106 protein-coding genes (2 of these 106 running past the window's edge) are annotated in these 112,061 nt (G+C 70.1%); 61 read left to right on the top strand and 45 right to left on the bottom strand.

All coding sequences use genetic code 11. The annotated features are described in order from the left end of the window. Positions 1-2,442, top strand: the 3' portion of a protein-coding gene (locus tag ACFWQC_RS09155; RefSeq protein ID WP_378676152.1) for a cation-translocating P-type ATPase. Its footprint begins 21 nt before the window's first position; 2,442 of the gene's 2,463 nt are visible here — the last part of the coding sequence; the start codon falls outside the window, past its left edge; it ends in the stop codon at positions 2,440-2,442. Here ACFWQC_RS09155 and ACFWQC_RS09150 read toward each other — a convergent pair. Continuing rightward, positions 2,435-5,035: a cation-translocating P-type ATPase gene (locus ACFWQC_RS09150; RefSeq protein WP_378676149.1), complete on the bottom strand. Its 2,601-nt coding sequence runs from the start codon at positions 5,033-5,035 to the stop codon at positions 2,435-2,437. The genes ACFWQC_RS09155 and ACFWQC_RS09150 overlap by 8 nt on opposite strands. 251 nt (positions 5,036-5,286) lie before the next feature. On the opposite strand from ACFWQC_RS09150, the gene ACFWQC_RS09145 reads away from it, so the two are divergent. The 7 genes from ACFWQC_RS09145 (at position 5,287) to ACFWQC_RS09115 (ending at position 14,902) form a co-directional block, all read left to right on the top strand. Continuing rightward, complete coding sequence (locus tag ACFWQC_RS09145) at positions 5,287-6,171, top strand: universal stress protein (protein WP_378676146.1); 885 nt, start codon at positions 5,287-5,289, stop codon at positions 6,169-6,171. Then, entirely contained in the window at positions 6,168-7,154 is a 987-nt protein-coding gene (locus tag ACFWQC_RS09140) for an ATP-binding cassette domain-containing protein (protein ID WP_378676143.1), read from the top strand. Before ACFWQC_RS09145 ends, ACFWQC_RS09140 begins: the two co-directional genes overlap by 4 nt. A 2-nt stretch (positions 7,155-7,156) precedes the next feature. Next, positions 7,157-8,332, top strand: a complete 1,176-nt coding sequence (locus ACFWQC_RS09135; protein WP_378676141.1) for an ABC transporter permease — start codon at positions 7,157-7,159, stop codon at positions 8,330-8,332. Further along, entirely contained in the window at positions 8,329-9,492 is a 1,164-nt protein-coding gene (locus tag ACFWQC_RS09130; protein ID WP_378676138.1) for an ABC transporter permease, read from the top strand. The genes ACFWQC_RS09135 and ACFWQC_RS09130 overlap by 4 nt, the downstream gene beginning before the upstream one ends. 171 nt (positions 9,493-9,663) lie before the next feature. Continuing rightward, positions 9,664-12,414 carry a GNAT family N-acetyltransferase gene (locus ACFWQC_RS09125; RefSeq protein ID WP_378676134.1) on the top strand — a complete coding sequence of 917 codons (2,751 nt, stop codon included), beginning with the start codon at positions 9,664-9,666 and terminating at the stop codon, positions 12,412-12,414. After that, entirely contained in the window at positions 12,414-13,412 is a 999-nt protein-coding gene (locus ACFWQC_RS09120; protein ID WP_378676132.1) for a zinc-dependent alcohol dehydrogenase family protein, read from the top strand. The genes ACFWQC_RS09125 and ACFWQC_RS09120 overlap by 1 nt, the downstream gene beginning before the upstream one ends. 14 nt (positions 13,413-13,426) lie before the next feature. Then, complete coding sequence (locus ACFWQC_RS09115) at positions 13,427-14,902, top strand: AAA family ATPase (RefSeq protein ID WP_378676129.1); 1,476 nt, start codon at positions 13,427-13,429, stop codon at positions 14,900-14,902. Positions 14,903-14,972: 70 nt separating this feature from the next. On the opposite strand, the gene ACFWQC_RS09110 is transcribed toward ACFWQC_RS09115, so the two are convergent. The 4 genes from ACFWQC_RS09110 to ACFWQC_RS09095 are packed head-to-tail and all read right to left on the bottom strand — an operon-like array spanning position 14,973 to position 17,583. Further along, complete coding sequence (locus tag ACFWQC_RS09110) at positions 14,973-15,122, bottom strand: hypothetical protein (RefSeq protein ID WP_378676127.1); 150 nt, start codon at positions 15,120-15,122, stop codon at positions 14,973-14,975. A 13-nt stretch (positions 15,123-15,135) separates the two neighbouring features. Then, positions 15,136-15,483, bottom strand: coding sequence for a zinc ribbon domain-containing protein YjdM (locus tag ACFWQC_RS09105; RefSeq protein ID WP_378676124.1), 348 nt, complete (start codon positions 15,481-15,483; stop codon positions 15,136-15,138). A gap of 40 nt (positions 15,484-15,523) precedes the next feature. Beyond that, positions 15,524-17,251 (bottom strand): SulP family inorganic anion transporter, encoded by a 1,728-nt coding sequence (locus ACFWQC_RS09100; RefSeq protein ID WP_378676121.1) that lies wholly within the window; start codon positions 17,249-17,251, stop codon positions 15,524-15,526. Then, positions 17,251-17,583, bottom strand: a complete 333-nt coding sequence (locus tag ACFWQC_RS09095) for an ArsR/SmtB family transcription factor (RefSeq protein WP_378676118.1) — start codon at positions 17,581-17,583, stop codon at positions 17,251-17,253. The genes ACFWQC_RS09100 and ACFWQC_RS09095 overlap by 1 nt, the downstream gene beginning before the upstream one ends. A 210-nt stretch (positions 17,584-17,793) precedes the next feature. Here ACFWQC_RS09095 and adhP point away from each other — a divergent pair, with 210 nt between their 5' ends. Together adhP and ACFWQC_RS09085 are read left to right on the top strand one after the other, a co-directional pair. Continuing rightward, positions 17,794-18,810 (top strand): alcohol dehydrogenase AdhP, encoded by a 1,017-nt coding sequence (adhP, locus tag ACFWQC_RS09090; protein ID WP_378676115.1) that lies wholly within the window; start codon positions 17,794-17,796, stop codon positions 18,808-18,810. A 119-nt stretch (positions 18,811-18,929) separates the two neighbouring features. After that, on the top strand, positions 18,930-19,700 hold the full coding sequence (locus tag ACFWQC_RS09085; protein ID WP_378676112.1) for a DUF4118 domain-containing protein: 771 nt from the start codon (positions 18,930-18,932) through the stop codon (positions 19,698-19,700). Positions 19,701-19,744: 44 nt separating this feature from the next. On the opposite strand, the gene ACFWQC_RS09080 is transcribed toward ACFWQC_RS09085, so the two are convergent. From ACFWQC_RS09080 to ACFWQC_RS09050, 7 genes are all read right to left on the bottom strand, one after another. Continuing rightward, positions 19,745-20,800 (bottom strand): DUF2157 domain-containing protein, encoded by a 1,056-nt coding sequence (locus ACFWQC_RS09080; protein WP_378676109.1) that lies wholly within the window; start codon positions 20,798-20,800, stop codon positions 19,745-19,747. Positions 20,801-20,979: 179 nt separating this feature from the next. Further along, complete coding sequence (locus ACFWQC_RS09075) at positions 20,980-22,194, bottom strand: nitrate/nitrite transporter (RefSeq protein WP_378676107.1); 1,215 nt, start codon at positions 22,192-22,194, stop codon at positions 20,980-20,982. Positions 22,195-22,203: 9 nt separating this feature from the next. Then, positions 22,204-22,950, bottom strand: coding sequence for a respiratory nitrate reductase subunit gamma (narI, locus tag ACFWQC_RS09070; protein WP_378676104.1), 747 nt, complete (start codon positions 22,948-22,950; stop codon positions 22,204-22,206). Continuing rightward, positions 22,950-23,594, bottom strand: coding sequence for a nitrate reductase molybdenum cofactor assembly chaperone (gene narJ, locus ACFWQC_RS09065; RefSeq protein ID WP_378676101.1), 645 nt, complete (start codon positions 23,592-23,594; stop codon positions 22,950-22,952). The genes narI and narJ overlap by 1 nt, the downstream gene beginning before the upstream one ends. Next, a complete protein-coding gene (gene narH, locus ACFWQC_RS09060; protein WP_378676099.1) occupies positions 23,591-25,255 on the bottom strand; it encodes a nitrate reductase subunit beta in 1,665 nt (554 codons plus the stop codon). Before narH ends, narJ begins: the two co-directional genes overlap by 4 nt. Positions 25,256-25,277: 22 nt before the next feature. Continuing rightward, positions 25,278-28,937 carry a nitrate reductase subunit alpha gene (locus ACFWQC_RS09055; RefSeq protein WP_378676096.1) on the bottom strand — a complete coding sequence of 1,220 codons (3,660 nt, stop codon included), beginning with the start codon at positions 28,935-28,937 and terminating at the stop codon, positions 25,278-25,280. Beyond that, complete coding sequence (locus ACFWQC_RS09050; RefSeq protein WP_378676094.1) at positions 28,898-29,902, bottom strand: 1-phosphofructokinase family hexose kinase; 1,005 nt, start codon at positions 29,900-29,902, stop codon at positions 28,898-28,900. The genes ACFWQC_RS09055 and ACFWQC_RS09050 overlap by 40 nt, the downstream gene beginning before the upstream one ends. Positions 29,903-30,080: 178 nt before the next feature. On the opposite strand from ACFWQC_RS09050, the gene ACFWQC_RS09045 reads away from it, so the two are divergent. Together ACFWQC_RS09045 and ACFWQC_RS09040 are read left to right on the top strand one after the other, a co-directional pair. Continuing rightward, positions 30,081-30,503, top strand: coding sequence for an Hsp20/alpha crystallin family protein (locus ACFWQC_RS09045; RefSeq protein ID WP_378676092.1), 423 nt, complete (start codon positions 30,081-30,083; stop codon positions 30,501-30,503). A 3-nt stretch (positions 30,504-30,506) separates the two neighbouring features. After that, positions 30,507-31,715 carry a universal stress protein gene (locus ACFWQC_RS09040; RefSeq protein ID WP_378676090.1) on the top strand — a complete coding sequence of 403 codons (1,209 nt, stop codon included), beginning with the start codon at positions 30,507-30,509 and terminating at the stop codon, positions 31,713-31,715. 1 nt (position 31,716) lies between these two features. Here the strand turns inward: ACFWQC_RS09040 and ACFWQC_RS09035 are convergent, their stop codons facing one another. Together ACFWQC_RS09035 and ACFWQC_RS09030 are read right to left on the bottom strand one after the other, a co-directional pair. Next, positions 31,717-32,700, bottom strand: a complete 984-nt coding sequence (locus ACFWQC_RS09035) for an Acg family FMN-binding oxidoreductase (protein ID WP_378676087.1) — start codon at positions 32,698-32,700, stop codon at positions 31,717-31,719. 1 nt (position 32,701) lies between these two features. Next, positions 32,702-33,223, bottom strand: a complete 522-nt coding sequence (locus ACFWQC_RS09030; RefSeq protein ID WP_378676261.1) for a flavodoxin family protein — start codon at positions 33,221-33,223, stop codon at positions 32,702-32,704. A gap of 154 nt (positions 33,224-33,377) precedes the next feature. On the opposite strand from ACFWQC_RS09030, the gene ACFWQC_RS09025 reads away from it, so the two are divergent. The 4 genes from ACFWQC_RS09025 (at position 33,378) to ACFWQC_RS09010 (ending at position 36,880) form a co-directional block, all read left to right on the top strand. Continuing rightward, positions 33,378-34,127 carry a DUF4389 domain-containing protein gene (locus ACFWQC_RS09025; RefSeq protein WP_378676084.1) on the top strand — a complete coding sequence of 250 codons (750 nt, stop codon included), beginning with the start codon at positions 33,378-33,380 and terminating at the stop codon, positions 34,125-34,127. Further along, positions 34,124-34,321: a hypothetical protein gene (locus ACFWQC_RS09020; protein WP_378676082.1), complete on the top strand. Its 198-nt coding sequence runs from the start codon at positions 34,124-34,126 to the stop codon at positions 34,319-34,321. Before ACFWQC_RS09025 ends, ACFWQC_RS09020 begins: the two co-directional genes overlap by 4 nt. A gap of 96 nt (positions 34,322-34,417) precedes the next feature. Continuing rightward, entirely contained in the window at positions 34,418-35,086 is a 669-nt protein-coding gene (locus ACFWQC_RS09015) for a response regulator (protein WP_378676080.1), read from the top strand. A 27-nt stretch (positions 35,087-35,113) separates the two neighbouring features. Beyond that, a complete protein-coding gene (locus ACFWQC_RS09010; RefSeq protein WP_378676078.1) occupies positions 35,114-36,880 on the top strand; it encodes a GAF domain-containing protein in 1,767 nt (588 codons plus the stop codon). A gap of 4 nt (positions 36,881-36,884) precedes the next feature. Here the strand turns inward: ACFWQC_RS09010 and ACFWQC_RS09005 are convergent, their stop codons facing one another. The 3 genes from ACFWQC_RS09005 to ACFWQC_RS08995 all read right to left on the bottom strand — a co-directional run bounded on the left by ACFWQC_RS09005 (position 36,885) and on the right by ACFWQC_RS08995 (position 39,694). Continuing rightward, complete coding sequence (locus ACFWQC_RS09005) at positions 36,885-37,943, bottom strand: alcohol dehydrogenase catalytic domain-containing protein (protein WP_378676076.1); 1,059 nt, start codon at positions 37,941-37,943, stop codon at positions 36,885-36,887. 96 nt (positions 37,944-38,039) lie between these two features. Further along, entirely contained in the window at positions 38,040-39,530 is a 1,491-nt protein-coding gene (locus tag ACFWQC_RS09000; RefSeq protein WP_378676074.1) for a multicopper oxidase domain-containing protein, read from the bottom strand. Further along, positions 39,527-39,694 (bottom strand): hypothetical protein, encoded by a 168-nt coding sequence (locus ACFWQC_RS08995; protein WP_378676072.1) that lies wholly within the window; start codon positions 39,692-39,694, stop codon positions 39,527-39,529. Before ACFWQC_RS08995 ends, ACFWQC_RS09000 begins: the two co-directional genes overlap by 4 nt. Before the next feature lie 113 nt (positions 39,695-39,807). Here ACFWQC_RS08995 and ACFWQC_RS08990 point away from each other — a divergent pair, with 113 nt between their 5' ends. From ACFWQC_RS08990 to ACFWQC_RS08950, 9 genes are all read left to right on the top strand, one after another. After that, positions 39,808-42,030 (top strand): copper-transporting P-type ATPase, encoded by a 2,223-nt coding sequence (locus tag ACFWQC_RS08990; RefSeq protein ID WP_378676069.1) that lies wholly within the window; start codon positions 39,808-39,810, stop codon positions 42,028-42,030. 35 nt (positions 42,031-42,065) lie between these two features. After that, a complete protein-coding gene (locus ACFWQC_RS08985) occupies positions 42,066-42,803 on the top strand; it encodes a response regulator transcription factor (RefSeq protein WP_378676066.1) in 738 nt (245 codons plus the stop codon). Next, a complete protein-coding gene (locus tag ACFWQC_RS08980; RefSeq protein ID WP_378676063.1) occupies positions 42,800-43,906 on the top strand; it encodes an ATP-binding protein in 1,107 nt (368 codons plus the stop codon). Before ACFWQC_RS08985 ends, ACFWQC_RS08980 begins: the two co-directional genes overlap by 4 nt. Positions 43,907-43,962: 56 nt before the next feature. Then, positions 43,963-45,624: a SulP family inorganic anion transporter gene (locus ACFWQC_RS08975; RefSeq protein ID WP_378676060.1), complete on the top strand. Its 1,662-nt coding sequence runs from the start codon at positions 43,963-43,965 to the stop codon at positions 45,622-45,624. A 111-nt stretch (positions 45,625-45,735) separates the two neighbouring features. Then, positions 45,736-46,683: a universal stress protein gene (locus ACFWQC_RS08970; RefSeq protein ID WP_378676057.1), complete on the top strand. Its 948-nt coding sequence runs from the start codon at positions 45,736-45,738 to the stop codon at positions 46,681-46,683. Between the two features lie 37 nt (positions 46,684-46,720). Then, on the top strand, positions 46,721-48,202 hold the full coding sequence (locus ACFWQC_RS08965) for a CHAD domain-containing protein (protein WP_378676054.1): 1,482 nt from the start codon (positions 46,721-46,723) through the stop codon (positions 48,200-48,202). Positions 48,203-48,213: 11 nt separating this feature from the next. Beyond that, the gene (locus ACFWQC_RS08960) at positions 48,214-48,846 is read left to right on the top strand and encodes a hypothetical protein (protein ID WP_378676051.1); all 633 of its coding nucleotides are present in this window, start codon (positions 48,214-48,216) and stop codon (positions 48,844-48,846) included. Beyond that, a complete protein-coding gene (locus ACFWQC_RS08955; RefSeq protein ID WP_378676048.1) occupies positions 48,831-49,184 on the top strand; it encodes a hypothetical protein in 354 nt (117 codons plus the stop codon). The genes ACFWQC_RS08960 and ACFWQC_RS08955 overlap by 16 nt, the downstream gene beginning before the upstream one ends. Before the next feature lies 1 nt (position 49,185). Then, positions 49,186-49,977 (top strand): hypothetical protein, encoded by a 792-nt coding sequence (locus ACFWQC_RS08950; protein ID WP_378676046.1) that lies wholly within the window; start codon positions 49,186-49,188, stop codon positions 49,975-49,977. Here ACFWQC_RS08950 and ACFWQC_RS08945 read toward each other — a convergent pair. The 4 genes from ACFWQC_RS08945 to ACFWQC_RS08930 form a co-directional block, all read right to left on the bottom strand. Next, on the bottom strand, positions 49,918-50,517 hold the full coding sequence (locus ACFWQC_RS08945; protein WP_378676043.1) for a hypothetical protein: 600 nt from the start codon (positions 50,515-50,517) through the stop codon (positions 49,918-49,920). The genes ACFWQC_RS08950 and ACFWQC_RS08945 overlap by 60 nt on opposite strands. Then, positions 50,514-50,903: a hypothetical protein gene (locus ACFWQC_RS08940; RefSeq protein WP_378676040.1), complete on the bottom strand. Its 390-nt coding sequence runs from the start codon at positions 50,901-50,903 to the stop codon at positions 50,514-50,516. The genes ACFWQC_RS08945 and ACFWQC_RS08940 overlap by 4 nt, the downstream gene beginning before the upstream one ends. Next, positions 50,903-51,718 carry an SDR family NAD(P)-dependent oxidoreductase gene (locus ACFWQC_RS08935; RefSeq protein WP_378676037.1) on the bottom strand — a complete coding sequence of 272 codons (816 nt, stop codon included), beginning with the start codon at positions 51,716-51,718 and terminating at the stop codon, positions 50,903-50,905. Before ACFWQC_RS08935 ends, ACFWQC_RS08940 begins: the two co-directional genes overlap by 1 nt. Positions 51,719-51,788: 70 nt before the next feature. After that, positions 51,789-52,052, bottom strand: a complete 264-nt coding sequence (locus tag ACFWQC_RS08930; protein WP_378676034.1) for an SHOCT domain-containing protein — start codon at positions 52,050-52,052, stop codon at positions 51,789-51,791. 186 nt (positions 52,053-52,238) lie between these two features. On the opposite strand from ACFWQC_RS08930, the gene ACFWQC_RS08925 reads away from it, so the two are divergent. The 3 genes from ACFWQC_RS08925 to ACFWQC_RS08915 all read left to right on the top strand — a co-directional run bounded on the left by ACFWQC_RS08925 (position 52,239) and on the right by ACFWQC_RS08915 (position 55,053). After that, positions 52,239-52,919 carry a hypothetical protein gene (locus ACFWQC_RS08925; RefSeq protein ID WP_378676031.1) on the top strand — a complete coding sequence of 227 codons (681 nt, stop codon included), beginning with the start codon at positions 52,239-52,241 and terminating at the stop codon, positions 52,917-52,919. Between the two features lie 123 nt (positions 52,920-53,042). Further along, positions 53,043-53,990: a universal stress protein gene (locus tag ACFWQC_RS08920; RefSeq protein WP_378676029.1), complete on the top strand. Its 948-nt coding sequence runs from the start codon at positions 53,043-53,045 to the stop codon at positions 53,988-53,990. Between the two features lie 121 nt (positions 53,991-54,111). Beyond that, positions 54,112-55,053, top strand: coding sequence for a universal stress protein (locus tag ACFWQC_RS08915; protein ID WP_378676026.1), 942 nt, complete (start codon positions 54,112-54,114; stop codon positions 55,051-55,053). A 67-nt stretch (positions 55,054-55,120) separates the two neighbouring features. On the opposite strand, the gene ACFWQC_RS08910 is transcribed toward ACFWQC_RS08915, so the two are convergent. After that, positions 55,121-56,698, bottom strand: a complete 1,578-nt coding sequence (locus tag ACFWQC_RS08910) for a GAF domain-containing protein (protein ID WP_378676023.1) — start codon at positions 56,696-56,698, stop codon at positions 55,121-55,123. A gap of 216 nt (positions 56,699-56,914) precedes the next feature. Here ACFWQC_RS08910 and ACFWQC_RS08905 point away from each other — a divergent pair, with 216 nt between their 5' ends. The 6 genes from ACFWQC_RS08905 to ACFWQC_RS08880 all read left to right on the top strand — a co-directional run bounded on the left by ACFWQC_RS08905 (position 56,915) and on the right by ACFWQC_RS08880 (position 63,347). Then, a complete protein-coding gene (locus ACFWQC_RS08905) occupies positions 56,915-57,859 on the top strand; it encodes a universal stress protein (protein ID WP_378676020.1) in 945 nt (314 codons plus the stop codon). Between the two features lie 142 nt (positions 57,860-58,001). Further along, the gene (locus ACFWQC_RS08900; RefSeq protein ID WP_378676018.1) at positions 58,002-58,589 is read left to right on the top strand and encodes a hypothetical protein; all 588 of its coding nucleotides are present in this window, start codon (positions 58,002-58,004) and stop codon (positions 58,587-58,589) included. Beyond that, entirely contained in the window at positions 58,586-60,949 is a 2,364-nt protein-coding gene (gene ppsA, locus ACFWQC_RS08895; RefSeq protein ID WP_378676015.1) for a phosphoenolpyruvate synthase, read from the top strand. Before ACFWQC_RS08900 ends, ppsA begins: the two co-directional genes overlap by 4 nt. A gap of 74 nt (positions 60,950-61,023) precedes the next feature. Beyond that, positions 61,024-61,989: a universal stress protein gene (locus ACFWQC_RS08890; protein WP_378676012.1), complete on the top strand. Its 966-nt coding sequence runs from the start codon at positions 61,024-61,026 to the stop codon at positions 61,987-61,989. Positions 61,990-62,003: 14 nt separating this feature from the next. Continuing rightward, positions 62,004-62,420, top strand: coding sequence for a pyridoxamine 5'-phosphate oxidase family protein (locus ACFWQC_RS08885; RefSeq protein WP_378676010.1), 417 nt, complete (start codon positions 62,004-62,006; stop codon positions 62,418-62,420). Between the two features lie 39 nt (positions 62,421-62,459). Then, a complete protein-coding gene (locus ACFWQC_RS08880; RefSeq protein WP_378676008.1) occupies positions 62,460-63,347 on the top strand; it encodes a universal stress protein in 888 nt (295 codons plus the stop codon). On the opposite strand, the gene ACFWQC_RS08875 is transcribed toward ACFWQC_RS08880, so the two are convergent. The 5 genes from ACFWQC_RS08875 to ACFWQC_RS08855 all read right to left on the bottom strand — a co-directional run bounded on the left by ACFWQC_RS08875 (position 63,305) and on the right by ACFWQC_RS08855 (position 68,043). After that, positions 63,305-64,513, bottom strand: a complete 1,209-nt coding sequence (locus tag ACFWQC_RS08875) for an NAD(P)/FAD-dependent oxidoreductase (protein ID WP_378676005.1) — start codon at positions 64,511-64,513, stop codon at positions 63,305-63,307. The genes ACFWQC_RS08880 and ACFWQC_RS08875 overlap by 43 nt on opposite strands. Positions 64,514-64,542: 29 nt before the next feature. After that, complete coding sequence (locus tag ACFWQC_RS08870) at positions 64,543-64,737, bottom strand: ferredoxin (protein ID WP_378676003.1); 195 nt, start codon at positions 64,735-64,737, stop codon at positions 64,543-64,545. Then, positions 64,734-66,146 carry a fatty acid desaturase gene (locus ACFWQC_RS08865; RefSeq protein ID WP_378676000.1) on the bottom strand — a complete coding sequence of 471 codons (1,413 nt, stop codon included), beginning with the start codon at positions 66,144-66,146 and terminating at the stop codon, positions 64,734-64,736. The genes ACFWQC_RS08870 and ACFWQC_RS08865 overlap by 4 nt, the downstream gene beginning before the upstream one ends. 86 nt (positions 66,147-66,232) lie before the next feature. Beyond that, positions 66,233-67,450 (bottom strand): PucR family transcriptional regulator, encoded by a 1,218-nt coding sequence (locus ACFWQC_RS08860; protein ID WP_378675997.1) that lies wholly within the window; start codon positions 67,448-67,450, stop codon positions 66,233-66,235. A gap of 77 nt (positions 67,451-67,527) precedes the next feature. After that, positions 67,528-68,043, bottom strand: a complete 516-nt coding sequence (locus tag ACFWQC_RS08855; protein ID WP_378675995.1) for a GNAT family N-acetyltransferase — start codon at positions 68,041-68,043, stop codon at positions 67,528-67,530. 234 nt (positions 68,044-68,277) lie between these two features. Here ACFWQC_RS08855 and ACFWQC_RS08850 point away from each other — a divergent pair, with 234 nt between their 5' ends. After that, a complete protein-coding gene (locus tag ACFWQC_RS08850) occupies positions 68,278-69,969 on the top strand; it encodes an ABC-F family ATP-binding cassette domain-containing protein (RefSeq protein ID WP_378675992.1) in 1,692 nt (563 codons plus the stop codon). 10 nt (positions 69,970-69,979) lie between these two features. Here the strand turns inward: ACFWQC_RS08850 and ACFWQC_RS08845 are convergent, their stop codons facing one another. Continuing rightward, positions 69,980-70,573, bottom strand: a complete 594-nt coding sequence (locus tag ACFWQC_RS08845) for a TetR/AcrR family transcriptional regulator (RefSeq protein ID WP_378675989.1) — start codon at positions 70,571-70,573, stop codon at positions 69,980-69,982. Positions 70,574-70,634: 61 nt separating this feature from the next. On the opposite strand from ACFWQC_RS08845, the gene ACFWQC_RS08840 reads away from it, so the two are divergent. Further along, positions 70,635-71,909, top strand: a complete 1,275-nt coding sequence (locus tag ACFWQC_RS08840; protein ID WP_378675986.1) for an oxygenase MpaB family protein — start codon at positions 70,635-70,637, stop codon at positions 71,907-71,909. A gap of 7 nt (positions 71,910-71,916) precedes the next feature. Here the strand turns inward: ACFWQC_RS08840 and ACFWQC_RS08835 are convergent, their stop codons facing one another. The 4 genes from ACFWQC_RS08835 to ACFWQC_RS08820 are packed head-to-tail and all read right to left on the bottom strand — an operon-like array spanning position 71,917 to position 74,877. Then, entirely contained in the window at positions 71,917-72,498 is a 582-nt protein-coding gene (locus ACFWQC_RS08835) for a TetR/AcrR family transcriptional regulator (protein ID WP_378675984.1), read from the bottom strand. A 29-nt stretch (positions 72,499-72,527) separates the two neighbouring features. Beyond that, a complete protein-coding gene (locus ACFWQC_RS08830) occupies positions 72,528-72,998 on the bottom strand; it encodes a GNAT family N-acetyltransferase (RefSeq protein WP_378675982.1) in 471 nt (156 codons plus the stop codon). Beyond that, positions 72,995-73,453, bottom strand: a complete 459-nt coding sequence (locus tag ACFWQC_RS08825) for a hypothetical protein (RefSeq protein ID WP_378675980.1) — start codon at positions 73,451-73,453, stop codon at positions 72,995-72,997. Before ACFWQC_RS08825 ends, ACFWQC_RS08830 begins: the two co-directional genes overlap by 4 nt. Next, on the bottom strand, positions 73,450-74,877 hold the full coding sequence (locus tag ACFWQC_RS08820; protein ID WP_378675977.1) for an MFS transporter: 1,428 nt from the start codon (positions 74,875-74,877) through the stop codon (positions 73,450-73,452). The genes ACFWQC_RS08825 and ACFWQC_RS08820 overlap by 4 nt, the downstream gene beginning before the upstream one ends. Positions 74,878-75,034: 157 nt before the next feature. Here ACFWQC_RS08820 and ACFWQC_RS08815 point away from each other — a divergent pair, with 157 nt between their 5' ends. After that, entirely contained in the window at positions 75,035-75,247 is a 213-nt protein-coding gene (locus tag ACFWQC_RS08815; RefSeq protein WP_350657846.1) for a dodecin, read from the top strand. Between the two features lie 22 nt (positions 75,248-75,269). Here ACFWQC_RS08815 and ACFWQC_RS08810 read toward each other — a convergent pair whose 3' ends face one another. Beyond that, positions 75,270-75,752: an Lrp/AsnC family transcriptional regulator gene (locus ACFWQC_RS08810; protein ID WP_378675973.1), complete on the bottom strand. Its 483-nt coding sequence runs from the start codon at positions 75,750-75,752 to the stop codon at positions 75,270-75,272. 123 nt (positions 75,753-75,875) lie between these two features. Between ACFWQC_RS08810 and ACFWQC_RS08805 the strand changes: the two genes are divergently transcribed. Next, entirely contained in the window at positions 75,876-77,108 is a 1,233-nt protein-coding gene (locus tag ACFWQC_RS08805; RefSeq protein ID WP_378675971.1) for a trans-sulfuration enzyme family protein, read from the top strand. 84 nt (positions 77,109-77,192) lie between these two features. Here the strand turns inward: ACFWQC_RS08805 and ACFWQC_RS08800 are convergent, their stop codons facing one another. After that, positions 77,193-78,197 carry a 5'-3' exonuclease H3TH domain-containing protein gene (locus ACFWQC_RS08800; RefSeq protein ID WP_378675969.1) on the bottom strand — a complete coding sequence of 335 codons (1,005 nt, stop codon included), beginning with the start codon at positions 78,195-78,197 and terminating at the stop codon, positions 77,193-77,195. 150 nt (positions 78,198-78,347) lie between these two features. On the opposite strand from ACFWQC_RS08800, the gene ACFWQC_RS08795 reads away from it, so the two are divergent. The 4 genes from ACFWQC_RS08795 to ACFWQC_RS08780 all read left to right on the top strand — a co-directional run bounded on the left by ACFWQC_RS08795 (position 78,348) and on the right by ACFWQC_RS08780 (position 84,143). Continuing rightward, entirely contained in the window at positions 78,348-79,808 is a 1,461-nt protein-coding gene (locus ACFWQC_RS08795) for an FAD-linked oxidase C-terminal domain-containing protein (RefSeq protein ID WP_378675966.1), read from the top strand. Between the two features lie 56 nt (positions 79,809-79,864). Further along, on the top strand, positions 79,865-81,037 hold the full coding sequence (locus tag ACFWQC_RS08790) for an FAD-binding oxidoreductase (RefSeq protein ID WP_378675964.1): 1,173 nt from the start codon (positions 79,865-79,867) through the stop codon (positions 81,035-81,037). A 4-nt stretch (positions 81,038-81,041) separates the two neighbouring features. Then, positions 81,042-82,370: a (Fe-S)-binding protein gene (locus ACFWQC_RS08785; RefSeq protein WP_378675961.1), complete on the top strand. Its 1,329-nt coding sequence runs from the start codon at positions 81,042-81,044 to the stop codon at positions 82,368-82,370. A 72-nt stretch (positions 82,371-82,442) separates the two neighbouring features. Next, positions 82,443-84,143, top strand: a complete 1,701-nt coding sequence (locus tag ACFWQC_RS08780; protein ID WP_378675958.1) for an L-lactate permease — start codon at positions 82,443-82,445, stop codon at positions 84,141-84,143. Here ACFWQC_RS08780 and zwf read toward each other — a convergent pair. The 5 genes from zwf to ACFWQC_RS08755 form a co-directional block, all read right to left on the bottom strand. After that, on the bottom strand, positions 84,105-85,574 hold the full coding sequence (gene zwf, locus ACFWQC_RS08775; RefSeq protein ID WP_378675955.1) for a glucose-6-phosphate dehydrogenase: 1,470 nt from the start codon (positions 85,572-85,574) through the stop codon (positions 84,105-84,107). The genes ACFWQC_RS08780 and zwf overlap by 39 nt on opposite strands. 179 nt (positions 85,575-85,753) lie before the next feature. Beyond that, the gene (locus tag ACFWQC_RS08770; protein WP_378675952.1) at positions 85,754-86,485 is read right to left on the bottom strand and encodes a hypothetical protein; all 732 of its coding nucleotides are present in this window, start codon (positions 86,483-86,485) and stop codon (positions 85,754-85,756) included. Then, positions 86,463-87,353: a hypothetical protein gene (locus ACFWQC_RS08765; protein ID WP_378675950.1), complete on the bottom strand. Its 891-nt coding sequence runs from the start codon at positions 87,351-87,353 to the stop codon at positions 86,463-86,465. The genes ACFWQC_RS08770 and ACFWQC_RS08765 overlap by 23 nt, the downstream gene beginning before the upstream one ends. 271 nt (positions 87,354-87,624) lie before the next feature. Beyond that, positions 87,625-87,942: a hypothetical protein gene (locus tag ACFWQC_RS08760; protein WP_378675947.1), complete on the bottom strand. Its 318-nt coding sequence runs from the start codon at positions 87,940-87,942 to the stop codon at positions 87,625-87,627. Continuing rightward, positions 87,939-88,235, bottom strand: a complete 297-nt coding sequence (locus ACFWQC_RS08755) for an SAV_915 family protein (RefSeq protein ID WP_378675944.1) — start codon at positions 88,233-88,235, stop codon at positions 87,939-87,941. The genes ACFWQC_RS08760 and ACFWQC_RS08755 overlap by 4 nt, the downstream gene beginning before the upstream one ends. A 659-nt stretch (positions 88,236-88,894) precedes the next feature. On the opposite strand from ACFWQC_RS08755, the gene ACFWQC_RS08750 reads away from it, so the two are divergent. The 9 genes from ACFWQC_RS08750 (at position 88,895) to ACFWQC_RS08710 (ending at position 97,690) form a co-directional block, all read left to right on the top strand. Beyond that, on the top strand, positions 88,895-89,968 hold the full coding sequence (locus tag ACFWQC_RS08750) for a class I SAM-dependent methyltransferase (RefSeq protein ID WP_378675941.1): 1,074 nt from the start codon (positions 88,895-88,897) through the stop codon (positions 89,966-89,968). Positions 89,969-90,028: 60 nt separating this feature from the next. Further along, the gene (locus tag ACFWQC_RS08745; protein WP_378675939.1) at positions 90,029-90,742 is read left to right on the top strand and encodes a sortase domain-bontaining protein; all 714 of its coding nucleotides are present in this window, start codon (positions 90,029-90,031) and stop codon (positions 90,740-90,742) included. Between the two features lie 79 nt (positions 90,743-90,821). After that, complete coding sequence (locus ACFWQC_RS08740) at positions 90,822-93,470, top strand: LuxR C-terminal-related transcriptional regulator (RefSeq protein WP_378675936.1); 2,649 nt, start codon at positions 90,822-90,824, stop codon at positions 93,468-93,470. Positions 93,471-93,591: 121 nt separating this feature from the next. Further along, positions 93,592-94,272 (top strand): hypothetical protein, encoded by a 681-nt coding sequence (locus tag ACFWQC_RS08735; protein WP_378675934.1) that lies wholly within the window; start codon positions 93,592-93,594, stop codon positions 94,270-94,272. Beyond that, positions 94,269-94,874, top strand: coding sequence for a DUF2306 domain-containing protein (locus tag ACFWQC_RS08730; RefSeq protein WP_378675932.1), 606 nt, complete (start codon positions 94,269-94,271; stop codon positions 94,872-94,874). The genes ACFWQC_RS08735 and ACFWQC_RS08730 overlap by 4 nt, the downstream gene beginning before the upstream one ends. Next, positions 94,871-95,104: a hypothetical protein gene (locus ACFWQC_RS08725; protein ID WP_378675929.1), complete on the top strand. Its 234-nt coding sequence runs from the start codon at positions 94,871-94,873 to the stop codon at positions 95,102-95,104. Before ACFWQC_RS08730 ends, ACFWQC_RS08725 begins: the two co-directional genes overlap by 4 nt. Before the next feature lie 32 nt (positions 95,105-95,136). Continuing rightward, on the top strand, positions 95,137-95,790 hold the full coding sequence (locus ACFWQC_RS08720; protein WP_378675926.1) for a TetR/AcrR family transcriptional regulator: 654 nt from the start codon (positions 95,137-95,139) through the stop codon (positions 95,788-95,790). Further along, positions 95,787-97,022 (top strand): NADH:flavin oxidoreductase/NADH oxidase family protein, encoded by a 1,236-nt coding sequence (locus ACFWQC_RS08715; RefSeq protein WP_378675924.1) that lies wholly within the window; start codon positions 95,787-95,789, stop codon positions 97,020-97,022. The genes ACFWQC_RS08720 and ACFWQC_RS08715 overlap by 4 nt, the downstream gene beginning before the upstream one ends. A 17-nt stretch (positions 97,023-97,039) precedes the next feature. Continuing rightward, positions 97,040-97,690 (top strand): enoyl-CoA hydratase-related protein, encoded by a 651-nt coding sequence (locus tag ACFWQC_RS08710; protein ID WP_378675921.1) that lies wholly within the window; start codon positions 97,040-97,042, stop codon positions 97,688-97,690. Here ACFWQC_RS08710 and ACFWQC_RS08705 read toward each other — a convergent pair. Together ACFWQC_RS08705 and ACFWQC_RS08700 are read right to left on the bottom strand one after the other, a co-directional pair. Further along, positions 97,685-98,128: a pyridoxamine 5'-phosphate oxidase family protein gene (locus tag ACFWQC_RS08705; RefSeq protein ID WP_378675918.1), complete on the bottom strand. Its 444-nt coding sequence runs from the start codon at positions 98,126-98,128 to the stop codon at positions 97,685-97,687. The two genes, ACFWQC_RS08710 and ACFWQC_RS08705, sit on opposite strands and share 6 nt — an antisense overlap. Beyond that, positions 98,121-98,705 (bottom strand): dihydrofolate reductase family protein, encoded by a 585-nt coding sequence (locus tag ACFWQC_RS08700; RefSeq protein ID WP_378675916.1) that lies wholly within the window; start codon positions 98,703-98,705, stop codon positions 98,121-98,123. The genes ACFWQC_RS08705 and ACFWQC_RS08700 overlap by 8 nt, the downstream gene beginning before the upstream one ends. Before the next feature lie 87 nt (positions 98,706-98,792). Here ACFWQC_RS08700 and ACFWQC_RS08695 point away from each other — a divergent pair, with 87 nt between their 5' ends. Beyond that, positions 98,793-99,776, top strand: coding sequence for a helix-turn-helix domain-containing protein (locus tag ACFWQC_RS08695; protein ID WP_378675914.1), 984 nt, complete (start codon positions 98,793-98,795; stop codon positions 99,774-99,776). A gap of 45 nt (positions 99,777-99,821) precedes the next feature. On the opposite strand, the gene ACFWQC_RS08690 is transcribed toward ACFWQC_RS08695, so the two are convergent. After that, positions 99,822-101,399, bottom strand: coding sequence for a SulP family inorganic anion transporter (locus tag ACFWQC_RS08690; protein ID WP_378675911.1), 1,578 nt, complete (start codon positions 101,397-101,399; stop codon positions 99,822-99,824). 106 nt (positions 101,400-101,505) lie between these two features. Between ACFWQC_RS08690 and ACFWQC_RS08685 the strand changes: the two genes are divergently transcribed. From ACFWQC_RS08685 to ACFWQC_RS08675, 3 genes are read left to right on the top strand one after another with little or no spacing between them, the layout of a single operon-like run. Further along, complete coding sequence (locus tag ACFWQC_RS08685) at positions 101,506-103,005, top strand: arylsulfatase (protein WP_378675909.1); 1,500 nt, start codon at positions 101,506-101,508, stop codon at positions 103,003-103,005. Then, positions 103,005-103,991: a formylglycine-generating enzyme family protein gene (locus ACFWQC_RS08680; protein ID WP_378675907.1), complete on the top strand. Its 987-nt coding sequence runs from the start codon at positions 103,005-103,007 to the stop codon at positions 103,989-103,991. Before ACFWQC_RS08685 ends, ACFWQC_RS08680 begins: the two co-directional genes overlap by 1 nt. Then, positions 103,988-104,887 carry an HAD family hydrolase gene (locus tag ACFWQC_RS08675; protein WP_378675905.1) on the top strand — a complete coding sequence of 300 codons (900 nt, stop codon included), beginning with the start codon at positions 103,988-103,990 and terminating at the stop codon, positions 104,885-104,887. The genes ACFWQC_RS08680 and ACFWQC_RS08675 overlap by 4 nt, the downstream gene beginning before the upstream one ends. A gap of 30 nt (positions 104,888-104,917) precedes the next feature. On the opposite strand, the gene ACFWQC_RS08670 is transcribed toward ACFWQC_RS08675, so the two are convergent. Next, positions 104,918-105,118 (bottom strand): hypothetical protein, encoded by a 201-nt coding sequence (locus tag ACFWQC_RS08670; protein ID WP_160023944.1) that lies wholly within the window; start codon positions 105,116-105,118, stop codon positions 104,918-104,920. 102 nt (positions 105,119-105,220) lie between these two features. Between ACFWQC_RS08670 and ACFWQC_RS08665 the strand changes: the two genes are divergently transcribed. Genes ACFWQC_RS08665 through ACFWQC_RS08655 form a run of 3 tightly spaced genes read left to right on the top strand, consistent with a single transcriptional unit; the run spans position 105,221 to position 106,724 of the window. Further along, positions 105,221-105,742: a DUF1269 domain-containing protein gene (locus tag ACFWQC_RS08665; RefSeq protein WP_378675902.1), complete on the top strand. Its 522-nt coding sequence runs from the start codon at positions 105,221-105,223 to the stop codon at positions 105,740-105,742. A gap of 4 nt (positions 105,743-105,746) precedes the next feature. Continuing rightward, entirely contained in the window at positions 105,747-106,262 is a 516-nt protein-coding gene (locus tag ACFWQC_RS08660; protein ID WP_378675899.1) for a DUF1269 domain-containing protein, read from the top strand. A 9-nt stretch (positions 106,263-106,271) separates the two neighbouring features. Further along, positions 106,272-106,724, top strand: a complete 453-nt coding sequence (locus ACFWQC_RS08655; protein ID WP_378675897.1) for a DUF6069 family protein — start codon at positions 106,272-106,274, stop codon at positions 106,722-106,724. Between the two features lie 21 nt (positions 106,725-106,745). Here the strand turns inward: ACFWQC_RS08655 and ACFWQC_RS08650 are convergent, their stop codons facing one another. Further along, positions 106,746-109,373: a LuxR C-terminal-related transcriptional regulator gene (locus ACFWQC_RS08650; protein ID WP_378675894.1), complete on the bottom strand. Its 2,628-nt coding sequence runs from the start codon at positions 109,371-109,373 to the stop codon at positions 106,746-106,748. Between the two features lie 184 nt (positions 109,374-109,557). Between ACFWQC_RS08650 and ACFWQC_RS08645 the strand changes: the two genes are divergently transcribed. Further along, the gene (locus ACFWQC_RS08645) at positions 109,558-110,682 is read left to right on the top strand and encodes an AI-2E family transporter (protein ID WP_355017097.1); all 1,125 of its coding nucleotides are present in this window, start codon (positions 109,558-109,560) and stop codon (positions 110,680-110,682) included. On the opposite strand, the gene ACFWQC_RS08640 is transcribed toward ACFWQC_RS08645, so the two are convergent. Continuing rightward, positions 110,629-110,829, bottom strand: coding sequence for a hypothetical protein (locus ACFWQC_RS08640; protein ID WP_091047354.1), 201 nt, complete (start codon positions 110,827-110,829; stop codon positions 110,629-110,631). The genes ACFWQC_RS08645 and ACFWQC_RS08640 overlap by 54 nt on opposite strands. Positions 110,830-110,979: 150 nt before the next feature. On the opposite strand from ACFWQC_RS08640, the gene ACFWQC_RS08635 reads away from it, so the two are divergent. Beyond that, positions 110,980-111,819: a YhjD/YihY/BrkB family envelope integrity protein gene (locus ACFWQC_RS08635; protein ID WP_378675891.1), complete on the top strand. Its 840-nt coding sequence runs from the start codon at positions 110,980-110,982 to the stop codon at positions 111,817-111,819. 35 nt (positions 111,820-111,854) lie between these two features. Then, a protein-coding gene (locus ACFWQC_RS08630; protein WP_378675888.1) for a GAP family protein crosses the window boundary here: on the top strand, positions 111,855-112,061 show its start. 462 nt of this gene lie beyond the right edge of the window; 207 of the gene's 669 nt are visible here — the first part of the coding sequence; its start codon is at positions 111,855-111,857; the stop codon falls past the right edge of the window.

Here is a 112,061-nt window from a genome sequence, read left to right as displayed (position 1 = left end):
GGCGGGCTGACCGACGCGGAGGCGTTGCGCCGGCTGACGGACGACGGCCCCAACGCGGTGCCGGCGGCTCCGCCCGCCACCCTGGCCGCCCGGGTGCTCGCGCAGCTGCGGGACCCGATGATCCTGCTGCTCGGCGCCGCGTTCGTCGTCGTGCTCGCGCTGGGGGATGTGCCGGACGCGAGCATCATCGCGATCGTGGTGCTGGTCAACACCGCCATCGGGGTCGTGCAGGAACGGCGGGCCGAGCAGGCCATGGCGGCGCTGGGCCGGATGGCGGCCCCGCGCGCCCACGTGCTCCGGGACGGCCGGGTGAGCGACATCGAGGCGATCGGCCTGGTGCGCGGCGACGTCGTCCGCCTCGAGGCGGGCGACGTCGTCCCGGCCGACCTGACGGCAGATGAGGCGGTGGGGCTCGAGGTCGATGAGTCATCGATGACGGGCGAGTCCGTTCCTGTCGGACGTACGGTCGGTGAAGAGCTGCTCTCCGGGACCGTGATCACCAAGGGGCGGGGCTGGGGTGTCGTGGTGCGGACGGGCGCCGAGAGCGGGCTCGGCCGGATCGCGGCGCTGATCGCCACCACGAGAACCGAGCAGACACCGCTCCAGGCCCGCCTGCGGCGGCTCTCGCGGCAGCTGGTGGTGGCCACCGCCGCCATCTCGTTCCTCGTCCTGCTGCTGTCCGTTCTCCGCGGAGTCGCTTTCGGAGACTCGCTGATCCTCGCGGTCAGCCTCGCGGTCGCGGCCATCCCCGAGTCACTGCCCGCGGTGGTCTCCGTCGCGCTGGCATTGGGCGCCCACCGGATGGCGAAGCAGTCAGCGATCGTGCGCTGGTTGCCTGCCGTCGAGACGCTCGGGTCGGTGACGGTGCTCGCCTCGGACAAGACCGGCACCCTCACCGAGGGCCGCATGAGCGTACAGCGGATCTGGGCACCCGACGGCGTCGCCGAGTCGACCCTGCTCAGGGACGTGGTGCTGTGCAACGACGCCCGGCTGACCGGATCCGAGACCGACCGGACCTTGATCGGCGAGCCGATGGAGGCTGCCCTGCTGCTGGCCGCCGCGAACAAGGGGATCGAGGCGGTGGAGCTGCGCGATCGGTGGACCCGCGTCGACGAGGTGCCCTTCGAGAGCCAGAGCCGCCATATGGTGACGGTGGACCGGGCCACGGACGGCACCACGCTGGAGGTGGTCAAGGGTGCTCCGGAGGTGGTGCTGAGCATGCTTCCGGAGGACGCCGAGCGGAGCCTGGGTGCAACGGTCGCCGAGGAACTGGCCGGATCGGGATTCCGAGTGCTGGCCGTGGCACAACGGTCATGGTGTCCACCGCAGGAGCGGCCGGAGTCTCTGGTGCTCGTCGGCCTCATCGGCATCGCCGACCCGCCCCGTGCGGACGCGGCTGCCGTGGTGGCCGACTGCCGGGACGCGGGGATCCGGACCGTCCTGATCACCGGCGACCATCCCGCGACCGCGGGCGCCATCGCCAGCGACGTCGGCATCCTGGAGGCGGGGGCCGACGGGGAGGTGATGGACGGTGCGGCAGTGGATCGCGGCGAGCATGTCGAGGCGGCGGACCGGGTCCACGTCTATGCCCGGACCCGGCCGGAGCAGAAGGTCGACATCATCGAGGCGCTGAAGGCACGCGGACACATCGTGGCGATGACCGGCGACGGGGTCAACGACGGTCCTGCGTTGCGTCGTGCGGACATCGGTGTCGCGATGGGGAAGCGCGGCACTGAGGTGGCCCGGCAGGCGGCGGACGTCGTGCTGGCCGACGACAACCTCCGTACGCTCGTGACGGCCGTCGGCGAGGGCCGGCGCGTGTACGCCAACATCCGCACGTTCCTGCGCTACGGCCTCTCAGGTGGGCTGGCGGAGGTTCTCGTCCTCCTGCTCGGCCCGTTCCTCGGGATCCCCTTCCCGCTGGGCGCCGGACAGATCCTGTGGATCAACATGCTGACCCACGGCGTACCCGGTGTCGCGTTCGGCGGTGAGCCGCTCGATCAGCGGGACATGCGGCATCCCTCACCGTCGCCGGAGCGGTCGGTCCTGGGCGGCGGCCTGGTCCGCCAGATCGTCGCCTCCGGGGTTCTCATCGCCGCCGTCAGCCTCGCGGCCGGCCTGTTGGCTCAGAACCAGGGATGGCATGTGCAGTCCGCCGTGTTCCTCACCCTCGGCGCGGCCCAGCTGGGCCTGGCCCTGGCCCTCCGTGCGCCCCGGCGCCGCTGGAGTCTGGCAGGACGGGGCATCGAGCTCGCCGTGGCCATCGCGCTGCTGCTGCAGATGGCAGCGCTGTGGTTCGCCCCTCTCCGGGGCCTGCTGGGGACCGAGGTCCTCGAGCCGCGGGCCCAGCTGGTCCTGCTCGCGATGGCGTGCCTGCCGGGGCTCGCCATCGCTGCCGGACGGCTGCTCGGGCACCTCCGCCGGCATCGCCGGGTCAGGTAGCCCTCGAACGGCGGCGGGCGGCGCGCCGAGCCTTGTGCAGCCCGTCGCCGAGCAGCAGAGCGATGCCGGTCACGAGCGCCCACACCCATCCTGCGCCGCTCGGCCAGCTGCCCCCGAGCAGGTCGGAGAGCCACGGCAGACCCAGGAAGGCCGCGAGCAGGACCACCTCCACCGCGACGGCGACCAGCACCAGCGGGTTGCGCCGCGGGTCGACGCGCCACGCGGCCCGGGACTCGCTGCGGCACGCGAACGCGTTGGCGACCTGGGCGACGGCGATCACCGCGAACGCCGTCCCCGAGCCTCGCGCGAGCAAGGCAGCGCCCGGCGTCTCGCCCAGCTCCCAGCCTCCGCCCGTCAGGACCCAGACGAAGGCCGCCACGGCGGCGACCGCCTCGATCGGCCCGAGCACCAGGAACGCCCGACGCAGCACCGAGCCGCTGGCCACCCGCTCCCGCCCCCGAGGCCCTTCCATGGTGCGTTTGCTGGGCGGCTCCGCCCCGAGCGCGAGAGCCGGCAGCATGTCGGTGCCGATGTCCAGAGCGAGGATCTGGAGCACGCTGAGGGCAGCCGGCACCGAGCCACCCGAGAGCGCCCAGACGGCGAACGGCGCGAGCTCGGCCACGTTGTCGGTCAGATGGAAGGTCAGGAAGCGGCGGATGTTGGCGTAGGTCGCCCGACCCAGCTCGATCGCCTTGACGATGGTGGCGAAGTGGTCGTCGAGCAGCACCAGGTCTGCCGCGTCACGGGCCACGTCGCTGCCGCCGAGGCCCATCGCCACGCCGACGTCCGCACCACGCAGCGCCGCGGCATCGTTGACCCCGTCACCGGTCATCGCGACCACGTGGCCGTGCAGACGCAGCGCGTTCGCGATCCTGAGCTTGTCGGCCGGGGTGACGCGGGCGACGACAGCGCCCAGAGGATCGTCGAGGAGGTTCGCCAGCGCGGCGTCTTCCGTCGGCAGGCTATCCCCCTCGACGACGACACCGCCCGGCCGCAGGAGCCCGACCTCGGTGGCGATGGCGGCAGCGGTGCGTGCGTTGTCACCGGTCATCATGGCCACCCGGATGCCCGCGGTGCGGCAGGATTCCAGCGCCTCGCGTACGCCCTCACGTGGAGGATCCTCGATGGCCAGCAGGGCGAGCAGCTCCATCGGCTCGTCCAGCAGCGCGGCGAGCTCCTCGGCCGTGGTGGGCTGTGGCAGGCGAGTGGCGGCCCGGGCGACGGCGACCACGCGGCGTCCCTGGTCGGCGTAGGCATCGAGGACCGACGTGGCCGCCGCGCCTGGCTCCGCGCACGCGGGCAGGATCCTCTCCGGGGCGCCGAGGAAGTAGCTCTGCTCACCGACCACGGCGGCGCTGAATCGCCGCTCGGTGACGAACGGGATCCTGATCGTGGGGTCCGTGACCTCGATGTCGAAGCGGGCGGCGAGCACGTCGAGGGCGACCTCCATCGGGTCGCCCGACGGCTGCCAGATCCCGTCCTCGAGGATGGCGCGCCCGGTGACGCAGGCTCGTGCCGCGACCGCGGCCTCGGCGGCCGTGCGGACGGCCGCCGGTTCGCCCGAGACGGTGCCGGTGGGCTCGTAGCCGTCGCCCCGCGGAACGACCCGGCCGTGCGGCGTCCAGACCTCCGTCACCGTCATCTCGTTGCGCGTGAGCGTGCCGGTCTTGTCGGTGCAGATGAACGTGGTGGACCCGAGCGTCTCGACCGCCTCCAGGTGTCGGACCAGGGCGTTGCTCTCCGCCATCCGCTGCGCGCCGCGGGCGAGCGACAGGGTCACCGTCGGCAACAGCCCCTCGGGGACGAGCGCGACGCTGACGCCGACGGCGAACAGCAGGGCGCCTGTGGCGGTCCCGCCGAGCAGCAGGGAGATCACTCCGAGGACGACTCCCACCGTCAGCGCGACGACGGCGATGAACCTGACCAGCCGGTCGAGCTCGAGGCTCAGCGGGCTCGGGGGCCGATGTGCGCTGGAGATGAGCCCGGCGACCGAGGCGACCTCGGTCTGGCCGCCGGTGGTCGTGACCAGGACCCGTCCGCTGCCCTGGACCAGGAACGTGGCGGCGCGGACGACCGCGCCTGCAGGCTTCCGCACGGGCACGCTCTCGCCGGTGAGCATCGACTCGTCGGCGGTGACCTCCTCGCTGAGGATGAGGGTGCCGTCGGCGGGCACCCGGTCGCCGGCCTCGAGCAGGACGACATCCCCCGGGACCACGTCGGGCGCCGGAACCTCCTGCAGCCGGCCGTCTCGGACGACTCGGGTGTTGACCGGCATCAGGGTGCCGAGCTTCTGGGCCGCCTGGTCGGCGCGGTGCTCCTGGGCGTACGCGAACAGGCCGTTGAGCACGACGATGACGGCTATCGCGACAGCCAGGGTCGGCATGCCGGCCAGCAGAGCGAGTGCGGCGGCCACCCACAGCAGTACCGCGAAGAAGTGCGTGACCTGGGAGATCAGCAGCCGCCACCACGGGCGTCGCGGAGGTCGTGGGAGCTCGTTGGGCCCGACCCGTGCGAGCAGCACCGCGGCGGCGTCGGAGGTCAGCCCGATCTGCGTGTCGGTGGAGAGGTCGTGCTCGGTCTGCTCCGAGGTCAACGGGCTCCTCCTTCGCGGGCTCACGTTCGTGGCCCCTCCGCGCACGACTCTCGCCGACGGCTGTGGGGCGCAGCAGGTCCATAGGTCCTCCGGCAGAGAGCCATCTGTCCTGGGCGAGCGGTGCCGGACGGCAGGTGTCGCGGACCTAGGTCCTCCGCGCGCGGCCCGAAGGCCCTGACGCACGTCGGCGTCCCCGACGAGATTGGAGACTCGGGAGCCGGACGCGCGTGCCGTGCTCGCAAGGAGGGCACATGTCCGAGAACGACCGGATCCTGGTCGCCGTCGACGGGGGAGAGGGCGGCCGAGCGGCGATCCGCTACGCCGCGGCGCGACGAGATGGCGCCGACCTGTGGCTCGTCCACGTGGTCGACCTCGCGGTAGCGACGGGTGTCTTCTACCCGTACGGCTACGCGGGACTGGCGGAACAGGTGCGTGAGGCCGGCGAGACCATTCTGGACCGGGCGGAGAAGCTGGCCGCCGAGCTCGTCGGTGCCGACCACGTGACGACGACGCTCCGAGACGGTGGTGTTGTCGCCGAGCTCGTTCACGCGGCCGCCGACGCCCGGATGGTGGTGCTCGGCGACGAGCGTCGTCACGGTCTGTCCCGCCTCGTGACCGGCTCGGTGACCGGCCGGGTCGCCTCCCGGGCGCCGGTGCCCGTCGTGGTCGTTCCGACCGAGTGGTCTCCCGGCCAGGAAACTCAACGGGTCGTCGTCGCCGTCGCGGAGCTGGATGCTTCTGCCGAGCTCGTCGCCCACGCGTTGGGCGAGGCGTCCGATCGTGGTGGCGAGCTGGTTCTCGTGCACGCGTGGGAGCTGCCGGCCGTCTTCTACGACACGACCCTGGCACACGACCAGGCCGCCTGGGAGGCGGATGCTCGTCACCGTCTGATGCAGACCCTGGACCGGGGGCGCCAGCTGGCGGCCCACGCGGTCGGGACCGAGGCCTGGATCCAGGTCCGCCAGGGGCAGCCCGCCCAGGTCGTCGCCGACGAGTCGAAGGGGGCCGATCTGCTGGTCATCGGCCGACGTGGGCATGCGTTCCCGCTGCGGCGTCTGGGCGGTACCGGACACGCACTGCTCCGGGAGTCCAGCTGCCCCGTCGAGGTGGTGCCGCCCGCGCCCGAGGCGCCATGAACGTAGAGACCTCGCCGCTGCACGCGGTCGAGAACGCACCGCCGACGACACCCGATGTGCTGCGGTGCACCGATCTGCACCGGTCCTTCGGGCCGGTCACAGCGGTGGACGGGATCTCGTTCCGCATCTGCAGCGGTGAGACGTACGGTCTGCTCGGCCCCAACGGGGCAGGCAAGACGACCATGATCTCGATGGTCTCGGGCGTGCTGGAGGCCGACTCCGGCTCGATGCTGGTCGACGGCATCGAGATGCATCCGGGTGCGCTCGCGGCGAAGGCGGCCATTGGCTACGTCCCCCAGGACGTCGCCCTCTACCCCGACCTGACCGGTCGGGAGAATCTGCTCTTCTTCGCCTCCCTGTATCGGATCGGTCGTCGCGAAGCACGCCGCCGCGTCGAGGAGGTCCTCGACATCGTCGGCCTGACCGATCGCGCGGGCGATCGCGTCCAGAAGTACTCCGGCGGTATGAAACGCCGGCTCAACATCGCGGTCGGCCTGATCCACCGGCCCCGCCTCCTGGTGCTCGACGAACCCACCGTGGGCGTCGACCCGCAGAGCCGCAACGCGATCCTCGCGAGTGTCGAGCGGCTCAGCACGGAGGGTATGGGGGTGCTCTACACGACCCACTACATGGAGGAGGCCGAGCGACTCTGCGACCGGGTCGCGATCATGGACGTCGGCCGGCTGGTCGCCGAAGGAACGCCCAGGGAGCTGACCGCGCAGCTCGGCGACTCCGAGCACATCCGGCTCACCTTCGAGGGTGACCTGACGCATGTGGTCGAGGCTCTGCGTGACCTCCCGCTCGCCAGTCGGGTGTCGGGAACCGGCGACGCGGTCGACGTGCTCGTGCAGGACGCCGAGTCGGCGCTCCCGCAGGTCATCGAGGTGGCCGCCGTCCATGGCACGGTGCGCTCGGTCACTGTGGAGGAGCCGGATCTGGAGACCGTCTTCCTCCGCCTCACCGGCAAGAAGCTGCGGGACTGACGATGCATGCCAGTCTGCTGATCGCGGCCAAGGACCTGCGACAGCGTGCCCGGGACCGGTCCGCCTTCCTGCTCGCGATCGTGGTGCCCTTCGCGCTGGCCGCCATCTTCAGCCTGCTGTTCGGGCCCGCTTCCACGCCGCGGGCCTTCGAGTACGCCGTCGTCGACCAAGACCACACCGCCGTGTCGCGGACCTTCACCGACGAGGTCCTCGGCGCGTTGCACGACCAGGGTGTCGCCGAGGTGAGCAAGCTCGATGAGGAGCAGGCGCGGGCCGGAGTCCGTGACGGCGACCTGGACGCGGCATTCATGCTGCCGTCGGGGTTCGCCGCGGACGTCGCGAGTCCGCGTCCCGCCGAGCTGCGGGTGGTCGGCAGCGCCGACTCCCCGACCGGGACTGTGGTGGCGCGCTCCGTCGCCCGGTCCTACGTCCGGGGCCTAGACGCGGCTCGGGTGAGCGTTGCCGCGGTCCAGGCGTCTCGGCCCGGCCTGACGCCCGCCGAGATCGAGCGGGTCGCGCAGGAGACCGTCCATGGCGTCACGCCGGTGGCGATCGAGGACGTCTCGGCCACCACACGGGTGCTCGACACGAAGACGTACTTCGCGGCCGCGATGGCGGTCTTCTTCCTGCTGTTCACCGTGCAGTTCGGCGTCTCCTCGCTGGTCGACGAGCGCGCCGAGGGCACTCTGGCGCGACTGCTCGCGGCACCGGTACGGCGATGGGCGATCCTGGTCGGGAAGCTGATCACCAGCCTGGTCCTCGGCATCGTCAGCCTCACGGTCCTGATGGTGGCCAGCTCGGTGATGCTCGGCGCGGACTGGGGCGACCCGCTCGGTGTGGCGCTCCTGATCGTCGCCGGGGTGCTGGCCGGGACCGGCATCACGTCGGTGATCGCCTCGCTGGCGCGAACCTCTGAGCAGGCGGGGGCCTGGCAGGCCGTCGTCGCGGTGACGCTTGGCCTGCTCGGCGGCGCGTTCTTCCCGGTGCGGCAGGCCGGCGGCATGATGGCCGACCTCAGCCTGGTGACGCCGCACGCGTGGTTCCTGGGCGGTCTGGGTGACCTCGCGGGCGGTGGCGGAGCCGTCCAGGCGCTCCCCTCGGTGGCGGTGCTGCTGGGCATGGCCGCGGTCACCATCGGGATCGCGCTGCTGCGGACCGATCGCGTGGTGGCGCCATGAGCGCGGTCACCATCGCGTGGACCAACCTGCACCGCTTCATGCGGGACCGCACCAACGCCTTCTTCTTCGTGCTCTTCCCGTTGCTGATGATCGCGGTGCTCGGCCTGGCGTTCGGCGGCGGGTCCGAGCCTCGGCTCGGGGTGGTGCAACCGGCGACCGGCGCGCTCTCGGGCGATCTGGTGGCCGCCCTCGAGGACGCCGACGGCATCGACGTACGCCACTTCGACACGCGCGCCGAGGCCGTCGCGGCGGTCGAGGAGGGTGCTCTCGAGGCGGCGGTGGTGATCCCGAAGACGTACGACACTCGGCTCGCGAACGGACAGGACACCACGCTGCAATACCTCTCCAGGTCCGACCGGAGCGCCCAGCAGACCGGCATGATCGTCCGTGCGGTCATCGACGACGAGGCAGGCCGGCTCCGGGTGGCCAGAACCCTGCAGGGCGAGCTCGGTGGCGGGTTCGGGCCGAACCTCGTCCGTGGAGACGAGGTCGCGGACCAGGTCGCCGACGTCGCCGTCTCGACCACCACGGTCGGGTCCGCACCGTTCCCCGAGGATCTGGGCCGCTTCGATCTGGGCGCGAGCAGCCAGCTGCTGCTGTTCATCTTCGTCACGTCCATGACGTCGGCGGCGTCGCTGATCGAGACCCGGCGGCTCGGCGTGGCCCGCCGGATGTTCGCCACGCCGACCCGGGCCGCCACCATCGTGGCCGGGGAGGCTCTCGGACGCGTGGCGATCGCGGTCGTCCAAGGCCTGGTCATCATGCTCGGCGCCGCGCTGCTGTTCGGTGTCTCCTGGGGCGACCCGGCCGCCGCGGCCTTGCTGATGCTGGCTTTCGCGACGGTCGCCGGCGGAGCCGGGATGGTGCTGGGAGCCGTCGCCACGAACGTCCAGCAGTCGACCGCGGTCGGCCTCCTGGCCGGGCTGGGCATCTCCGCCCTGGGCGGCTCGATGATGCCGCTGGAGTTCTTCTCGCCCACGATGCTCACCGTCGCCCACCTGACGCCGCACGCCTGGGCCGCCGACGGCTTCGCCGCCCTGGTACGCCATGACGGCACGGTGCTCGACGTCCTGCCCCAGCTCGGGGTGCTGGCCGCGTTCGCGGCAGGCCTCTTCGTCCTCGGCTCGTGGGCGCTTCGCCGGCGGATCCTCGCCGGGTGAGGACATCGGGCTGGTCACGGCCCGCCGAACGTCCTCGTACCTGGAGGACGTACGGCCCGAGCCTTCGGACTCCCTTCTCTCACGGTGCACGGGCCGGGGGCGGTTCGCTGGTGTTGATGGCACGACGCGTCACCTGGCGCGGTGCGGAGACCGACAGCAGGAGGTAGCACGATGACCGCTCGGATCGAGCTGGGTGTGCAGGGACCGGCCTGGGAGGATGTGCTGCTGCGCGACGGCACGATCGCCCGCGTGCGGGATGCGGTGGCGGGGGACCGAGACCGGTTGGTCCGGCTGCACGATGCGCTCTCCGACCGCGATCGCCGTGAGCGGTTCTTCCACGTCGGCCACCATGTCGGTGAGCACTTCGTGGATGACCTCTTGCCACTGCTCACCAGCGATGACGCGTTCGCGAAGCTGGCGACCGTCGACGGTCACGTCGTCGGGCTGGCGACCGCCATGAAGACGGCACGCGACGGGGAGGCCGAGCTGGCCCTGGTCGTTGCCGAGGGATACGCCCAACACGGCGTGGCCACCCTGCTGCTCGAGCATCTCGCCGTCGCGGCGGCCGGCTCCGGCGTGACCGACTTCGTCGCGTACGTGATGGCTGACAATGCCGCCGCGTTCGACGTCATCCAGCACTCCGGGTTCGAGATCACCTCGATCCCCCATGAGGAGACCGTCGAGCTGCGCTTCCCGGTGCGGCTCACCGATCGGGTGCTGGAGGCCATGAGCTCCCGCGAGCAACGGGCCGACGCCGATTCGCTGCGCGCGTTGCTGCGGCCGCGCTCCGTGGCCGTGATCGGGGCGAGCAGGCGTGTGGACCACGCCGGCCACCAGGTCGTGCGCAACCTGCTGCGTGCCGGGTTCACCGGCACCATCCACCCGGTCAACCTGCACAGTGACTACCTGCTCGGGCTCAGCTGTCGCTCGTCGATACGCGAGGTGGGACCGGTGGATCTGGCGATCGTCGCGGTGCCGGCAGCCGAGGTGCTGGAGGTCGTACGGGAGTGTGCCCGCAGTGGCGTACGGAACCTGGTGATCCTTGCCAGCGGCTTCGCCGAAGACGGCCCGGAGGGGCGACGGCTCCAGGACGAGGTCCTCTCGGTGGCCCGCGGAGCGGGCATGCGGCTGGTCGGCCCCAACTGTCTCGGCATCGCCAACACCGACCCCGACGTGCGCCTGGACGCCACCTTCTCGCCGACGAGCGTCGCCCATGGACGCGTGGCGATGATGGCCCAGTCCGGTGCGGTGGGCATCGCCGCGCTGCAGCGGGCCCACGAGCTCGGTGTCGGACTGTCGGCGTTCATCTCTTCGGGGAACAAGGCCGACGTCAGCGCCAACGACCTGCTCATGTACGCCGCCGAGGACGACGCGACTGACGTGGTCGCGCTCTACCTGGAGTCGTTCGGCAACCCACGCAAGTTCTCTCGGGTCGCGAGACGGCTGGCCGTACGCAAGCCGATCGTCGCCCTGGTGGGCGGTAGCAGCCGGAACGGTCGCCGGGCGGCCGTCGGCCACACCGCGGCGGCGGTGACCTCCACGTCCGGGGTGGAAGCACTCTTCCGGCAGTGCGGTGTGATCGGCGTGGACGGCCTCGAGCAGCTGCTGCAGACCACCAGCGTGCTGGCCAACCAGCCCCTGCCCGGCGGCCGCCGGGTCGGTATCGTCAGCAACGCCGGTGGTCCGGCCATCCTGGCCGCCGACGCCTGCGAGCGCGCCGGCCTGCAGCTGACGACGCTGAGTGCCGAGACGATGGCCAGGATCCGCGAGACGGTGCCTGATGCGTCGTCGGTGCAGATGCCGGTCGACCTGGGGTCGGGGGTCGCTGGGGAGGCCTACTCGGAGGTGGTCTCGACGATCGCCCGCAGCGGTGAGGTCGACATGCTGATCGTGCTGCGCACGGCGTTGCCCGCGCTCTCGTACGCATCCTTCGCGCGTGCGCTGCGCACCGCGTTGCGCCGTGAACCGGGGGACGTCAGCGCGCCGGTCACCACCGTGGCCGTCGTGCTCGACCAGCGGGGTCCGAGCCGTCCGATCAGTGCCGGGAGCCACCATGTGCCCGTCTTCGCGTTCCCCGAGGACGCAGCGCGTGCGCTCGGCCCGATCGCCACCTACGCGACGTGGCGGGCCGAGCCGCGCCAAGCCGTCGCCGAGGCGGCCTCCGGCAGCCGGGCGGCGGCTCGTGACGTGATCACCAGGACGTCTGCGGCGGCTCCGGAGGGAGGCCGGCTGGCGGAGCCCGACGTGCGGCAGCTGCTCGGTGCGTACGGGATCGAGCTCGTGCCGAGCGTGCTCGCCGACGATGTGGACGCGGCCGTCGAGGCCGCTGATTGGCTGGGGTGTCCGGTAGCGGTCAAGATCGCCGATCCCGACATCGTGCACCGCACCGATGTGGGCGGCGTGCGGGTCGGTCTGAACGGTGCCGACGAGGTGGGCTCCGCTGCGCGGGAGCTGCTCCGCACCCCGACCGAGCACCCCGGTCTGCTCGTCCAGCGCCAGGTCGCCGACGGGGTCGAGCTGATCGCCGGCGTCACCCAGGACGAGGTCTTCGGACCGCTGGTCATGGTCGGCTACGGCGGCACCCACACCGAGCTGATCGGCGACCGCAGCTTCAGACTCACGCCGCTCAGCCGCGCCGATGCCGCCGCAGCGCTCGCCGAGCTCCGCACCGCGCCGCTGCTCTCCGGCTACCGCGGCGCGCCTCGGTTGGACGCGGCCGCCGTCGAGCGCCTCCTGGTCAGCCTCGGCCGTCTCGCGGACGACGTTTCGGAGGTGGCTGAGATCGACCTCAACCCGGTGATCGTGCACGAGCGCGGAGTCTCGGTCGTCGACGCGAAGGTGCGGTTGCGTCCGCTGCCGCTGGCACCCGACCCCGGCCTCAGGAACCTGCGCCCGCCCGCGGGGTCGGCGGAGGGCTCGTGATGGCGACGATGCGGGGGTGGCGTACGACTGGTGACGGGCGCCTGTCGTACGCCGAGCTCGCGGTGCCCGAACCGGCTTCGGGCGACGTCCTCATCGGAGTGGAGGCGTGCGGCGTGTGCCGGACGGATCTCCATGTCGTCGACGGCGATCTTCCCGCCCGCCGGAGTCCCGTCGTGCCGGGGCACGAGATCGTGGGCCGGGTGCTGGCCGGCTTCGATCATGAGGTCGACGGTCCCCGTGTCGGCATGCGGGTCGGTGTGCCGTGGTTGCGCTCGACCTGCGGGCGCTGCCGATGGTGTCGAAGTGGCGCCGAGAACCTCTGTGAGAGGTCTCGTTACACAGGGTGGGACGCCGACGGTGGCTACGCCGAGTACGCCGTCGCACCCGCCGCATACACCTACCGGATCCCGGACTCGCTGGGACCGCTCCAGGCGGCACCGCTGCTGTGCGCGGGGATCATCGGATACCGCGCACTGCGGCGCGCCGCGCTCCCGCCAGGAGGTCGCCTGGGTCTGTACGGGTTCGGCGCGAGCGCCCACCTGACCGCGCAGATCGCGATCCGCCAGGGCGCGGAGGTGCACGTCGTCACGCGCGGCGAGCAGGCGCGCCGGCTCGCGCTCGACCTCGGTGCGGCCTCTGCGGTCGAGCCAGGCCGAGCCGTCCCGCCCCTCGACTCGGCGATCGTGTTCGCGCCCGCCGGTGAGGTCGTACGCGACGCCCTCAACGATCTCGGAGCCTCCGGAACCTGCGCCGTCGCAGGCATCCACCTCTCCGACATCCCACCGCTCGACTATCAGCGGCATCTCTTCCGGGAGCGCACGCTCACCAGCGTCACCTCCAACACGCGGGCCGACGGAGCCGAGCTGTTCAGGCTCGCCGGCCGGCTGGGCATCCACGCCGAGGTCACGCCGTACGCCATGAGCGAGGCCGACCGGGCGCTCGCCGATCTCACCGAGGACCGGGTGCGGGGCGTCGCGGTCCTCGACATGACCAGATGAAGCGAGGCCGCGCCATGGCGTATGGAGACCTGCGCGAGACACATTCGGGCCTGGTGGTGCTCGTGGGGGAGACCGCGTACAAGCTGAAGAAGCCTGTCGACCTCGGGTTTCTGGACTTCCGTGAGCCGGCGGTTCGCCGCCAGGTCTGCGGTCGGGAGCTCGAGCTCAACCGCCGGCTGGCGCCGGACGTGTACGTCGGTCTGACCGACCTGCCCCTTGAAGACGGCTCCACCGAGCCCGCAGTCGTGATGCGGCGCATGCCCGACGACAGGCGCCTCGCGACCCTGGCCCGGCAAGGGCAGGATGTCTCCGAGGAGGTGCGCCGGATCGCACGGGTCATGGCCGCCTTCCACGCCCGTGCCGATCGGGGCGCCGAGATCGCGGCCGAGGGCAGCACGCCGGCGCTGCGCTCCCGCTGGCGGCACAACCTCGAGGAGGTCACCCGGTTCCGGGACACGCTTCTCGACGGGACCCTCGTCGACGAGGTCGAGCGGCTCAGCGGCCGCTACCTGGACGGCCGCGAGGAGCTGTTCGGCGAGCGGATCCGCACCGGACGAGTCGTCGACGGCCACGGAGACCTCCTCGCTGATGACATCTTCTGCCTGCCCGACGGACCCCGCATCCTCGACTGCCTCGAGTTCGACGACCGCCTGCGTCGCCTCGACGTGCTCGACGACATGGCATGCCTGGCGATGGACCTCGAACGGCTGGGGGCGTCCCCGGCGGCGGTCGAGCTGATGGCCGCCTACCGCGAGTTCAGTGCGGACACCTTCCCCGAGTCCCTCGTACATCACTACATCGCCTACCGCGCGTTCATGCGGGCCAAGGTCACCGCGCTGCGCACCGAACAGGCTCAGGTGAGGCAGCGGGTCGCCGACGAAGCAGCCGATGCCGTACGCCTCGCCGAGCTCGCGCGCGACCACCTCCGCCGCGGAGAGGTCAGGCTCATCGCTGTCGGAGGAGCTCCGGGCACGGGCAAGTCCACCTTGGCCGGTGCTGTTGCCGACCGGCTCGACATGGTCGTGCTCAGCAGCGACCGGCTGCGGAAGGAGCTTGCCGGCATCGATCCGATGGTTCACGCCGCAGCTGGGTGGCAGGAGGGCATCTACAGCCCCGCGTGGACGAGGCGAACCTACGCCGAGCTGCTCGACCGCGCGACGGCGCTGCTTGCCCGCGGCGAGTCCGTCGTGCTCGATGCGTCCTGGACGGACCCGGCACATCGGGTTCTCGTGGAGTATGTCGCGAACACGACGTACAGCAACCTCACGGTCCTGCGCTGCACGGTCGCCCCCGAGGTGGCCGTCGCCAGGGTTGCCACGCGCGACAGCATCTCGGATGCCGACGAGATGGTCGCGGCCCACATGAGTCGAGCCGAGCCAGCATGGCCGGGAGCCGTCACGATCGACACCAGCGGCACCGCCGCAGCGAGCCTGGAGACCGCGATCACCACGATCCTGAATCCGCGGACGGGGACGAGCGCCGGCCGCTGACGTGGATGAGGTGGGACATCCTGTCTGGACGACGGACCGAAGCCGGGCCGGTGGGCCGCTCGGAGGTTGGTCAGGTCGCGGCATCGTCGAGGTCGCCGGCGATGTCCAGCAGGTGGGCGATGGCCGCTTCGAGGTTGTCGTGGGTGTCGAGGAGATTTCGGCCACGTCGGCATTCGATGGTGCCGTTGTCGAGTTGTTGAGCGCGGAGGAACCAAGCCATGAGGCGTGCTCGCTCAGCTCTTGCGTACGAACTCGGACTTGAGCTGCATCGGGCCGATGCCGTCGATCTTGCAGTCGATGTCGTGGCCGCCGAAGCCATCGGCGAGGCGGATGTTCTTGACCTTGGTGCCGACCTTGACGACCAGGGAGGATCCCTTGACCTTCCGGTCCTTGATGACGGTGACGGTGTCGCCGTCGGCGAGGGGAGTGCCGAACGCGTCGGTGATCGCGCTCGCTGCTGCTGCGGCGGCTTGGTCCTCTGCGGTCCACTCGTGGCCGCACATGGGGCAGACGAGGAGCGCGCCCTGCTCGTAGGTGTAGGTCGCGTGGCATTCCGGGCATGGGGGCAGGGTGTCGGTCATGTGGTGTCCTCTTGGGAAGTCGGTCGATTGTCTGGCCAGGTCATGGGCCGGCAGCATTGCCCCGGGAGGCGACGGCCGACCCGTCGGCGGTGTGGTCGACGCGGGCCGCGTGAAGGCGGGCGTGGGTGATGGCTTCTGGGGTGGTCGCGAAGAGGTGGCGTTCGTGAGCGAGCCGCTCGTAGACGCCGAGCTCGGTGAGCACCCGAGCGTGGGCGGGGTGTACCCCGGAGAGCAGGACGGTGATCCCGCGACGTTCGAGGCGCCCGATGGTGTCGGCCAGGACGTGCGCGCCGGTGGCGTCGATATGGGTCACGTGCGACATCCTCAGGATCACCACTCGCACGCGACTGACCTCGGCGAGCTCGAGCAGGAAGTCGTGGGCTGCGGCGAAGAACAGCGGCCCGTCGATGCGGTAGGCGACGATGTGGTGGTCCAGCAGGTCGCGCTCCTCGTCGCGATGGTCGAGCTCGTCCAACGGTGTCTGCTCGAGCCGCGCGGTCCGGGCGGTCTGCTGCAGGGCGAAGAACCCGGCGACCACCAAGCCGATGATGACGGCCAGCACGAGGTCGAAGACGACGGTCGCCGCGGCGGTGAGGATCATGGTCGCGGCATCGCCGCGCGTGGAGCGGATCAACGCGGCCAGGCTCGAGACCCGGATCATCTGTACGGCGGTGGCGAGCAGGACGCCGGCCAGGGCGGCCAGCGGAATCTCCCCGACCCAACGGGCCGCGAGGAGGACCACACCGAGCAGCAGGACGGCATGAGCGAGCGCGGCCAGGCGTGAGGTGGCCCCGGCGCGTACGTTGACGGCGGTACGTGCGATCGCCGCGGTCGCCGGGATGCCGCCGAACAGAGGACTGGCGATGTTGGCCAGCCCCTGGCCGAGGAGCTCACGGTCGGGGTCATGGCGCTGCCCGACGCTCATCGCGTCCGCGACGGTTGCCGAGAGCAGGCTCTCGAGCGCGCCGAGCGCGGTGACCGCGACGGCGGCGAGCATCAGCGTGTCCAGGTCGCCCCATGGCACGTCCGGGAGCCGTGGCGCGGGCAGGCCCGACGGGATGTGGCCGATGGTGGACAGTCCGACGTCCAGCCACGCGTTGGCCGCGGTGACCGCGCCTACCAACACCAGGGCGGCCGGCAGCCCGGGACGCAACCTGGCGACCGTGAGGATCCCCAACGCGACGCCGAGGCCCGCGGCGGGTGCGGCCCAGCCGGGGTCGGCCGCCCATGCGGCCGCGGCACTTCCTGCGAGGCTGAGGATCTTCTCGGCGTGCACCTCGACGCCGAGGACCGCCGGGAGCTGCTGCAGAGCGATGATGATCGCGATCCCGGCAGTGAATCCCTCCACTACCGAGACCGGGACGAAGCGGATCGCCCGGCCGGCACCGGTGACGGAGAGGACCAGCAGGAACACGCCCGCCAGGAGGCCGACCACGAGCACTCCGTCGGTGCCATGGGCGGCGACGATCGGGATCAGCACCACGGTCATCGCACCAGTGGGCCCGCTGACCTGCAGGTGGCTGCCGCCGAAGACGGCGGCGACCGCGCCGGCGACGATCGCGGTCACGATCCCCGCGCCCGCACCTACACCGGAGCTGACGCCGAACCCGAGCGCGAGCGGAAGCGCGACCAGTGCGACCATCACACCGGCCAGCAGGTCGCGGCCGACGCGCCCCTTGGTCCAGTCCTCGCGGCGCGGGCGCAGCGCCTCGACACGGGAGAAAGCCCGTGTCGCGCCGGCCCTGGCCGAGCCCATCAGGGATGACATCACTCGGGCGTGATCATCAGCTCGTCCTCGAACGCGCTGCGCGTCTCGGCTAGGCCGACCAGGATCTTGCGGGCTGACAGCAGGAGGTCGCGGACCTCCGGGACGCTGATGGAGTACACGACCTCGCCGGCGCGGCGCTGGGAGACGACCAGCGAGGTGCGCCGCAGCACCGAGAGCTGCTGGGACAGGTTGCTGGGCTCGATCGCGATCCGTTCGAGCAGCTCGTGCACGGCGTGGTCACGCTCGGCGAGAAGCTCCAGGATCCGGATCCGGGCCGGGTGGCCGAGGGTGCGGAAGAACTCGGCCTTGGCCTGGTAGAGCGGGACGCCCATCGAGCCCTCCTGGGGTCGGAACCGGAATACCGCCATAATACACGACTTGAAGACATCTTCATGTTTTGGTTTCTGCATCGCCGACCAAGTGCCCTTCGGCCCGGGACATTCAGCACTCTGATCCCGGTGGCCACCTGAGGTGCAGTGGAGGTCAGGTGCCGGCCCCGTCTCGAGCCGGTCGAAACCCCGTCAGCCCGAAGGAGAATCAACATGAAGGCAGCAGTTGTCATCGGCTTCGACCAACCCCTGGAGCTCGAGGAGCGTCCCATCCCCGAGCCGGGTCCAGGCCAGGTCCTCGTCCGTCTCGAGGCCTGCGGGCTCTGTCACACCGACATCCACGCCGCCCACGGTGACTGGCCGGTCAAGCCGACGCCACCGTTCGTCCCCGGCCACGAAGGGGTCGGCACCGTCACCGCCGTCGGCGCGGGCGTCGCGCACCGTGCGGTCGGTGACCGTGTCGCGATCGCCTGGCTGGGCCACGCATGCGGGCGCTGCGACCACTGCATCAGTGGCTGGGAGACGCTCTGCGAGGAGCAGCAGAACAGCGGCTACTCGGTGGACGGCGCCTTCGCCGAGTACGCCGTGGCAGACGCGGACTACGTCGTTGCCGTCCCGGATGGGGTGTCGTCGTTCGACGCGGCGCCGCTGACCTGCGCCGGGGTGACGACCTACAAGGCGATCAAGGTCGCCCAGGTCACGCCGGGGGAGAGGGTCGCCATCTTCGGGATCGGCGGTCTTGGTCACCTCGCCGTGCAGTACGCCCGTCTGGTCGGCGCCGAGGTCATCGCGGTCGACCTGACCGAGGAGAAGCTCGAGCTGGCCCGCGAGCTGGGCGCCGACCACACCGTCAACGCGGCCACCACCGATCCCGTGCAGGCCATCGCGGACCTCGGTGGCGCCGACGTCGCGGTGGCGCTCGCGGTCACCCCCAAGTCGTTCGAGCAGGCGTTCGCGTCGCTACGTCGCGGGGGCCGGCTGGTCTGCGTCGCACTGCCTCCCGAAATCGAGGGTCCGATGCACCTGCCGATCTTCCAGACCGTGCTCTTCGGCATCAGCGTCATCGGCTCCATCGTCGGCACCCGCGAAGACCTCGCCGAGGTCTTCCGCCTCCATGCATTGGGACGTACGCGCGTCATCGCGGAGTCGCGCAAGCTCGAGGAGGTCAACGAGTCGATCGACGACGTCCTGCATGGGCGCAGCGCGGCACGGCTGGTCTTCGAGCTCTGAGATCGGAGGGCCGACATGGCTGCGTCGAGTGTGGGCGGGCCGAGGTCCCGCGTGGGTGTTGCGTCGCTCTCGACCCCTGGGCCGCCCCGCGCGATGCCGATCTGATGCAGACTGGGGGCATGACGAGCAGCATCTCGGAGTGGCCGCGGGCGCCTTGGTGGCGACCGACGGTGCGGGCGGCGGCTGTCCTGGCGCCGTTGCTGACCTGCGCGATCCTGTCGACGGTCCGCGACAACGTCACCGACGCAACCTCGGTCCTGGTCCTCGTCGTATGGGTGGTCGCCGCCGCAGCCACTGGTGACCGGCTGGCCGGCGTCCTCGCCGCTGTCTCGGCCGGGGCATGGTTCGACTTCTTCCTCACCGAGCCCTACCTGCGCTTCACGATCGACGATGCCGACGACATCGAAGCGACCGTTCTGCTCGTGCTGATCAGCCTGGCGGTGACCGAGGTCGCCCTGTGGGGTTATCGGCAGCAGCAGCGAGCGTTCCGGCGCTTGGGCCACCTCGAGGGAGTCCTCAGTGCGGCACGTGCAGTCGCCGAAGGCGACATGCACGCCGGTGCAGTGGTCGATGTCGTGTCACGAAATATCACGCACGTGCTCGACGCTGACAGTTGCCGATACGTCGAGGGGCCGGTGCATGACGCACGCATCGCCGTCCTGGACCATGACGGTGTCGTGACGCGCAACGGCTACCCTGTCGACGTCGACCGGGTCGGCCTGCCCTTTGATGAGTACGTCGCCGTTCTGGTCCGCCGGGGTCCTCACGTCGTCGGCCACTTCCTGGTCACGGCGGCCTCGCACATGACCTACCCGACCCTCGAAGAACGTCAGGTCGCCGTCCTTCTGGCCGACCAAGTCGCCGCCGTCCACGACGGTGAGGCCCCCTGAAGTCTCCGGCCGAGGCGGAGCGTGGCAGGCGCGGGTGCCACGCCTCAGATCGCGGCCAGTGTCACGATCACCGCCGTCACGGTCGCTCCGGCAACGCCAGCGGCCGTGATCGCGGCTGCGGGTGTACCGACGGAGAAGTCGTGGGCGGGCGTCCCCGCCTGCGGCTCGGCGTGCCGCCGGCGAGCGATGAACAGGCCGGCGCCGACGAGCAGTGCGCCGACGGCGAGCATGACGATCGGTGCTGCCAGGTCGCCGGGGAAGAGCTCGATGACGGCCGACGGAAGCACCAGCAGCGTTCCGATCGCCCCGACCGCGAGCAGCAGGAGGTCGCGGAACAGGATCGCGGCCGCGACGACGGCGGCTGACGTCAGGAGAGCCAGGCCGATGCCGGCATAGGTCGGAATCGTCGTCAGTGCACCGATGAACATCGCGGCAGCCCCGTACACGATGACGAACCGCCCCGGCTCCAGTACGCCACCCCAGCCGAGCAGCAGCCAGATCAGGGCGACGCCCCAGACGGCGAACCCGGGGAGCTCGTCGTTGACACCGAGCTCGTTGGTGAGTGCCGCAGCGGTCAGCATGAAGCCCACCATCATGACCATCTGCTGGACGAACGTACGGCCGAGGAGCCACAGGCCCGCGGCGTACGCCGTGACTCCTGCGCTGGTCAACAGGAACACGTCCTTGCTCGCCATGTTCAGTGCGTCTGCTCCGAGCAGGCCCAGGAACCCGGCGAACGCACCGGTCGAGAGCAGCCACAACACCGAGCGAAGGCGAAGCCCGACCTCCTCGAGCCGCTCGGGAACGGCGAACCCGGCGCCGAGCAGGACGGCGGCGACGCCGCCGACTATGGCGAGCCTGGCCGAGGTGCCGACCTGGTCCCAGTACAACGACGCGATCAGGATCGAGGCGACGAGGATGATGACACCGCCGAGATAGCCGAGCGCCTCGACGATGAGCGACGTACGCTCGCGCGGGGGTTCCTGGGCAGCAGGTTGTGCCTGGACGAGAACGTTGCGGCGGGCCAGGATCCTGTCGGCCTGCTCGCGGGTGATGAGCTGATCGGCCACCCACGTCGCGAGCAGCGGGGCCAGCGGCACGGGTGGTTCCGAGGTCCCGGTCCGAGGCTGCGTCGGGTGAGCGGTCAGACGTCGCGTGCCAGCGTGGTGAGACATGGTGGGTACCCCTTTCTCGGCCACTTCAGTCTTTGCCGCAGGCATCGCTCCGCTCAGTGTCGAAGGTCCCAGCAGACGAGGCTCAAAGCCATCAGGTTCCGCCGTTATCGCGGGTTCTCGGCGCCGTGCACCCGCCGGTCTTCCGAGTCTTGTGCGGCATCACGGTTCCGGATGCCGAGGAGGGTGTAGGCGCCCGCCACCGCGGCGACGACGACGAGGAGCAGCAGGCCGATCGTGTAGGAGTGGGTGGCCTCGTCGTAGGTGGCGCCGAGCACGAGCGGCGGGAAGAAGCCGCCCAGGCCGCCGGCCGCGCCGACGATGCCGGTGACGGAGCCGACGCGAGCAGGCGGAGCGAGAAGGGCGACCCAGGTGAAGACGGCGCCGGCGCCGAGACCGAGGCAGGCGGCCATGAGCACGAAGACGATGCCGGCGGGGATCTCGAGCGGAGGCTGGAGTGCCATCGCGACCGCGAGCACGGCGGCGCCGCCGAACGCGGCCGCGGTGACGAGCTTGGGTCCGAGCCGGTCGGAGAGGACGCCACCGAGCGGGCGGCAGACGACCGCGGCGACCGCGAAGCCGGCGGTGCGGGTGCCGGCGGCGGTCAGGTCGAAGGCGTACACGTCCTTGAGGAAGGTGGGCAGATAGGTCGAGAACGCGACGAAGCCGCCGAAGGCGACCGCGTAGAGGAACGACATCTGCCAGGTGACCGGCAGCTTCGCGGCGGCGACCAGCTTGGGCACGACCGGGTCGTGGTTGGGATGCCACGAGGGTGCGTCACGCAGGGTGAACCAGATCAGCACCGCCGATGCGACCAGGGCCGCGGTGATGATCACGTGCGTGCCGACGTACCCGAACCAGGAGACGAACCGTGGGGTGAAGAAGGCCGACAGCGCCGTGCCGCCCATGCCGGCGCCGAAGACGCCGGTGGCGAAGCCGCGCCGCGACTTCTCGTACCAGGCGTTCGCGAACGGGATGCCCACCGCGAAGGTCGTGCCGGCGATGCCGAGGAAGAAGCCGAAGACGAGGAGGAGTACGTAGGAGTCCAGCGTCCCCGCCAGCGCGACCAGCATCACGAACGGTGCCGCGGCCAGCATCAGCACCGGGAACATCACCCGGGCGCCATATCGGTCCGCCAGCGCACCGGCGAGGATGCGGCCCACGGAGCCGACCAGCACCGGTGTGGCCACGAGCACCGACTTCTGGGTGGCCGAGAGCCCCAGGGACTCGGTGTAGGTCACGCCGAGCGGGGCGATCATGTTCCAGGCCCAGAACGAGATGGCGAAGGCCCAGGTGGCCAGGAGCAGGTTCTTCAGCTGCATCGTGACTCCTCAACGTTTCCGGTCGGAGGTGCCGACCGGTGACCAGCCGGGCCGGTCGGGGCGGCTGCGTGGGGTGGGTGCCGCGTCGCGGCTGCGGTAGACGATGTAGGGCCGGAACAGGTAGTGCAGCGGCGCGGTGAACGCGTGCACCAGCCGGGTGAACGGCCACATGGTGAAGAGCAGGAGACCCACCAGTACGTGGACGTGGAACTGCACCGGCGCGGCCGCCATCGCCGCGACGTCGGGCTGCAGGATGAACAGCGAGCGGAACCAGACCGACACCGTCTCGCGGTAGTCGTGTGCATCGTGCCCCGCCCCGATGCTGACCAGTGTGGTCCACAGGCCGAGCACGATCGCGGCCACCAGCACGACGTACATCACCTTGTCGTTGGTGGTGGTGGCCATGAAGACCGGACCCGTCGTACGCCGCCGGTAGACGAGCAGCAGGATGCCGGCGAGCGTGCAGACGCCCGCGATAGCTCCCCAGAGCAGCGCGTTGAGGTGGTAGAAGCCCTCGGAGATGCCGACCGCCTCTGTCCACGACTTCGGGATCAGCAGCCCCCCGACGTGTCCGACGATAACGACGAGGATGCCGAAGTGGAACAGCGGCGACCCGATCCGCAGCAGCCGCGACTCGTAGAGCTGAGACGAGCGGGTCGTCCAGCCGAACCGGTCATAGCGGTAGCGCCAGACGGTGCCCGCGATCAGCGTCGCGACGGCGAGATAGGGCAGTACGCCCCACAACGCGGTGTCCACTAGCGAGCCCCCATCATCGTCGCCGGACTCGTCGGGAACGGCAGATCGATGCCGACCGACTCTTGCGGGGGCTCGGCCCGGGCCATGGCGAGAGCCTCGCGTCGGTCCTTCGCCGACGGCCCCGGAAGGGTCGCGCAGACGGCGGCGAGCACATCGGCGTACGCCGAGCCACGCTCGGTCAGGGCGAGCCGGATGAGCTCCAGCGCCGAGCGGTTCTCGATCAGCAGCTCACGCCCGCCGGCCGGGTCGGCGAGCGCGGCGTACTCCAGCACCATCGGCAGGTGGTCGGGCAGCTCGCCGCCGGTGTCGACGAGCCAGTCGCCCTTGGCCGACCCCTCTCGCAACCGGGCCTTGAACCCCGCCAGCGACTCACCGCGACGCCGGGTGTCGCCATCACGCCAGTAGGAGAGGTGCAGGGTCTGGTGGCGGCGCAGATCGAAGAGCTCGACGTAGACGTGCTGCAGCGCATGGGGGTCCTGCTTCGCGAGCGTGTCGACGAAGCCGCGCAGCAGCCGTACCGGCTCCGAGGAGGGCTGCTCGTCGAGGGCGCTGCGCAGCAGTGGGAGCTTCGCGATCAGGTCCCCGTCGGGATAGCCCAGGCACCAGGCGGCGACCTGGTGCACCACCCGCCAGTCGCGTCTCATGCTTCCTCCTTCGCCGGCGGGAACAGGCCGTCCGGACGTCCGTGGCCGTCCCAGTTGAGCAGGTTGACGCGGCCGCGGAGCGTGCTGTCGGAGGCGGGGGCATCGGAGGTCTGACGCTGTTGCAGCGCGTGGAAGGTCTCGACGGAGACGGGGGTCAACGGGCCGGAGGCCTCGCCGAGCGGACCCGATTCATACATTCCCGGGCCGTCGTCGTAGTCGAGCGAACAGGCCATCTCCTCGAGCTCGTGGGCGCGCTCGGCGTGCGCGGTCGGGATCACGTAGCGCTCGGCGTACTTGGCGATGCCGAGGAGGCGGTACATCTCATAGACCTCCTCCTCGGTCATCCCCACCGATGCCGGGATCGACTCGTCCGGCTCGCGACCGAGGGTGACCTCGCGCATGTATGCCCGCATCGCCGCAAGCTTGCGGAGCACCCCCGTGACCACCTCGGTGTCGCCGGCAGTGAACAGCTCGGCCAGATACTCCACCGGGATCCGCAGCGCCTCGATCGCGCCGAAGAGCGTGCCCGCGGCCTCGGCGTCGTGGCCCTGGTCACGCAGCAGATCGACGACGGGGGAGAGCGGCGGAACGTACCAGACCATCGGCATCGTCCGGTACTCCGGGTGCAGCGGCAATGCGACCTGATAGTCCTTGATCAGCCGGTAGGTCGGCGAACGGCGCGCGGCGTCGAGCCAGTCCTCCGGTATCCCCTGCTCCCGAGCGGCCTTCAGGACAGACGGGTCGTGGGGGTCGAGGATCACGTCGAGCTGAGCGGCGTACAGCTCCTGCTCGTCCTCCGTCGAAGCGGCCGCGGTGACGGCGTCGGCGTCATAGAGGACCAGCCCGAGGTAGCGCAGCCGGCCCACGCAGGTCTCGGAGCAGACGGTCGGCAGACCGACCTCGACCCGCGGGTAGCACATCGTGCACTTCTCGGCCTTGCCGGACTTGTGGTTGAAGTAGATCTTCTTGTACGGGCAGCCGGTGATGCACTGGCGCCAGCCGCGGCAGCGGTCCTGGTCGACGAGCACGATCCCGTCCTCGGCGCGCTTGTAGATCGCCCCCGACGGACACGAGGCCACGCACGAGGGGTTGAGGCAGTGCTCGCAGATCCGGGGAAGGTAGAACATGAAGGTCTGCTCCAGCTCCGCCTTGATCTTCGCGTTCGACTCGGCTCGGAGCTTGGCGACGATCGGGTCCTTCTCGAGGTGCTCGGCGGAGCCACCGAGGTTGTCGTCCCAGTTGGCCGACCAGGTGATCTTGGTGTTCTCGCCGGTGATCAGGGACTTCGGTCGGGCGACCGGGAAGTCGTCGCCGAGCGGAGCGTCGATCAGGGTCGCGTAGTCGTAGGTCCACGGCTCGTAGTAGTCGCCCAGCTCGGGCTGCACCGGTGAGGAGAAGATGGTGAGCAGCTTCTTGATCCGGCCGCCGGCCTTGAGCTCGAGCCGGCCGCGGCGATTGAGGGTCCAGCCGCCGCGCCAGCGCTCCTGGTCCTCGTAGCGGCGCGGGTAGCCCTGACCGGGCCGGGTCTCGACGTTGTTGAACCAGACGTACTCGGTGCCGGCCCGGTTGGTCCAGGCCTGCTTGCAGGTCACCGAGCAGGTGTGGCAGCCGATGCACTTGTCGAGGTTCATCACCATCGTCATCTGGGCCATCGGTCTCATCGGGTAGCTCCGCTCCGCGGCATCAGTAGGCCACCTCCTGCGATCGTTTGCGGATGGTCGAGACCAGGTCACGCTGGTTGCCGGTCGGGCCGAGATAGTTGAACGTGTAGGAGAGCTGGGCGTAGCCGCCGATCAGATGGGTCGGCTTGACCAGCAGCCGGGTCACGGAGTTGTGGATGCCGCCGCGTCTCCCGGTCGCCTCCGACAGTGGTACGTCGATCGTGCGCTCCTGGGCGTGGTGGACGTAGACGACCCCCTCCGGCATCCGGTGGGAGACGATCGCGCGCCCGACCAGCACCCCGTTGGCGTTGGTGGCCTCCACCCAGTCGTTGTCGCGTACGTCGATGGCCTCCGCGTCCTGCGGGGACATCCACACCGTCGGGCCGCCCCGGGAGAGGGACAGCATCAGCAGGTTGTCCTGGTACTCGGAGTGGATCGACCACTTCGAGTGCGGCGTCAGATACCTCACCGTGACCTGTGCCGACCCGTCCGCGCCGAGCCGGGGCTCGCCGAAGAGACGGTGCATGTCGAGCGGCGGCCGGTAGATCGGCAGCCCCTCCCCGAGGTCTGTGATCCAGTCGTGGTCGAGATAGAAGTGCATCCGCCCGGTCAGGGTGTGGAAGGGCTTGAGCCGCTCGATGTTGACCGTGAACGGCGCGTACCGGCGTCCGCCGGTCTCCGAGCCCGACCACTCCGGGCTGGTGATCACGGGCACCGGCGCCGACTGCGTCATCGCGAAGGTGATCCGCTTCTCCTCCGAGCCCTCGGCCAGGTCTGCGAGCGGCTTGCCGACGCGGGCCTCCAGGTCGCGGAAGCCCTGCACCGCGAGCTCACCGTTGGTGGTGCCGGACAGGAGCAGGATCGCCTCGGCCATCCGCTCGTCGGTATCGATCGCCGGTCGCCCGGCCGCCGGCCCGCTCGGCATCACGCCGTGCTGTTGCGCCAGCCGTTCGGTCTGCTCGGCCACCCGATAGGTCACGTTCTTCACCGTGAACCCGAGCGTCTCGGCCAGCGGCCCGACGCTGGCCAGCTTGTCCGCGATGGCGGTGTAGTCACGCTCCACCACCTGGAACAGTGGTGTGGTGGCGTACGGGTCGGGCGGCGTCTCACCCGGCGTGTCGTGCTGCAACGGCACGCTGACCAGGTCCAACCTGGCCCCCAGATGTGTCTCCGCAAGCTGGGACAGCCTCTGGGCCAGCCCATGGAAGAGCTCGAAGTCGGTGCGCGCCTCCCAGGGCGGGTCGATCGCCGGGGAGAAGGCGTGCACGAAGGGGTGCATGTCGGTCGAGGAGAGGTCGTGCTTCTCGTACCAGGTGGCCGCCGGGAAGACGACGTCGGAGAGCAGCGTCGTCGAGGTCATCCGGAAGTCGGCGCTGACCAGCAGGTCCAGCTTCCCCTCCGGCGCCTCCTCGTGCCACGCGATCGTCTGCGGTCGCGGCGTCTCGGGCGACTCGGTGCCGAGCACGTTGTGGTGCGTGCCGAGCAGCGTACGCAGGAAGTACTCGTTGCCCTTCGCGGAGGATCCGAGCAGGTTCGATCGCCAGAGCATCAGCGTGCGCGGCCACGCGGTGGGCGCGTCGACGTCATCGATCGCGGCATTGAGGTCGCCCGAGGCCAGGGCGGCGTTGACGTGGGCCGGGATCTCCTCGGGCGAGGAGACCGCCGCGACCACCTCGTCGGCGACGTCGAGCGAGTTGCGGTCGAACTGCGGGTAGAACGGCATCCAGCCGCGCTTGGCCGACTGTGCGATCACGTCGGCGGTGTGCCCGCGAAGATGACCCTTCGCAAGAGGTGTGGCGAGGGAGTCGGCCGAGTAGCCGTCGGTGCGCCACTGGCCGGTGTGCATGTACCAGAACGAGGTGCCGGTCATCGTGCGCGGTGGTCGCGACCAGTCCAGCGCGTTGGCCAGCGAGATCCAGCCGGTGATCGGCCGGCACTTCTCCTGTCCGACGTAGTGCGCCCAGCCGCCGCCGTTTCGGCCCATCGCGCCGGTCAGGATCAGCAGCGCCAGAATCGACCGGTAGGTCGTGTCGCCGTGGAACCACTGGCAGATCCCGGCGCCCATGATGATCATCGACCTGCCCTGCGACTGCGCCGAGTTCGTGGCCAGCTCGCGGGCGATGCGCGCGCACTTCTCGGCGGGCACCGAGGTCACCTCCTCGGCCCACGCCGGCGTGTAGGGCACGCTCGCGTCGTCGTAGCCGCTGGGCCACTCGCCCGGCAGCCCCGCCCTGGCGACGCCGTACTGGGCGAGCATGAGGTCGAACACCGTGGTGACCAGGTGGTCGCCGACACGGCGGGCAGGTACGCCGCGATGCAGCACCTCGCCGGAGCCGTCGGGCTGCGTGAACGCGGGCAGGAGCACCTCGACCGGCTCGTCGCCGATCATCGTGAGCAGCGGGGTGATGCCATCGAGATCGAGGTTCCACCTGCCGACACCGGAGTCGGCGTAGCGGAACCCCATCGACCCGTTCGGCACGACCGGCTCGCCGGTGGTGTCCAGCACCACCGTCTTCCATCGCGCCTCGGGCGTCTCGTCGCCGAGGTCGGTTGCGGTGAGGAACCGGCCCGGGACGTACGCCCCGTCCTGCTCTTCCAGACGCACCAGGTGCGGCAGGTCGGTGTAGGTCCTCACGTACGACTCGAAGAACGGGGTGGTTCCGTCGACGAAGAACTCCTTCAGGATGACGTGGCCCATCGCCATCGCGAGTGCCCCGTCGGTGCCCGCATGCGGGCGGAGCCACTCGTCGGCGAACTTGGTGTTGTCGGCGTAGTCGGGGCTGACCGACACCACCTTGGTGCCGCGGTAGCGCACCTCGGCCATCCAGTGAGCGTCGGGCGTCCGGGTCACCGGGACGTTCGAGCCCCACATCATCAGGTACGTCGCATCCCACCAGTCACCGGACTCGGGCACGTCGGTCTGGTCCCCGAACACCTGGGGGCTGGCCACGGGCAGATCGGCGTACCAGTCGTAGAAGCTCGTCATCACCCCGCCGATCAGCTGGGTGTAGCGGGTGCCGACGCAGTGGGAGACCATCGACATCGCCGGGATCGGGGAGAAGCCGATGTTGCGGTCGGGGCCGTGGGTCTTGATCGTGTGCACCTGCGCGGCGGCGACCATCTCGGTCGCCTCGTCCCTGCCGACCCGCACGAGGCCGCCCTTGCCACGGGCGCGCTGGTAGCTGCGCCGCTTCTCCGGGTCGGCCTGGATCGAGGCCCACGCGTCGACCGGGTCCTTCCCCTCGGCCCGTGCCTGGCGGTAGAGGTCGACCAGCACCCCGCGGGCGTAGGGATAGCGCACGCGCGTGGGGGAGTAGGTGTACCAGGAGAACGCGGCGCCCCGGGGGCAGCCGCGGGGCTCGTACTCGGGGCGGTCCGGGCCGACGCTCGGATAGTCGGTCTCCTGAGTCTCCCAGGTGATGATGCCGTCCTTGACGTACACCTTCCACGAGCACGAGCCCGTGCAGTTGACTCCGTGGGTCGACCTGACCACCTTGTCGTGGCTCCACCGGTCCCGGTAGAACACGTCGCCCTTCCGGCCGCCCCGGCGGAAGACCGCGCGCCCGTCCTTGCTTTCCTCCCAGCGAGTGAAGAACCTCCCTGCCTCGAGCAGGGCCTGCGACGCCGTACCCGTGATGTCGGTCACATCTTTACCTTGCGCCGGTCGGCCGCGTCGGGACAAGGACTTTCGGCCTGGAACATGCCCCCGTCCCTGTGATCGGGGAAGTCATCGGTGAACGGGATGAGATCGTCGCGGGAGAAGATCGAGGTGCCCGCGGTCTCGATCATGGCAGCGCTGCAGGCGAGGCCGAGCCGGGTCGCCCGCGACGGCTCCCACCCGTGCACGAGCCCGGCGACGGTTCCGGCGACAAGAGCGTCGCCGGCGCCCACACCGCTGACCAGGTTGGCGCCCATGGCGGGAAGCAGCTGCGTATCCTTCGGGGTCACCAGGGCCACTCCGAGATGCCCGCGCGACAGCAGGACGACCGCCGCCCCGGTCGCGGCCAGCAGTTCTCGGGCGCCCGCCAGCTGCTCCTCGAGGGAGTCCAGACCGCGCCCCAGGTGGTCCTCCAGCTCACGCACGCTCGGCTTGATCAGGTAGGCCCCGTGGGCTTGCTCGAGGGCGCCCCCGGAGGCGTCGACCACGAGCCGGGCGTTGATGGCATCGCTCAGACACCTGATTCGGGGGACGATGTCGGCGGAGACGCCCGGCGGCAGACTGCCGCTGAGGACGACGTACGCGGCATGGCGACCCACGCGCTCGACCGCCTCCAGGCAGTGGTCCAGGTCGACGGGGGAGAGTGGGGTCCCGGGCAGCACGAAGCGGTACTCCAGTCCGGTGTCGACCTCGGTCACGTGATGACTGAGCCGGGTCTCGCCCGGGACCTCGATCCCCTCGAACGGAAGCCGCTCGAACTCGAGCAGCTCGGTCAGCGCTCGGCCGATGTGGCCAGCCATCGGAAAGACCGCCAGCGTGGGGACACCGAGCACGTGCAGCACCCGGGCCACGTTGATGCCGCCGCCGCCGGGATCGAACCGAGGCGCACTGCCCCGCATCTTGCTCCACGGGACGAGCCTCGGCACCGAGAAGGAATCGTCCAGTGCCGGGTTCAAGGTGATGGTCACAACCTCCGGTGAGGCGAGCATCGCGGACTCCCTTCCGGGGCAGTTGGGTTGCGCTCCCAGGCAACCACCCTCTGTTCGACGGGGCAGGTGGCAGAGGTCCCGGCACAGATGACCAAGGTCTCGTGAGCCCCGGGTCGACCGGAACAAGACTGAGGACGGAGGCACCGCACGGGTGCCCACGAAAACTCATGGAGGACAGATGAGCACGATTATCAAGCGCTCGACCAACCCGTTCGCGGATCTGATGGGCTGGCTGGAGACGGAGTCGGCAGCGATGCGAAGCTTCGGGTCGGCGCCCTACATCAACGTCGAGGACTTCGTCGAGGAGGGGAACTACGTCGTGCGCGCCGAGATGCCCGGTGTGGACCCGAACAAGGACATCCAGATCGATGTCGCGGGCGATGTCTTGACGATCCACGGCGAGCGCCGCGAGGAGGAGCACGACCGTAACCGGAGCGAGCTGCGCTACGGGTCCTTCGAGCGTTCGCTTCCGCTGCCGCGTGGGGCCAAGGCCGAGGAGATCAAGGCGACCTACGTCAAGGGAGTGCTGGAGGTGCGGGTGCCGTACGCCGGCGAGGAGCAGAAGGCCACCCGGGTCGCCATCGAGCACGACGGGAGCTGATCAGTGAGCTCCCAGACCCCCTCCGAGGTGGAGCGCCACGCCGGCACGGTGTGGGCGGTGGACGTGTTCCTCGACAGCGAGGACGGCACCGTGCATGCCGAGGCGAGGCTCCACGCGAGCGGTCGACCAGCATTGGTCGGTACCGGGGAATCCGGTCTGTGTCCCGGTCAGGACCTGGCCGTGGGGGAGGAGCTCGCCACTAGTCGCGCCCTCGAGCAGCTCGCGGTCGGGCTGCTCCGGGACGCACGTCAACGGGTCGACGGGCCGGGTCCGGAGGCGAACGAGGGGCCCGAACGACGCATCCGCGGGCGGCGGCCGGTGCCGAGGATGCTCGTCGGGACCGACCGGCCGCTCGGCTTCACCTCAGCCGTCCAGTGGTCGTTGGCGCACGCGGAGGCGAGTGGTCTCGGGATCGAGCTGTGTCACGTCGTCGACGACGCCGGTCCGGCGTGGGAACGTACGCTACGTGGCTCCGTCTCCGACGCGAACGACGAGATGGCCGATCTGGTCGAGGAGGTGCGCGAGGGTCACCCGGACGTGAACGTCACGTCCTCGGTCCTGGTCGGCTCGGAGAGTGCCCTGCTCGCCCGGTCGCTGGGCAGGGAGATGGTTGTCATCGGACGTGCCGATGAGGAGGGCGACGGCGGCTCCTATGTGGGTGCGACAGCCATCACCATCGCACAGAACGCGAGTGTGCCGGTCGTGGTCGCACCGCCCGGCTGGTCGCCTCCCGCCGCCGGGAGCCCCGTGGTCGTGGCGATCGACGCGCTCGAGCCGCATCTGGAGGCGGTGGAGTTCGCCCTGGCGTACGCGCACGAACAGGGCCTCCCGGTCGTCGCTGTCTCGGTCTGGCAGCCAGATGTGGCGCCGGGTACGCGCATGCTCCTCGAGAGCGAGGAGGAGTGGATGGAGCGCATCGCCGACGGACAGGATGCGGCGGTGACCCCGCTACGGGCGCTCTACCAGGACGTCCCGGTGACTCAGCGCACTCCGACGGGCCCTCCGGTGGAGGTCATCCTCGGCCTGACCGAGAACGCATCGCTGCTGGTGGTCGGCAGACCCGGTCACGGCCGGCACTGGCGGATGCCGCTGGGGTCGGTGAGCCGGCGGCTGCTGCATCGTGCCACCGTCCCGGTCGCGGTCGTCCCGACCGGCTGGCACGCCACTGCCGATGCAGTGCCTGAGTCGATAGGCGACCTGATCGAGCAGTAGGTCACGACGAGGCGGCACTCTCGTGCTGCAGCATGTCGTCCAGGGCTCGCCGCGGTGTCGGCGGCATCGGCGCGTGGTAGCGCTGCGGCCAGCCGATGCGTACCAGCACCTGCGGGCAGGAGTTGTCGCCGAGCAGTTCGTGCTGCAGCGTACGCCGGGTGGAGCCGACCTCGATCGGCTGCGTGTACGGCACCAGCGCCAGCCCGGACGTCGTGCACGAGAGCCACATCGCATCCAGGGCCTCGCCGGCGCGCAGCCAGGAGACCGGGTCGTCCGACGCGGTCGCCAGGACGAGCCACTCCTCGGCCGGAGACCCGGCATCGTCGTCCCCGTCGGCGAGGGTGCCGCGCGGGAACCGGGTGTAGGAGGCCGGGTCGCTGTCGGCGTCGAGGAGGCTGGACTCCGGGATTCCCTCGTCCCTGCCTCCCCGTGTCCAGGAATAGAGCTCGGCCAGGTACGCCTCGTCGGTGGCCTGGTGGGCGCGGGAGGTCTCCAGCGCGGCTACGACGATCGGACGCAGGTGGTCAGGGATCACGGTTGCCACCACGCCATAGTCGAGGACGAGGTGGGAGAGATGGTCGAGTCGCTGGCGTGGCACCGGCCAGGACGAGACCTGGCGCCGGTCGGTGAAACGCTGCTCGATGGCCGCGAGCATGCCGAGGTCGGCGACCTCGGGCTCGCGAGGTGCGAAGGTCACCACGGCGAGGAGATCGGTGCGGCCACCTTCGGGGATGCGGTGCACAGTGCACTCCCACCCCATGCCGGCAGCAGCCACGACGAGCTCGTGCAACGCGGCGCCGCAGCTCATCACCAGGTCGCGCTCGTTCGGATCGGCGTGGACGAGCTTGCGGTGCGGGTCGGATCGCAGCAGCAGCATGGTGTCGCGTACGACCCATGCCCATGGTTGGGTGTTGTGGACCGACGGTGCGCGGCGGGCCAGTTCCAGGATCGCGCGCAGGGTGGCGTCGTTGGGGAGCCTCGACATCTCAGGCCACCTGCCGCATGAGCTGGTGCCCGAGGTCCGCCGCCCAGTCGCTGGCGCGGGACTCCTCGTCGTGAGCGAGGGGTCCCTCGACCCCGGAGACGTAGAAGCTCGTCGCCGGGGGTACGTCGTAGCCGCGGCGGCGCAGCAGGTGGGCCACGTGCCGGGCGGCCGATCCCGGGAGGTGGCGCATCGCCCGGGCCCGGGTGTCGAAGGTGGCGATTCGCACCGATTTCGGTTCAGCGTCGGTCAGATCCGCGAGCCACTCCCGGACGCCGCGGGCCTCGACCTCGGCCGGAGCGCCCTGGAGGACGGCATCGGCGCGGGTGCTGGGTCTGCTCAGCCCGAGCGCGTGCGTCGGCGCCCCGATCACGACGAGGTCGTGATCGCCAAGCAGGTCATCGCCGGCAAGTGCCACCGGGATCATCTTGACCTCGACGCCGGCATTCCGGAGTCCGTTGGCGACCGCGGTGGCGATCGTGGCGGTGTTGCCGAACATCGACTCGTACACGACTGCTGCTCGCATCTTGCTCACGTCCTTCCTCTGGCGCCGCGCCCTCCGCGTCCTGCCAGTGTCACCACCCTCCGGCCGCGTCGGTTCGCGCGGGCAGTGGCGCACGTCCCCGACCCGAGGACCTTGGTCCGATGCCGTTGGCCCGTACTGCGCGGAGGGTGGAGACATGAACACATTCGATTCCCCGGTCGTGCTGGAGGGACGCCTCGACTCCGGGATCAGCCGCGCGCTGTGGCTGGTCAAGTGGCTGTTGCTGATCCCGCACTACGTCATCCTGCTCTTTCTCTGGATCGCCTTCGCCGTACTCACCGTGATCGCCTGGTTCGCCATCCTGTTCACCGGTCGCTACCCGCGCGCGATCTTCGACTTCAACCTCGGCGTGATGCGCTGGACCTGGCGGGTGGACTACTACGGCTATGCCGCGCTCGGCACGGACGCCTATCCGCCGTTCACGCTCGAGGACGTGCCCGACTACCCGGCCCGCCTCCACATCGCCTACCCCGAGCAGCTCTCGCGCGGCCTGGTGCTGGTGAAGTCGTGGTTGCTGGCGATCCCGCACATGCTGATCCTCGCCTTCTTCCTGGGTAGCGGCCTGTACGCGACCCAGGGGACCGACACGATCGCCTGGTCCTGGGGGAGTGGGATCGTCGGACTGCTGGTCCTCTTCGCCGGCGTGGTGATGCTGTTCGGGCGTCGCTACCCCCAGGGCATCTTCGACCTGGTCCTCGGTATCGACCGGTGGGCGGTTCGGGTCGCGGCGTACGTCTTCCTGATGACCGACACCTACCCGCCGTTCCGGCTCGACCAGGGTGGGAGCGAACCGGTCGGACTGGTCCCGCCGGAGCCGTCGATGCCGTCGGGTGAGGCGGTGGCGCCCGAGCCCGCGCCCAGCCCCGTCGGAACGGGTCAGCCGTGAGCGCGGGCGACCGCAGCGGTGGCGCGGCGGTGAGCGCCCATGTCGGGAACGCGCTCTACGGGCTCGGCGTCATCGGCGCCTGGGTCTGGTTCTGGCAGCAGGAGGACGGATTCTGGGGCCACGTCTGGGCCCTCGTCGAGGGCATCTTCTGGCCGGCGTTCATGGTCTATGAGGGCTTCGATGCGCTCGGCTGAGGCCGCACGGACGCGGCTGCGTCTAGGGACCTTGGTCCTCGGCCTGCGGGCACGACGCGCATTGGCAGGGGCGGTCCTCGGTCGTAGATTGAACAGGTGACCGAATCAGCAGCGCCCGAGCGCGAAACCGAACCCATCCGGGTCTTCCTGCTCGATGACCACGAGGTGATCCGGCGGGGCATCAAGGACCTCCTCGAGGACGAGGACGACATCGTCGTCGTGGGCGAGTCGGGCCTCGCCGACGAGGCCCGGCGCCGGATCCCGGCGCTGCGGCCCCATGTCGCCATCCTCGATGGCCGGCTTCCGGACGGATCCGGCATCGACGTGTGCCGCGACGTCCGCTCGGTCGACCCGAGCATCGCCGCGCTGATCCTGACCTCGTTCGACGACGACGACGCGCTGTTCTCCGCGATCATGGCCGGCGCATCCGGCTACCTGCTCAAGCAGGTGCGCAGCGCCGACCTCGTCGAGACCGTTCGCCAGGTGGCCGCGGGCAAGTCGATGCTGGACCCCGCGGTCACCGCACAGGTCCTCGAGCGGATCCGCACCGGGCCGAAGTCCAACTCGGCCTTCGAGCACCTGACCGACCACGAGCGCCGGATCCTGGAGCTCATCGGCGAGGGGCTGACGAACCGGCAGATCGGCAAGGAGATGCACCTCGCGGAGAAGACGGTCAAGAACTACGTCTCCTCCCTGCTTGCCAAGCTGGGACTGGAGAGCCGGACCCAAGCTGCGATTCTGGTGACCAAGACCTTGCAGGGTTGATACGTTGGGGGGCGTACAACTCCTGCGATGGGGAGGGTCGAAGTGGGACGTACGCCTGCCCGGCAACGTCGTGGTTCCGACACGACGCCCGAGACAACGCTGCGCAGCACACCGCTCGACGAGCTGCTGACCGAAGTGCTTGACAGGGTCACCGACGCCCGGGACGAGCAGGTGCGCTGGCGGTTGCTGCTCGACGCCATCGTGACGATGGGCGCCGGACTCTCGATCGACGACCTGCTGAACCGCATCGTCGAGGTGTCCAAGGCGCTGGCAGGGGCGAGATATGCCGCGCTCGGGGTCCTGGCCGGCGCCGGTGAACGCCGACTGCGCCTGTTCATCACCCAGGGGTTGACCGCGGAGGAGCAGATCCTCATCGGCGATCTGCCCAACGGGCATGGTCTGCTCGGTCTGCTGATCGACCACCCTGAGCCGCTCCGGCTGCGCGACATCACCGACCACAAGTCGTCCTATGGTTTCCCCCCGAACCATCCGCCGATGGGCTCCTTCCTCGGTGTGCCCGTACGCATCGGGGAGAAGGTGTTCGGCAACCTCTACCTCACCGAGAAGACAGACGGCGACGAATTCACCGCCCAGGACGAGAACATCGTGGTCGCGCTGGCCGCGGCCGCCGGCGTCGCGATCGAGAACGCCCTGCTGGCCGAGGAGGCCGCCCGTCGTGGGCGTTGGCTCGACGCACGTGCCGAGATCACCAGCGAGCTGATGGGCGACATCGACCGCGCCTCCGCTCTCGAGCTCGTGGCCGACCGGGCCCGCGAGGTCGCCGGCGCCGACGTCGCTTGGATCGTGACCGGCCCGGCGGCCGACCGCCTGCGGGTGGAGGTGGTCTCCGGTGCCGCCGTCGACGTCGAGGTGCTGAAACGCGCACCGCTGCGTGAGTCTGTCGCGGGCCAGGCGATCAGAGACGGCGTACCGATGATCGTCGAGGATGTCGGGGGCGCTGCCAAGGGAGGAAGTGCGGCAGCGGTCATCGACCTGAGCGGCATCGGCCCGGGCGTGCTCATGCCGCTGGGGCGCACCGACCCGTCCGAGGAGATAAACGCCGTGGGAGCGCTTGCGTTGGCCTGGCGCCGCGAGAACGCCGAGCAGGCCCAGGACGTCGACCTGGCCGTCGCCGACGCGTTCGCCGGCCAGGTGGCTGTGGCGATCCGGTTGGCCCAGAGCCGCGAAGAGCGCCAGCGGCTGGCGGTCTACGACGACCGCGACCGGATCGGCCGCGACCTGCACGACATCGTGATCCAACGCCTCTTCGTCATCGGACTACGTCTCCAAGGTGGCCTCAACCTGGCCGACAACCCGAAGCTGCGCGGCCGTCTGGACCAGGCGGTCGACGACATCGACGACACCATCCGCGACCTGCGACGCGCGGTCTTCGAGCTCGGCACCCCCGACCACAGCGGCGACATCCAGTCCCAGGTCACCGACCTGGTGAACCGGGCAGCGGAGTCCCTCAAGTTCCGCCCGGCGCTCGTCTTCGACGGCCCGGTTCGGCTGCGGGCGACGCCGGAGATCACCCAGGAAGTCGTGGCGGTCCTCGGTGAGGCACTGTCGAACACCGTCCGCCACGCACACGCGACCGAGGTGGAGGTGTCCCTGTCAGCAGGGTCCGATCTCGTGCTTCGGGTGCGCGACGACGGCCGCGGGGTCCCCGCCGACGCGGTCGAGAGCGGGCTGACGAACATGCGCCGCCGCGCCGAGGCCCACGGCGGTCGGTGCACGGTCGAGCCGGCGACGCCGAAGGGGACCGTGGTGGAGTGGTCGGTGCCGCTGGGCTGACCGGTCACTGACCGGTGAGATCCGCCTCGTCGCCGAGCAGCACCACCTTCATCGCTCCGGTGTCCTTGGCGTCGGCGAAGACGTCGTACGCCTCCTGGATCTCACCCAGCCCGAACCGGTGGGTCACCAGATCGGGGAGCGTGATCCGCCCCGCGGCCAGCATCGACAGGAGCATCGGCGTCGAGCTGGTGTCGACCAGTCCGGTGGTGATCGTGACGTCGCGGTCCCACAGCGCCTCGAGACTGAGCACCGCGCTGCGACCGTGGACACCGACGTTCGCCACATGGCCGCACGGACGGACCAGCTCGGCGCACAGCTCGAAGGTCTCCGGGACACCGACCGCCTCGATGGCGACGTCGACGCCGTCGGGCGTGTTGTCGCGGACCCAGGCGCGTGCCTCCTCGGCATCGGACAGGATCACGTCGGCGCCGTAGACCTCGGCGCTCTTGCGCCGGGTCTCACCCGGCTCGACGACGACGATCCGCAGCGGGCTGTAGAGCTTGGCGGTCGCGATCGCGGCCAGACCGATCGGGCCGGCACCGACGATCAGGACGGTGTCGCCGGGGCTGACCTGCCCGTTGCGCACCCCGACCTCGTAGGAGGTCGGCAGGATGTCGGCGAGCAGCACGGCGGTCTCGTCGTCGACCTCGTGCGGCAGGTGGTGCATCGAGTGGTCGGCGTACGGCACCCGCACACGCTCGGCCTGGGTGCCGTCGATCAGGTGACCGAGCACCCAGCCGCCGCCCCCGGTGCACCGGCCGTAGCTTCCCGTCCGGCAGTAGCGGCAGCGTCCGCAGCTGCTGATGCAGGAGATGAGCACGCGGTCGCCCGGTGCGAAGTCACGTACCCCCGGACCGGTCTGCTCGACCACGCCGACGGCCTCGTGGCCGAGCACCGTGCCGGGGGCCACGCTCGGTACGTCGCCCTTGAGGATGTGCAGGTCGGTGCCGCAGATCGTGACGGCGTCGACGCGGACGACCGCGTCCTCCGCGTCGGCGATGACCGGGTCGGGGACGTCGGTCCACTTCCGGGATCCCGGGCCGTCGTATACGAGCGCTTTCATGGTTCCCTCCTGAGGTCGCGTCTGCGTCGATCCTCTGCCCGACCGGGCGCGTGCAGGAGTGGTCATCGGCCACCGGTGAGAGGGCCTTGGTCCCTGCTACTGGTAGACGAGGGCGGCCATCATCCCCGCCTCGGCGTGGTAGATGTTGTGGCAGTGCGCGGCCCAGTTGCCCGGGTTGTCGGCCTCGAGCTCGACGACCATCCGTTGCATGGGCGTGAGCAGGACGGTGTCCTTGCGTAGGCCGTTGGCCAGCGCGAACGTGTGCCCGTGCAGATGCACGGGGTGGGTCATCATCGTCATGTTGATCATCTGCATCGAGACCCGCTTGCCGGACTCGATCGCGATCGGCTCGTTCTTGCCGTACGGCGCTCCGTTGATCGCCCATTCGTAGGTGCTCATCTGCCCGCTGAGGGCGAGGTCGACGCTCTGGCCGATGTCCTTGTCCGGAAGGCGCGCGGAGTCGGCGGGCCGTAGACCGGAGCCGAGGAGCACGGGACCCGTCAGCTCCCGGATCTCTGCGGCACGCGCCGGGGTCGGGATCTGGCCCGGGCCGGTGCGGACCACGGCGAGAGCGGCGCCATCCTTGCCGATCGGCTTGGCCACGAGCGGGAAGACGCCGTCGGCCAGGGTCACGACGACGTCGTACCGCTCACCCATGCCGATGTAGAAGGCACCTGCCTCCTGCTGCTGGACGGCGAACCCGTCGGTGTGGGTGACGGTCATCCGGTGATCGCCCAACGCGACGGCGAAGATGGTGTCTGCCGCGGCGTTGATGACCCGGATCCGGACCCGCTGGCCGGGCTTGGCCCGCAGCACGTCAGGCGCGGCGCCGACACGACCGTTGATCAGAAAGTGTGGGTAGGTGACGTCGCCGGCGTCCCCGAACGGTGAGCCGCCACCCATGCCACCCATGCCACCCATGCCACCCATGCCACCCATGCCGTCCATCCCACCCATGTGCATGCCACCCGAGGACTGACCCGGTGCCATGAGGTCGGCGAGCACGTCGTCGGGGGTGGTGCCAGTCCCGTCGATCCAGTCGTCGAGGACGACGATCCAGTCCGCGTCGTAGGCGCCCGGTTCGTTGGGGTCGTCGATGATGAGCGGTGCGTAGAGGCCACGGTCGAGCTGCACGCCGACATGCGGATGGTAGAAGTACGTGCCGGGGTCGGGGGCGATGAACTCGTACGTGAATCGCTGCCCGCTGGTCACGGCTTTCTGGGTGAGGCCGGGTACGCCGTCGGCGGCATTGTGCAGGGCGATCCCGTGCCAGTGGACGCTCGTCTCGACCGGCAGCTGGTTGTCGACGGTGATCCGCACCAGGTCGCCCGCGGTCGCCCGCACGAGAGGACCGGGCAGGACGTCGTCGTACGCCCAGGTGGAGACGGTGGGTCCACCGAGATCGAGGGTGACCGGCCGTGCGGTCAGGGCCTTGGTGACCACGCTCTGACCGGACCTCGGCACCAGCGGCGTCGACGTGGGCACGACGATCCCGCTCCCGCCGGGTCTGCCGGAGCAGGCCGCGAGGAGGCCTCCGCCGGCGACGGCGAGGCTGCCGCGCAGCAGGGTGCGCCTGGACACATTCATCGTTGGTGTCCTTCGCCTGTGGGGTCAGCGGCCGGCCGTGACGCGGCGTCGGTACGTCGGGGACCGATGACCCAGACGATCGCGATCGCGACCAGCGCCCACAGCCCGATCAGGCCGAGGCCCATCCACAGCCACATACCGCCCATTCCCATCACGAGTTCCATCGTGCCCTTTGGTTCTTGAGGTCTCCGTGAGGTCCCATGAAGGTTTGACGAAGGTTGGCGACGCGAGCAGCGGATGGCTCGACCGGCGGTCGGTGTTGCGCGAGCATGGGTCCATGAGCAGCCACGAGCACGGAACTGCCGGGGCCTCGACGCCGGTCGCCGCCGCGGCACCTTCGAAGCGGACGTCCGCCGAGGCGTCGGAGTGGACCTGCCCGATGCATCCAGAGATCCGGCGACCCGGTCCGGGAGCGTGCCCGATCTGCGGGATGGCCCTGGAGCCGGTCACGGTGAGCCTGGACGCCGGTCCGAGCGCGGAGCTGCGGGACATGACACGACGGCTGTGGATCGGTGTCGTGCTCAGCGTGCCGGTGGTCGTGCTGGAGATGGGGGGCCACCTCATCTCGGCCCTCGGGGACCTGGTCCCGCCACAGACCTCGAACTGGATCCAGCTCGTGCTGGCGACGCCCGTGGTGCTGTGGTGCGGCTGGCCGTTCTTCGTCCGTGGCTGGGCCTCGGTCCGGACCCGGAGCCTCAACATGTTCACCCTGATCGCGATGGGCACCGGTGTGGCATGGCTCTACAGCGTCGTCGCCACGGTCGCGCCCGGCATCTTCCCGGCCTCGTTCCGCAAGGACATGGGCGACGGGATGGCCAGTGGTGCGGTCGATGTGTACTTCGAAGCGGCGGCAGTCATCACCGTGCTGGTGCTGGTGGGGCAGGTGCTGGAGCTGCGGGCACGGGAGCAGACCTCCGGCGCCATCCGTGCGCTGCTCGACCTGGCGCCGAAGACAGCACGCCGGGTGCGCGCCGACGGCACCGACGAGGAGATCGGGCTCGACGAGGTCCAGATCGGCGACCGGCTGCGGGTACGCCCGGGCGAGAAGGTCCCCGTGGACGGCAGGGTCCTCGAGGGGCGCTCGGCGCTGGACGAGTCGCTGGTCACCGGCGAGTCGATGCCGGTGACCAAGGCGGCCGGGGACGTGGTGATCGGAGGCACCATCAACACCACAGGAGCGCTGCTGATCGAGGCCCAGCGAGTCGGCACCGACACGGTGCTGTCGCGCATCGTCGCCCTGGTGGCCGAGGCTCAGCGCTCCCGTGCCCCGATCCAGCGCACCGCCGACCGAGTCGCCGGGATCTTCGTACCGGCGGTGATCGGGATCGCACTGCTGGCGTTCGTGGTGTGGTTCCTGGTGGGACCGGACCCGAGGTTCGCCCACGGCATGATCGCAGCCGTCGCCGTCCTCATCATCGCCTGTCCCTGCGCGCTGGGGCTGGCCACCCCGATCAGCATCAAGGTGGGTGTCGGCCGTGGCGCCGAGCGCGGTGTCCTCATCAAGAACGCAGAGGCGCTGGAGCGGATGGAGAAGGTCGAGGTCGTGGTGGTCGACAAGACCGGCACCCTCACCGAGGGCCGGCCGGCCGTCACCGCCGTCGAGGTCGCCGATCCGGGTGGTCCCTCGATCGAGGAGCTGCTGCGCCTCGCGGCCGCGGTCGAGCGTGCCTCCGAGCATCCCCTGGCCCGAGCGATCGTCGAGGCCGCGAAGGCCCGCGACCTGACCCTGCCGGAGGTGACCGACTTCGACTCACCCGTCGGACGTGGCGTGGTCGGAACCGTCGAGGGCCGCACGATCCGGCTCGGAAGCTCCGACTTCCTGGCCGGCGAGCACGTCGACGCCGGTCCGCTCGCCGTGTCGGCCGAGCAGCTCCGCGCTCAGGGCGCGACCGCCATCTTCCTCGCCGTCGACGAGACGGTGGCCGCCGTCCTGGCGATCGCCGATCCGGTCAAGGAGACCACGCCCGCCGCGGTCGCCGATCTCGCGAGCCAGGGTGTGGAGGTCGTCATGCTGACCGGCGACAACCGTACGACCGCCGAGGCCGTGGCCCGCATGCTGGGGATCGAGCACGTCGAGGCCGGTGTGCTCCCGGACCGCAAGGCCGAGGTCGTCCAACGCATCCAGGCCGAGGGCAAGGTCGTCGCGATGGCCGGCGACGGTGTCAACGACGCACCGGCGCTGGCCGCCGCCGACGTCGGGCTGGCGATGAGCTCGGGCACCGATGTGGCCCTGGAGTCGGCCGGGGTCACCCTGCTCAACGGCGACCTGATGGGGATCGCCCGAGCCCGACGTCTCTCCGCCAGGACGATGCGCAACATCCGGCAGAACCTGGTCTTCGCGTTCGTCTACAACGTCGCTGGGATCCCGATCGCGGCGGGCGTTCTCTACCCGTTCACGGGCCTGCTGCTCTCGCCGATCATCGCCGCGGCGGCGATGGCGCTCTCCTCGGTCAGCGTGATCACCAACGCCCTGCGCCTGCGCACCCAGCGCCTCGGCTGAGACCACCCGACCACGCTGCCCGCCACACTGGACCCATGCACACTCACACCTCGTCGAGCGGCCCGGTGCTCGTCGTCGAGGACGAACGGCCGCTCGCACAGATCGTCGCGGACTACCTCGCCAAGGCCGGGTACGACGCGATCCAGGTCCACACCGGGCCCGACGGCGTCAGCGCCGCCCGCGAGCTCGATCCGGACCTCGTCGTGCTCGACCTGGGCCTGCCGGGACTGGACGGCGTCGAGGTCTGCCGCGAGATCCGCACCTTCTCCGACTGCTACATCATCATGGTCACCGCCCGCGACGACGAGATCGACAAGCTGATCGGTCTCGGCGTCGGCGCCGACGACTACCTCACCAAACCCTTCTCCCTGCGCGAGCTGGTCGCACGCGTCCAGGCCGCCCTCCGACGACCGCGCACCAGCAGGCTCGCGGCCGCGCCCGACGCCGATCACGCCTGGACCTTCGCAGGGCTGACGGTCGACACCGCGACCCGTGAGGTGACCCGGGCCGGCGCACCTGTCGCACTGACTCGCACCGAGTTCGACATCCTCGCCTCCCTCGCCGAGCATCCCCGTCGCGCCTTCAGCCGACAGCAGATCGTCGACATGGTCTGGGGCGAAGGGTGGGGCGGCGACCCGCACATCGTCGATGTCCATGTCGCCCACCTGCGCAGGAAGATCGACGACGATCCGGCCACGCCGCGCTACGTCGACACCGTGCGCGGCGTCGGCTACCGGTTCATCGCCGAGCCCTCGAGAGAGGCTGCCGAATGAAGCAACCCACCTGGCGGATCGGCACGCGCCTGCTCCTGGCGCAGGCACTCGTCCTCGTCGCCGCGATCCTTACCGCGGCAGTGATCGCCGCCGTCGTCGGGCCGTCGATCTTCCATGCGCACATGGTCCGGGCCGACCGCGCCCCCGACCCGTCCGAGCGGATGCATGTCGAGGAGGCCTATCGCACCGCCAGCGCGATCTCTCTCGGCCTCGCGGTCGCCACTGCTCTCCTCATCGCCCTGCTCGTGACCTGGTATCTCACGCGTCGGTTCCAGACACCGCTCACGGATATGACCCGCGCCGCGACCGCGATGGCAGGCGGTAGGTACGACGCCCGAGTCCCGGTCGGTGACGCCGGCCCCGAGATGGACTCCTTGGCCACCGCGTTCAACTCGATGGCCGGCGAGCTCGCCCGGACCGAGGACACCCGGCGCCGGTTGCTCTCGGACCTGGCCCACGAGCTGCGTACTCCCGTGGCGACGCTCGCCGCCTACCTCGAAGGGCTCGAGGACGGCGTCACCCCGTGGAACGACGACACCCGTACGCTGCTGGCCGACCAGGTGCACCGCCTCGGCCGGCTGGCGGGCGACATCGATGCGGTGTCTCGTGCGGAGGAGGGCCGCCTGAGCCTCCAGCTGGCGCCCGTGGCGGTCGCGGATCTCGTGGACACCGCCGTTCGAGCACAACAGGCGTCGTACGCCGCGGAGGGCGTCGCCCTCAGCATCGACGGCGGACCTCCCGTCACGATCGACGCCGACGAGTCCCGACTGCTTCAGGTCCTGACCAACCTGCTCGACAACGCCCGCCGGCACACTCCAGAGCACGGCAGCGTCAGCATCGACTGGGACCACACGGACCACCACGTCACGATTCGCGTCACCGACACCGGCGACGGCATCCCCGCCGCCCAGCTGCCCCACATCTTCGAACGCTTCTATCGCGGCGACACCGCCCGCGATCGTGAGCACCAGGGATCGGGGATCGGCCTCACGATCAGCAGGGCCATCGCGACAGCCCACGGCGGAACCTTGGACGCGACCAGTGGTGGAGCCGGTGCCGGGTCGTCGCTGATCCTGTCCATCCCCGCGTCGCGGACCCTGTGACAGGTCCTTCGTCCTGACCGCGGCGGGCGGACGGCGACTCGTGGGACAGTGCTGCCATGGACGTACGCCGCGTGATGCCGCCGTGGGCCCGCGACTACCAGCGGCGCTGGCTGCGGCTCGATCTGCTCGCCGGGGTGACGATCACCGCCTACCTGGTGCCCCAGGTGATGGCGTACGCCGAGCTGGCCGGTCTCCCACCCGAGACCGGGCTGTGGGCGTGCGTCGGTGCGATGGTGGTCTACGGACTGCTGGGGACCTCCCGGCTGCTCTCGGTCGGCCCGGAGTCGACCACCGCGCTGATGACGGCGGCCGCGATCGGCGCCACTCCGGCCGCGGCTGAGGACCCTGCCTCGTTCGCGGCGACGCTCGCGCTCGTGGTCGCCGCGATCTGCGTGGTGGGCTGGTTAGTGCGGGTATCGGTGCTCGCCGAGCTCTTCTCGCGACCGGTGCTGGTCGGCTACATGACGGGGATCGCGGTCCTCATGGTCGTCTCCCAGCTCGACAACCTCACCGGCGTCACGATCACCGGCAACGGGGTGCTGGCCGAGCTGAGCAGCTTCATCGGCAACCTCGACCAGGTCCATGTCCCCACGCTGCTGCTCGGTGGCGGCGCGGCCACCGCGATGATCGTCGGCTCCCGACTCGCCCCGCGTGCCCCGGTCGCGCTGATCGGCATGCTCGCCGCCACCGCGCTGGTGGCGCTGCTCGGGGAGGATTCCGGGCTGCGGCTGGTCGGCGAGATCCCGAGCCAGCCTCCGGCCCCGGGCCTACCGATCCTGGAGTTGGGCGCCATCGTCGCGATGCTCGGCCCGGCGCTCGGCGTCGCCTTCGTGGGCTACACCGACAACATCCTCACCGGCCGCGCCTTCGCCCGCCGCGACGAACATGTCGACGCGAGGCGGGAGCTGCTCGCCCTGGGTGGCGCCAACCTCGGCTCGGCGATCCTGCACGGGTTCCCGGTCAGCAGCAGCGGCAGCAGGACCGCCATCGGTCACGCCGTGGGCGGGCGTACGCAGCTGACCTCGTATGTCACGGCCGCCACCACCGTCGCCGCGGTGCTGCTCTTGGCGCCGATCCTGGAGGCGTTCCCCGAGGCCGCGCTCGGCGCTGTGGTGGTCTATGCCGCCACCAAGCTGGTCGAGGTGGGCGAGCTGCGCCGCTTCGCCCACTTCCGGCGCAGCGAGCTCGTCCTCGCCCTGGTCACGACGGTGGCAGTGCTCGCCGTGGGCGTGATGTGGGGCGTACTGATCGCGGTCGGCCTCTCCGTGCTCGACCTGCTGCGCCGGGTCGCGCATCCGCACGATGCGGTCCTGGGCCGTGTACCAGGGCTGGCGGGGATGCACGACGTGGACGACTACCCCGACGCCGAGGAGGTGCCTGGCCTGCTCGTCTACCGCTACGACTCGCCGCTCTTCTTCGCCAACGCCGAGGACTTCCGCACTCGCGCGCTCGCGGCGGTCGATGCTGCCGAGTCGCCGGTGGAGTGGTTCCTCCTCAACGCCGAGGCGAACACCGAGGTCGACGTCACCGCGGTGGACGCGTTGGAGGCGCTGCGGGCCGCGCTGAGCGAGCGAGGCATCGTCCTTGCGATCGCCCGGATCAAGCAGGACCTGCGTGACTCGCTGGCCCCCTCGGGCATCCTGGACAGGATCGGTGAGGAACGCCTCTTCCCGACCCTGCCCACCGCCGTCGAGGCCTACCGGCAGCGCGAGCGCTGAGTGCGGACCAAGGTCCTCAGGATCGACCTCCGACGTCCCTGCTCCCAGCCGCCTGGACAGATGAGAGTGGGCTGGGGGCGGCCGGGTGTGCCGTGCCCGTGAGGAGACGACATGAACGAGAACAACCGGATCCTGGTGGGCATCGACGGGGGAGCGGGCGGACGGGCCGCGATCGCGTACGCGGCAGCCGAGGCCGGCTTGGATGACGCCGAGCTCTGGCTCGTGCACGTGACCCTGTCCGAGCCGTCCTATCCGTACTCATTGTTCGGGGACGAGGTTCGCCGGGCCGGGCACAAGGTGCTGAAGAAGGCCACCGAGGAAGCCGTCGCCTATGTCGGACCCGAGCGCGTCAAGGCGACCCTCCTGCAGAGCTCCGTGGTCTCCGGCCTGGTTCATTCCGCCGCCACCGCCCGACTGGTCGTGCTCGGTGACGACCGCAGGCAGGGCCTGGAGCGCATCATGACCGGGTCGGTCACGAACCGGGTCGCGGGCCATGCGCCGGTCCCGGTCGTCATGGTGCCGAGCGGCTGGTCGCCCGAGAACCCGACTCGCCGGGTCGTCGTGGCGGTCAAGGACTGCGTGAGTTCGGCGGGACTGCTCGCCCAGGCTCTCAAGCACGCGGCTGACCGGAGCGCAGAGCTGCTCGTGCTCCATGCCTGGCAGCTGGACACGGTCTACGACGACATGACCGTGGCTCACCTGGACATGAGCGACTGGGAGGACAACGCCCGCCGCGCCTTGGAGAACGCGCTGGACCGCGCCCGTCGCCGAGTTCCGCACGCCGCGGACGTGGATGTCCGGATCGAGGTTCGCCACGGCCAGCCGGCCAGGGAGATCACCGAGGAGACCAAGAACGCCGATCTCCTGGTCATCGGCCGCCGCCGGCACTCATTCCCCCTGGGTCGCCTGGGCAACACCGGCCGTGCGGTCATCCGCGAGAGCCGTTGCCCGGTCGAGATCCAACCCCCGATCCCCGATGTCCTCACCGCCGCCGACCTCGTGCTCGAGCACGACGGCCGGTTCGAGAAGGCCGGCGCCGACCCGGCACCCGTCGTCTGAGCTGCTCAGGCCGGCCGACGAGAGGGCAGGGCGAGCGATGACGACCACGGTGATCGAGATCGAGTGGAAGTACGACGTGGACGAGGACGCCCTCCTTCCTGACCTGGTAGGACTGCCGGATGGGGTCCAGGTCGATCCACAGGGAACGCTCGCGCTCTCGGCGACCTATTACGACACCGCGGAGCTCGACCTGATCCGCGCCGGGATCACGCTTCGTCGCCGCACCGGTGGCGACGACGCGGGCTGGCACCTCAAGCTTCCCGTCGGCACGGACCGGCACGAGCTGCAGGTGCCGCTGGAAGGTCCGGCGGTGGAGCCGCCGCTGGAGCTGACCGCGATTGTCCGCGGAGTGGTGCGCGAGCGGCCGCTGGTCCGGGTGGGGGCTGTCGACACCAGCCGTGTGTCCACCCTGCTCCGGGCCGTGGACGGACGGCTGCTCGCGGAGGTGTGCGACGACCGGGTGACAGCGCGCCGAATCGCCTCAGGGTCGAGCGAAGCCGAGACCTGGCGGGAGTGGGAGGTCGAGTTCAACGGGGAGCCCGACCGAATGGTCGACGAGCTGGAGCGCCGCCTTCTGGCCGCCGGCGCGCGGCCCTCGGCACGTCGGGCCAAGCTGGCCCGGATCCTTCCCGTGACCGCGCCGGCCGCCATCGGTGCCACCGCGGCCAAGGCGAAGAAGGCGACCGTGACGGAGGTGTTGGCGCCGTATCTCGCAAGGCAGGTGGCCGAGATGACCCGGCTCGATCCTCTGGTGCGCGCCGACGTACCAGATGCGGTGCACAGCATGCGCGTGGCCGGCAGGCGGGTCCGCGCGGTTCTGGGGACCTACCGCGACGTGTTCGACCGCAAGCGGACCGGCCCCCTGAGGGTCGAGGTCAAGTGGCTGGTCGATGAGCTCGGTCGGCCGCGCGACCTGGAGGTACTGCGCGATCGTCTGGAGGTCCTGCTCGCCGGCAACGCCTTGAGCGTCGGGTCCGTGATCGAGGCCGAGCACCGGGTAGCGCATCGGGCCGCGGTCGAGGCGATGATGTCGCCCCGCTACTTCGCTCTCGTCGACTCGCTGCGAGCCCTCGCCGAGGAGCCGCCATGGTCAGCGCGTGCAGGAAGGCCCGCTCGCAAGCAGCTCCGCACGGCCCTCCTCGAGGACTTCCGGCGCCTCGAGCGAGCAACGGAAAAGGCTCGTCGAGGAACCGACGTCCACGAACGGGCGTCGCGTCTGCACGACGTCCGGAAGGCTGCCAAGCGGATCCGGTACTCGGCCGAGGCGGTGGTGCCGGTGTTCGGCGCGGACGCAAGGCGTCTGGCCGGGACGCTGGCAGAGCTTCAGGACGTACTGGGCGGACATCACGACACCGCCGTGGCCAGACTGGAGCTCCTCCGACTCGCCGAACAGTATCCGGATCTCGCGCTCTCAGCCGTGCTGCCCGATCTCGACGCCGCGACCGCTGCCGATGAGCACGCCTACGAACGCACCGTGTCCCGGCTGTTCAGGCCGAAGTCGCGACGTTGGCTGCGATGAGGCGCCACCTGTTGGCAGACCGATCCTGGTTCATCCGGTGGACCGTGACCGTCGCTGTGGCGGAGACCGTAGGCTTCATCGCTCCCGCCTTCGTCGGCACCATCACCACTGACCTGCCGTGGTACGCCGGCCTTCCGGCGCTGCTCGCGGCAGGAGCGGTCGAGGGCGCCATCCTCGGCCTGGCGCAGGCAATCGCGCTTCGCGATGCGCTGCCTGGCCTACGCGTCCGCCGCTGGGTGATGCTCACCGCGGGTGCCGCGGTGGCTGCGTACGTGCTCGGGACGGCGGTCGCGCTGGCCGCGACGGAGTCGGGGTGGGCGCGCGTCGTCGTTCCGGCGCTGTGTGGCGCCCTTCTCCTGTCATCGATCGGTGGCGCGCAGTGGCTCGAGCTGCGTCACCACGTGGCGCGCGCGACCAGCTGGATCCCGGCCACCGCCGCCGCATGGCTCCTCGCTCTGGGCGTGTTCCTCATCATCGTCACTCCGCTGTGGCACGAGGGGCAGCGGGCCTGGGTCACCGTCCTGATCGGAGTGGGCGCCGGCGCTGTGATGGCGTTCGTCCAGGCGGCAGTGACCGGATGGTGGTTGCTTCGGCTGCTGCCTCGGGTCCGGGAGCGGGGGGCATTGCCATGTGGCGTCTGGTGATTGCCGGTCTCCTGATCCTGCACGGGATCCTCCACGCGGTCGTCTGGCTCCCGCGTCAGCAGAGCAACGAGTTTCCGGGCTTTGGCCCGCAGGTGTCTTGGCTGTTCGCGGAGGTGCGTGCCGTGGTCGTGGCCCTGGTCATGACCGCCGGCATCGGCTTCGTGCTTGCAGGCGTGGCGTACGGGATGCATCTGGATCTGTGGGCCGTTCCCGCCATCGTCGCCGTGGTCGCCTCGACGGCGCTCATCGTCGCGACGTTCACACCTTGGTGGGGTCTCGCCATCGTCATCAACGCCATCACGCTGTACGCCGCCTGGCAATCGGTGAGAGGGGACTGAAGTGAGACTCGTCGGCTTCAGAAGAGCGGATCGGCTGCCGGGTGCCGACCTGTCGTGGCACCGGCTCTACCGAGCGGGGGCGGTCTCGGCCGGCCTGGCGGTGGCGCTGTACGTCGCGGCCCTGGTGGTCTTCGCCGTTGCAGCGGTCCCTCCGGTCTCTGGCGGGGAGGAGATGCTCGAGTACGTCGATGCTCATCGGGCGATCTACATCACGCGGCAGCTGATGTGGCTGATCCCGAGCCTTCTCCTGATGATGGTCTTCCTCGCTCTCGCCATAGCGCTGAGCCATCTGGACAAGAGCTTCGCGGTGATCGCAGGCGTGGTCTCGGTGGCGTCGTGGGCGGTGTCGTTCGCCTGGCCGACCACCGGTGACGGTTCGCTGGCCATGGTCGTGCTGAGCGACAAGTACGCGGCCGCCACGACGGCGGCCGACCAGGCCGCCTACGTGGCTGGGGCTGAAGTCCTGATCGCGCTCAACGATGTTCCGGCCGTGATCGGGGCGCTGCAGACCCTCGGCATCGTGCTGATCTCACTGCTGATGCTGAAGGGCGTCTCCTGGAGAGGGCTTGCCTGGTTCGGTGTGGTGACCGGCGGCGTCGGGTTCGTCTCGGAGGCCCTGCGACCTGTCCTCGGCTGGGCCTACGCGTTCTATGGCGTCCTGCTTTTCGTATGGCTGATCTGGACAGGCTTCGCGCTGTGGAGACTGGCAGCGGAGGCAATCAGCGCGTCGGGTTCACAGGTGCCGTCCTACCCGCGGCGGGACCGCGCGCAACCAGAGGACCAGAGGGACTAGGGTCGCTGCGGCGAGTACGGCGAACGGTCCGGCTCCGGCGAGGAATACGCCGGCGGGTCGTCGCTGCCAGAGCAGCACGGCCACGATCGCCAGCGCGGGCAGCCAGACCGCGAGGTCTTGGACGTAGATCGGGTTGGTGGTCAGGCCGGTCCCGTCCAGGAAGCCGGGCGGGTCCTCTCCCAGATCCCGCACCACGAACCGTAGCCAGGCCAGTGCGTTGAGTGCGACCACGGTCAGGATGAACGCGGCGATGCCGCGCGCCGGCAGCATGCTGCCCGGCGCCAGGAGCGGCTGGGGGTCGAGCAGCGCGCTGACGAGGGACCACAGCGAGAGCCCGAGCAGCGCGACGTAGGCCAGGAACAGCTCGTTGAACGCGGTGGCGTACACCAGCAGGGTGGCGTTGTAGGTGAGGTAGCCGAGCGCACCGATCAGGGCAGCCCGCCCCCGGACCGAGCCTCGGGTCGACGTGACCAGCCCAACCGCGAGCACCACCAGCGCGGCAACGGCGGCACAGAGGCCCCGGGTCCGCCGACTGATCACGTCGAACCGGACTCTTCTGTCTGCCGCGCTGGTGTCCACGCCACCACGAGCGCACCGGTCACGAGGTAGATCACCTGCAGGAAATGGAATGCACGGATCGACGCGATCTCTCCGATGATCCAGAACACCATGATCGTTCCCGCGATGATGCTGGCGAGCTGCCAGCCGGGGCTGCGTTTGGCAAGGGCGGCGGCGGCGATCAGGGAGCTGCCGCCTACGACGGCCATCAGGATCACGCCCGGGACGTAGTTGCTGGGGAAGTCGGTGTGCCGGACCCAGGATGCCTGCTCGGGAATCCAGTCGGTCATCAGCGCGAGACCCCCGGCCGTGGCGCTCAAGCCGTTGAACAGCAACAACCCGAGCAGGACCTTGCTCTTGCGGCTCATCACGACAGGAGTACGCCGCCGTCCACCACGATCTGGCTGCCCGTCATGTAGGAGGCCAGGTCCGAGGCCAGGAACAACGCAGCGCGCCCGATATCGTCCGGCTCCCCGAACCGGCCCATCGGGATCCGAGCCGTGAACCGCTCGATCATCTCGGCCATGTCGACGCCCTTGGGCACCTGAGCACCGGCCTGTGCGCTCCGCACGCCGGGCGTCATGATGCCGCCCGGAGCGATCGCGTTCGCCCAGATCTGGTGTGGCGCGAGCTCCAGTGCGACGTTCTTGGTGAAACCCCATACGCCGTGCTTCGAGGCGTCGTAGTGGGCGAGCCCGGCGGAGGAGGGGTGCAGGGCGTCGATGGACGTGACGTTGATGATCCGGCCGCCCTGCCCACGTTCGATCATCCGCTCGGCCACCAGCTTGGTGCACAGGAAGACGCCGTGCAGGTTGATGTCGATCACCCGCCGGAAGTCGTCGGCCGTCATGTTCATGACCAGGACGTTGGGAAAGATACCGGCGTTGTTGACGAGAATGTCGATCGCGTCGTACGCATCGGCCACCGTCTCGACCATTCGCCGCACGCTGGTCTCGTCGGACACGTCGACCGTGACGGGCGTAGCCTCGAAGCCGTCGGCCACCAGCTGCTTCGCAGCGGACTCGGCGGCTTCCTGGTCGATGTCGGCCACAGCCACCCGCGCGCCCGCCTCGGCGAGCCTGTAGGCGATGCCGAGGCCTATCCCCATCGCACCGCCGGTGACGATGGCGGTCTTGCCCGTCAACGTGATCAGATCCTCGATCGGTCGCAGATCTTCCTTCATCTCGCACTTCCTCTATGAAATGGCGCCCGGCTGTCGCCGGGTCTCGTGGTCAGCGGGGTCGGGCGATCGGTCAGCGAGGTCCGGCGATCTCCCTTGCCCGTAGCACCGCCGTCCGGCGCTCGTACTCGTCCTCGTCGATCTCACCGCGCGCCAGGCGCATCGCGAGCACGTCCTCGGGCGTGCTGGGTGCTGTACCCGGCATCCGCTCCTCGCGGAGGAGCCGGCGACCGACCACGATGGCCGAGGCGATGATCAGCCCCCAGAACAGGGCCATGCTGATGGTCATCAGGGCGTAGCCCCAACCGCTCATTCCCGAGCCGTACCAGTACATCATCGCGAGCTCCTTCATCGGTCGCTGAACTGCATGCCCTGACAGTGCGCCTGGCGGATTGGACTCAGCGAGTGGCCAACGGCTACCGGCGTCGGGGCCTTAGTCCCTGACCGGGAGGAATCGTGGCCCCTCCGCTCGGCCCCGGCGGGCCGGGAAAGTGGCCTCATGAGACGTTGGGTGTGGTCCGCTGTGGCCGGCATGGTGGTGGGTTGTGGCATCGTCGCGCTCATGGCGTGGTCGCTGCCCATGACGGTCGGATGGTGGGCAGGCGCCAGCTTCATCACGGTCTCCTTGCTGGTCTGCCTGGCGCCCGACAACGGTCCGATCCGGTGGCGTGCCGTGCTCAGCAGGAGTCTGCTGTGGCCGACCGCAATGCTGGCTCCCGCAGGGCTCATCCTCACGCTCGGTTGGACGAATGGTCTGCTGGTGACCGCCGCGGGACTCGCCGCCGCATGGGAGGTGGGATGGCTCGGCTGGCCACCGCGCACCGTGCGACCGGCGAAGCGTCGTCACCGGGTGGGCAGGCGGCGCTCGCGCGCAGAGATAGCGGCAGAGTCAGCGGCAGTAGCAGTAGTGGCGATCAGACCGCACGTGATCGATCCGGCCGATGCTGTCTTGGCGGTCACTGACGGGCTGACCGAATCGGACCTGTGCATGGCCTGGCGATCCAGCTATGTGGCCCTCGACCGGGCCATGGATCCGGGCGCGAAGCTGAGGGCGGTCGAGATCCGCGAGGTGCTTCTCGACGAGATCGAGCGACGCGACGCACCGGGACTGGAGGCGTGGTTCCGCTCCGGTGCTCGGGCGGCAGGTGGGCCGGACCGCTATCTCCGGGGCGCGACGCCTCGGCAGTGGCGAGGCGCGTGCTGAGCCTCGGGCGCCTGAGGACCTTGGGCCCGACGTGCACGACCTATGTCCCCTGGCACGGTGCGCACCGACGGGATTCGCTGGAGAGCACTGGAGCGATCACCCGATCTCGTGATGGAGGGACCTATGACCGCGATCTCGAGCCGTGGCCGGCTGGGCTCGGTGGGTGAAGGGCCCTTGGGTCCGCCGACCCGCCCGCTGCCCCCGCTCGAACCGAGGGTCGTGGTCGGCGTGGACGGCTCCGAGCCCAACCGAGCCGCGGTCGCCTATGCGATCGCGGAAGCGGCTGCCTCTGGCCGGCCGCTCGTACCGATCGGCGCCGTTCGGCACCCTGTGCGACAACAGGATGGCGCCGTCGACGGGCGCCGGTGGCCCGTACTGGGGGAGATCGAGCGTCAGGTCGAAGCCGCACATGCCGACGTCCGGACGGTGTCGTTGATCGAGTTCGACCACCCGGTGCCGGCCCTGCTCGGGTACGCAGACGTGGAGGATCTGCTGGTCGTGGGCAAACGCGGCCTCGGGGGCTCTCGCCGGTTCCTGGTCGGGTCGACGGCGATGAGGGTCGCCGGACGTTCTCTCGGGACGGTGGTGGTCGTCCCGCCGGGGTGGAACCCCGCGGACCATCTGGGGGAACCGGTCATTGTCGGGGTGGACCCGGACAATCCCGACGGGCCGGCGCTGCGCGCCGCCTTCGAGCGAGCTCTGCGTGAGCGGGTCGAGCTGGTGGTGCTGTACGCCGTCAACCTGCGCCCTGTACTCATCTGGGACCCGACCCTCAACGCACCGCTCGTACGCGACAGCCAGGGACGCAGCGACGAGGACCTGGAAGCGGCGATCGAACCGTTGCGCGAGGAGTACCCGCAGGTCCGGGTCACGATCGAGCGGGACCATGGGCGTGCCGCCGACGTCATCTTGGCCAGGTCGCTCGGCGCTCAGCTGATCGTGCTCGGCCGGCGCCACGACGGGCGCGGCACCTGGGGTCTCGGAACGGTCGTACGCGAGGTGATCCACCATGCAGAGGTTCCGGTGGCAGTAGTGCCCTGCCACGCCGAGCCGGATGACCGCGATCGTTGAGTGTGCGCGGTCATGGACCTTGATCCCGACCTGTTCGGACCATGGCCTCTCCGCGAGGCGCAGCGGCGAAGGGTTTGCTGGGGACGTCTGTGAGAGCGAAACCGAGGAGCTGTGTGCTGCGATGAGATACGAAGGAGACCAGTCCAAGGTCGTGGTCGGTGTCGACGGCTCGGAGCGCAACGCGGCCGCGATCGACTACGGCGCCACCTCGGCGCTGGCGACGGACCGGCCGCTGATGCTGGTCGGGGTGGTCGACATCGGCGCCCCGGACCGGGACGCCCCTGGAGGCCCGGGTCACGAGTGGGTGCTCCTGGAGGACATCCGCGACCGCGTGGTCGCTGAGTATCCGCGGCTGAGCGTGCGTACGCTCGTCCGGTTCGGCCACCCGGTCTCGGCCTTGCTGGCGACCGTCGGCGAGCCCGATCTGCTCGTTGTCGGGAAGCGCGGCATGGGCCCTTCGCGCAGCATGCGTATCGGGACCACCGCACTCCGCCTCGCCGCTCGTGCGTCCTCGCCGCTGGCGGTGGTGCCCCCGGGGTGGCGCGCGCCTCTCCATCACTCGGGAGCGATCGTCGTCGGTGTCGATCCTGCGGCCGACGAGGAGAGGTCGCTCCGGCTGGCCTTCTCGGAGGCGAAGCGGGCGGGGGCCCCGTTGCGTGTGGTGTCCGCTGTGGATCTGAGACCGATGCTCGTCTGGGACAAAGTCCTCGGAGCGCCCCTCTACCGGCAGTGGGAGCAGCGCAGTGCGGCATCGTTGGAAGAGCTGGTCGGCCCGCTCCGCCGCGAGTTCCCCGGCGTCGAGGTCACCGTGGTGCGCGACCACGGCCACGCGGCCGACGTACTGACCGACCACCTCGGAAACCCCCAGATGATCGTCCTGGGCCGAGATCACCACAACGGCTATTCCATCGGGTTGGGTGCAGTGGCGCGCGAGGTGCTCAACATCGCAGATGTGCCGGTGCTGGTGGTACCCGTGGTCCGGTCCAGAGACCAGGACCGTGCGGCACCGATGTCGGATGCGACCCCAGGGGGAACCAAGAGCCTCCGGGAGCCGGCCTCGTAGGGGGATGGGCCGGACCGGGGAAGACGCCCGGCGAGGGCGGATCACGCATCAGTCCTCGCCGGGCGGTTCACCCTTCGAGCGGCGCACGCCAGTCCAGCTGGGTGCCGCCGGGTTCGCAGTCGCCGATCTCGACCGATCCGCCGAGCTCGACCGCGCGTGCCCGCAGGTTGCGCAGCCAGCTCCCCGCCTCGCTGAGGCCGCCACCGTCCTCGGTGACGTGGATCCTCAGCCACTGCCGGCCGTTCGCGTCGGTCTCGACGCGCACCTCGACGGAGGCTCGGGTGGCCCTCTGCTGCCGGGAGATGCTGGAGAGGACCTGGCGGACCACGGCGAGCAGCTCGTCCTTGGTCGTCCTCGACACGGTCGTGTCCAACGGCCCGGAGAAACGCAGGGCTGGAGTGAAATCGAGGACGTCGACGTATTCGGTAACCAGTGCGTGCAACGACTCGCGAATCCCTTCGGACGCGCTGGGCCGGAGCTGGAAGACGGTGGCGCGGATGTCGCGGATCGTGCTGTCGAGGTCGGCGATCGCCTGGTCGATGCGGTGCTGCACCCCGGGCCCGGTCGCCTTCGCCCGGGTGCCCTGAAGGAGCAGGCCGGTCGAGAAGAGGCGCTGGATCACCAGGTCGTGCAGGTCGCGGGCGATCCGGTCACGGTCGGTGACGACAGCACGCGCCTCGCGTTCGGCGACAGCGTGGACCCGGTCCAGCGCCACCGCCGCCTGGTGGGCGAACGTTGCGAGAAGGTCGTGCTGGGCCCGGGCGGCGCGGATGTCGGAGACGACCGCGAGGAGGGTCGCCGGGCCGTACAGCTGGCCACGGAGGGGTGCCAGCAGGACCGCGGATCCATCGGACGTCGTCACCGGTGGCACGCTCTCACCTTTGGCGGTGATCTCGAGCTCGTCGCGGACCTCGACGCAGGCGGCGAGGATCTTCGTGGCCGCGAGCCCGTCGGCGGCGAGCACCTCCGGCCCGTCGCTTCCGTGCCGAACCACACCGGCGCCCTCGGCGCCGCAGGCCGGGCGTACGCAGGTGGCGACGAGCTCGACCGCACGCTCGATCGTGGTCGGCACCTGAAGTGCGTCATACATCCGCGACGACGCGGTGAGCCAGGCGCGCTGGCGCTCGGAGGCGGCGTACACGCGCGCGTTCTCGATCACTGTGCCGGCTGCAGTGGCGAGCGCGGCGACCAGGACTTCGTCCTCGTCGGTGAAGGGCCTGCCCTGGGCCTTCTCGGTGAGATAGAGATTGCCGTAGACGGTGCCACGAATCATGACCGGGGTGCCCAGGAACGACCTCATCGGCGGATGGTGGGGCGGGAAGCCGTAGGAGGCCGGATGATCCTGCAGCCGTTCGAGGCGGATCGGGCGAGGGTCGTTGATCAGCAGACCGAGGATGCCGCGCCCGTGGGGTAGCGGTCCGATCCGCGCCCGGGTGGGCTCGTCGACCCCGTGGTTGACGAACTCCACGAGCGTGTGGTCCTCACCGAGGACGCCGAGCGCTCCGTAGCGGGCGTCGGTGATGGTGCAGGCAGAGCGCACGATCCGGTCAAGGACGCCAGGCAGGTCCAGATCGGAGTTCATGACGTTCACGGCGTCGAGCACTGCTCGCGCAGCATCCGGCAGCCCCGTCTCCGGTGATGCCATGACGCTCACTGTAATCCGGCAGCGCCGGGGTGTCTTGGTAAAGGCGTAGGGAGCCCCCAACTCGGGTGATTTCCGCCCTGATCAGCGGGTACTTCGCGGATCCATGTGGACCAAGGTCCCGGAGGTCGGCACCCGACGGCCCTGTGCTCGGCCCGAGGGTCCCGCGAGAGTCGGAGCGGGCCGGGCCGGAGGTGTCCGGTGCCGCAGGAGGTGGACATGTCCGAGTCAGAACGGATCCTGGTCGGTATCGACGGTGGGGAAGGCGGCCGAGCCGCGCTCAGATACGCCGCAGCCGAGGCCGAACGCAGCGGGGACGAGCTGTGGCTGGTTCATCTGGCGCCGCCGCCGCCCGTCCCCGGTGTCATCGACCCCTACACCGGACATGCCGCTACCGGCCATGACCGTGAGATCGGGGCGGGACTGCTGGAGAGGGCGGCGAAGGAGGCGATCACCCTGACGTCGGCCGATCGCGTCACCTCGACGCTGGTGCGGGGTCACGCCGCCGACGGTCTCGTCCAGATGGCCGCCGCGGCACGGCTCGTCGTGCTGGGCGGCCATCACCGCTCGGGCGTGGAGCGCATCTTCACCGGCTCCGTGGTCAACCGGGTCGCCGGGCACGCACCGGTGGCGGTCACCGTCGTGCCGACCGAGTGGCCTTCGGGTCCAGGCGCCGACCGTGTCGTCGTCGCGGTCAAGGACTGTGACGACGCCGCCGGGCTGGTCGCGCGGGCGATGAGCGAAGCCTCCGTCCGCGGGGCAGAGCTGGTCATCCTGCACGTCTGGGAGGTGCCCACGCCGTACGACGGCCTGTCCATCTCGCAGCGCGAGTTGGACAGGTGGGATGCGACACTCCGGCAGGAGCTGGAGCGTACGCTCGACCGCGCGAGAAGGCATCGGGCCGCGCCCCCGACGTTGGTGGAGGCCCGGATCGAGGTGCTTCGCGGTCAGCCTGCCCGGGTGATCGCCACCGCGTCGTCCGGATCTGATCTGCTGGTCATCGGGCGTCGTCGGCACACCTTCCCGGCGGGCCGCCTCGGGAGCACCGGCCGAGCGCTGCTGCGTGAGAGCCACTGCCCGGTCGAGGTGCTGCCTCCCGTTCTGGAGATCATCGAGGCCGGCGAGCCGACCGGGTCGAGGGCGGCCGAGGTGGCCGCCTCATGAGTCGTGGACGGTCGACCGTCCTGAAGCGCTGGGGACGAAGGGCCCCTGTGGCGCGGACCCCGTTCCCTCGCCGAGACAGCGTCGGCGGCGGTTGGCTGAAGGCGTCCGGCCAAGACGGGCCGGCGAGACCGATGGAGGAATCATGACCTCAATCTCGACACCCGGCTCCGCGACAACGCTGCCCGGGCACTACCCGCTACCCGCCGCCCGGATGCTCGCGACGTTGCGGATCGCCTTCGGGCTCACGTTCTTGTGGGCCTTCTTCGACAAGCTGCTCGCGCTGGGCTTCCACACCGGTGCGATCACCAACGAGGCGGGTACCCGCACGGGTATCGACTTCTTCGCCAAGGACGCCGCCTGGATCAACGGTGGCAGCCCCACCGAGGGTTACCTGTCCAACGTGCCCGAGAACAACTGGTTGCAGGGCATGTGGAACGACATGGCGGGTCAGGCGTGGGCCGACTGGCTGTTCATGATCGGGCTGCTCGGCGTGGGCCTCACGCTCACGTTCGGCATCGGGATGCGGATCGGGGCCATCGCCGGCGCGGCGATGTACGCGCTGATGTGGTTCGCCAGCTTCCCGCTCGAGAACAACCCGATCATCGACGAGCACCTGCTCGGCGCGCTGACCGTCGGCGTCCTGGCGCTGACGTACGCCGGTGACACCTGGGGCTTCGGCAAGCAGTGGGCACGGATGCCGCTCGTCATGCACCACCCGTGGCTGCGATGACGAGCTACACGCGTACGTTCGGGGAGGTCGGCATCGCCGACGTCCCCCTGGTGGGTGGCAAGAACGCCTCCCTCGGGGAGATGTACCGCCGCCTCCACGATCGTGACATCCGTGTGCCCAACGGCTTCGCGGTCACGGCCGACGGCTACCGCCACTTCCTGCACGCCTCGGGCATCGACTCGGCTCTGGTGACGGTCTTCGGCGATCTCGACGTCGACGACCGCGAGAACCTCGCCGAGCGCGCCGCCCGCGCTCGAAGCCTCCTGCTCGCCGCGGAGCTTCCCCAGGACCTCGCCGACGAGGTTGTCGCGGCCTACCAGGAGCTACGACGGGAGTACGGCAGCGACGTCGCGCTCGCGGTCAGATCCTCGGCCACCGCCGAGGATCTGCCGGATGCGAGCTTCGCCGGCCAGCACGAGTCCTACCTTCACGTCCAGGGCGAGGAGGCGCTGCTCGACGCCGTGCACCGTTGCTTCGCCTCGATCTTCACCGACCGGGCGGTCGACTACCGTGCCCGGCACGGCTACGACCAGCTGTCGGTGGCGCTCTCGGTCGGAGTGATGAAGATGGTGCGCTCCGACCTCGCCTGTTCAGGGGTCACCTTCACCCTCGACACCGAATCTGGGTTCAAGGACGTCGTCTTCGTGACCGGCTCCTACGGCCTCGGCGAGAACGTCGTCCAGGGCCTGGTCGAGCCCGATGAGTTCTACGTGCACAAGCCGACGTACGCGGCCGGACATCGCGCCGTACTGAGCCGCCGTCTCGGGAGCAAGGCGGTGCGCATGGTGCTGGGGGAGACCGAGCCGGTGCGGAACGAGCCCACACCGCCTGCCGACCGCAGTCGCTTCTGCCTCACCGACGAGGAGGTGCTCGAGCTGGCCGGCGCCGCGATGACCATCGAGCGCCACTATGGCACGCCGATGGACATCGAATGGGCCAAGGACGGCACCGACGGGCTGTTGTACGTCGTCCAGGCCCGCCCCGAGACGGTGGCTGCGCGGAGGCGACCGGCGGTCATGACCCGTTTCGTGGTCGAGGCGCACGGCGACCTGCTCACCACCGGCCGTGCGGTCGGTGCCAGGGTCGGCGCCGGCCGTGCCCGGATCGTCCGCAGCATCGGGGAGGACGTGGGCTTCGCCCCCGGTGACGTGCTGGTCGCAACCAGCACCAGCCCCGACTGGGAACCGCTGATGAAGATCGCCTCCGCGGTCGTCACCGAGCACGGCGGGCGCACCTGTCACGCAGCGATCGTCGCCCGCGAGCTAGGCATCCCGGCTGTGGTCGGCACCGGTGACGCGACCGGCACGATCACCGATGGCGAGGAGGTCACCGTCTCCTGCGCGGAGGGCGATAACGGCCACGTCTATCGCGGTCTGGCCGACTTCCGCGCGAACGACGTCGCCACCGAGCTGACCGCGCGTCCGCGGACACACGTCATGCTCAACCTCGGCAACCCCGGGATCGCGTTCGAGTCGTCCTTCCTGCCCAACGACGGGGTCGGGTTGGCGCGGATGGAGTTCATCCTCGCCGAGCACGTGCGCGTGCACCCGCTCGCCGCGCTGCATCCCGAGCGCATCACCGACGCCGGCCAGCGCGCAGAGGTCGAGCGCCTCGTCGGCGACGATGGTGCGGCGTACGTCATCGAGAGGCTGGCCGAAGGCATCGGCACGATCGCCGCGGCCTTCCACCCCAAGCCTGTCGTCGTGCGCCTCTCCGACTTCAAGACCAACGAGTACGCGGCACTCCTCGGGGGTGCGGCCTTCGAGCCGGCGGAGGCCAATCCGATGCTCGGTTTCCGCGGTGCCGCTCGCTATGCCCATCCGGCCTACACCGAGGGCTTCGCGCTCGAGTGCGCCGCGCTTCGCCGGGTTCGTGAGGAGATGGGCCTGGACAACGTCGTCGTCATGGTGCCGTTCGTCCGCCGCCTCGACGAGGCCGACCGCGTGCTGGCACGGATGGCGGAGCTCGGGCTGCGCCGCGGCGAGCACGGCCTGAAGGTCTATGCGATGTGCGAGATCCCATCGAACGTCATCCTCGTCGACGAGTTCGCCAAGCGGTTCGACGGGTTCTCGATCGGCAGCAACGACCTCACCCAGCTCACCCTCGGTGTCGACCGCGACAGCGAGCTGGTCGCCTTCGACTACGACGAGCGTGACCCTGCGGTGGAGCGGATGATCGCCCTTGCCGTCCAGGGCTGCCGGCGTCACGGAATGCACTCCGGTATCTGCGGCCAGGCGCCCTCGGACCACCCCGAGGTCGTACGTTCCCTCGTCAGGCTCGGCATCGACGCGATCAGTGTCACGCCCGACTCGGTCCTCGCGGTCACGCAGACCGTGCTCGCAGCCGAGGGCGAGTCGTGATGGGCGACCAAAGGCCCTTGCCTCAGGCCGAGGGTCCCTGTCGCGCGAGGGCCTCGCGAGTGGACGCTGGAAGCATGAACGAGAGCAGCAGAGATCTCATCCTGGCAGGAGTCGACGGCACCGCGGCCGGGCTCGCCGCCGCTCGCTTTGGCGCCGCTGAGGCAGCCCGGTCCGGTGCCGTGCTGCACCTGGTCTACGTGGTCGACCCGTACGCTCCGCCGCTGCCGACCTGGCCGGTGGCGCCCACGAGCCCCGACTCCCGGATGGGTCAGCTCGGACGAGCGATCCTCGCGGAGGCGGAGGAGGCTGTCGCGAACAGCGGTGCGGTGGTGAGCTCGTACCTGCTGCTCGGCCTGCCGGCGACGGTGCTGGCTCAGGAGGCCGCCAAAGCCCGCCTGGTCGTGCTGGGTGACCAGCCGCGCGTGCTGCTCGACCGGATCCTCACCTCATCCATCCTCGCCCCGGTCGCGGCCCACGCGGCCGTGCCGATGGTCGCCGTCCCCGCCACCTGGACGCCCGGGGACGAACCCCGCGAGGTCGTCGTCGGGGTCCAGGACGCCGTCGAATCCATCGCCCTCGTACGCCGCGGGCTGGAGGTGGCTGCCGAACGGGGCGCGCCCCTGCGGCTGCTGCACGCCTGGCACACCTTCGGGGCCTACCAGGACTACCTCACCGTCGGGAGCGAGGAGCAGGCCTGGGTCGACCGGGCCGAGCGGGAGCTCACGGCCGCCCTCGAGGCGGCCCGAGCCGACCTCGGTCCGGAGGCGGCAGCAGTCGAGGCCCGGGTCGACATCGTGCACGGCCAGACGGCGTACGCCCTGGTGGAGGCCTCCCGCAGCGCGGATCTGCTGATCCTCGGCCGGGGCCGGAGCTTCCTCGGGTTCGGGCACCTGGGCGGGACAGCGCGGGCGGTGCTTCGCGAGAGCCTCTGCCCGGTTGAGATCGACCCGTCCGTGGCTCCGGCGTTCGAGGGGGAGGCCGGATCCACGGACGGGGTCACGACATCAGGCAGCCGGCCGGTCAGCGCCGGGCGACAGTGATGAAGGAGAAGACGATGTATCTGGCAGCGCGATGGTTCCCGGGTCACCTGACCGAGATGGACCGCGCCGAATGCGTGGAGCTGCTGGACCGCAACGAGGTCGGCCGCGTCGCCTTCGGCGACCCGGAAGGGCCGCTGGTCCTGCCGGTCAACCATCTGATGGTGGACGAGCGGATCGTGTTCCGCACCGCCCCGCGGACCGCGATCGCCAACCACGTCGGCACCGGGCCGGTGTCGTATCAGATCGACGAGTTCGACACCTACACCTCCTCCGGCTGGAGCGTGCTGGTTCGCGGCACGGCGGAGTTCGTCGACGGCGTCTGGCTGACGGCACATGACCTCGAGCCGGAGCCATGGGCCGCCGGCCAGCGGACACTGTTCGTCTGCATCACCCCGACCGAGATCACCGGCCGCCGCGTCGTGCCGGTCTGAATCGCATCCCATCAGACGAGTAGAGCCGAAGGAATCGACATGTCGTACGCAGCAATCCCCGAGGGTGCCGTCCTGGTCGGGGTCGAGAACTGGCCGGCAGCGGCCGAGAGCGTGTCGTGGGCGGCCGAGCAGGCTTACCGCGGCGGACGTGACGTGGGCCTGGTCCACGTGGTGTCGGCCACGACCCTGGAGACGCCGCCCGGATTCCGGGCCGGAGCGGCCTCGGAGCCTGAGCAGGCTCACGGGTCGGTGGTGCTGGCGAGCGCCGAGCGCTACGCCGAGCATCGCCTCGATGCGCTCTCCGGAGTCTCGGGGTTCGCCGGTTACCGACGCCCGGAGGTGACCACGTCGCAGCAGATCGGGTCCGTGATACCCGCACTCGTAGCCGCGTCCGGCCACGCGTCGCTGCTGGTCCTCGGGTCGCGGGGCAGGGGACCGATCGGCAGCTGGATCCTCGGCTCGGTCAGCCGTTCCGTGGTCGAGGACTCGCGGTGCCCGGTCGTCGTACTGTGCCCGGGCTCCGGCGGCGTTGGCCGCGGCGTGCTCGTCGGCATCGACGGGACCAGCGACTCGATTCCCGCCCTGGAGTTCGCCTTCGACCAGGCCGACCAGCGGAACCTGCCGGTGACGGTGCTGTACTGCTACCGCGCCGGCAGCACGGAGCGGCCCGACGCCGACCGGGTGCTGGTCGCGGAGTGTGTGGCCGGACTCCGGGAGCGCTACCCGGACCTGCACCCACACCTGCGGATCCAGGCCGGAAGCCTCGGGCACGCGCTCGCGGAGCAGGCCCAGACCATGCACATGGTCGTGGTCGCCGGCGGGGGAGCGGTGGCCAACCACCTCCTGGACCACGCGCACAGTGTCGTCGTCACCGTCCCGACGACCTACTCCCGAGCTGGCACGACGCCTCCGGCTCCGGCCATGTGAGCGCGGACGTCGGACGGAGGCTGCGCGGCCAGGGCGCGGCGGAGCCGGGCGACCGGACCAGGGCTGTCGATGCCGACCGCGCCGACAGCGCGGCCCTCTCGCCGGTAGAGGATGAACCCGTCGCCGTGGTCCTCCTCATCGGCGGTGGTCGTCTCGCCGACGACCTGGATCCGGTGCCCGTGCCAGGCCGACCAGGCGAACGGTACGGAGGCGAAGACCTCGGTCGCGCCGGCGGCGTTCGCGCCGGCGACCCGACCCTGCTCACCGGCAGCGGTCCAGTGCTCGCTGCGCTCGCCGTCGACGCACGCCACGTCACCCGCGGCCCAGACCCCGGGCGCGCTGGTCGCGAGCCGGCGGTCGCAGAGAACCCCGCCTGAGCGATCGTCCAGCGCCACGCCGCTGCTGGCGAGCCATGCGGTTGCCGGGCGGGCGCCGATGCCCAGGACCACGGCATCGGCGGCCAGGGTCTCACCGGTGCTCAGCTCGACCTCGTCGACGCCATGTTCCGAGGCGATGTCCTGAGCCTGTCGAAGGGCGCGTACGCCGGACACGGTCGTCCTGGTGAGCAGCCTGACGCCGGCGTCGGCGTGCAGCTGCATCAGCCGCGCGGCCGCGAGCGGTCCGACCGCGCGCTCCAGCGGGCGGCCGCTCGCCTCGACGACGGTGACCTCGATGCCGCGGGCGCGGGCCGCCGAGGCGATCTCGGAGCCGATGAACCCGGCCCCGACGATCACCACTCGGCGCGAGCGGGTCAGGGAGTCGCGGACGGCGAGTGCGTCGTCGTAGCGACGGAGCACGTGCACGCCGGGGACGCCGGTCAGCGCGGGCAGGGTGGTCGCCGTGCTGCCGGTGGCGATCACGAGCGCGTCGTAGCTCAGGTCGCCGGCGCTGGTGGTCACCCTGCGGTGCGCGGTGTCGAGGCCGTCGACCCGGACGCCGGCGAGGTGGCGTACCTGCAGCTTCTCGATCACCTCGCTCGACCGCAGCACCGGAACACCTGGCTGCTCCTCGCTGGCGAGCGCCGCCTTCGACAGCGGCGGCCGGTCATAGGGCGGGTACGGCTCGTCGCCGACGATCGTGATCGGCCCGGACCAGCCGGCCTGACGCGCGCCCTCGACGGCGCGGAGCCCGGCCAGCCCGGCGCCGACGACCAGAAGTGATGGCATTGGTCTTTCCTCCACTCGATGGGTCGTGCTCAGCCGAGGAGGCGGAGCGCGGAGACCGGGCAGGAGTCGACGGCTGCCTTGACGTACCCGCGGTCCGGGTCGGGCACCTCCTCGCTGAGGACCTCGACGAGGCCGTCGTCGCCGATCTGGAAGTAGGTGTCGGCCTGGGCCTCGCACATCCCGATCCCCTCGCACACCGTCTTGTCCGCTTCGATCGTATTCACAGCGTTGACTCCTTCAGCGGGATGAAGTCGACCTTCTCGCGTACGCCGCAGTCCGGGCAGCACCAGTCGTCGGGGATGTCGCGCCAGGCGGTGCCGGCCGCGAAGCCCTCGAGCTCGTTGCCGACGGCGACCTCGTAGACGTAGCCGCAGCCGGGGCAGCGACCGGCGGCGACCTCGTCGTCGAAGGACTGCCGGGTCACGTCGATCTTCACGGTCTCCTCGTCCGCCGGCTCGGCGGGCGGTGGGAAGGTGGCGAGCAGCTTGTCGAGCCGCCCGGGACGTACGTTGGCCAGCCGTACGTCGCCGTCGAAGTGCGCGACCACGCGCTTGTCCATCACCCGGCGCCACAGCGGCGGGACCAGGGCCAGCACGATCATCCCGGCGTAGCCGGTCGGCAGGGCCGGGGACTCCCGGTAGTCACGCAGGGTCTGGTAGCGCCGGGTCGGGTTGGCGTGGTGGTCGCTGTGCCGCTGCAGGTGGTAGAGGAGCACGTTGGTGGCGATGTTGTTGGAGTTCCAGGAGTGCATCGGCAGCACCCGCTCATAGCGCCCGGAACTGGTCTTCTGACGCAGCATCCCGTAGTGCTCCAGGTAGTTGACGACCTCCAGCAGCGAGAACCCGATGACGGCCTGGAGGACGAGGTAGGGCAGGATCCCGACGCCCAACCAGAGCGTCATGGCGGTCCACAGGGCCGCGCTCATCAGCCAGGCGTTGAGGACGTCGTTACCGAGGTGGAACGGGTGGGTGCCCTTGCGCCGGTAGCGCTTGGCCTCCAGGCCCCACGCGCTGCGGAGCGACCCGAACACGGTGCGGAACCAGAATCCGTAGAGGCTCTCGCCCATCCGCGAGGAGGCGGGGTCCTCCGGTGTCGCGACACGGACGTGGTGGCCACGGTTGTGCTCGATGTAGAAGTGTCCGTAGAAGCTCTGCGCGAGCGCGATCTTGGACAGCCAGCGCTCGTGGCTCTCCTTCTTGTGGCCGAGCTCGTGGGCGGTGTTGATGCCGATGCCACCGATGAACCCGATGGTGAGGGCCAGCCCGATCTTGTGTGCCAACGGCCAGTCCTGGGTCGCGATCAGATACATCGCGAAGGCGAACCCGGCGTACTGGATCGGAAGGAACGCGAAGGTGATGTAGCGGTAGTACCGGTCCTCCTCGAGCTCCTCGATGACGTCGTCGGGCGGGTTGGAGCGGTCCAGGCCGGCCGCGAAGTCGATGAGCGGGACGATGCCGAGGACGACGATCGGACCCGTCCACAGGAACACGCCCCATCCGGTCAGGACGTAACCACCCACGGCGATGAAGGCGAAGGACGGGACCACGAGCCCGAGGAGCCACAGATAGCGCTTCCTGTCCCGCCACCTCTCGGTGGAGCCCCTGTCGACGGTGCCGCTGGCGTCGAGTGTCATCTGCTGTCTCCTGTGAGTTCGGTTACGACCACTGTCAGAATGGACGTAAGCGGCAGGAGAGTCTCTGGCTGATCAGGCCGAATCGATCACCGAAAACTGTGTGTATTCACAGTCGTGGTGGCGAGGAAGGTGTCGTGGTAGTCGAGCGCCAGGAGCAGGTCGCCGGCTCGTTCACGCAGCGGATGGCCGAGGAGCCGCTCGGCCTGGGCGACGCGGTAGCGAATCGTGTTCTTGTGGATGCCGAGCCGCTCGGCGAGCCGGTCCGCCGTCTCGGCCGAGGTGAGGACCTCGCGCACGGTCTCGCGGAGCCGGTCATGGGGCGGGTCGGCCAGCCCGCGCAGCGTCGTTCGGGTGAACCGCTCGGCGGCTTCCTGGTCATGGGCGACGAGGACCAGGGCGGCGACGTCGTCGTAGGCCGTCACCGGTTCTCGGCGCCCCGGCGCCAGCGCGACCCGCTGAGCCGCCTGCGCGTCGAGATGCGCTGCGACGAAACCGTCGAGACCGCTTCGGCCGACGCCCATCGTCACCCGTACGCCGGTGGGGTCGATCCCGGTGTCGGTCATCGTGTCCGGTCGCTCGCCCAGGGTGAGCCAGGCCCACATCTCCCTTCCGCCCGGGCGCACCAGCACCGACCGGGCAGGACCGGCCCGGCGGGTGACGGCCGTGAGCGCAGACTCGAGCTGCTCGATGGAGTCGGCGGTGAGCGCGTGCGCGACCAGGGCGACGTGGCCGGGGATGTTGATCGGGTGGCCGGCCAGTGCGGCGGACAGCTCGGCGGGGGAGACGCTTCGGGTGTCCAGTGCATGGGAGACCACCTCGAAGCGGCGGGCGTCGCCGCGCTGCTGGATCCGGGTCGTCTCGGCCTGGTGGATCAGCACCGACTGCTCGACCGAGGAGCCGAACCATGCGCTCGCCTTCGTCCAGAACCAGACGAGCAGAGCCTCGTGGTCGAGATCGCTGGGCGCCTGCCGGACAACCTGCACCGCGAAGTCCCAGCTCTCCTCCTGCGCCCGCTGGTAGACCTTGAGCAGCAACGGCAGACCGAGATGGCGGCGCGCTGCCTCGAGCGCGATGGCGTGCGCGGACGGGACCAGCTCGAATTCCGCGTCCGGCAGCGTGATCCGGTCGAGGAAGGCGTACCAGTGCTCTTCGACGGCCTTCAGGAGGAGGGGCCGAAGATCGGCCAGATCGATCTCACCGTCGGCCAAGATGGCGTCGGCCGTCGACGCGGCCCAGCGGGCGACCTCCTCGGGCCGGCGCTGGTCGTCGGCGAATTCCGCCAACCAGGCACTGATCTCGGTCATCGCACTCACCCCTTCGACGCGCCGGATTCGCGCAGTCTACAAACGCCGGCCGCGAGAGGGTGGCCCGGAGCCGAGGCTCAGATCTGCATCCGGAGGATCGCGCCGGGCCAGGGCTCGGGCTGTCCGGTGTCGACCGTGAACCGTCGCTCCAGTGCGAACCCGAACGCTTCGTAGGTCCGGACGAGCGCCTGGTCGTCCCCGGCGTAGCAGTCGAGCCTCAGCTGGGCGGCACCTCGCTGCCGGGCGATCTCGACGGCGTCCTCGACCAGCGTCCGGCCGATGCCGGAACCGCGCCGGGCACGGTCGGTGACGAGCAGCTGCAGGTAGAGCTCGGGGATCGGTGCGGGTTCGACGTACGGCAGTGGTCCGTCGGCCAGGACGCAGACCCCGACGACCTGTCCGTCCGTCTCGGCGATGCGGGTGGTGCGCTCGGAGAGCATCGTCCGGATCTGCTCGACACGAGCCTCGATGCCGGAGAACGGCGCCTCGCCCCACTGCCCGGTGCGGCCCTGCGAGGCGAGCCAGGCGACGGCGTCATCTAGGAGACCCATGGCTGCTGGGAGGTCGCTCACCGACCCGGTTCTGACCTGCATGGAGCGAACGCTGGCACGGCTCCGGGCGGCTGTCGAACGCTTTGGACGTGGTGTCGCAAAACCGGTCGCGGGCCCAGATGAGGGGCTGCTAGCGTACGTCTCGATGGGTACTCTGAAGCGATAGATCGGGACGCTGCGTCGAGTCTTCTCCGCAGTGGGTCCTGAGCGACCGCGTCGTCCGAGTCGGCGCGCTCGAGGTCCGTGTTCCGACCCGTCGCCACGAGGAGTGTCCTCTTGTTCCCGTCTGCTTTCTCTCCCTCCACCGTACGTAGCCACCGTGCCTGTGAGCTGCGCTCGGCCACGGTCCGCTTCGCCGAGCGGATCGTCCTCGACCGCGTCGACCTCGCCGTCGGCCCGACCGACCGACTCGCCGTCATCGGCGACAACGGAGCCGGCAAGTCGACCCTGCTGGACCTGCTGTCGGGTGTGGTCACGCCCGTCGCCGGCGAGACCCGCGTCGTCATCCCTGGCGGCATCGCACACGCCGCCCAGGAGCCCCGTTTCCCGGCCGGGGCGATGGTGCGAGATGCCGTCGACCTCCTGCTCGCGGACCTTCGCGCGCTCGAGTCGCGGATCCAACGTTGCGCTGAGCGCCTGTCCCACGCCGATGGCCAGGATCAGCCGGTGCTGCTCGAGGAGCTCGGCGAGCTGATCGACCGGTTCGAGGCCCGCGACGGCTACGGCGTCGACCGGCGTGTCGACGCCGCGCTCGACCAGCTCGGCCTCGGCGATGTCGACCGGGAGCGTCCGGTCGATGGGCTCTCCGGAGGCGAGCGCGCCCGGCTCGCTCTCGCCGTGGCGCTGTCGGCCAACGCAGAGCTGCTCCTGCTCGACGAGCCGACCAACGACCTCGACGGTGCGGCGCTGGCCTGGCTCGAGTCGCGGCTGGACGAACACCGCGGAGCCATGGTGGTGGTCACCCACGACCGGGCCTTCCTCGAGCGGAACGCAGGTGACATCGTCCAGGTGCGGGACGGCGGGCTGCGCCGCTATGGCAACGGCTACGCCGGCTTCCTCGTGGCACGCGCGACGGAGCGACGCCGCCAGGCCGAGCGGCACGAGGAGTGGAAGGCCGAGCTGGCCCGCAACGAGGCACTCGTCGCGGCGAACGCCTTCCGGCTCTCCGCGATCCCGCGCAAGCTCGAGCTCGACGGGTTCGGTCACGGCGCCTTCCGGGCGCGCAGCCGCGGCCACGGTGCGATGGGCCGGATCCGGATGGCCAAGGAGCGTGTCGCCCGGCTGACGGCCGATCCCGTCGCGCCGCCACCTGAGCCGCTCCGGTTCGCCGCCGGTCTCGGGTTCGATCGGCCGCCGGCCGAGGAGCCCTACATCGCCCTTCGTGACGTACGCCGTGAGGCCGAGGCCCAGCTGCAGATGGCCGAGTGGTCCCTGAGTGCCGGGGACCGCTGGCTGGTCACCGGACCGAACGGGGCCGGCAAGACGACGCTCCTGCGGCTGCTGGCCGGCGAGCTGGCGCCGGATTCGGGAACCGTCGAGCGCGCCCAGGGAGTGCGGGTGTCCTGGCTCCGCCAGGACGTCGCGGCGCCTCCAGCGGGCTCGGTCGCCGGCGTGTTCGCTCGCACTCTGGGGATCCACCGCGAGGACGCCATCGAGCGCCTGCGGCGCTTCGGGCTGTTGCGTGAGGAGGAGCTGGGCCGCCCGGTGCGGGCTCTCTCGGTCGGGCAGCGTCGCCGCCTCGACCTCGCGATCGCAATGGCAGACCCTGGCGACGTACTTCTTCTGGACGAGCCGACCAACCACCTCGACCCCGAGCTCGTCGAGCAGCTCGAGGACGCCCTCGACGCCCATCCAGGCGCAGTCGTCACGGTCACCCACGACCGCCACTGGATCCGCCACGCCTCCGGGGCGCGGCGTGTACGTGTGCACGGCCGTGGTCGGGCGGAAGTCGTCGGTGAGGTGCTCTAGGAACGAGGCATCAGGCCCGCGCCAGATAGCCCGCGGTGAGCGCGACCATCTCCTCGAGCACGGCCTCGCGCGGGTAGGGCGGACGGTCGAGCACCCAGCGCAGCGCGATGTTCTCCATCGCCACCACCAGCACCCACGCGGTGACCTGCGGGTCGGGGCGGGTCATCCCGACCGATCCGGCCCGCAAATAGACGGCGGTGAGGTCGCGTACGCGGTTGACGAGCGCCGCGTGGCGATCGCGGTTGCGCGAGGCGGGGAGCTCTTCGGTCAGGACACGCAGGAGGGCAGGATCCTGCTCGAGCCCGGCGAGGAGTGCGTCGGCGACCGACCGGATCGCCGGTGTGCCGACGGTGCTCGCCTGGAGTGCCAGCGCCGAGGCTGTCCGCTCGGAGACGTCGTCCCAGTAGCGGCTGATCACGATGTCGAGGATGGCGGACTTGTCGGAGAAGTACTGGTAGAGCGAACCGGGGCTGATGCCGGCGGCGACCGCGACGCGGTTGGTCGAGAAGGTCTCGTAGCCTTCGTCGACCAGCACCTGGCGTCCGGCCGCCAGGATGCGCTCGACCGTCGCCCTCGAACGGGCCTGGGTCGGTGTCTTGCGCATGCCCCTACGTTAGGCAGAACGCGAATTGAAAGCGAGCTCTGGCTCGCATCACGCTGGAGGTATGACCACACTCGCGCAGCAGGGCACCCAACCCACCGGATTTCCCACACGATTTCGCGAAGGCGAGGCGCGCAGCCGCCGTCTCGGTCGGCCGTTGCGCCTCCTGGGGCGCATCGACGAGGTCGATGAGGAGCTGATGGAGCGGATCGGGCGGGCGTTCGGCGAGCGGGACGAGGCCGGCGCGCGGCTGGCGGAGGCGATCCGGATGCGAGCCGGGACACCGGGCAAGGTCACGATGACCCAGCTGCGTACGGCCTTGGTGCACGGTGCCGCGGCGGTGGAGTCCCCGCCTCCGGCGCTCGCTGAGTTCTTCGCGCAGGTCGAGGCCACCCCGAACTGGGTCGACTGGGACCTCGTCGACGAGGGCAGCCGCGTGTTCACGCGACTGGGCCAGAATGCGGCCGACGTGCTCCTGCAGCTCTCGCTCATCAGCGGCTACCGGTTCGGCGGCCCGCCGGACCTGCTCGTGGCCACCGGTGGCCTGACCGGTGGCACCACCCGGCGGCGCCTGGCCGAGACCCAGCACTGGGCGGTGAGTCTGCGTACACCCGGCGCGCTACGGCCACCGGAGCCGGGGACCGGTTCGGCCTCAGGGTCGGGTGAGGCGTGGCGGCTCACCATCCACGTACGGGCCATGCATGCGCTGGTCAACGCCGGGTTCGAACCCAGGTGGGACACCGGCAGATGGGGACTGCCGATCAACCAGGCCGACCAGGCGGCCACGCTGGGCCTGTTCGACGGCGTACTCATCATCGGGTGCCGGGCACTCGGAGTGCCGATCTCCAGGCGGGATGCCCGGGCGCTGATGCATCTGTGGAAGTACGTCGGCTGGCTGATGGGCGTCGACGAGGATTTCCTCGTCGACGACGAGTGGGAGCGGCACCGGATCAACTACCACGTGCTCCTCTCGCAGGCAGAGATCTCCGAGGCCGGACCGCAGCTGGCGCGGGCCGCGGTCGAGGCCCAGCGGGATCGCAGCTACCCGGGCTGGCCGGGCCTCTTGGAACGGGTGCGTGGCCGGTACGAGACCGAGCGGCTCCTCTCGATGCTGACCGTCTTCCTCGGGACCAGGTCGATGCGCGAGCTCGGCCTCCCGACGAGGCCCCCGTGGGCGCACGCCTACCTGCTGCCGCTGAACGTGCTCAGATACCGGGTCCTCGGAAGGACCGCGAAGGGCCGGGCTCGCCTGGAGCAACGAGGTGACCGCAATGCCGACTCGCTGCTGGCCAGCTACTTCGGCCGTGAGCGCGCGGCGGTCGGCGACCTCCCGGAGTGAGCGCGCGTCAGTCGCGGGTGGCGCCGGGAGGGGTGAGGGCGGCCTGGAGGGTGCCGTCGATCAGGGCGGCGGCGTCGGCCGCCTTGATCTCGCCCCGGTAGACGGCGCCGGAGGCGGCGTGGAGGACGCTCTGGAGCAGGGTCAGCTGCCACTCGAGCGGCTGGTCGTCGCGGAAGCTGCCGTCGCGGCGACCGCGTTCCATGAGCGGCTTCCAGCGGTCGATCAGGCCTACGTGAACCGCCTGGAACTGCTCGTGCGGCATGCTCTGCTCGGCGGCGACGATCAGCGCGCCGTACTGCTGCGTCAGTCGCCACGACGCCTCGAGGAGCCGGCTGAGGGCGGCGCGGGGGTCGCCGTCGAGGTCGACCGCGCCGAGCGCCTCGTCGGACTGCTGGATCGCGCGTTCGACGACTTGGGTCACCAGGGTCGCCCGGGACTCGAAGTGGCCGTAGAGCGTGACCCGGCCGACGCCCGCAGCCTTGGCGATGTCGGCGACGCTGACGTCGGGATCGCGGGCGAGGCAGGCCGTCGCCGCGTCCATGATCGACTCGATGTTCTTACGTGCGTCGGCGCGCTTGAGGGTCGTCACGGTCGGAACCTCCCACGAGATGCTGACCGTCAGGGTATCGGCTGCCGTGCGGCCGGCCACGCGCACATCACCTTGGCGCGGACCGTGGCGCCGAGGCGGCGGTAGAACCGGATCGCTGCGTCGTTGTCGGGCTGTACGCCCCAGGTGATGGTGAGGCCGCCGGCATGCTTCGCCAGCGAGGTCATCAGCCGTCTGCCGACGCCGGCGTCGCGATGGCCGGGGCGGACGTAGAGGTCGTCGAGGGCGATGATGTCGCTGGCCGACCACAGGTGCAGGCGGCGTACGGCCGAGACGTAGCCGACCGGCTCCCGGTCGATCTCGGCGAGCAGCACGATGATGTCCGGGCGCTCGAGGTAGCCGGCCAACTGCGTGGCGGTCACGGTGACCGAGCCGGACTGGGCCTGGTGGGCGGCGATCTCGCCGATGAGCGTGCGGACGGTCTTGGCGTCCTCGGGGGTGGCTCGGCGTACGACGACGTCCGGGTGGGTGTGGGCGGTCATGCTGGTTCCTGGTCGGTCGCTGCGTGGGAGTGATGGGCGTGGTGGGTGTGGCTGCTGGAGTATTCGGCAGGTCGCGCGAGCATCGCGGCGAGCATGAAGAGCAGCATGAGTACGTGCCCGAGCAGCATCAGGCCGCCCGCGTCGATGACCCCGAGCCAGAGGAGGGGAAAGAGGACCACGAAGCCGGCGTACATCGCCGCCGACATCTCGGTGATCGGCCTCGCCCGGTGGCCGCGGAAGCGCATCCAGGCAGCCATCGGGATCACCATCGTGGTGGCCATGACCAGCGAGTCGACGTCGGCGCGATGCACCCACGCGCTCTCCGGCGCTCCGCCGACGGCGAGCTGCCAGAGCGGGTAGAGCAGCATCATCCCGACGGCCATCGCGACGACCATCTGGAGGTAGTGGAGCCCGAACGAGAGCGCGCGGGGTCTGGGACGGCGGGTCTTCGTCATGACTGGGTCTCCTGGGGCTCGTGGTGGGTCTCGGTGGATGTGGGTCGACCGGGGATCAGCGCCCCGGCGAGGACGGCGGCGAGCGCTGCGATCACGGCCGCGACCAGGTAGGCCCTCTCGAAGCCGTCGGTGGTGCCGTCGACGAGGCTGGCAGCGGCGACGCCGGACATGACCGCGGCGCCGAGAGAGGCGCCGAGCTCGTGGAAGGTGCTCAAGATGCCGGAGGCCACCCCCGCGAGCTGCGGCTCGACCTGACTCAGGGCGGTCGCGGCCGCGACCACGAAGAGGACGCCGAGTCCGGCGGAGCCGATGCTGACCGCGATCACGGTGGACAGCGTGCTCATGCTGATCGCGGGTACGACGAGCCCCGCGGCGGCGACGAGCAGTCCGGCGATCCCGAGGGTGCGAGCGCCGAGACGGCCGATGAATCGGCCGGCCAGCTGTGCGCCGACCATCGTCGCGGCGGCGACGGGGAGGAACATCAGCCCGGTCGCGAGCGGACCGTGTCCGGCGGCGCTCTGCAGATAGAACGTCCCGAGGAAGAACACCGCCACCATCAGCCCGGTCGCGACGAACAGCACGAAGGTCCCGGACAGGACCGGTCGCCGCGTGACCAGCGCCGGGTCGATGAGCGGGTGGGGCGTACGTCGCAACCAGCCGGCCAGGACGGCGTACCCGACGATCCCGGCGACGATGAGCCCGACGGTGCGGCTCGAAGCCCAGCCCTCGTCCCCGGCCTCGATGAAGCCGAGGATCAGCAGCCCGGTGGAGGCGGTGACGATCAGTGCCCCGACGAGGTCGAGACGTACGTTTCCTCCCCAGGCCGGCAGCGGTGGGAGCTGCCGGGCCAGGACGATCGCCACGACGACGCCGACGGGCACGTTGATCAGGAAGACCCACTCCCAACCCGGTCCGGCGGTCAGGGCGCCGCCGAGGAGCACGCCGATCGCCGCTCCGCCGGCGCCCAGCGCCGACCAGATCCCGAGCGCGCGGTTGCGCTCCTCTCCGTCGAAGAGACGAACCACGATCGACAGGGCAGCGGGGGAGAGCATCGCCGCCCCGACGCCCTGCGCGACCCGCCCGACGATCGCCAGCTCCGCGCTGGTGGCGAGACCGGTGGCCAGCGAGGCCACGGTGAAGGTCGCGAGCCCCGCGAGCACCACCGGCTTCGGGCCGAACAGGTCGGCGGCCCGTCCGCCGAGCAGCATCAACCCGCCGAAGGCGAGCGTGTACGCACTCACCACCCAGGTCAGCGCATCGCGCCCCAGCCCGAGATCGGCGCCCATGTGCGGTAGCGCGATCGCCACCACGGTGACGTCGAGGATCAGCATGAACTGCGCCAACCCCAGCAGCCCGAGCAGCCGCCATCGGCGCGGGTCGGCGGTCTGGTCGACGGCTTCGCCGGCGTTGCTGTCTGAAGTCATGGCGCGCCTCCTGAGGCACAAGTCGAACATGAATGTTCGAGATACTAACTTGAACAGCTGTGTTCAACAACGGAGTTTCTCGGGACGTCACCCCTTGCACGGTCCCGACGTCGCGCCCAAGGTGGGTACAGCGAGCATCGAGAGAAGGGGCAGGACCATGTCTTCACACACCTACCGCGTCACCGAGATCGTCGGGACCTCAGACGAAGGACTCGAGCAGGCGATCCGCAACGGCGTCGGCCGAGCAAGCAAGACGCTGCGTCACCTGGACTGGTTCGAGGTCACGCAGATCCGCGGACACGTCGACGACGACGACATCCAGCACTTCCAGGTCGGGCTGAAGGTCGGCTTCCGGATGGAGGACGAGTGACGGCGCCGCGGCGCTGAACGGGTTACGCGGGGTCGCGCGGCAGTACGCCCGGCCCCTCACGCAGCTCGAACACGAGCTGCGTCTCGGTCTGCCGTACGACCCGGTGGACGGTCACGTGCTGCAGCACGAAGTCGCGCAGCGCCTCGGCGTCCTCGACGGCGACGTGGAGATGGAAGTCGTCCGCGCCGGCGACGTGGAAGGCCTGGATCACGCCGTGGGTCGTGGCCAGTTCGTCGTAGAGCCTCTCGACGTGCTCCTTGCTGTGGCTGCCGAGCCGCACCTTGATCACGGCCTGCAGCGGGTAGCCGAGGGAGCGGACGTCGACGTCGAGGCGGCGGCCGGTGATGACGCCGCTGTCGCGCAGGGCCCGCAGCCGGTAGGCGCACGTCGACTCGGCGAGGCCGAGGCGCGAGGCGAGGGCCTTGTTGGTGAGCTCGGGGTTGGTGGCGAGCTCGCTCAGGATGCGGCGATCGACGGAGTCGAGGGCGGCTGCGGATGGTTGCACTTTCGCCAACGGGGCTCACCTGGATCACTGGTCGAGTTGCTCGAAGACGTCAGTATCAGGGATCTGATGGGATCTTCGGCAATCGATATGGCTTGATCTTGTGGTTCTCGCGAGCATCGGGTCATGCCGATTGCGAACCCTCACCTCGACTCGATCGCTGTCCACGCCGGACGGGAGGACCTGGCGATGCTCGGCGTCCACGCCCTCCCGATCGACCTGTCCTCGACCAACCCGCTTCCCGACATCGAGCGCGGTGGCGCGTCGTACGAGGCCATGGCGACCGGCGGTCATCCGCTCCCGGACGGCGGGTCCGTCTACCAGCGGCTGTGGAACCCCACCGTCGCGCGGTTCGAGTCGGCGCTGGCACAGCTCGAGCAGGCCGAGACGTCGGTCGCGTACGCCTCGGGGATGGCGGCCATGACGGCAGCGATCATCGCGAGCACCTCCTTCAGCGGCAAGCGGCACGTCGTCGCGGTCCGCCCGCTGTACGGCGGCACCGACCACCTGCTCGCCTCCGGCCTGCTCGGTGTGGAGGTGACCTTCTGTGCGGAGCACGAGGTCGCCGCCTCCGTCCGCTCCGACACGGCGCTGGTCGTGCTGGAGACCCCGGCCAACCCGACCCTCGACCTCGTCGACATCGCGTCCGTCGTCGCTGCCGCCGGTGACGTACCGGTGCTCGTGGACAACACCTTCGCCACCCCGATCCTGCAGGACCCGCTCACCCTGGGCGCCGCGATGTCGCTGCACAGCGCCACCAAGTACATCGGCGGCCACGGTGACGTCGTCGGCGGCGTGATCGCCTGCGACGAGGAGACCGCCGCCCGCCTGCGCCAGGTCCGCGCGGTCACCGGCGGCCTCCTGCACCCGCTGGGCGCCTACCTCCTGCACCGCGGTCTCGCCACCCTGCCCACCCGCATACGAACCCAACAGGCCGGCGCGGTCGAGATCGCAGCATGGCTGCAAGCGCATCCGGCGGTCGAGCGGGTCCACTTCCCCGGGGAGGACGACGATCGGGGCCTGGTCGGCAAGCAGATGCGCGGCCCCGGCGCCATGGTCACGATCGCCCTGCGCGGCGGGTACGAAGCAGCCGCCCGCCTGACCTCATCGGTCCAGCTCTTCACCCACGCCGTCTCGCTCGGCGGCGTCGACTCGCTCATCCAGCACCCCGCCGGCCTCACCCACCGCCCCGTCGCCGCCCACGCCAAACCTTCCGCGAACCTCGTACGCCTCTCGATCGGCCTCGAGAGCGTCGAGGACCTGACCGCCGACCTCGACGCCGCCCTCTCGGGCATCTCGGCCCCGCTCGCTTGCACCGTCGAGACTGCGAACCGCGGTCTGGCGCCCGAGTTCGCCTGAGGGGCCAGCGCCTGGTGTCTCGCGGGCGAACGAACGTTCGTTCGCCCTAGGAAGGCTGTCGACCGACAACCTGCCCTAGCTGCGCTATGAGACCGTCGAGGCGGGATTCGTGCTCAACACGCGCTGCGCCACCGCGGTGGTCGCCTCGACGCCGAGGAAGCCGACGACCCGGGTGACCCGGTCGATGTCGAGGGGGAGGAGGCCGGGGGTGCCGGGGATGTCGGGGGTGAGGCGGAGGTCGAGGTCCTCGTGGCAGGTCATCATCCGCAGGTTGAAGTCGTAGCGCTCGCGGGCGCCGGGGGCTGAGAGCGCGCGGACCACGCGCGCGCTGATGCGGCGTACGCCGGTGTCGGCGGCCCACGCGTCGAGGACCTCGGTCACCTTCTGTCCGTGGTTGTCGCAGATGTCGGCCCAGACGCCGTCCATGGGGCCGACCTGGTCCAGGAGTGCGGCGGCGGTCTTCTCGCCGATGCCGCTCACGCCGGGCAGGTTGTCGCTGGCGTCGCCACGTAGCGCCGCGAACTCCAGGTAGCGCGAGGCCGGCACGCCGTACATCGAGTACAGCCGGGCGGGGTTGAGCAGCGGAGAGCCGTTGATCCCGCCGTTGATCAGCCGCAGGACCCGGGTGTGCTCGCTGATCAGCGCGAACGCGTCGCGGTCGGAGGTGATCACGACGCAGTCCCACCTGTTGCGGCCGGCCCACGCGGCACCGGAGGCGTTGACGTCGTCGGCCTCGAGGCCCGGGGGAGTGAGGGTCGCGAGTCCGAGCGCATCGAGCATGGCCCCGGCGCGCTCGAGCTGCTCGACCAGCAGCGGGTCCTTCTCGGCGCGCCCGGCCTTGTAGTCGGGATAGGCGTCGCGACGTACGGACGCGGTGCGGTCGTCGAGGCCGAAGAGCACCGCATCGGGGGCGAAGGCGTCGATCGAATCGAGGATCTGCCGCAGCATGCCGTGCAGCGCCCAGGCGGGCCGGCCGGCCCGGTCGATCATCCGGGTGTGTGCCCGGGCGTGGTGGTTGCGGTGGAGCAGCGACGGGGCGTCGACGACGAGCAGGAGGCGGCGGGCGCTGGGCGAGCTGGTCATCGACATCGTGCTCATCGTAGGGGGTGCCCTCTGCCGAGGAAATTGGTGACCGGAGTCACACAAACCCATTGCCCCCGCCGCCCTTCTTCCTCTAGCCTTCCAGTGGGTAGAAGAAAGCTTCCACGATACGAAATCGGGAGAGCGGATGAACCTGCCATGACACCGCTGCAGAGACTGACCGTGACGGCACGAGCGCTCCTCCCCGAGGACGGAGTGATCACCGACCCCGCCCGGCTTCGGACCTATGAGTGTGACGGGCTGGCGCACTATCGGGTGACGCCCGCGCTCGTCGTGATCCCCGAGACCGCCGAGCAGCTGGCCGAGATCGTGCGGTGCTGCGCCGAGCAGCAGATCCCGTACGTCGCCCGCGGCTCCGGCACGGGACTCTCGGGCGGCAGCCTGCCCCACGCCGAGGGCGTCCTGGTGGTCACCTCGCGGCTGCGGACGATCAAGGAGGTCCGGCGCGAGGACCAGCGCGCCGTGGTCGAGCCCGGCGTGATCAACCTCGACGTCACCCGCGCGGCGACCCCGGAGGGCTACTACTACGCGCCGGACCCCTCGAGCCAGCAGATCTGCTCGATCGGCGGCAACGTCGCGGAGAACTCCGGAGGCGCCCACTGCCTCAAGTACGGCTTCACCACCAACCACGTGCTCGGCGTCGAGTTCGTCACCGCCGCCGGCGACCGCGTACGTCTCGGTGGGGATGCTCCCGACAGCCCCGGCTACGACCTGCTCGGTGCCGTGGTCGGCTCGGAGGGAACGCTCGGGATCGTCACCGAGGTGACGGTACGGCTGGTGCGGCTCCCGGAGAAGGTGGTCACCCTGCTGGTGGGCTTCGACTCCACCGATCGCGCCGGCGCGGCGGTGTCCGCGATCATCGCGGCCGGCATCGTACCGGCGGCGATCGAGATGATGGACGCGCTCGCGATCGAGGCCGCCGAGGCCGCGGTAAGCTGCAACTATCCCGACGGCGCGGGCGCGGTGCTGGTCATCGAGCTGGACGGCCCTGCCGCCGAGGTGGACGCGGAGTACGCCGACGTGGTCCGCTTCTGCGAGGAGAGCGGTGCCTTCGAGATCCGCACGGCGAAGACCCCCGGGGAGCGGTTCCTGATCTGGAAGGGCCGCAAGTCGGCCTTCGCCGCCGTCGGCCGGATCAGCCCCGACTACATCGTCCAGGACGGCGTCATCCCGCGCACCGCGCTGCCCGAGGTGCTGCGGGCGATCACCGAGCTCTCCGAGCGCTCCGGCGTACGTGTCGCCAACGTCTTCCACGCCGGCGACGGCAACCTGCATCCGCTGGTGCTCTTCGACGACGCCGTTCCCGGGGCCGGCGATGCCGCCGAGGAGGTCAGCCGCGGGATCCTCGACCTCTGTCTGCAGCACGGCGGCTCGATCACCGGCGAGCACGGGGTCGGTGCCGACAAGGCGGGCCACATGCCGAAGATGTACGCCGCCGACGACCTCGACACGATGCAGCTGGTCCGGTGCGCCTTCGACCCGGACCGGATCTCCAACCCCGGCAAGATCTTCCCGACGCCACGGCTGTGCGGGGAGCGCCCGGGCCGGCGTCAGGGCGCGCACCCGTTGCAGCAGGCCGGCGTCGCGGAGGTCTTCTGATGAGCGATTCCCTCGCTGGTCGAGGGCCACTTCGTTCAGGCCCTCGCGAAGCTCGCGTGTCGAGACCAACACAGTCCATCGCGGGCGTACCTCCAGGCCGGACGGAGCATCCGAAGAGCACCGCCGAGGTCGCCGAGATCATGCGCGCCGCGGCGATCGCGGGGGAGTCCGTGATCCCGACCGGGGCCGGCACCAAGCTGAGCTGGGGCAGCCCGCCCACCTCGGCCGACATCCTGCTCGACCTCTCCGCGCTCGACCAGGTGAGCGAGCACGCCTCCGGTGACCTGATCGCCACCGTCGGGGCGGGGATGCCGCTGACCCGGCTGAACGAGCACGTCGCCACCGCTGGGCAGCGCCTCGCGCTCGACGAGGCCGTCCCCGGGGCGAGCGTCGGCGGTGCGCTGGCGACCGACACCAGCGGCCCGCTGCGGATGCTCGCCGGCACCATGCGCGACCTGCTCATCGGCGTGACGATGGTCCGCGCCGACGGGGTGGTCGCCAAGGCCGGCGGCAAGGTCGTCAAGAACGTCGCCGGCTACGACGTCGGCAAGCTCCTGGTCGGCTCGTATGGCACGCTCGCGGTGGTCACCGAGGCGACCTTCCGGCTCCACCCGGTCCCACCGAGCCGACGGTGGGTCAGCGTCGCCGCGCGCGACGCCGCGCATGCCGCCGAGCTCACCCAGGCGGTCCTGCACTCCCAGACGGTGCCCTCCGCTCTCGAGGTGGACGCCACCGGCGGTGGAATGCGGGTCGACGTGCTGGTCGAGGGACGCCCGGAGGGCGTGGCGGGACGTACGGCCGTCCTGAGCGCGCTGCTGCCCGGCGCCGAGACCAGCGAGCAGCCACCCGATAGCTGGGGTCGCTACCCATGGGACGACACCACCGCAACCCACCTCGGGATCAAGGTGACCTTCAGGCTCTCCGGCCTCGCCGACGTCGTCCGGGCGGCCGGCGAGCTCGGGCTGCGCGGCTCGGCGGGCGTCGGTGTCGCGTACGTCGCCGTCCCGGCCGAGCGCGACCTCACCGAGATCCAGGCGATCCTCGCGAGGCTGCGCGAGGCCACCGGACGCAACGGCGGCAGCGCCGTCGTCCTTGACGCCCCGCCGGCGCTGAAGCGGGAGCTGGACCTGTGGGGACCGGTCCCGGCCGTGGAGCTGATGCGCCGGGTCAAGCACGAGTTCGACCCGGACCGCCGGCTCAGCCCGGGCCGCTTCGTAGGAGGGATCTAGCCCCATGACCGACATCGACATCCGAAACATGGGTGCCTTCGACGAGGAGCACCCGCCCGACCAGCAGCTGCTCGACGACTGCGTGCACTGCGGTTTCTGCCTGCCGACCTGCCCCACCTACCTGCTGTGGGGCGAGGAGATGGACTCCCCACGCGGACGGCTCTACCTGATGAAGGAGGGCCTCGAGGGCGACCCGATGTCGGACTCGATGGTGCAGCACTGGGACAACTGCCTGGGCTGCATGTCGTGCGTGACCGCCTGCCCCTCCGGCGTCCGCTACGACACCCTCATCGAGCAGACCCGCGCCCAGGTGGAGCGCAACCATGTGCGTACGCCCACGGAGAAGGCGCTGCGCAGCCTGATCTTCGCGATCTTCCCGCACCCGAAGCGGCTCCGCGCGATGCGCGGCCCGCTGCGGCTGCTGCAGCGCACCGGCCTGGACCGTCGTCTGCGCCGGACCGGTCTGCTCGAGCGGATGGCGCCGCACCTGGCCGCGATGGAGCGGCTCACCCCGACCATCACGGAGGCTGAGCCGCTGCCCGCCCGCGTGCCGGCGACGGGGGAGCGGCGGGCCGTGGTCGGCATGCTCACCGGCTGCGTACAGGGCGCGTTCTTCCCCGGCGTCAACGCCGCGACCGCGCGGGTGCTCGCCGCCGAGGGCTGCGATGTGGTCATCCCGCCCGACCAGGGCTGCTGCGGCGCGCTCTCGGTGCACAACGGCCGGGAGCGGGAGGCCCAGGCGTACGCCCGCCGCATCATCGACGCGTTCGAGGACGCCGGCGTCGAGCACATCGTCATCAACGCCGCCGGCTGCGGCTCGACGCTCAAGGACTACGCCCGGCTGCTCGCCGACTATCCCGACTACGCCGCCAAGGCCACGGAGTTCGAGGGCAGGGTCCGCGACATCGCCGAGATCCTCGACGAGCTCGGCCCGGTCGCCCAACGCCACCCGCTCGACCTCACCATCGCCTACCACGATGCCTGCCACCTCGCCCACGCCCAGGGCGTACGCACCCAGCCGCGGGCGCTGCTGAGGGGCATCCCCGGCATCGAGCTGCGCGAGATCGCCGAGGGTGAGATCTGCTGCGGCTCGGCCGGCATCTACAACATCCTCAACCCCGAGCCCGCCCGCGAGCTGGGCGAGCGCAAGGCGCGCAACATCGTCGCCACCGGCGCCGAGGTGCTCGTCACCGCCAACCCGGGCTGTCTGCTCCAGGTCGCCTCGGCGATCGCCGCGCAGGGGCACCAGCTCGGGATGGCCCATCTCGTCGAGGTGCTCGACGCCTCGATCAGCGGCTCCTCACCTGACGGTCTGCGCAGCCGCACGATCTGAATCTGCGACAACTCCACAACCCCTACGTCTCGGGGCTCAATCCATCTCCCACACACGACCCTCGGAGTCGCCATGTTTGAGCCAGTAGCCGACCAGGTCGGCGGATCACTCGTCCTCAGCGCCCTGTGCGGCGCCCTGCCACTGATCACGATGTTCGTCCTCCTCGGCGGGCTCAAGATGAAGGCCTGGCAGGCCGGCCTCATCTCGCTGGTCGTCGCCCTGGTCGTCGCCGTAGCCCTCTTCGAGATGCCGGCCGACGACGCGATCCTGTCCGCCGCCCAGGGCGCGTTGTTCTCGGGCTTCTTCCCGATCATGTGGATCGTCATCAACGCGGTCTTCGTCTACAACCTGACCGTGCACACCGGCCACTTCGACGTGCTCCGCCGGGCGTTCAGCAAGGTCAGCGACGACCAGCGGATCCAGGCGCTGATCATCGCCTTCTCCTTCGGCGCGCTCCTGGAGGCGCTGGCCGGCTTCGGTACGCCCGTCGCGATCACCGTGGTGATGCTGATGGCGATGGGGTTCAAACCGGTCAAGGCCGCGGCGGTCGCACTGATCGCCAACACCGCCCCGGTGGCGTACGGCGCGATGGCCTCGCCCATCAACGCGCTCTCGGACCAGACCGGCTTCAGCGTCGAGACGCTGGGGGCGATGGTGGGCCGCCAGACCCCGGTGCTGGCGGTCGTCGTGCCGCTCATCCTGGTCTTCGTGGTCGACGGCACGCGTGGTCTGAGGCAGACCTGGCTCCCCGCGTTGCTCTGCGGCGTCGGCTTCGGCCTCGCCCAGTTCGTGGCCTCGAACTACATCTCGGTGCCGCTGGCCGACATCATCGCCGCACTCTTCTCCGTCCTGGTCGTCGTCGGCCTGCTGCGGGTCTGGCAGCCGCGGGAGAAGGTCTATGCCGAGACCCTGGTCGGGGCCGCTGCTGCAACTCCCACCGGTTCTGGGTCCGGTTCTGGTTCCGGTTCTGGTTCCGGCTCTGTGGCCGGCGTTCCGGCGGGCGACGGTGAGGTGCGAGACAGCAGCAGAGAGGTCTTCAAGGCCTTCTTGCCGTACGCGATCATCGTCGTGATCTTCGTGATCGTCAGCATCCCCTCGGTCAAGGAGGCGCTGGCCCACCGGCCGTTCACGCTCTCCGGGACCGACTACACCCCGACGGTGATCTTCCCGGGGCTCGAGGACGTCGCCGGTGCGCAGGTTGGCTTCAAGTTCGACTGGTTCCCGGCCGCGGGCACGATGCTCCTGGTCTCGGGCATCCTCGCCGCGATCTGCCTCCGGATCCGGCCCGGCGCGGTCGTGAGGACGTACGCCGCGACCTATCGTCAGCTGGCCACGGCCATCGTCACCGTGATGGCCGTGCTCGGCCTGGCGTACGTCATGAACTTCTCCGGTCAGACCGGCTCGATCGGTGCGTGGCTGGCCGGCACAGGCAGTGCGTTCGCGATCCTCTCCCCGATCCTCGGCTGGCTCGGGGTGGCGGTGACCGGCTCGGACACCTCCTCCAACGCCCTCTTCGGGCTGCTGCAGGTGACGACCGCGAAGGAGGCCGGGCTGGATCAGGTGCTGATGGCCGCCTCGAACTCCTCGGGCGGCGTGCTCGGCAAGATGGTCAGTCCTCAGAACCTCGCCATCGCCGCCGCAGCGGTCGGGATGGCAGGCAAGGAGGGCGAGATCTTCCGCAAGGTCTTCGGCTGGAGCATCGCCATGCTGGCCTTCATGTGCCTGCTGGTCGCCCTACAGTCGACTCCGGTTCTCGGCTGGATGGTCGTGTGAGTTCCTGCCCAGCCGCCAGCCGCCGACAGGCAGCTCGAGCGCCGACTCCGGGCCCCAGGATCCCTGCGGGTAGCTCTCCACCTCGGGTCGGTGCTCGAGGACCGGCTGGCAGATCTCCCACAGCCGCTCTACCTCGCGCGCGCTGGTGAACAGGGTCCGGTCGCCGTTCATGACGTCGAGGAGCAGCCGCTCGTAGGCCTCCAGCGGCCCGGCGTCGGGTGCGTCACCGGCGAGGTCGAGACGGAAGACGGCATCGGTCAGCGCCATGCCGGGTCCGGGCCGCTTGGCCCGGACCTCGATCTCGATCCGGGCCTCGTCGCTGAGCTCGATGACCAGCTCGTTGGGCTCCGTCGAACGGGGATCGGCCGGCTGCAGCCAGCGGTGCCGTGGGTCGATGAACCGGATCGTGATCGTCCGCCGCCCGGCCGCGAGCGCCTTGCCGGTGCGCAGGTAGAACGGCACCCCGCGCCAGCGGTCGTTGTCGATCCACGCCTCGATGGCGACGTACGTCTCCACGTCGGAGTCGGGGGCGACGTCGGGCTCCTCGCGGTAGCCCTCGTACTGCCCGAAGACCACGCGCTCGGGGTCCAGCGGCCGCACGGCCGCGAAGGCGGCGGCCTTCGCCGCGCGGATCGCGCCCTCCCGGAAGGCGTGCGGGTCCTCCATCGCGACGAACCCGAGCAGCTGGCACAGGTGGGTGGTGACCATGTCGCGCAGGCAGCCGGTGCCCTCGTAGAAGCTGCCGCGCCCCTTGACGGTGAGCTTCTCGGGTACGTCGATCTGCACCGACTCGATGCTGTGCCGGTTCCAGGCCGGCTCGAAGAGACCGTTGGCGAAGCGCAGCGCCAGCAGGTTCTGCACCGCCTCCTTCCCGATGAAGTGGTCGATCCGGAAGATCTGCGGCTCGTCGAACGCCTCGCTGAGCACCGCATCGAGCTCGCGCGCCGAGGCCAGGTCGGTCCCGAACGGCTTCTCCGCGACCAGCCGGCTGCGCACGTTCAACCCCTCCCGAGCCAGCATCCCGACCATGGGCTCCACCGCCTGCGGCGGCACGGAGAGATAGAGCAGCCGCTGTACGTCGCCCACCGTCTGGCCGCTCGCCAGCGCGAGCCGGTCCTCGGCCTCGTGCACCGCCTCGGCCAGCTCGGTCCCGTCCTCTGCAGACGAGGCCACGAACCGGATCTGCTCCAGCAGCGGCCCGGCGACGGACTCGTCGACGTCCCCGACGAACTCCTTCAGCGACTGGCGAACCTGGTCGCGGAACTCGTCGTCGGTCCCCGGCGACCGCCGCCCGCTGCCGATGACCGCGAGCTGATCGGGAAGCCGTTTGGCGAGTGCGAGCCGGTACAGCCCAGGGAACAGCTTGCGCGCGGCCAAGTCACCGGTCGCGCCGAAGAGGACGAGTACGTGCGGGGCTGGTTTGGAGGACACGTACTCAGTCTCCCACTCGGGGTCACGGCGACAGGTCACCGCGCCGAGCGCTTGCGCGGTGTGGACCGCAGATCCATGGTGGGTATGTCCACCCACAGGAGAGGCACTTCCCGGTCGGGCTCAAGGTCGGGTTCCGCATGGAGGACGACTGAGGCACTTCAGCAGCGTTGCCGAACCAATCACGCGTCGAGGGGGCGGTTCTTGGGGCTGCGTATCAAGTCGTCGAGGTGCTCCGCGAGGGGAACAGGTCCGGCTGCCAGGAGGCCGAACGGGACTGAGAACTCCTCGGCTCTGCCACTGAGCACGATCTCTACCCTCGGCTTCTCGCGAATCTCAACTCGGTCGAAGTCGGCCCATTCGGCGGTCCGGGTGTGGCGATAACCCACGTACGTGACTGCAGAACCTGTGAGGACCAGCCTGTTCATTCGAAAACGCCCGAGGAGAAGCATCGCGACAACAGGGATCAGAATCAGTTCTACGATCAGCGACATCGCGAACATCCCTGACGATCCCGGTGCCATATCGTCGCGGAAGACACCGATCGCGAAGGCGATCGGGAAACCCGCCGCACAGATCAGCATGGCGACCAGCAGCACGGCGACCGTGCGTAGGCCGCGGATTACGATGCCCTCCTCTGTGGTCACAGCCTCGAAGGCCGTGGACCGTCGCCTCACCGTGGCGATGACCAGCAGCGCGTAACCCTGGAGGAGGGCCAGACAGGCGAGAACTGCTGAGACCCGGCCGGCATAGGAACCGGAGGTGCCGACAAGGAACCCGAATCCGGCCAGCCCGAGCACGAGCAGCGCAAGGAGATGCGTCCGTATCAGCGGCCATGTGATGGCGGGCAGCGGCGAGAACTTCCCCTGAGCCTGGGAGGGGTCGCCCGGGTCAGTCCCAGAACGTGATCGCATCACCGACAGCCTCCAGCCCGTCGTCAATTTTCGCCCGCGTCTCATCTGAGACCCAGTTCTCGTAAGCGTATTCGGCGGCAAGGCCCACGCCGACACCGACGATCGCTGCGCCTGCGGCGACGGCGATGACAGGCGCGCCGACACTAAGGGCGGCGGCGGTTCCGACCACAAGGGCCGCGCCAGCTGCGCCGCCAGCGATGCCAGCGGCCTCGCCGACAATCACCTTCGACGGCGACTCCCCGTTGGCGATCTCGCCGCCAGCGAATCCGATGGAGGCGACGGTGCCGATCACCGGAAGTCGGCGGGCAACGCGCTCGGCACCTTCGCCCAGCGCATCCAGGCCTCGGGCAGCGGCTCGGTTGCCCCGTACGTCGGTGGCTTCGCCTGCGGCTCGTCGACCGGGGTGCCCTGATCGACGGTTCCTGACTGCTTCCGCCGCTTCCCGCCGGAGACGGGCCGCCGCGCCACGCGTTTGGTTCGCGTACTGGGTCAGCCGGCGCTCGCTGGTGTCGAAGTACATCCCTGTCAGCGCAGGCGGCAGCTTCTTGATGGCGGCGATCACAACATCCAGGGGTGAGGGGCCGTCGACCGTGCTCCAGAACTTCTTGAGGTTCGAGTCGACCCAGTCCTGAAGGTCTTTGTTGTCTTCCTCGACCTCTTTGGCGATCTCGTTGTAGAGCTCGATCTTCTTGTTCTGCGCCTCGAACTTGGCGTTCTTCTGGTCCCAGGCTGCGGATTCCTCGGGTGTCGAACCAGCGGGAAGGTCGCCGGGCGATTCTGCGGGGGCCGGTTCGGTGATGGTCTCGCCTGCCAGAGTCAGGCCTCCGCCCGTTGCTCGCGTACGCCGCTCAGTCATGCGGTTCTGCACGGCCTCGAGCTTGTAGGCGTAGGCGTCGAACTTCTGGCCAGCTTCGCTCAGATGCCCTTCCTGATGATCGGCTGCCTTGACGAGTTCGCCACTCAGACCGCTGTAGGCCTCGCCGGACTCGCCCTCCCAGCCGTCGCGCGCCTTGGAACGAGCCTGGTGGCTGTCCTCGCCAGCATCTGCGACTGCGGACTTGAGGGTTTGCCCAGGAAGTCAGCGGCGGAGCGGACTTGGGCGGGCTTGCCGGGTACGTGCGTGTCGATGCCCGCCATCGTTATCCGTTCCTCGGGTGCTCGCCGCCGGCGTCGAGGCTGGACTTGAGACGCCGGAGCGGACCAGCGGCCTCTTCGTCGGTCTGGTCCAGGTCCTTGACCACACTGCTGACCATGTTCCCGACGGACTCGTTCGCGATCGACAGCTGATCGGCTTGCTCGGTCAGCTGCGCCAGGATGTCACTGATCAAAGCCGACGCGATCCCCGCGTCGACCGATCCAGGCAAGCTCGATGCGGTCTTCTCGATGCCCGAAGCGGCGTCCTTGTGGAGGGTCGCGATCTGTTCGCCGTCACCAGGGTCGATTCGTAGCTTGCTCACTGCGCATCCCGCCGTAGCTCATCGGGCAGAGGCTGGTCGATGACGATGACGTCGTACGGGCTGACCTTGTTGAGCTCGTCGAGCTGGTCGGTCTTGTAGAGAACCCAAGGCTGCTCAGATCCGCAGCAGTCGGCCAGGCGATCCAGCGCGGTGTACGCGAGCAGTGCGACTCGGCCGTCGAGCAGGCGTCGCATCTCGATCTCGGCGGGCTCGCCATCGGCTGCGCCGCCGGGTGACGCAGGAAGGTACATGACGGGCGGGATCGCCTGACGTGTCTGGCCTTCGGCTTGCATGGAACTGTCCTTCCGAGATCGTGGAGTGCTCTCCTACTCCTACCGCGCTGGCCGCAGTCTAAACAGCCGCGAACAAGTCTTTACTTTACTGGTCCGGCGCTTCTCGCCCCGGGTCGTAGGACGGCGCACGGGCACCGCGAGGCCGGTTCCGCGCATGAGGACGAGTCCAGGGAACGCCGGTGAGCTTCCGCCGTTGCGAGTCAAGACCGTCGCGTTCCAGCGCGACACACACCAGAGATGCGATTGCCGAACTGGTCCGAACTGGGGTGGACGTACGCCGCGATCTCCGCCCAGCGGATCTGAGGAAGCGATGGATCGAGGGCCACCGCTGGGTGCTGCACAAAGTCCCGCGACCTCTCAACACAGGACCGACTACGGCTGGTCAAGGCCATCGAGGGCGCGGACTACCTACGGGACGATCCGGAGCGGAAGGAAGTCGCCGAGAGGATCATCGGACGGAAGTTGTAGCCGTTCGAAACCGTCTCCATCATGCGGGCACCGACCGCATCGATCGTCTCCAGTACATGAGGCATGGGCGTTCGCGCCCCACTCAGCCTCCGTGGTTGTCATGGGGATCATCCTGACTGGCTGGTACCTCAAACGAAGTAACCACCGAAGCGGGATGTCCGGGTGAACGGTGCCGGGGCGATGGTGGAGAGATGGATGCATCGCAGCAGACGGCAGACGAAGTCGCCGAGCGCCTCTTCGGCTCGCTCCTCGGAACAGTTGAGATCGTCTCGGTCTTCATCGGGGACCGGCTCGGCTGGTATCGCTCCCTGGCGGATGAGGGGCCGGCGAGTGCGGTCGAGCTGGCGGGGCGTACGGGGACACAGGTGCGGTACGCGCGGGAGTGGCTCGAGCAGCAGGCGGTGGTGGGGCTGTTGGTTGTCGACGAGGACGGCGGTCCTGACGATCGCCGGTTCGCCATTCCGGCCAGCACGGCGGAGGTGATGACGGACTCGACCAGCCTGGCCTATCTGGTGCCCATCGCCCGGATGTTCGGGACGGTCGGCTCGGCGCTGCCTCGGCTCATGGAGGCATACCGGAATGGGGGCGGGGTCGGCTGGGACGAGCTCGGCGATGACGCGCGGCAGGCCCAGGCCGAGGGCAATCGGCCGTGGTACGAGAAGCAGCTCGGGCCGGCGCTGGCCGGCGTGCCCATCGTCCACGATGCTCTTTCCGCTCCGGGGTGTCGGATTCTCGATGTGGGTAGCGGTGGGGGGTGGTCGAGCATCGCGCTGGCTCGCGCCTACCCCGAGGTCACCGTGCTCGGCATCGACATCGACCAGCCCTCGGTCGACATGGCTGTCGCGAACGCCCGTGAGGCGGGTGTCGAGGACCGGGTGCGGTTCGTGTGCCAGGACGCAGCCACCATCGAGGAGGGCACGGTCGATGTGGCGTTCGCCTTCGAGTGCGTGCACGACATGCCTCGACCGGTCGACGTGCTCAGCGCGGTTCGGAGGACGCTTGTGCCCGGCGGATCCCTCGTGGTGATGGACGAGGCCGTGGCGGACAGCTTCGCCCCGGACGGGGACGAGATGGAGCGGATCATGTACGGGTTCAGTCTCCTCGTGTGCCTGCCGGACGGGCTCTCCTCGCCTCCGAGCGTCGGCACCGGAACGGTGATGCGCCCATCGACCCTGCAGGGATACGGCGAGGCCGCGGGGTTCACGGGGTTCGAGGTCCTCCCGATCGAGGAGTTCGGTTTCTGGCGCTTCTATCGGCTGTCCTGATCGGCCTTTGCAGGCGGCGTACCGTGGGTTCACTGAACCGGACCCGCTTGAGGCGGCCCCATGAACACCACTTCACCCTGGAGGGTCTCCGCGGCCCTCACCGCTCTCGGTGCACTCGTGCTCGCCGGGTGCACCGCGCCGGAGGACGACGTCGGCGAGCCGGCGACGGTCACCACATCGTCCGCGGGTCCGGCTCCGTCACCGTCCGCTTCTTCGACGGCGCCGAGCCCGTCCGCCACCGAGACGCCGCCGCTGTCCTCCGACGGTCGGCCGATGCGCGGGGAGCTGTCCATTCCGCGCATCGGCGTCACCGACCTCGAGGTCGTGCCCTACCGCGGCTGGACCGACGACGCCCCGGGCACCGAGATCCAGAACGGCGGCGTCGCGGCCAGCCCGTACGGCCCTCGCGGCGGCACCGGGCCGGGTGGGATCGGCAACTACCAGGTGACCGCGCACCGGCTCTCCTCCACGCGGGCGTTCCTCCGGCTGCCCGAGCTCGAACGGGGCGACCGGGTCCGGGTGCGCACCGAGGAGGCGACGTACGTCTATCGCATCACCGGCACCCGGGAGACCTCGTTCCGGTCGGAGGCCTCCCTGCGAGCGCAGCGCGCGTCGGTTCCCGGCAAACCCGGCCAGGAGCCCACCCGCGCGATGATCACCCTGTCGACCTGCGCCACACCCGAGGACCACGCGGCCGGCAACTACTGGTCCGACGAGTTCGACAACCCCGAGCACCGCATCGACAAGATCGGGGTCCTCGTCGCCGTGCGATGAGCCTTGGGCTGTCCCCGACATGTGGGAGGTCGTCGCTCGGGCCGGACGTTCGGCAGCAGCGGCTTCGTACGCTGAGGTCGTGGTGCTGTTGGACACCCGGCTGCGAGTTCCGGTGGTACGGCGGGCGCTCGTCGCCCGGGGGCGGCTGCTCGGGCAGATGCCGTCGGGAGGGGAGCGGCTACCGCGGCTGGTGCTCGTCTCCGCGCCCGCGGGGTTCGGGAAGACGACGCTACTGACGCAGTGGGCCAACCAGTGGCAGGGGAGCGCGCCCGGGGCGGTTCGGAGGGTGGCCTGGGTGTCGCTGGATACCGGCGCCGGTGATGTGCGGAGCTTTCTGGCGAGCCTGGTCGCAGCGGTGCGGGTGGGCATCGAGCTGGAGCCAGATGAGCGTACGTCGGTCGGGTCCGTGCTGGTCAGCCTGGTCAACGCTATCGACTGTCTCGACGGGGAGCTGGTGCTCGCCCTGGACGACTACCACGTGATCGAGTCGGCGGAGGTGCACGCGGCGGTCACGTTCCTGCTGGACAACCTCCCGGCGAACGCCGCCATCGCGATGACCACCCGCGCGGACCCGCCGCTCCCGGTCGCCAGGCTGCGCGCTCGTGGAGAGCTGCTCGAGCTCCGGGCCGCGGACCTACGGTTCACCCAGGAGGAGGCGACCGCGTTCCTCAACGACGTGATGGGTCTCGACCTCGGCGCCGATCACGTGGCGACGCTGGACCGGCGCGCCGAGGGGTGGGCGACAGGGCTCCAGCTCGCAGCGGTGGCGTTGCGTGCCGGCACGGATGTGGCGCGGTTCGTCGAGGGCTTCGCCGGCACTCAGCGCTTCGTACTCGACTATCTGCTCGAGGAGGTCCTGGACCGGCAGACCGAGGAGGTATGCCGGTTCCTGCTCGACACCTCGGTACTGGACCGGCTGACCGGGCCGCTGTGCGACGCCTTGACGGGGCAGCAGGACGGCAGCCGGATGCTCGAGGCACTCGAGCGGGCCAACCTGTTCGTCGTCCCGCTCGACGAGGACAGACGCTGGTATCGATACCACCACCTGTTCGCCGATGCCCTCCGGTCGCGGCTCGCCGCCGAGGGCCCGGGCCGATCGCGGGCAGTTCACGCCGCAGCCGCACGCTGGCACGACGAGAACCACTTCCCCCAGGACGCGGTGCCGCACGCGGTTGCGGCCCAGGACTTCGAGTACGCCGCAGATCTGGTCGAACAGGCACTGCCGGAGGCGTCCCGCCTGCGTCAGGACCGCCTCATCGTCCAGTGGATCCGGGGGATGCCGGACGATCTCATCAGGCGCCGTCCGGTGCTGAACGTGACGGCAGCGTGGAGCCGGCTCGGCGCCGGTGACGTCGGTGAAGCAGCCGAGCGACTGGACGAGGCCGAGCGGGCGCTGGCGGCGATGCCGACCGATCAGACGAACGGACGAGACGATCTGCGGCAGCTGCCGATGACGATCGCGATGTACCGCGCCGCCATCGCCCAGGCCCGCGGCGACCCTCCGGAGGTCGCGGCCCAGGCACGGACCATGCTGGACCTCGCCGGCCCCGACGACCATCTCGCCCGAGGCGCGGGCTCCGGCTTCCTCGCGCTGTCCGCGTGGGCCGAAGGGGACATCGGCGCCGCGCGGGACACCTTCACCCAGGCCGTACGCAGCCTGCACTCGGCCGGCAACCTCGCCGACGAGATGGGCGGGACGGTGGTCCGCGCCGAGCTCGCGCTGGCGGGCGGCGGCCCCGCCGAAGCGGGACGGCTCTACGAGCAGGCGCTGACCGCAGCCCGTGAACGTCCCGACGCCGCGCTGCCGGTGACCGGTGACCTGCACGTCGGCCTCGCCGGCGCGCTCTGCGAGCGCGGCGACCTGGCCGGGGCGGCGGCCCACCTGCGTACCGCACGAGAGCTCGGTGAGGTCGCCTCGATCCCGGAGAACCGGCACCGCTGGTACGTCGCGATGGCAGCGCTCCGCCGCGCGGAGGGCGACCTCGATGCCGCCGCCACCTGCCTGGACGAAGCGCAACGCCTCTACCTGCCGGGGTTCTTCCCCGAGACCCGTCCGTTGCCGGCTCTTCGTGCTCGCCTCGACATCGCCCGGGGCCGGCTCGACCTCGCCGAGGACTGGGCTCGCGTGACCCGGATGAGCCCCACCGGCGACGGTGGCTACCTCGAGGAGTGCAATCAGCTCACCCTCGCTCGACTCCTGATCGCGACAGGCCGGCCGGGGACTGCGCTCGGTCTGCTCGACCACCTCTATCCGGCGGCCGAGCGCCGAGGTCGTGGCGGCAGCGTCATCGAGATCCTCATGCTCCGGGCGCTCGGCCACCACGCTCGCGGTGGTCTGGACGCAGCCATGCCACCACTGGTCGCGGCGTTGGAGTCGGGGGTGCCGTCCGGGTACGCCCGGATCTTCCTCGACGAGGGGGTGGAGATGGCAGCGCTCCTCGACGCCGTGCAACAGCGTTCGCTGGCGACCAGTGCCGTCGCCACGCTCCGACACGGCCAGGTCTCGGCCGTGAGGTCGGCCGCCGAGGAGCTGCCCGAGCGACTCAGCGACCGGGAGCTGGAAGTCCTCGAACTACTTGCGACCGAGATGACCGGCCCCGAGATCGCCCGCCGACTGTTCGTGTCCGTCAACACGCTCCGCACCCACACTCGGCACATCTTCACCAAGCTCGATGTCACCACCCGTGCGCGGGCCGTGCGCCGGGCTCGTGACCTCGGCCTCGTGTGAGCGCCCGGGCGAATCACCAACCCGGTCACATCATCGTGTGATGCCCGGTCACCAGCTCGGTTCCTAACGTCCACAGGTACAACGCCGGGCGCCCGCCCGGCCCCGCGACAGGAGCCTCGTCATGACCATCAAGATCACCCCCAGGAGCCTCACCCGAGCCGCCGGCGTCGCCGCGACCGCCGCAGGCGCGATCTTCATCGGCGTACAGATCAACCACCCGCACCTGGATGTCACCTCGATCGCCTCGACCGAGGTGGTCGTCCGAAGCTCCCTGAAGGTGCTGATGTGCGCGCTGGCGCTGGCCGGGTTCACCGGCATGTATCTCAGCCAGATCCGACGCAACGGCCTCCTCGGACTGTTCGGCTACCTGCTGATCAGCGTCGGCTACCTCCTCGTCATGAGCACGACCCTGGCCTCGGCGTACGTCCTGCCTCACGTCGTCTCCGGCAACCCCGGCTTCGTCGAGGACTTCATCGCCGCGGCTACCGGGGGCAGCCCGAGCGGCGACCTCGGTGCGCTCGGGGTCGTGCTCCAGGTCCAGGGCTTCGCCTACCTCGGCGGTGGTCTGCTGTTCGGGATCGCGCTCTTCCGTGCCAGGGTGCTCGCACGTTGGGCGACGGTGCTGCTCGCCGTCGGCGGGCTGGTAACTGTCCTGCTGACGGTGATGCCTGAGGCGTTCTACCGCCTGCTCGCCTTCCCCAACGGGATCGCGATGATCGGCCTCGGACTGTCCCTGTGGGCCTCTGCGCGTCTGTTGTCCGCGCAGCCGGCTGAAGACGTGCAGACCGCGGGTGCGCGATGAGGACCTGGCCGGTTCCGACGGCGCTGCTGGCCCTGGTCGCCTTCCCGCTCGCCGCCGGTTCGCTTCGACTTCTCGAGCTGGCCGGCGGACCGGTCGTTCTCCCGCAGAACCCTCGCATCAACGCCTCGCCCGCTCCGGTCGTGGTCCACGTGCTCGCCGCCGCGACGTACGCCGTGACCGGGGCCTTCCAGTTCCCGGCGCGGCTACGCCGGGCCCACCCCGCCTGGCACCGCGGCGCGGGCCGGGTCCTGGTCGTCGCGGGTCTCGCGGTCGCCGGCTCCGGTCTGTGGATGACCCTCTTCTACGCCGGAGCTCCAGGCGGCGGCCTGCTGTGGGCGGTCCGGATCGTGGTCAGCACTGCCATGGGAGCCGCCCTGGTGCTCGGCTTCGCCGCCATCCAGCGCCGTGACATCACCGCGCATCGGGCGTGGATGATCCGGGCGTACGCCCTCGGCCTCGGCGCCGGCAGCCAGGTCCTCACCCAGGGAGTCGGCGAGGCCGTCTTCGGCACCGGCGAGCTCAGCACTGCGCTCTCGATCAGTGCGGGATGGGTCCTCAACGCCGCCGTCGCGGAGTGGGTCATCCGCAGGTCGAGGCGATGACCATGCCGGCTCCGCTCGACTACGAGATCAGGCTCGCCACCCATCTGGACGAGCACTGGGCCACGTCGCTCGGTTGCTCCGCGCTCGTCCACAGATCCGACGGCACGACCACGCTTCAGTGCCGCGTCCGGGACCAGTCCGAGCTGCATGGCCTGCTCGGCCGGATCCGCGATCTGGGCGTCGATCTCATCTCGGTGCGACGTGACGCGCGACACATCCGAGGACATTGATCTAGAGCACCTGCTCTATTTAGATTGTCCGCATGTCCCGACAGCGGCTGCACACGCTCGACGATCTCCTCGACGTCGCCGAGCAGATCGTGACCAGCGGCGACCCGTCCGGGTTGACGCTGCGGTCGCTGGCCACCGCGGCGGGGGCGTCGAACGGGACGATCTACCACGCGTTCGGCTCGAAGGACGTGCTGCTCGCGCGGCTGTGGCTGCGGTCCTGGTGTCGGCTCGGCGACCTGATGGCGGAGGCGATGGGGGAGGGGGCCCCGGACTCCACCGGAGAGGGCGCGGTCGTCGCGGTGGCGCTGACCCCCGTCGAGTTCGTACGCCGCTTCCCGGCCAGCGCTCGGCTGTTCTTCGCCCAGCGCCGTGATCAGCTCTTCTCCGCCGACCTTCCGCCCGAGATCGAGACCGAGCTGAGCGTCGTCCAGGAGAAGTTCGTCGAGGTACTGATCGCGCTGGCGCGCGGGGTGTGGGCCCGCGGCGACCGGATCGCGGTCGAGGCGATCGCGGTCTGCGTCGTCGACCTGCCCGGCGGGATCCTGCGCCGCTGCATCCTCGAGGACCGCGAGGCCGACGCGGCGACCGCCGCCCGGCTCGAGGCTGCGGTTCGCGCCATCCTCGCCGTCCCACTCGAGCCACGTCCGGCCAAGGCATCACCGACCACAACGAGGAGCAACCCGTGACCCGAGACCAGTCGATCCTGGCGCAGCCGCTCGAGCTGCCGAACGGGTTCGTGATCCCGAACCGGCTCGCCAAGGCCGCCCTCAGCGAGGGCCTGGGGCGTCGCGACTTCACTCCCGGAAGCCGGATCAAGAACCTCTACCGGCGCTGGGCGAACAGTGGTGTCGGGCTCTCGATCACCGGCAACGTGATGGTCGACCGCACCGCGATCGGCGAGCCCGGCAACGTCGTGGTCGAGGACGACCGCCACATCGACGACCTCGCCGAGTGGGCGCAGATCGCCAAGGCAGGCGGCTCGAAGGTGTGGGTGCAGATCAACCACCCGGGGCGACAGACGCCGCGTACGCTCACCGCCCACCCGGTCGCGCCCTCGGCGGTCGCCGTGCCCGGCACGGGCGGGCTCTTCGCCGAGCCCCGTGCGCTGACCGGGAGCGAGATCGAGGACCTGATCCGGCGCTTCGCCACCACCGCGAAGATCGTGACCGGGGCGGGCTTCGACGGCGTACAGATCCACGGCGCGCACGGCTATCTGATCAGCCAGTTCCTCTCGCCGCTGTCCAACCAGCGCACCGACGCCTGGGGAGGCACACCCGAGAAGCGGCGCCGCTTCGCGCTCGAGGTGCTCCGAGCCATCCGCGCCGAGGTCGGAGCCAGCACCCCGGTCGCGATCAAGCTCAACTCCGCCGACTTCCAGAAGGGCGGCTTCGGCGAGGAGGAGTCCCTGGAAGTCGTCCACGCGCTCGCCGAGGAGGGCCTGGACCTCCTCGAGATCTCCGGTGGCACCTACACCTCGGCCGCCATGCTCGGTGTGGACCCGTCGCTGAAGGCGAGCACGCGGAGGCGGGAGGCGTACTTCCTCTCGTACGCCGAGCGCGTCCGCGCCGAGCTCCCGGCGTTGCCGCTGATGCTCACCGGCGGGTTCCGTACGGCCGGCGGGATGGTCGACGCCGTCGAGTCCGGCGCCGTCGACCTCGTCGGCCTGGGAAGACCGCTCACCGTGCAGCCCGACTTCCCGGCTCAGCTGCTGGCCGGCCGCGCCGACGAGAGCGTGGTCAACCCGCGGCGCAGTGGGATCCGGATGCTCGACAGCCTCACCGAGCTGACCTACTACAGCGTCCAGATGTGGCGGATGGCCAAGGGCAAGGAGCCGGCACCCGACCGGCACGCCGCCCTCAACGTGACCCAGTACCTCCTCAACAACGGCCTCGAGAGCCTGCGCTCCCCGCGCGGCTGACCCCGGAAGGAACGACAGTGACAACGACCCTGACCCAGACAGACGGTGTGTACGTCCTCGACATCGGCGACACCGAGAACCGGTTCAGCCCTGACTGGATGACGTCGGTGAACGACGCCCTCGACAAGGTCGTGGCCGCGCCCGCGCCGCTGGTGCTGACCGCGACCGGCAAGTTCTACTCCAACGGCCTCGACCTCGACTGGCTCGGGCAGAACGCCGACCAGTTCGAGCCGTACGTCGCCCGGGTGCAGGCGCTGCTCGCCCGCCTCCTGGTCCTCCCGGTGCCGACGGTGACCGCCATCAACGGGCACGCCTTCGGTGCCGGCGCGATGCTGGTGATGGCCTTCGACTGGCGGGTCATGCGCGAGGACCGCGGCTTCTTCTGCTTCCCCGAGGTCGACATCCAGATCCCGTTCACCCCCGGTATGGCCGCCCTGATCCAGGCCAAGCTCACCCCGCGGGCGGCGACCGACTCGATGACCACCGGCCGCCGGTTCGCCGGCCCCGACGCGCTCGCCGCCGGCATCGTCGACGGCACCGCACCGGAGGCCGAGCTCATCGCCCAAGCGATCGCCCGCGTCGCGCCGCTCGCGGGCAAGCCGGCTGACACCCTGGGGCAGATCAAGTCGACGATGTACGCCACCGCGGTCGCCGCCCTCGGCTCATAGGTCGACCGGGTGGCGGCGGTCGTGGCTGTCAAGGACGTACTGCTCGCTCACGACCATGCGGTAGAGCCGGAACTCGCTCTCGGCCGACACCTCCGCGCGTGACCAAGGGCGAAGCCCGTGCGCCGCGGAGGTGCGGTTGAAGTCAGCGAGGGTGTCGTCGACGTCATGGACCTCCGCCGCCGTGCCTGTCATGTAGACGGCCGCCCAGCCGCCCGGGCGCTGCGAGTCGTAGATGACGACTGCGACCTCCGGGCGTCGGGCGATGTTGCGGGAGTGCCTCGTGTCCTGCCGTGAGACCCAGATGTAGTCGCGGTAGGAGGCGGGCGCGTACCAGACGGGGGAGACCCACGGTGTCCCGGCGCCGTCGGCGGTGCCGAGCGCCATGAACCGGTTCTCGTCCACGATCGAGCGCGCGATCGCCTCCATGTCCTCAGCCACGACGCACCCGGTAGCGCAGATGCAGGACACGGTCGCCGCGTACGACCACATCCGGGTCCTCGAGGAGATGCTGGCCGTCGAGGGCGCCGAAGTAGCGCTTGCCCGACCCGAACACGACCGGGACCACGTCCATAGCCACCTCGTCGACGAGACCGAGGGCGAGCGCCTGGCCGCCGACCTCACCGGCAGCCACGGTCACGGTGAGGTCGCCGGCGAGCTCCTTCGCCTTCGCGACGCCATCGACGACGTCGTCGACGAAGTGGTAGGAGGCCTCGGGGTGCCAGCCCGCGGGCTTCGGGCGGTGCGAGACGACGACCACGTGGTCGCCGGCGGGCGGCTTCCCGTCCCAGCCGTTCATCATGTCGAAGAGGTGCCGGCCGATGACCATGCTGCCGATCCCGGCCCAGACCGGGCGTACGTAGTCGGCCGATGCCCGCGAGACCCGGAACCCGCCTTCGTCGGTCAACGGTGTGTCCCCGTTGAAGTACCAGTCGAACAGGGGCCCGATGTCGTCGTTGTCGTCGGCGATGAAGCCGTCGACCGAGACGACGTTGTGCATCACGACGGTGCTGCTCATGGTGTGCGTCCTTTCCGATGGGGTTGTCGGAATCGGTCTACTCCGTCGCCTCCCGACGCCGCGAGAGATTCCGACTATCCTGAATCCGTGACGCCGAGACGCTCGATCGACTTCGTGTTCGGCGAGGATGACCTGCTGCGTACGCGGTTCGCTGTCTCGCCGTTGACCGAGCTGGTCGCGGCCACCTACGTGCTGCGACAGCCGCAGCGCTTTCCACCGCACCGCAGGTGGGTCGAGTCGGCGGCACCGCGCGTCGCCGGGATGCGCCTGGACCTGTTGTCGGCGGTCAATCCGCTGGGTCGCAGAGTCTGGCCCCACTTCAACGCGCCACCGCCCATCAACCCGCATCCGCGGATCGAGGACGAGCTGGCGCGTGTCGCGGCGACGGACCCTGAGGTCGTCCGCGGCGACGTCGAGAGGGCCTACCCCGAGGGTGTCCCGCCCGAGGCCAGGCCGTTCCTGGTGGACACCGAGCCGGCGCTGGCCGAGCTCGTCACGCAGATGGAGGCCTTCTGGGCGGCGACCCTGCAGCCGTGGTGGGAGCGCATGTCAGCGTTCCTGGAGAGCGAGATCGCGGGCCGGGCCCGCCGGCTGGTCACCACCGGAGGCGCGGCCGCGTTCGCCGATCTGGACCCCACCGCCACCTGGGACGGCCGGACCCTCTCGGTGGCCTCCACGCGGATGGTGCCGCGCACGGTCACCCTCGGCGGCCGCGGCCTCCTCCTGCTGCCGTCGGTGCTCGCGTTCGGCGCCTGGCCGCGGGTGGAGCCGCCGTGGGAGCCCGCCCTGACCTACCAGCCACCGGGCATCGGAGACGTCTGGATCCGAGAACCAGACGCGGCAACAGCGCTCGCCGACCTCATCGGCCGGCGCCGTGCACGACTGCTGGCCGCCCTGGACCGCCCACAGTCGACCCTCGAGCTCGCGGCCGGCACCGGGTGGAGCCCGGGTGGCGTGAGCACCCACCTCGGCGTACTCCTGCGCGCGGGCCTGGTGGCGCGGCGCAGGAGCGGCCGGGAGGTCCACTACTCGCGAACGGCTACCGGTGACGCGCTGGTGACCAGGACGTAGCGAACGCAGCGTCGAGGTGAGCCGGCAGTTCGGGTGCGGGCCCCCTCACCCGACGAATCCGTCCTGCTCCGCCTCCACGAACCATGGCGCCCGGCGGAGGGTGGCGAGCACGTCGGAAGGCACCTCCAGGAGCACCAGCTCGGTCCCGTCGGAGGCGAGGTCGTCGCGCAGCGAGCGGAGGGTGTTCAGCAGAGGGACGGTGACGTGGGTCAGCGCGGAGAGGTCGAGGGTGACCGTCGCGGGATCGGCGGCCTGCACCAGCCCGAGCGCCGCGTCGTGGGTCGCCTGGGCGTTGCCGGTGTAGAGGTCGCCAGTGAGCACGAGCGGAAGCACCCCCGCGGGCCCCGGACCCGCCGGCCGCTCGAGAAGGCGCACTCTCGGCTGGTTCACCGCGCGGATGACCAGCAGCAGGGTGAGACCGACCCCGACCGCGACACCGAGGAGCATCCCGCCGGTCAGACCGACAGCTGCGACGGCCACGGCGACCCAGAGCTCGGCCCGGTCGATGGCGGCGTACGTCCAAAGCTCTCGCGGGTCCAGCAGACCCGCCACGGCCACCAGCACCGTGGCGGCGAGGATGGTCTGGGGCAGATCGGCCAGCAGCGGCGCCAGCGCGAGAGCGACGAGCAGCGCCAGAGCCACCGTGACCAGCCCGGAGAGCTGGGTGCGAGCGCCGGCTCGGAGGTTCACCGCCGACTGCGAGAACCCGCCCGCCGGCGGGAGCGACTGGGTGAGCCCACCGGCCAGGGCGCCGATGCCGGTGGCGACCAGCTCGCGGTCCACGTCGATGGCAGGCTCGTGGCGACGCCGGTTGGTCCGCGCCACCAGCACCGTCTCCAGGAACGACATGAGCGCGATCGCGATCGCACCGGGAAGCAGCCCGATCACGTCGTCGACGACCGGCAGGCTCAGCGACGGCAGTCCGGTCGGCACCGGGTCGATGAGAGCTAGGCCGCGGTCCTCGACGCCACTGAGGGCCACCAAGCAGATGCCCGCCGCGACGACGACGAGCGGCCCCGGCACCGCCGGTGCCACCCGCCGGAGCACCAGGAGCATCACGATCGCGGTGACTCCGACCACCGCGGTCACCGCCGAGAGCTCAGGGAGCTCACGGGCGACCGCGACCAGCTCCTCGACGAAGCCTTCCGCCTCCGGGTCCGCCGCCAGGCCGAGCAGAGCCGGCAGCTGGCTGGCGACGACGGTGAGGCCCACACCGAGCCGGATCCCGGTCATGGTGGCGGGGGAGATGCTCTCGACCAGCGCGCCCAGCCGGGCCAGCCGCATGATCAGCAGACAGACGCCCACCAGGAAGGTGAGCGTGAACGCGGCCCGCATCAGCTCGTCGGGGCCACGCTCGGGCAGGGTGGCCAGCGAGCTGGCCACCAGGACGGAGATGGTCGACGTCGTCGAGACGCTCAGCGCACGTGAGCCGCCGAGGAGGGCGTACGCTGCCATGGGCAGCAAGCACGTGTAGAGCCCGACGCTGGCGGGCATCCCCGCGATCGTGGCGTACGCCATGGCCTGGGGGATCACGACCGTCCCGGTCGCGAGCCCGGCGAGGACATCACCGCGCAGCCACGAGCGGTGGTAGCCGCGCATCGTCGGGACCATCCACGTCTTCACAAAGCCACTCCATCGTGGCCGGGTGGTCCGGCAGGTCACCCGAGTCGGGGGAGGTCGCCCGCGGGAGGGCTTGCCTAGCCTCCGAGCACATACACGAGGAGGTTTCATGTCCGACAAGCCCAACATTCTGATCATCTGGGGCGATGACATCGGCATCAGCAACCTGAGCTGCTACAGCGACGGGCTGATGGGCTACCGCACACCGAACATCGACCGGATCGCCGCCGAGGGCATCCGGTTCACCGACTCCTACGGTGAGCAGAGCTGTACGGCGGGCCGCGCGGCGTTCATCACCGGGCAGAACCCCTATCGCACCGGCCTGACCAAGGTCGGCATGCCCGGCGCGGACCTCGGCCTGCGCGCCGAGGACCCGACCATCGCGACGGCGCTGAAGTCCCTGGGCTACGCGACCGGGCAGTTCGGCAAGAACCACTTCGGCGACCGCGACGAGTTCCTGCCGACCGCGCACGGCTTCGACGAGTTCTTCGGCAACCTCTACCACCTCAACGCCGAGGAGGAGCCGGAGCAGTACGACTACCCGCGGGAGGACGAGTTCCCCAACTTCCGCAAGAGGTTCGGGCCGCGCGGGGTCATCCACTCCTGGGCCAACGACGACGGCACCCAGCGCATCGAGGACACCGGCCCGCTCACCAAGGAGCGGATGAAGACGATCGACGACGAGATCGTGCCCGAGGCGCTGCGGTTCATGAGCGACGCCAGCTCGAACGACACCCCGTTCTTCGTGTGGCTCAACACCACCCACATGCACTTCCGCACCCACATCAAGGACGGCAGCCGCGGCAAGGCCGGCCGGTGGCAGTCCGAATACCACGACACGATGGTCGACCACGACGAGCTGGTCGGATCCGTCCTGGACTACCTGGACGAGAACGGCCTCGCCGACAACACCATCGTCATGTACTCCACCGACAACGGCCCGCACATGAACAGCTGGCCCGACGCCGGCATGACCCCGTTCCGCAACGAGAAGAACTCCAACTGGGAGGGCGCCTACCGGGTGCCGGCCATGGTCCGCTGGCCCGGTCGCATCCCCGCCGGGGAGGTACGCAACGGAATCGTCAGCCACAACGACTGGTTCGTCACGCTGCTCGCCGCCGCCGGTGACACCGACGTCGCCGACCGGCTCAAGACCGGGACGGAGCTGGCCGGTACGACGTACAAGGTGCACCTGGACGGCCACAACCAGCTCGACTACTTCACCGGCGAGGCCGACGAGAGCCCCCGCAAGCACTTCTTCTACGTCACCGACGACGGCGACCTCGCGGGCATGCGGTTCGACAACTGGAAGTTCATCTTCCTCGAGCAGCGTCAGACCGGAACGTTGGAGATCTGGCTGGACCCGTTGGTGGAGCTGCGTGCACCCAAGATCTACAACCTGCGGCTGGACCCGTTCGAGAAGGCGGAGGGCACGTCGAACACCTACTTCGACTGGATGCTCGACCACGTCTGGCTGCTCATCCCGGCTCAGACGTACGTCGCTGAGATGCTGGCCTCGCTGGTCGAGTTCCCGCCCCGGCAGACGCCGGCGACGTTCAGCGTCGACCAGCTGATGGAGAAGCTCAAGGCCGGCATGCCGAGCAGCTGATGACCAGCCAGCTCATCTCTAGGCAGCCCAGCTCCAGGCACCCGGTCGTGGACCTGCCCGGAGGCACTTTCACGATGGGGTCCGACGACCACTATCCGGAGGAGGCCCCGACCCACCGCGTGCGGGTCGGGGCGTTCTCCATCGACGCGCACCAGGTCACCAACGAGCAGTTCGCGAAGTTCGTGCGCAAGACCCGCTACGTCACCGTCGCCGAGCGGCCGGTCGACCCGGCCGACTTCCCGGACGCGCCACCGGAGAACCTGCAGCCGGGCTCGCTCGTCTTCACGCCGACACCCGGCCCGGTCGACCTGCGGCACGTCAGCCAGTGGTGGACCTGGACGCCGGGGGCGTGCTGGTCGGCGCCGGAGGGGCCGGGCAGCTCGGTCAAACGCCGGCCCGACCATCCGGTCGTCCACGTCGCTCTGGAGGATGCCCTGGCGTACGCCTCCTGGGCAGGTGGCGACCTGCCCACCGAGGCCGAATGGGAGTACGCCGCTCGGGGCGGGCTCGAAGGAGCGGCCTTCACCTGGGGCGACGAGCCGCGCCCGGAGGGCCGGATCATGGCCAACACCTGGGACGGTCCCGACTTCCCGTGGCGGCACACCCGGGAGAGCGGGTTCTCTCGCACCTCTCCGGTCGGGAGGTTCCCGGCCAACGGCTTCGGGCTCTTCGACATGGCCGGCAACGTATGGGAGTGGACCAGCGACTGGTGGACGGACCGGCATCCCGACGAGGTCGCGAAGCCGTGCTGCGTACCCGTCAACCCACGCGGTGGTGACGCCGAGCAGAGCTTCGACCCCGCGCAGCCCCAGTTCCGGATCGCCCGCAAGGTCGTCAAGGGCGGCTCGCACCTGTGCGCCGACACCTACTGCCTGCGCTACCGGCCCGCGGCACGCCGCCCGCAGATGGTCGACACCGGCACCAGCCACATGGGCTTCCGATGCGTACGCCGCCCAGAGACCCAGCAACCGAAGGAGACACCGTGAGCGACCACCTGCTGCCGTCCTGGCGTCCGGGTGCCACCCGCGACGCCGTCCTGGCCTTCCTCGATGCCGCCGAGGAGGTGCCCGTGGCCGATCGGATGGCCTGCTTCGACAACGACGGCACCCTGTGGTGCGAGCGTCCCACGTACGTCCAGTTCGACTTCTTCGTCGACGCGCTGCGCACCAGCGCGGCGGCCGACCCGTCGGTGAAGGAGCAGGCGGAGTTCGCGGCCCTGCTCTCGGGTGACCAGCAGGCGATCGGCGACATCGGGCTGGAGCGGATCGCGATGGCTCTCACCGGCCTCTTCGTAGGCCTCTCGCCCCAGGACTTCACCGCGCGGACCCGCGAGTTCATGGCTCGCGCCGACCACCCGACCCTCGGGCGGCCGCATCGGACCTGCACCTACGTACCGATGCTCGAGCTCATCGCCGAGCTGCGGCGCCGCGACTTCTCGGTGACCGTCGTGACCGGGGGAGGGACCGAGTTCGTCCGAGCCATCAGCCAGGACCTCTACGGAGTGCCGCCCGAGGCGGTGGTGGGCACGCTCATCGAGTACGACTACGCCCCGGACCCGCCGCGCCTGAGCCGGTCGGGGCGCCTGGTCGGTGCCGCCAACGAGGGCACCGCCAAGGTGTCGAACATCCAGACCCAGCTGGGACGGCGCCCGATCCTCGCCGTCGGCAACTCCGGCGGCGACCGGGAGATGCTGGAGTGGGCGGCGGCCGGCGATGGCCCGACGCTCGCGCTGCTCGTCAACCACGACGATGCCGAGCGCGAGTTCTCCTACGTCAGCACCGCACAGACCTTCACCGAGCCCGAGCCGATCACCGACGTCGGTGCCCGGCTCGGCTGGACCGTGATCAGCATGGCCCGCGACTGGGAGACGATCTTCGACTGAGCCGGGTCGGCAGGTCGCGGGACGGCCGGGTCAGTCGGGGATCGTGACGACCTCGATGACGTCGATGTCATCGGCACGCAGCGCGTGCAGGACACCCTGCAGCGCCTCCTGGTCGGGGACCTCGCCGGTGAGCGTCGACTGCTCGTGATGCGCCTGGACGGCCAGCTGCGGGAACGCCTTCTGAAGCTCACGGGAGAGCTCGCCGTTCACCCTGATCAGGACCCTTGTCATGGTCTTCCTCGACTGCTCACGTACTGCACGCTACGAATCACTTCAGCACCGTGGTTCACCGAATTCGGGTGATGCTGGACTCCGGCCGCGCCGGGATCGTCGATGACGAACACAGACGACGACAGCAAGGGACAAGCGATGGCGACCCTGACGGTATGGAAGTACGACACGACCGAAGGCGCAGACCAAGCTGTGAAGAACCTCGAGGAGCTGGTCAAGCAGGAGCTGATCATCCTCGAGGATGCCGCGACCGTGCACTGGGAGGTCGGCAAGAAGAAGCCGAAGACCAAGCAGCTGACCAGCACCAAGGCCTTGGGAGCGATGAGCGGCACGTTCTGGGGCATGCTCTTCGGACTCATCTTCTTCGTGCCACTGCTGGGTGCAGCGGTCGGCGCGGCGACCGGCGCTCTGACCGGATCGCTGACCGACGTGGGCATCGACGACGCCTTCATCAACAAGGTCCGCGACCAGGTCACCCCCGGCACCTCGGCACTGTTCGTGATGACCTCCGACGCGGTGGTCGACAAGGTGCACGAGGCGATGAAGGGCCACGAGGGCGAGCTGATCTTCACCAACCTCAGCAGTGAGCAGGAGAAGGCGCTGCGCGAGGTCTTCGCCGAGTGACGTCATGGCCAGCCTGACCGCGTGGGTCTACGACCGGATCATGGGCGCATCAGACGCCGAGGTCTGGCTCCAGGACCTGCAGGAGCGTGGTGCGCTCACCGTCCATGACGCCATCACGCTCACCTGGTTCCCAGGAGCGGAGGAGCCGCAGATCGGCCATCTTCGCCACCGTACGACGAGCGCAGCAGCAAAGGGCTCGTTGCTCGGTGGTCTTCTCGGGATCCTCGTGTTCAACCCGGTCGCGGGCGCCGTTGTGGGGGCGGCGTCCGCGGCCGCGGTTCAACGTCTGAGACAGGCAGGGATCGGTGACGAGCTGCTCACCGAGGTCGCCGGCCACCTCGGTCCCGGCAAGTCCGCACTCGTGGTGCTGAGCAGCGACGCGGACCCGGACGCGGTCATCGCGGCCATGAAGCACGGAAACCCAACCCTCGTCTACGCCGAGCTGGACGACGAGGTCGCCGAGGAGCTCAAGGACATCCTCCGCGCCGAGACCACAGAACCGACTGACGACGGAGACTGAATCATGGCGATGAACCAACCTCCCACCCGACGACTGCAGCCCACGGTGCACGCCGGCCGGCTCTGGGCGGGCGGCGCCGCAGCCGCGGTCGTGGCCGCGCTGCTCGCGGTCGCCGGCATCGTGATCGCCCGGGGCATCTTCGACGTACCCATCCTCGCGCCCGAGGGCGACGGGGTCTGGGGAGACGCCTCGACGTGGTGGTACGCCGTGTGGGCAGCGATCGCCGGGTTGCTGGCCACGGCCGTCGCCCACATCCTCCTCCTGACCACACCGCAGCCGCGGACCTTCTTCGGGTGGATCGTCGGCCTGGCCACCGTCATCGCGGCGCTGTGGCCGTTCACGTCCGACGCGGGTCTGGACACCAAGCTCGTCACGATGCTGATCAACCTGGTGATCGGGATCGCCATCGGCTCGCTGGTGTCGACGGTCTCACGGAGCGCGGTACTCCCCGAGGTCCGGTGAGGTCTCGCGGACGGGGCGGCGTCAGATCAGCCCGCGGTCCCGTGCCTCGCGCACCGCGGCCGAGCGGGTGTTGACCCCGAGCTTCTGGTAGATCGAGCGTACGTGGGTCTTCACCGTGTTCTCGCTGACCCCTTCGGCCTGCGCGATCTCGGGGATCGTCAGCCGCGAGGGGAGGTCATGGAGCACGTCGACCTCGCGTGCGCTCAGTAGCGTGTCGATCACCCCAGCGGCGCGGTCCGCCTGCTCGGCGTGATGGGCGAGCAGGGCCGCGACGAAGCCCTCGGCGGGACCGAACCGTGAGCGGTTCCTCGACAGCAGCGGCTCCAGATGAGGCCACACGTCGATGAACGGCCGGCGGAAGTTGTTGGGGACCGCCCATTCGAGCGCCTTCCGGAGCGCATCGAACGCGCGGACGTCATTGCCCAGGGACGACTCCAGGGCCGCAGCCAGCACCTGCGCGTAGACGACGGTCGTCGGTACGTGTGCCGGGCGGGTCCCGTCGCGCACCGGCTCGAGCTCGGTCAGCGCGTCGCGGGTCCGTCCGGCGGCGGCGAGGATCTGGGCGTCCGGGATCGTGCACTCGGCGCTTCCCGGCATCTGGGCGCGGACGCGGGCCGCGGTCTGCGCCGCCCAGTCCTCGCTGCCGATGGCGAGGGCCACCCGGATCTCCTGGGGCGTGACGGCGCTGATCGCGGCGGGAGAGATGTGTTCGGCGGGCTCGATCTGCCAGATCCGCCGGAAGGCCGCGGCGGCCGCAGCCCGCTCCGGTCCCGTCGTGGCCTCGAAGGTCGCCAGCGCGTGCATGCCGCGTACGCCGAACTCGACCTCGGAGTTGTTCACGCCGTCCAGCGCTCGCATGCCGAGCTCGGCGTACTGCAGCTGTCTTTGGCAGTCTCCGGTCTGGAAGGCGGTCCATGCGGCCACGAGATAGGAGTAGGCCAGCCGCGGCGAGTCCCGCCAGCCGTGCCGGGTGGCGAACGCGATGGCCTGGTCGGACCAGTCGAGGGACGCATTGAAGTCGCACATCGCGCCGGTCATCCCGGACAGCTGTGACATGGTCTCGAGCACGACCTGGTCGTAGCGACGGCTGCGGGCCAGCACCAGCGCCTGCGCGAGGTCGTCGATGGCTCCGAGATAGTCGCCGGCGCGCATCCGGGCGGGTCCGCGCTGGGAAAGGAGGACCAGGTTGACGTCGCTGTCTCCCGTCGTGGCGATGTCGAGGATCGCGCTGTCCTGCAGGGCCGCGACGACGTCGCCCCCGGCGAGGGCACGCTGGACGACGGCCGCGGCGACCATCGCTGCGTACGTCGGTTCGGATCGTGGATCGCCGGCCGGCACGACGCTCAGCGCATCGTCGGCCGCAGGAAGGTCGTTGACATCAAGTGCCGCCAGAGCGGCGATGACTGCGACCCGATGGTCGGTGGCGATCCCATCGCGGGATGCAAGGGCTGCGCGTACGAGATCACCGCGGCCGGAGAGGATCATCTGGAGTCCGTTCGCGCGGAGCAGGGCGTCGAGCAGGTCCTGGTCCCCGCCCCGCGCCGCATGCCGCAATGCGGTCGCGGGTTCGCCGTGTGCGTCGAGCCAGACCGCGGTGGCCCGGTGCTGGCGTGCCGGAGCCTCGACGTCGCGTCGGGCCAGAGCGGCGAGCAGGCAGCTCCGCAGCAGCGCGTGGTAGCGGTACCACGCGGAGTCGCCCGACTGGCTGACGAGCGCGTTCGCCGTGCACAGCCGGTCGAGCAGGGCGCCGGCGTCGGGCCTGCCGGAGAGGTGGGCAGCCAGGTCGATGGACAGGTGGTGGGGTGCGCAGGTCGCGTAGAGGAACTCGACCAGCTCCGGTTCGAGCCGGTGGACGACCTCGGTCAGGACGTACTCGATCACCGTGCGGACGTCGCCGTCGAAGGACGCGACGACCTCGGCAGGGTCGTCGCCGACCATGGCCGCGACCACCGCCATCCGGAGCGCTGCGGCCCAGCCCTCGGTCAGGCCGACGAGATTCGAGATCGCGTCCGCCGTCATCGGTAGGTCGCTGGCCGCGAACAGCTCCAGCGCCTCGCCGTCGGTGAAGGCGAGGTCCTTGCCGCGTACGTCCGAGAGCGACCCGTCGAGCCGCAGCCGGTGGAGCGTGAGCGTCGGCTCGGATCGGCACGCCATCACCAGGCCCACCTCGGGCGGCAGCTCGGCGAGGAGGATGTCGAGCCCGCGCAGGACCTCGTCGTCGTGGAGCAGATGTACGTCGTCCAGCACGATCCAGCGCACCCCGGCGGCCAGGAGCGACTCAACGACCTTCGTGACGAACCCCGGCTCGGTCCCCTGCGCGGGCGGGGTCAACCCGTCGAGCTGCTCGGTCCTCCCGGGCAGGCCAGCCAGGACGAGGGCCTCGATCAGCGCCGACCAGAACTCGTACGGCCTGTCGTCCTGCTTGTGCAGCGACAACCAGGCGACCGGTTCCTCCCGGGCGGCGGCGCGGGTGGCCCAGTCGGCCACGAGCATGCTCTTCCCATAGCCCGCGGGGGCGCAGACCAGGGTGAACCGGCGCTGCCCGACGGCGTCCTCGACCAACCGGTCCCGGTTGACGAACGTGGGCAGTATCCGCGGAACGCGCAGCCTTGTTGGCGCCACATAGGCGCGAGAACCGGTGTCTAACATCCGCAAACTTTCGCTTTTCCCATCTCCGAGAAGACTTTTACCGGCAACCATCCAATCAGCGACTCGTCGATAGAGTAAGGAGTCAAAGGGCCCGTATACGGGCCCGGGATACGCACACTCGGGTGGTCGCGCTCACCCCAATCGGGTGAGACGGACGGTCCGTACGGGCTAGACCATGGGAGCCGTGAGCCCCAGGACACAGAGCCCGGAAGAGTCGGCCACGAGTTGGCCACCGCAGTTCAGGGTCCTGGCGGTCCTGTTCGGATCCGCTGCGGTGGTGATCCTCGTGGCCGGTCTGCAGGCAGCCAGCGACATCCTCGGGCCGCTGTTCCTCGCGATGGTGCTGACCATCGTCGTCCATCCGGCGCGGAACTGGCTGGCGCAGCGCGTGCCGGCGGGCGTCGCCACCGCCCTCTCCATCATCGCGGTCGTCGCCGGGATCATCGGTCTCGGCGTGTGCGTGGTGCTCGCGGTGGCTCGCTTCGCCACCTTGCTGAGCACCTACAGCGGTGTCGCCAAAGAGCGCGTCGATGACCTGACCGACTGGCTCACCAGGGTCGGCATCGGCACGGACGAGGTGCTCAAGATCGTCGAGTCGTTCGACCTCTCGAACCTGCTGTCCGTGGTCTCCGGTGCTCTGAACGGGATGTTCGGGGTGCTGTCCACGGTGGTCTTCATCCTGGCGCTGTGTCTGTTCATGGCCATCGACGCGACGGCGCTGCCGCGCCAGCTGGCCTCGGTCAGCCGTCGGCGCCCGGGCCTCGTGGATGCCCTGTCCTCGTTCTCGGTCGGAACGCGCCGCTACCTGCTGGTCTCGACGGTGTTCGGACTGATCGTCGCCGCCCTCGACACCGTGGCGCTCTACCTGCTGGGCGTGCCGGCGCCGTTGGTGTGGGGCCTGCTCGCGTTCCTGACGAACTACATCCCGAACGTCGGCTTCGTGATCGGGCTGATACCACCGGCGATCCTCGCGCTGCTGGACGACGACCTCGCGCTCATGCTCGCGGTCATCGCCGTCTACTGCCTCTTGAACGTGGTGATCCAGTCGGTGATCCAGCCGAAGGTCGTCGGTGAGGCCGTCGGCCTCTCGGTGACGCTGACGTTCCTGTCACTGATCTTCTGGTCCTGGATCATGGGCCCGATCGGTGCGGTCATGGCGGTCCCGTTCACCCTGTTCGTACGCGCGGTCTTCGTGGAGGCCGACCCGGCGAAGCGCTGGCTGATGCCGCTCATCGCGGGAAGCGCCCCGGTGGAGCTACTCGGGGATGGTGACGATCTCGATGACGTCGACCCCCAGCGAGCTGAGTAGGTCCAGCACGCCCTGCAGCTCCTTGGCGTCCGCGAGGTCACCGACCAGGGTCGTCGTCGCCCGCTGCGTGGCCCGGGTCAGGTGGGGGAACGTCTCGATGACGTCGTCCGACACCGACGAGCCCACCCGGATGAGGATCCGGGTCATGAGCGCATCACGTCGATCATGTGTTCGTTCATGGTTGGCTCCAGCGAGTGTCCTGGACGTTGGTTTGACCAACGTAAGCGGCGAGGCGCCCGGAGCGGTCACCGGAAACGGGCGAGGGTGAGCAGACGAGCCCGGGGGAACACTGCTCACGTGGACGTGGCTGCCCTGCGGGGCCGGGTGGAGGCCTTGGTCGCCCACGTCCCCCTGCTGCGGAAGCTCGCCACAGAGACCATTCGGATCGAGTTCATCGACCGGTGCATGCTGATCGCCGCCCAGGCGCTCCTGGCCATGGTGCCCATGCTGGTCGTACTCGCGGCCTTCCTGCCCCACCTCACCGGAAACGCCCTGGAACAGGTCTCGCAGGTCACGGGCGTCGGTGACGAGGCGGTACGCCAGGTGTCGGGAGAGATCAACCTGGACCAGGTACGTTCCGAGACCGGGGCGGTGGGCCTGGCGATCACGATCGTGTCGGCGACCTCGTTCGGCCGTGCCGTGCAGCGGATGTTCGAGCGGGTATGGGAGCAGGAGCACATCGGAGGCCTGCGCGGAGCCCGTCGCTGTCTGCTCTGGGTCGTTGTCTGGCTGGCCTGCCTCGGGGTGGTCAACACGGTCGTCAGCCTGCTCACCGATCCGGGAGACCTGCTCCGTCCGTTGCTCCAGATCGTGGGCGCGTGCGCCGTCTGGTGGGGGACCAGCTGGGTGCTGCTGTTCGGACGCGCCCGGGGATGGCTGCTGCTTCCGGGTGCGGTGCTGACCGGCGTCGTCCAGGTCCTCTACAGCCGAGGCTCGGCGTGGTTGATGCCTGCCTATGTCGAGTCGAACGCCGAGCAGTTCGGCATGCTGGGCGTGATCCTCGCGCTCTCGACCTGGCTGATCGGCTTCGGCGGCATCGTCGTCGGCGGTGCGCTGCTCGGCCGGCTGCTCGTCGAGGACCCGGTCGTCGCCTGGTTCGTGCAGCAGGTGCGTACGTTTCTCACCCGGAGAAGGTGAGGCCGGCGGAGGCCGCCCTGCGCTGAAGTCTGGCCATGGGCGAAGCAATAGGCGAGTCTCTGCCGATCGCCGTGGGTGTGCTCGTCAGCCCCATGCCGATCGTCGCGCTGGTACTCATGCTGGTCAGCCGCCACGCCAGCTCCAACGGGACGGCCTTCGTCGTCGGGTGGCTGGCGGGCATCTTCGTGCTCGGTACGATCGTCGCGCTGCTCGTCGGTGCGGCCGGATCGGGAGACGCGGAG

Origin of the sequence: Nocardioides sp. NPDC058538 (genome assembly GCF_042719275.1) — a bacterium.
GTDB lineage: Bacteria > Actinomycetota > Actinomycetes > Propionibacteriales > Nocardioidaceae > Nocardioides.
The sequence above is the reverse complement of the archived record's forward strand: the minus strand, read 5'-3'. Positions and strand labels throughout refer to the sequence as shown.

Coding starts and splice junctions, on each gene's coding strand:
- ACFWQC_RS09145 (WP_378676146.1), top strand. CDS start 5,287: ATGTCCGAGAACGACCGGATCCTGGTCGCCGTCGACGGGGGAGAGGGC.
- ACFWQC_RS09140 (WP_378676143.1), top strand. CDS start 6,168: ATGAACGTAGAGACCTCGCCGCTGCACGCGGTCGAGAACGCACCGCCG.
- ACFWQC_RS09135 (WP_378676141.1), top strand. CDS start 7,157: ATGCATGCCAGTCTGCTGATCGCGGCCAAGGACCTGCGACAGCGTGCC.
- ACFWQC_RS09130 (WP_378676138.1), top strand. CDS start 8,329: ATGAGCGCGGTCACCATCGCGTGGACCAACCTGCACCGCTTCATGCGG.
- ACFWQC_RS09125 (WP_378676134.1), top strand. CDS start 9,664: ATGACCGCTCGGATCGAGCTGGGTGTGCAGGGACCGGCCTGGGAGGAT.
- ACFWQC_RS09120 (WP_378676132.1), top strand. CDS start 12,414: ATGGCGACGATGCGGGGGTGGCGTACGACTGGTGACGGGCGCCTGTCG.
- ACFWQC_RS09115 (WP_378676129.1), top strand. CDS start 13,427: ATGGCGTATGGAGACCTGCGCGAGACACATTCGGGCCTGGTGGTGCTC.
- ACFWQC_RS09110 (WP_378676127.1), bottom strand. CDS start 15,122: ATGGCTTGGTTCCTCCGCGCTCAACAACTCGACAACGGCACCATCGAA.
- ACFWQC_RS09105 (WP_378676124.1), bottom strand. CDS start 15,483: ATGACCGACACCCTGCCCCCATGCCCGGAATGCCACGCGACCTACACC.
- ACFWQC_RS09100 (WP_378676121.1), bottom strand. CDS start 17,251: ATGTCATCCCTGATGGGCTCGGCCAGGGCCGGCGCGACACGGGCTTTC.
- ACFWQC_RS09095 (WP_378676118.1), bottom strand. CDS start 17,583: ATGGGCGTCCCGCTCTACCAGGCCAAGGCCGAGTTCTTCCGCACCCTC.
- adhP (WP_378676115.1), top strand. CDS start 17,794: ATGAAGGCAGCAGTTGTCATCGGCTTCGACCAACCCCTGGAGCTCGAG.
- ACFWQC_RS09085 (WP_378676112.1), top strand. CDS start 18,930: ATGACGAGCAGCATCTCGGAGTGGCCGCGGGCGCCTTGGTGGCGACCG.
- ACFWQC_RS09075 (WP_378676107.1), bottom strand. CDS start 22,194: ATGCAGCTGAAGAACCTGCTCCTGGCCACCTGGGCCTTCGCCATCTCG.
- narJ (WP_378676101.1), bottom strand. CDS start 23,594: ATGAGACGCGACTGGCGGGTGGTGCACCAGGTCGCCGCCTGGTGCCTG.
- narH (WP_378676099.1), bottom strand. CDS start 25,255: ATGAGACCGATGGCCCAGATGACGATGGTGATGAACCTCGACAAGTGC.
- ACFWQC_RS09050 (WP_378676094.1), bottom strand. CDS start 29,902: ATGCTCGCCTCACCGGAGGTTGTGACCATCACCTTGAACCCGGCACTG.
- ACFWQC_RS09045 (WP_378676092.1), top strand. CDS start 30,081: ATGAGCACGATTATCAAGCGCTCGACCAACCCGTTCGCGGATCTGATG.
- ACFWQC_RS09035 (WP_378676087.1), bottom strand. CDS start 32,700: ATGTCGAGGCTCCCCAACGACGCCACCCTGCGCGCGATCCTGGAACTG.
- ACFWQC_RS09030 (WP_378676261.1), bottom strand. CDS start 33,223: ATGCGAGCAGCAGTCGTGTACGAGTCGATGTTCGGCAACACCGCCACG.
- ACFWQC_RS09025 (WP_378676084.1), top strand. CDS start 33,378: ATGAACACATTCGATTCCCCGGTCGTGCTGGAGGGACGCCTCGACTCC.
- ACFWQC_RS09010 (WP_378676078.1), top strand. CDS start 35,114: ATGGGGAGGGTCGAAGTGGGACGTACGCCTGCCCGGCAACGTCGTGGT.
- ACFWQC_RS09005 (WP_378676076.1), bottom strand. CDS start 37,943: ATGAAAGCGCTCGTATACGACGGCCCGGGATCCCGGAAGTGGACCGAC.
- ACFWQC_RS09000 (WP_378676074.1), bottom strand. CDS start 39,530: ATGAATGTGTCCAGGCGCACCCTGCTGCGCGGCAGCCTCGCCGTCGCC.
- ACFWQC_RS08995 (WP_378676072.1), bottom strand. CDS start 39,694: ATGGAACTCGTGATGGGAATGGGCGGTATGTGGCTGTGGATGGGCCTC.
- ACFWQC_RS08990 (WP_378676069.1), top strand. CDS start 39,808: ATGAGCAGCCACGAGCACGGAACTGCCGGGGCCTCGACGCCGGTCGCC.
- ACFWQC_RS08985 (WP_378676066.1), top strand. CDS start 42,066: ATGCACACTCACACCTCGTCGAGCGGCCCGGTGCTCGTCGTCGAGGAC.
- ACFWQC_RS08980 (WP_378676063.1), top strand. CDS start 42,800: ATGAAGCAACCCACCTGGCGGATCGGCACGCGCCTGCTCCTGGCGCAG.
- ACFWQC_RS08975 (WP_378676060.1), top strand. CDS start 43,963: ATGGACGTACGCCGCGTGATGCCGCCGTGGGCCCGCGACTACCAGCGG.
- ACFWQC_RS08970 (WP_378676057.1), top strand. CDS start 45,736: ATGAACGAGAACAACCGGATCCTGGTGGGCATCGACGGGGGAGCGGGC.
- ACFWQC_RS08965 (WP_378676054.1), top strand. CDS start 46,721: ATGACGACCACGGTGATCGAGATCGAGTGGAAGTACGACGTGGACGAG.
- ACFWQC_RS08955 (WP_378676048.1), top strand. CDS start 48,831: ATGTGGCGTCTGGTGATTGCCGGTCTCCTGATCCTGCACGGGATCCTC.
- ACFWQC_RS08940 (WP_378676040.1), bottom strand. CDS start 50,903: ATGAGCCGCAAGAGCAAGGTCCTGCTCGGGTTGTTGCTGTTCAACGGC.
- ACFWQC_RS08935 (WP_378676037.1), bottom strand. CDS start 51,718: ATGAAGGAAGATCTGCGACCGATCGAGGATCTGATCACGTTGACGGGC.
- ACFWQC_RS08930 (WP_378676034.1), bottom strand. CDS start 52,052: ATGATGTACTGGTACGGCTCGGGAATGAGCGGTTGGGGCTACGCCCTG.
- ACFWQC_RS08920 (WP_378676029.1), top strand. CDS start 53,043: ATGACCGCGATCTCGAGCCGTGGCCGGCTGGGCTCGGTGGGTGAAGGG.
- ACFWQC_RS08915 (WP_378676026.1), top strand. CDS start 54,112: ATGAGATACGAAGGAGACCAGTCCAAGGTCGTGGTCGGTGTCGACGGC.
- ACFWQC_RS08910 (WP_378676023.1), bottom strand. CDS start 56,698: ATGGCATCACCGGAGACGGGGCTGCCGGATGCTGCGCGAGCAGTGCTC.
- ACFWQC_RS08905 (WP_378676020.1), top strand. CDS start 56,915: ATGTCCGAGTCAGAACGGATCCTGGTCGGTATCGACGGTGGGGAAGGC.
- ACFWQC_RS08900 (WP_378676018.1), top strand. CDS start 58,002: ATGACCTCAATCTCGACACCCGGCTCCGCGACAACGCTGCCCGGGCAC.
- ppsA (WP_378676015.1), top strand. CDS start 58,586: ATGACGAGCTACACGCGTACGTTCGGGGAGGTCGGCATCGCCGACGTC.
- ACFWQC_RS08890 (WP_378676012.1), top strand. CDS start 61,024: ATGAACGAGAGCAGCAGAGATCTCATCCTGGCAGGAGTCGACGGCACC.
- ACFWQC_RS08885 (WP_378676010.1), top strand. CDS start 62,004: ATGTATCTGGCAGCGCGATGGTTCCCGGGTCACCTGACCGAGATGGAC.
- ACFWQC_RS08880 (WP_378676008.1), top strand. CDS start 62,460: ATGTCGTACGCAGCAATCCCCGAGGGTGCCGTCCTGGTCGGGGTCGAG.
- ACFWQC_RS08875 (WP_378676005.1), bottom strand. CDS start 64,513: ATGCCATCACTTCTGGTCGTCGGCGCCGGGCTGGCCGGGCTCCGCGCC.
- ACFWQC_RS08865 (WP_378676000.1), bottom strand. CDS start 66,146: ATGACACTCGACGCCAGCGGCACCGTCGACAGGGGCTCCACCGAGAGG.
- ACFWQC_RS08860 (WP_378675997.1), bottom strand. CDS start 67,450: ATGACCGAGATCAGTGCCTGGTTGGCGGAATTCGCCGACGACCAGCGC.
- ACFWQC_RS08855 (WP_378675995.1), bottom strand. CDS start 68,043: ATGCAGGTCAGAACCGGGTCGGTGAGCGACCTCCCAGCAGCCATGGGT.
- ACFWQC_RS08845 (WP_378675989.1), bottom strand. CDS start 70,573: ATGCGCAAGACACCGACCCAGGCCCGTTCGAGGGCGACGGTCGAGCGC.
- ACFWQC_RS08840 (WP_378675986.1), top strand. CDS start 70,635: ATGACCACACTCGCGCAGCAGGGCACCCAACCCACCGGATTTCCCACA.
- ACFWQC_RS08830 (WP_378675982.1), bottom strand. CDS start 72,998: ATGACCGCCCACACCCACCCGGACGTCGTCGTACGCCGAGCCACCCCC.
- ACFWQC_RS08825 (WP_378675980.1), bottom strand. CDS start 73,453: ATGACGAAGACCCGCCGTCCCAGACCCCGCGCGCTCTCGTTCGGGCTC.
- ACFWQC_RS08820 (WP_378675977.1), bottom strand. CDS start 74,877: ATGACTTCAGACAGCAACGCCGGCGAAGCCGTCGACCAGACCGCCGAC.
- ACFWQC_RS08815 (WP_350657846.1), top strand. CDS start 75,035: ATGTCTTCACACACCTACCGCGTCACCGAGATCGTCGGGACCTCAGAC.
- ACFWQC_RS08805 (WP_378675971.1), top strand. CDS start 75,876: ATGCCGATTGCGAACCCTCACCTCGACTCGATCGCTGTCCACGCCGGA.
- ACFWQC_RS08800 (WP_378675969.1), bottom strand. CDS start 78,197: ATGTCGATGACCAGCTCGCCCAGCGCCCGCCGCCTCCTGCTCGTCGTC.
- ACFWQC_RS08795 (WP_378675966.1), top strand. CDS start 78,348: ATGACACCGCTGCAGAGACTGACCGTGACGGCACGAGCGCTCCTCCCC.
- ACFWQC_RS08785 (WP_378675961.1), top strand. CDS start 81,042: ATGACCGACATCGACATCCGAAACATGGGTGCCTTCGACGAGGAGCAC.
- ACFWQC_RS08780 (WP_378675958.1), top strand. CDS start 82,443: ATGTTTGAGCCAGTAGCCGACCAGGTCGGCGGATCACTCGTCCTCAGC.
- ACFWQC_RS08770 (WP_378675952.1), bottom strand. CDS start 86,485: ATGCGATCACGTTCTGGGACTGACCCGGGCGACCCCTCCCAGGCTCAG.
- ACFWQC_RS08755 (WP_378675944.1), bottom strand. CDS start 88,235: ATGCAAGCCGAAGGCCAGACACGTCAGGCGATCCCGCCCGTCATGTAC.
- ACFWQC_RS08750 (WP_378675941.1), top strand. CDS start 88,895: ATGGATGCATCGCAGCAGACGGCAGACGAAGTCGCCGAGCGCCTCTTC.
- ACFWQC_RS08745 (WP_378675939.1), top strand. CDS start 90,029: ATGAACACCACTTCACCCTGGAGGGTCTCCGCGGCCCTCACCGCTCTC.
- ACFWQC_RS08735 (WP_378675934.1), top strand. CDS start 93,592: ATGACCATCAAGATCACCCCCAGGAGCCTCACCCGAGCCGCCGGCGTC.
- ACFWQC_RS08730 (WP_378675932.1), top strand. CDS start 94,269: ATGAGGACCTGGCCGGTTCCGACGGCGCTGCTGGCCCTGGTCGCCTTC.
- ACFWQC_RS08725 (WP_378675929.1), top strand. CDS start 94,871: ATGACCATGCCGGCTCCGCTCGACTACGAGATCAGGCTCGCCACCCAT.
- ACFWQC_RS08720 (WP_378675926.1), top strand. CDS start 95,137: ATGTCCCGACAGCGGCTGCACACGCTCGACGATCTCCTCGACGTCGCC.
- ACFWQC_RS08700 (WP_378675916.1), bottom strand. CDS start 98,705: ATGAGCAGCACCGTCGTGATGCACAACGTCGTCTCGGTCGACGGCTTC.
- ACFWQC_RS08685 (WP_378675909.1), top strand. CDS start 101,506: ATGTCCGACAAGCCCAACATTCTGATCATCTGGGGCGATGACATCGGC.
- ACFWQC_RS08680 (WP_378675907.1), top strand. CDS start 103,005: ATGACCAGCCAGCTCATCTCTAGGCAGCCCAGCTCCAGGCACCCGGTC.
- ACFWQC_RS08670 (WP_160023944.1), bottom strand. CDS start 105,118: ATGACAAGGGTCCTGATCAGGGTGAACGGCGAGCTCTCCCGTGAGCTT.
- ACFWQC_RS08665 (WP_378675902.1), top strand. CDS start 105,221: ATGACGAACACAGACGACGACAGCAAGGGACAAGCGATGGCGACCCTG.
- ACFWQC_RS08660 (WP_378675899.1), top strand. CDS start 105,747: ATGGCCAGCCTGACCGCGTGGGTCTACGACCGGATCATGGGCGCATCA.
- ACFWQC_RS08655 (WP_378675897.1), top strand. CDS start 106,272: ATGAACCAACCTCCCACCCGACGACTGCAGCCCACGGTGCACGCCGGC.
- ACFWQC_RS08650 (WP_378675894.1), bottom strand. CDS start 109,373: ATGTTAGACACCGGTTCTCGCGCCTATGTGGCGCCAACAAGGCTGCGC.
- ACFWQC_RS08640 (WP_091047354.1), bottom strand. CDS start 110,829: ATGACCCGGATCCTCATCCGGGTGGGCTCGTCGGTGTCGGACGACGTC.